The sequence below is a fragment of the Bradyrhizobium sp. UNPF46 genome, from assembly GCF_006658625.1.
GTDB lineage: Bacteria > Pseudomonadota > Alphaproteobacteria > Rhizobiales > Xanthobacteraceae > Bradyrhizobium > Bradyrhizobium nitroreducens.
The window spans coordinates 168555-278365 of sequence record NZ_LFJB01000003.1 but is presented as its reverse complement, the minus strand read 5'-3'; the positions used below and the strand labels follow the sequence as shown (position 1 = coordinate 278365).

At 64.9% G+C, this 109811-nt stretch carries 115 protein-coding genes, 1 other RNA gene and 1 riboswitch (2 of these 117 cut by a window edge); of the genes, 61 read left to right on the top strand and 55 right to left on the bottom strand.

All coding sequences use genetic code 11. From position 1 onward, the window contains the following. The 8 genes from UNPF46_RS02725 to UNPF46_RS02690 all read left to right on the top strand — a co-directional run. Positions 1-1630, top strand: the 3' portion of a protein-coding gene (locus tag UNPF46_RS02725; protein ID WP_100178384.1) for a peptide ABC transporter substrate-binding protein. Its footprint begins 62 nt before the window's first position; 1630 of the gene's 1692 nt are visible here — the last part of the coding sequence; the start codon falls outside the window, past its left edge; it ends in the stop codon at positions 1628-1630. A gap of 27 nt (positions 1631-1657) precedes the next feature. Beyond that, positions 1658-2608, top strand: coding sequence for an ABC transporter permease (locus UNPF46_RS02720; protein ID WP_097660374.1), 951 nt, complete (start codon positions 1658-1660; stop codon positions 2606-2608). Between the two features lie 3 nt (positions 2609-2611). After that, entirely contained in the window at positions 2612-3487 is an 876-nt protein-coding gene (locus UNPF46_RS02715) for an ABC transporter permease (protein WP_100178386.1), read from the top strand. A gap of 39 nt (positions 3488-3526) precedes the next feature. After that, complete coding sequence (locus tag UNPF46_RS02710) at positions 3527-4855, top strand: NAD(P)/FAD-dependent oxidoreductase (protein ID WP_142248946.1); 1329 nt, start codon at positions 3527-3529, stop codon at positions 4853-4855. Between the two features lie 7 nt (positions 4856-4862). After that, a complete protein-coding gene (locus tag UNPF46_RS02705; RefSeq protein WP_142248945.1) occupies positions 4863-5789 on the top strand; it encodes a 2-hydroxyacid dehydrogenase in 927 nt (308 codons plus the stop codon). A 9-nt stretch (positions 5790-5798) separates the two neighbouring features. Next, positions 5799-7667 (top strand): ABC transporter ATP-binding protein, encoded by a 1869-nt coding sequence (locus tag UNPF46_RS02700; RefSeq protein ID WP_142248944.1) that lies wholly within the window; start codon positions 5799-5801, stop codon positions 7665-7667. A gap of 94 nt (positions 7668-7761) precedes the next feature. Beyond that, the gene (locus UNPF46_RS02695; RefSeq protein WP_100178390.1) at positions 7762-8361 is read left to right on the top strand and encodes a bifunctional transcriptional activator/DNA repair enzyme AdaA; all 600 of its coding nucleotides are present in this window, start codon (positions 7762-7764) and stop codon (positions 8359-8361) included. Continuing rightward, positions 8361-8828 carry a PaaI family thioesterase gene (locus tag UNPF46_RS02690; protein WP_502705479.1) on the top strand — a complete coding sequence of 156 codons (468 nt, stop codon included), beginning with the start codon at positions 8361-8363 and terminating at the stop codon, positions 8826-8828. The genes UNPF46_RS02695 and UNPF46_RS02690 overlap by 1 nt, the downstream gene beginning before the upstream one ends. 39 nt (positions 8829-8867) lie before the next feature. Here UNPF46_RS02690 and UNPF46_RS02685 read toward each other — a convergent pair whose 3' ends face one another. Further along, on the bottom strand, positions 8868-10091 hold the full coding sequence (locus UNPF46_RS02685) for a polyhydroxyalkanoate depolymerase (protein WP_100178391.1): 1224 nt from the start codon (positions 10089-10091) through the stop codon (positions 8868-8870). A gap of 171 nt (positions 10092-10262) precedes the next feature. Between UNPF46_RS02685 and UNPF46_RS02680 the strand changes: the two genes are divergently transcribed. Continuing rightward, positions 10263-10919, top strand: coding sequence for a glutathione S-transferase family protein (locus tag UNPF46_RS02680; protein ID WP_100178392.1), 657 nt, complete (start codon positions 10263-10265; stop codon positions 10917-10919). A 282-nt stretch (positions 10920-11201) separates the two neighbouring features. Here UNPF46_RS02680 and UNPF46_RS02675 read toward each other — a convergent pair whose 3' ends face one another. Further along, positions 11202-11426, bottom strand: coding sequence for a hypothetical protein (locus UNPF46_RS02675; RefSeq protein WP_028138161.1), 225 nt, complete (start codon positions 11424-11426; stop codon positions 11202-11204). A gap of 184 nt (positions 11427-11610) precedes the next feature. Here UNPF46_RS02675 and UNPF46_RS02670 point away from each other — a divergent pair, with 184 nt between their 5' ends. After that, positions 11611-11964 (top strand): hypothetical protein, encoded by a 354-nt coding sequence (locus UNPF46_RS02670; protein WP_142248942.1) that lies wholly within the window; start codon positions 11611-11613, stop codon positions 11962-11964. Between the two features lie 9 nt (positions 11965-11973). Here UNPF46_RS02670 and UNPF46_RS02665 read toward each other — a convergent pair whose 3' ends face one another. Next, a complete protein-coding gene (locus tag UNPF46_RS02665; RefSeq protein ID WP_142248941.1) occupies positions 11974-13077 on the bottom strand; it encodes a mandelate racemase/muconate lactonizing enzyme family protein in 1104 nt (367 codons plus the stop codon). 169 nt (positions 13078-13246) lie between these two features. Here UNPF46_RS02665 and UNPF46_RS02660 point away from each other — a divergent pair, with 169 nt between their 5' ends. The 7 genes from UNPF46_RS02660 (at position 13247) to UNPF46_RS02625 (ending at position 18672) form a co-directional block, all read left to right on the top strand. Further along, positions 13247-14080: an AraC family transcriptional regulator gene (locus tag UNPF46_RS02660; RefSeq protein ID WP_174719040.1), complete on the top strand. Its 834-nt coding sequence runs from the start codon at positions 13247-13249 to the stop codon at positions 14078-14080. Positions 14081-14213: 133 nt separating this feature from the next. Continuing rightward, complete coding sequence (locus UNPF46_RS02655) at positions 14214-15140, top strand: SMP-30/gluconolactonase/LRE family protein (protein ID WP_142248940.1); 927 nt, start codon at positions 14214-14216, stop codon at positions 15138-15140. A 115-nt stretch (positions 15141-15255) separates the two neighbouring features. Beyond that, positions 15256-15849: a GNAT family N-acetyltransferase gene (locus UNPF46_RS02645; RefSeq protein ID WP_100178396.1), complete on the top strand. Its 594-nt coding sequence runs from the start codon at positions 15256-15258 to the stop codon at positions 15847-15849. Positions 15850-15865: 16 nt separating this feature from the next. Next, positions 15866-17512 (top strand): GMC family oxidoreductase, encoded by a 1647-nt coding sequence (locus UNPF46_RS02640; RefSeq protein WP_142248939.1) that lies wholly within the window; start codon positions 15866-15868, stop codon positions 17510-17512. A gap of 112 nt (positions 17513-17624) precedes the next feature. Continuing rightward, positions 17625-17930 (top strand): hypothetical protein, encoded by a 306-nt coding sequence (locus tag UNPF46_RS02635; protein WP_142248938.1) that lies wholly within the window; start codon positions 17625-17627, stop codon positions 17928-17930. A 44-nt stretch (positions 17931-17974) separates the two neighbouring features. Continuing rightward, complete coding sequence (locus tag UNPF46_RS02630; RefSeq protein WP_142248937.1) at positions 17975-18268, top strand: BrnA antitoxin family protein; 294 nt, start codon at positions 17975-17977, stop codon at positions 18266-18268. Then, positions 18268-18672, top strand: a complete 405-nt coding sequence (locus UNPF46_RS02625) for a hypothetical protein (protein WP_142248936.1) — start codon at positions 18268-18270, stop codon at positions 18670-18672. Before UNPF46_RS02630 ends, UNPF46_RS02625 begins: the two co-directional genes overlap by 1 nt. A 993-nt stretch (positions 18673-19665) precedes the next feature. On the opposite strand, the gene UNPF46_RS02610 is transcribed toward UNPF46_RS02625, so the two are convergent. After that, entirely contained in the window at positions 19666-20508 is an 843-nt protein-coding gene (locus UNPF46_RS02610) for an AAA family ATPase (protein ID WP_142248935.1), read from the bottom strand. Between the two features lie 96 nt (positions 20509-20604). Beyond that, positions 20605-20850: a GlsB/YeaQ/YmgE family stress response membrane protein gene (locus tag UNPF46_RS02605; RefSeq protein ID WP_142248934.1), complete on the bottom strand. Its 246-nt coding sequence runs from the start codon at positions 20848-20850 to the stop codon at positions 20605-20607. 123 nt (positions 20851-20973) lie between these two features. On the opposite strand from UNPF46_RS02605, the gene UNPF46_RS02600 reads away from it, so the two are divergent. The 3 genes from UNPF46_RS02600 (at position 20974) to sseA (ending at position 23645) form a co-directional block, all read left to right on the top strand. Next, positions 20974-22149, top strand: coding sequence for a vWA domain-containing protein (locus UNPF46_RS02600; protein WP_100178400.1), 1176 nt, complete (start codon positions 20974-20976; stop codon positions 22147-22149). Positions 22150-22284: 135 nt separating this feature from the next. Then, complete coding sequence (locus UNPF46_RS02595) at positions 22285-22698, top strand: rhodanese-like domain-containing protein (protein ID WP_100178401.1); 414 nt, start codon at positions 22285-22287, stop codon at positions 22696-22698. 95 nt (positions 22699-22793) lie between these two features. Next, complete coding sequence (gene sseA / locus UNPF46_RS02590) at positions 22794-23645, top strand: 3-mercaptopyruvate sulfurtransferase (protein ID WP_142248933.1); 852 nt, start codon at positions 22794-22796, stop codon at positions 23643-23645. 53 nt (positions 23646-23698) lie between these two features. Here the strand turns inward: sseA and UNPF46_RS02585 are convergent, their stop codons facing one another. Next, a complete protein-coding gene (locus tag UNPF46_RS02585) occupies positions 23699-24478 on the bottom strand; it encodes a hypothetical protein (protein ID WP_142248932.1) in 780 nt (259 codons plus the stop codon). Between the two features lie 368 nt (positions 24479-24846). On the opposite strand from UNPF46_RS02585, the gene UNPF46_RS02580 reads away from it, so the two are divergent. Beyond that, positions 24847-26055, top strand: a complete 1209-nt coding sequence (locus UNPF46_RS02580) for a L,D-transpeptidase (protein ID WP_181769736.1) — start codon at positions 24847-24849, stop codon at positions 26053-26055. Between the two features lie 56 nt (positions 26056-26111). Here UNPF46_RS02580 and UNPF46_RS02575 read toward each other — a convergent pair whose 3' ends face one another. Further along, on the bottom strand, positions 26112-27074 hold the full coding sequence (locus tag UNPF46_RS02575) for a D-2-hydroxyacid dehydrogenase family protein (protein WP_142248930.1): 963 nt from the start codon (positions 27072-27074) through the stop codon (positions 26112-26114). Positions 27075-27205: 131 nt separating this feature from the next. Further along, the gene (locus UNPF46_RS02570) at positions 27206-27421 is read right to left on the bottom strand and encodes a hypothetical protein (protein ID WP_100178406.1); all 216 of its coding nucleotides are present in this window, start codon (positions 27419-27421) and stop codon (positions 27206-27208) included. Positions 27422-27653: 232 nt separating this feature from the next. Here UNPF46_RS02570 and ettA point away from each other — a divergent pair, with 232 nt between their 5' ends. The 3 genes from ettA (at position 27654) to UNPF46_RS02555 (ending at position 33239) form a co-directional block, all read left to right on the top strand. Further along, positions 27654-29303 (top strand): energy-dependent translational throttle protein EttA, encoded by a 1650-nt coding sequence (ettA, locus tag UNPF46_RS02565; RefSeq protein WP_100178407.1) that lies wholly within the window; start codon positions 27654-27656, stop codon positions 29301-29303. Between the two features lie 210 nt (positions 29304-29513). Further along, a complete protein-coding gene (locus tag UNPF46_RS02560) occupies positions 29514-31940 on the top strand; it encodes a pentapeptide repeat-containing protein (RefSeq protein WP_142248929.1) in 2427 nt (808 codons plus the stop codon). A gap of 69 nt (positions 31941-32009) precedes the next feature. Beyond that, on the top strand, positions 32010-33239 hold the full coding sequence (locus UNPF46_RS02555; RefSeq protein ID WP_181769735.1) for a lytic murein transglycosylase: 1230 nt from the start codon (positions 32010-32012) through the stop codon (positions 33237-33239). 80 nt (positions 33240-33319) lie between these two features. Here the strand turns inward: UNPF46_RS02555 and UNPF46_RS02550 are convergent, their stop codons facing one another. Then, positions 33320-33601 carry a hypothetical protein gene (locus tag UNPF46_RS02550; protein ID WP_063201912.1) on the bottom strand — a complete coding sequence of 94 codons (282 nt, stop codon included), beginning with the start codon at positions 33599-33601 and terminating at the stop codon, positions 33320-33322. A gap of 239 nt (positions 33602-33840) precedes the next feature. Continuing rightward, the gene (locus tag UNPF46_RS02545) at positions 33841-34164 is read right to left on the bottom strand and encodes a hypothetical protein (protein WP_100178411.1); all 324 of its coding nucleotides are present in this window, start codon (positions 34162-34164) and stop codon (positions 33841-33843) included. 133 nt (positions 34165-34297) lie between these two features. Here UNPF46_RS02545 and UNPF46_RS02540 point away from each other — a divergent pair, with 133 nt between their 5' ends. The 3 genes from UNPF46_RS02540 (at position 34298) to bfr (ending at position 35662) form a co-directional block, all read left to right on the top strand. After that, entirely contained in the window at positions 34298-34606 is a 309-nt protein-coding gene (locus tag UNPF46_RS02540; protein ID WP_142248928.1) for a hypothetical protein, read from the top strand. A 161-nt stretch (positions 34607-34767) separates the two neighbouring features. Further along, on the top strand, positions 34768-35040 hold the full coding sequence (locus UNPF46_RS02535; protein ID WP_100178413.1) for a (2Fe-2S)-binding protein: 273 nt from the start codon (positions 34768-34770) through the stop codon (positions 35038-35040). Between the two features lie 133 nt (positions 35041-35173). Further along, the gene (bfr, locus tag UNPF46_RS02530; RefSeq protein ID WP_024339472.1) at positions 35174-35662 is read left to right on the top strand and encodes a bacterioferritin; all 489 of its coding nucleotides are present in this window, start codon (positions 35174-35176) and stop codon (positions 35660-35662) included. Positions 35663-35876: 214 nt separating this feature from the next. Here bfr and UNPF46_RS02525 read toward each other — a convergent pair whose 3' ends face one another. From UNPF46_RS02525 to UNPF46_RS02510, 4 genes are all read right to left on the bottom strand, one after another. Beyond that, positions 35877-36479 (bottom strand): MSMEG_1061 family FMN-dependent PPOX-type flavoprotein, encoded by a 603-nt coding sequence (locus tag UNPF46_RS02525; protein ID WP_100178414.1) that lies wholly within the window; start codon positions 36477-36479, stop codon positions 35877-35879. Between the two features lie 77 nt (positions 36480-36556). Then, a complete protein-coding gene (locus UNPF46_RS02520; RefSeq protein WP_142248927.1) occupies positions 36557-36910 on the bottom strand; it encodes a hypothetical protein in 354 nt (117 codons plus the stop codon). 126 nt (positions 36911-37036) lie between these two features. After that, the gene (locus UNPF46_RS02515) at positions 37037-37378 is read right to left on the bottom strand and encodes an MmcQ/YjbR family DNA-binding protein (protein WP_100178415.1); all 342 of its coding nucleotides are present in this window, start codon (positions 37376-37378) and stop codon (positions 37037-37039) included. Positions 37379-37396: 18 nt separating this feature from the next. After that, positions 37397-38473, bottom strand: a complete 1077-nt coding sequence (locus UNPF46_RS02510) for an alpha/beta fold hydrolase (protein ID WP_142248926.1) — start codon at positions 38471-38473, stop codon at positions 37397-37399. Positions 38474-38601: 128 nt separating this feature from the next. Here UNPF46_RS02510 and UNPF46_RS02505 point away from each other — a divergent pair, with 128 nt between their 5' ends. Beyond that, positions 38602-38868 carry a DUF2277 domain-containing protein gene (locus tag UNPF46_RS02505; protein WP_100178417.1) on the top strand — a complete coding sequence of 89 codons (267 nt, stop codon included), beginning with the start codon at positions 38602-38604 and terminating at the stop codon, positions 38866-38868. Between the two features lie 97 nt (positions 38869-38965). Continuing rightward, the gene (locus UNPF46_RS02500) at positions 38966-39187 is read left to right on the top strand and encodes a hypothetical protein (RefSeq protein ID WP_100181304.1); all 222 of its coding nucleotides are present in this window, start codon (positions 38966-38968) and stop codon (positions 39185-39187) included. A 145-nt stretch (positions 39188-39332) separates the two neighbouring features. Here UNPF46_RS02500 and UNPF46_RS02495 read toward each other — a convergent pair whose 3' ends face one another. Continuing rightward, the gene (locus UNPF46_RS02495) at positions 39333-39854 is read right to left on the bottom strand and encodes a collagen-like domain-containing protein (protein WP_100178418.1); all 522 of its coding nucleotides are present in this window, start codon (positions 39852-39854) and stop codon (positions 39333-39335) included. A gap of 158 nt (positions 39855-40012) precedes the next feature. Between UNPF46_RS02495 and UNPF46_RS02490 the strand changes: the two genes are divergently transcribed. Beyond that, complete coding sequence (locus tag UNPF46_RS02490; RefSeq protein ID WP_142248925.1) at positions 40013-40255, top strand: hypothetical protein; 243 nt, start codon at positions 40013-40015, stop codon at positions 40253-40255. On the opposite strand, the gene UNPF46_RS02485 is transcribed toward UNPF46_RS02490, so the two are convergent. Next, complete coding sequence (locus tag UNPF46_RS02485; protein ID WP_028138133.1) at positions 40252-40500, bottom strand: helix-turn-helix domain-containing protein; 249 nt, start codon at positions 40498-40500, stop codon at positions 40252-40254. The two genes, UNPF46_RS02490 and UNPF46_RS02485, sit on opposite strands and share 4 nt — an antisense overlap. A 202-nt stretch (positions 40501-40702) precedes the next feature. Next, positions 40703-41470: an SDR family NAD(P)-dependent oxidoreductase gene (locus tag UNPF46_RS02480; protein ID WP_142248924.1), complete on the bottom strand. Its 768-nt coding sequence runs from the start codon at positions 41468-41470 to the stop codon at positions 40703-40705. 111 nt (positions 41471-41581) lie between these two features. Here UNPF46_RS02480 and UNPF46_RS02475 point away from each other — a divergent pair, with 111 nt between their 5' ends. Next, positions 41582-42079, top strand: a complete 498-nt coding sequence (locus tag UNPF46_RS02475) for a J domain-containing protein (RefSeq protein ID WP_142248923.1) — start codon at positions 41582-41584, stop codon at positions 42077-42079. 78 nt (positions 42080-42157) lie between these two features. Here UNPF46_RS02475 and UNPF46_RS02470 read toward each other — a convergent pair whose 3' ends face one another. From UNPF46_RS02470 to UNPF46_RS02460, 3 genes are all read right to left on the bottom strand, one after another. Further along, positions 42158-42409: a hypothetical protein gene (locus tag UNPF46_RS02470; RefSeq protein WP_100178422.1), complete on the bottom strand. Its 252-nt coding sequence runs from the start codon at positions 42407-42409 to the stop codon at positions 42158-42160. A gap of 204 nt (positions 42410-42613) precedes the next feature. Continuing rightward, entirely contained in the window at positions 42614-42874 is a 261-nt protein-coding gene (locus tag UNPF46_RS37265) for a hypothetical protein (protein WP_174719042.1), read from the bottom strand. A gap of 150 nt (positions 42875-43024) precedes the next feature. After that, a complete protein-coding gene (locus UNPF46_RS02460; protein ID WP_100178423.1) occupies positions 43025-43408 on the bottom strand; it encodes a RidA family protein in 384 nt (127 codons plus the stop codon). Positions 43409-43903: 495 nt separating this feature from the next. Between UNPF46_RS02460 and UNPF46_RS02450 the strand changes: the two genes are divergently transcribed. Then, the gene (locus UNPF46_RS02450) at positions 43904-44338 is read left to right on the top strand and encodes a hypothetical protein (RefSeq protein WP_100178425.1); all 435 of its coding nucleotides are present in this window, start codon (positions 43904-43906) and stop codon (positions 44336-44338) included. Between the two features lie 6 nt (positions 44339-44344). On the opposite strand, the gene UNPF46_RS02445 is transcribed toward UNPF46_RS02450, so the two are convergent. The 11 genes from UNPF46_RS02445 to UNPF46_RS02390 all read right to left on the bottom strand — a co-directional run bounded on the left by UNPF46_RS02445 (position 44345) and on the right by UNPF46_RS02390 (position 55130). Then, entirely contained in the window at positions 44345-44992 is a 648-nt protein-coding gene (locus UNPF46_RS02445; protein WP_142248921.1) for a glutathione S-transferase family protein, read from the bottom strand. A gap of 232 nt (positions 44993-45224) precedes the next feature. Continuing rightward, a complete protein-coding gene (locus UNPF46_RS02440) occupies positions 45225-45755 on the bottom strand; it encodes a mismatch-specific DNA-glycosylase (protein WP_142248920.1) in 531 nt (176 codons plus the stop codon). Positions 45756-45819: 64 nt separating this feature from the next. Further along, positions 45820-47826, bottom strand: a complete 2007-nt coding sequence (locus UNPF46_RS02435; RefSeq protein ID WP_142248919.1) for an ATP-binding protein — start codon at positions 47824-47826, stop codon at positions 45820-45822. Positions 47827-47914: 88 nt separating this feature from the next. Beyond that, positions 47915-48355 (bottom strand): hypothetical protein, encoded by a 441-nt coding sequence (locus tag UNPF46_RS02430; protein WP_142248918.1) that lies wholly within the window; start codon positions 48353-48355, stop codon positions 47915-47917. Beyond that, on the bottom strand, positions 48352-49239 hold the full coding sequence (locus UNPF46_RS02425) for a ParA family protein (RefSeq protein WP_142248917.1): 888 nt from the start codon (positions 49237-49239) through the stop codon (positions 48352-48354). Before UNPF46_RS02425 ends, UNPF46_RS02430 begins: the two co-directional genes overlap by 4 nt. Before the next feature lie 141 nt (positions 49240-49380). Continuing rightward, entirely contained in the window at positions 49381-51279 is a 1899-nt protein-coding gene (thiC, locus tag UNPF46_RS02420) for a phosphomethylpyrimidine synthase ThiC (protein ID WP_142248916.1), read from the bottom strand. Between the two features lie 263 nt (positions 51280-51542). Continuing rightward, on the bottom strand, positions 51543-52151 hold the full coding sequence (locus UNPF46_RS02415; protein WP_142248915.1) for a thiamine phosphate synthase: 609 nt from the start codon (positions 52149-52151) through the stop codon (positions 51543-51545). Next, the gene (locus tag UNPF46_RS02410) at positions 52138-52920 is read right to left on the bottom strand and encodes a thiazole synthase (RefSeq protein WP_142248914.1); all 783 of its coding nucleotides are present in this window, start codon (positions 52918-52920) and stop codon (positions 52138-52140) included. The genes UNPF46_RS02415 and UNPF46_RS02410 overlap by 14 nt, the downstream gene beginning before the upstream one ends. Positions 52921-53113: 193 nt before the next feature. After that, entirely contained in the window at positions 53114-53311 is a 198-nt protein-coding gene (gene thiS / locus UNPF46_RS02400; RefSeq protein ID WP_100178432.1) for a sulfur carrier protein ThiS, read from the bottom strand. Continuing rightward, a complete protein-coding gene (locus UNPF46_RS02395) occupies positions 53302-54324 on the bottom strand; it encodes an FAD-dependent oxidoreductase (RefSeq protein WP_142248913.1) in 1023 nt (340 codons plus the stop codon). The genes thiS and UNPF46_RS02395 overlap by 10 nt, the downstream gene beginning before the upstream one ends. After that, positions 54312-54452, bottom strand: a riboswitch (TPP riboswitch). (Overlaps the previous gene by 13 nt.) A gap of 132 nt (positions 54453-54584) precedes the next feature. Beyond that, on the bottom strand, positions 54585-55130 hold the full coding sequence (locus tag UNPF46_RS02390; RefSeq protein ID WP_142248912.1) for a lytic transglycosylase domain-containing protein: 546 nt from the start codon (positions 55128-55130) through the stop codon (positions 54585-54587). Positions 55131-55372: 242 nt separating this feature from the next. On the opposite strand from UNPF46_RS02390, the gene UNPF46_RS02385 reads away from it, so the two are divergent. Beyond that, complete coding sequence (locus UNPF46_RS02385; protein WP_142248911.1) at positions 55373-55588, top strand: hypothetical protein; 216 nt, start codon at positions 55373-55375, stop codon at positions 55586-55588. Between the two features lie 8 nt (positions 55589-55596). On the opposite strand, the gene UNPF46_RS02380 is transcribed toward UNPF46_RS02385, so the two are convergent. Continuing rightward, the gene (locus tag UNPF46_RS02380) at positions 55597-56919 is read right to left on the bottom strand and encodes an ATP-binding protein (RefSeq protein WP_100178436.1); all 1323 of its coding nucleotides are present in this window, start codon (positions 56917-56919) and stop codon (positions 55597-55599) included. 14 nt (positions 56920-56933) lie between these two features. After that, the gene (locus UNPF46_RS02375; RefSeq protein ID WP_100178437.1) at positions 56934-57719 is read right to left on the bottom strand and encodes a response regulator; all 786 of its coding nucleotides are present in this window, start codon (positions 57717-57719) and stop codon (positions 56934-56936) included. Between the two features lie 180 nt (positions 57720-57899). Here UNPF46_RS02375 and UNPF46_RS02370 point away from each other — a divergent pair, with 180 nt between their 5' ends. Continuing rightward, complete coding sequence (locus UNPF46_RS02370) at positions 57900-58463, top strand: hypothetical protein (RefSeq protein WP_181769734.1); 564 nt, start codon at positions 57900-57902, stop codon at positions 58461-58463. A gap of 228 nt (positions 58464-58691) precedes the next feature. Beyond that, positions 58692-59219 (top strand): PRC-barrel domain-containing protein, encoded by a 528-nt coding sequence (locus tag UNPF46_RS02365; protein ID WP_100178438.1) that lies wholly within the window; start codon positions 58692-58694, stop codon positions 59217-59219. A gap of 102 nt (positions 59220-59321) precedes the next feature. Here UNPF46_RS02365 and UNPF46_RS02360 read toward each other — a convergent pair whose 3' ends face one another. The 6 genes from UNPF46_RS02360 to UNPF46_RS02330 form a co-directional block, all read right to left on the bottom strand. Beyond that, positions 59322-60533, bottom strand: coding sequence for an ABC transporter substrate-binding protein (locus UNPF46_RS02360; RefSeq protein ID WP_142248910.1), 1212 nt, complete (start codon positions 60531-60533; stop codon positions 59322-59324). 287 nt (positions 60534-60820) lie between these two features. After that, positions 60821-61648, bottom strand: coding sequence for an ABC transporter permease (locus UNPF46_RS02355; RefSeq protein ID WP_181769733.1), 828 nt, complete (start codon positions 61646-61648; stop codon positions 60821-60823). After that, a complete protein-coding gene (locus UNPF46_RS02350) occupies positions 61645-62895 on the bottom strand; it encodes an ABC transporter permease (protein WP_142248909.1) in 1251 nt (416 codons plus the stop codon). The genes UNPF46_RS02355 and UNPF46_RS02350 overlap by 4 nt, the downstream gene beginning before the upstream one ends. 241 nt (positions 62896-63136) lie before the next feature. After that, a complete protein-coding gene (locus UNPF46_RS02345; protein WP_142248908.1) occupies positions 63137-64186 on the bottom strand; it encodes an ABC transporter substrate-binding protein in 1050 nt (349 codons plus the stop codon). 64 nt (positions 64187-64250) lie between these two features. Then, the gene (locus tag UNPF46_RS02340; RefSeq protein WP_142248907.1) at positions 64251-65360 is read right to left on the bottom strand and encodes an ABC transporter ATP-binding protein; all 1110 of its coding nucleotides are present in this window, start codon (positions 65358-65360) and stop codon (positions 64251-64253) included. Between the two features lie 244 nt (positions 65361-65604). Beyond that, positions 65605-67173, bottom strand: coding sequence for a DUF4403 family protein (locus UNPF46_RS02330; protein ID WP_142248906.1), 1569 nt, complete (start codon positions 67171-67173; stop codon positions 65605-65607). Positions 67174-67350: 177 nt separating this feature from the next. Between UNPF46_RS02330 and UNPF46_RS02325 the strand changes: the two genes are divergently transcribed. Together UNPF46_RS02325 and UNPF46_RS02320 are read left to right on the top strand one after the other, a co-directional pair. After that, positions 67351-67797 (top strand): hypothetical protein, encoded by a 447-nt coding sequence (locus UNPF46_RS02325; RefSeq protein ID WP_142248905.1) that lies wholly within the window; start codon positions 67351-67353, stop codon positions 67795-67797. After that, positions 67784-68281, top strand: coding sequence for a hypothetical protein (locus tag UNPF46_RS02320; RefSeq protein WP_100178445.1), 498 nt, complete (start codon positions 67784-67786; stop codon positions 68279-68281). Before UNPF46_RS02325 ends, UNPF46_RS02320 begins: the two co-directional genes overlap by 14 nt. Before the next feature lie 62 nt (positions 68282-68343). On the opposite strand, the gene UNPF46_RS02315 is transcribed toward UNPF46_RS02320, so the two are convergent. Next, complete coding sequence (locus UNPF46_RS02315) at positions 68344-68982, bottom strand: Vgb family protein (RefSeq protein ID WP_142248904.1); 639 nt, start codon at positions 68980-68982, stop codon at positions 68344-68346. A gap of 29 nt (positions 68983-69011) precedes the next feature. Beyond that, entirely contained in the window at positions 69012-70232 is a 1221-nt protein-coding gene (locus UNPF46_RS02310) for a winged helix-turn-helix domain-containing protein (protein WP_142248903.1), read from the bottom strand. 141 nt (positions 70233-70373) lie between these two features. On the opposite strand from UNPF46_RS02310, the gene UNPF46_RS02305 reads away from it, so the two are divergent. Together UNPF46_RS02305 and UNPF46_RS02300 are read left to right on the top strand one after the other, a co-directional pair. After that, positions 70374-71165 carry a DUF899 domain-containing protein gene (locus tag UNPF46_RS02305; protein WP_502705476.1) on the top strand — a complete coding sequence of 264 codons (792 nt, stop codon included), beginning with the start codon at positions 70374-70376 and terminating at the stop codon, positions 71163-71165. Further along, a complete protein-coding gene (locus UNPF46_RS02300) occupies positions 71158-71439 on the top strand; it encodes a hypothetical protein (RefSeq protein WP_142248901.1) in 282 nt (93 codons plus the stop codon). The genes UNPF46_RS02305 and UNPF46_RS02300 overlap by 8 nt, the downstream gene beginning before the upstream one ends. 90 nt (positions 71440-71529) lie before the next feature. On the opposite strand, the gene UNPF46_RS02295 is transcribed toward UNPF46_RS02300, so the two are convergent. The 3 genes from UNPF46_RS02295 to UNPF46_RS02285 all read right to left on the bottom strand — a co-directional run bounded on the left by UNPF46_RS02295 (position 71530) and on the right by UNPF46_RS02285 (position 73311). After that, on the bottom strand, positions 71530-71868 hold the full coding sequence (locus UNPF46_RS02295) for a GIY-YIG nuclease family protein (RefSeq protein WP_142248900.1): 339 nt from the start codon (positions 71866-71868) through the stop codon (positions 71530-71532). Between the two features lie 193 nt (positions 71869-72061). After that, entirely contained in the window at positions 72062-72481 is a 420-nt protein-coding gene (locus tag UNPF46_RS02290) for a c-type cytochrome (protein WP_142248899.1), read from the bottom strand. 113 nt (positions 72482-72594) lie between these two features. Continuing rightward, the gene (locus tag UNPF46_RS02285; protein ID WP_142248898.1) at positions 72595-73311 is read right to left on the bottom strand and encodes a L,D-transpeptidase; all 717 of its coding nucleotides are present in this window, start codon (positions 73309-73311) and stop codon (positions 72595-72597) included. A 274-nt stretch (positions 73312-73585) separates the two neighbouring features. Between UNPF46_RS02285 and UNPF46_RS02280 the strand changes: the two genes are divergently transcribed. The 3 genes from UNPF46_RS02280 (at position 73586) to UNPF46_RS02270 (ending at position 76159) form a co-directional block, all read left to right on the top strand. Then, entirely contained in the window at positions 73586-74638 is a 1053-nt protein-coding gene (locus UNPF46_RS02280) for a glycosyltransferase family 4 protein (RefSeq protein ID WP_142248897.1), read from the top strand. Positions 74639-74670: 32 nt separating this feature from the next. Beyond that, positions 74671-75360 (top strand): class I SAM-dependent methyltransferase, encoded by a 690-nt coding sequence (locus UNPF46_RS02275; RefSeq protein WP_100178453.1) that lies wholly within the window; start codon positions 74671-74673, stop codon positions 75358-75360. Between the two features lie 139 nt (positions 75361-75499). Next, positions 75500-76159 (top strand): hypothetical protein, encoded by a 660-nt coding sequence (locus UNPF46_RS02270; RefSeq protein ID WP_142248896.1) that lies wholly within the window; start codon positions 75500-75502, stop codon positions 76157-76159. Between the two features lie 233 nt (positions 76160-76392). On the opposite strand, the gene UNPF46_RS02265 is transcribed toward UNPF46_RS02270, so the two are convergent. After that, positions 76393-78057 (bottom strand): aminotransferase class III-fold pyridoxal phosphate-dependent enzyme, encoded by a 1665-nt coding sequence (locus UNPF46_RS02265; protein WP_142248895.1) that lies wholly within the window; start codon positions 78055-78057, stop codon positions 76393-76395. 35 nt (positions 78058-78092) lie between these two features. On the opposite strand from UNPF46_RS02265, the gene asd reads away from it, so the two are divergent. Together asd and UNPF46_RS02255 are read left to right on the top strand one after the other, a co-directional pair. Further along, positions 78093-78956, top strand: a complete 864-nt coding sequence (gene asd, locus UNPF46_RS02260) for an archaetidylserine decarboxylase (protein ID WP_100178456.1) — start codon at positions 78093-78095, stop codon at positions 78954-78956. Positions 78957-79023: 67 nt separating this feature from the next. Next, positions 79024-79611, top strand: coding sequence for an NUDIX hydrolase (locus UNPF46_RS02255; RefSeq protein WP_142248894.1), 588 nt, complete (start codon positions 79024-79026; stop codon positions 79609-79611). A gap of 189 nt (positions 79612-79800) precedes the next feature. Here UNPF46_RS02255 and UNPF46_RS02250 read toward each other — a convergent pair whose 3' ends face one another. The 3 genes from UNPF46_RS02250 to UNPF46_RS02240 form a co-directional block, all read right to left on the bottom strand. Then, complete coding sequence (locus UNPF46_RS02250) at positions 79801-81276, bottom strand: FecR family protein (protein WP_181769746.1); 1476 nt, start codon at positions 81274-81276, stop codon at positions 79801-79803. 139 nt (positions 81277-81415) lie between these two features. Continuing rightward, a complete protein-coding gene (locus tag UNPF46_RS02245) occupies positions 81416-82591 on the bottom strand; it encodes an IS481 family transposase (protein WP_142248892.1) in 1176 nt (391 codons plus the stop codon). 232 nt (positions 82592-82823) lie between these two features. Beyond that, positions 82824-83612 (bottom strand): DUF2147 domain-containing protein, encoded by a 789-nt coding sequence (locus UNPF46_RS02240; protein WP_142248891.1) that lies wholly within the window; start codon positions 83610-83612, stop codon positions 82824-82826. 192 nt (positions 83613-83804) lie between these two features. Between UNPF46_RS02240 and UNPF46_RS02235 the strand changes: the two genes are divergently transcribed. Then, positions 83805-84662 (top strand): DUF2147 domain-containing protein, encoded by an 858-nt coding sequence (locus UNPF46_RS02235; RefSeq protein WP_142248890.1) that lies wholly within the window; start codon positions 83805-83807, stop codon positions 84660-84662. A 476-nt stretch (positions 84663-85138) separates the two neighbouring features. Continuing rightward, the gene (locus tag UNPF46_RS02225) at positions 85139-86341 is read left to right on the top strand and encodes an extensin family protein (protein WP_142248889.1); all 1203 of its coding nucleotides are present in this window, start codon (positions 85139-85141) and stop codon (positions 86339-86341) included. Between the two features lie 186 nt (positions 86342-86527). On the opposite strand, the gene UNPF46_RS02220 is transcribed toward UNPF46_RS02225, so the two are convergent. Continuing rightward, positions 86528-86869 (bottom strand): DUF6665 family protein, encoded by a 342-nt coding sequence (locus UNPF46_RS02220; RefSeq protein ID WP_142248888.1) that lies wholly within the window; start codon positions 86867-86869, stop codon positions 86528-86530. 44 nt (positions 86870-86913) lie between these two features. Continuing rightward, positions 86914-87549, bottom strand: coding sequence for a TetR/AcrR family transcriptional regulator (locus tag UNPF46_RS02215; RefSeq protein WP_142248887.1), 636 nt, complete (start codon positions 87547-87549; stop codon positions 86914-86916). Between the two features lie 196 nt (positions 87550-87745). On the opposite strand from UNPF46_RS02215, the gene UNPF46_RS02210 reads away from it, so the two are divergent. The 5 genes from UNPF46_RS02210 (at position 87746) to UNPF46_RS02190 (ending at position 95813) form a co-directional block, all read left to right on the top strand. Continuing rightward, a complete protein-coding gene (locus UNPF46_RS02210) occupies positions 87746-89059 on the top strand; it encodes an HlyD family secretion protein (protein WP_142248886.1) in 1314 nt (437 codons plus the stop codon). A gap of 30 nt (positions 89060-89089) precedes the next feature. Then, positions 89090-90673, top strand: a complete 1584-nt coding sequence (locus UNPF46_RS02205; protein ID WP_100178465.1) for a DHA2 family efflux MFS transporter permease subunit — start codon at positions 89090-89092, stop codon at positions 90671-90673. A gap of 511 nt (positions 90674-91184) precedes the next feature. Next, positions 91185-92984 carry an ABC transporter ATP-binding protein gene (locus UNPF46_RS02200; RefSeq protein WP_142248885.1) on the top strand — a complete coding sequence of 600 codons (1800 nt, stop codon included), beginning with the start codon at positions 91185-91187 and terminating at the stop codon, positions 92982-92984. 82 nt (positions 92985-93066) lie between these two features. Beyond that, on the top strand, positions 93067-94473 hold the full coding sequence (locus UNPF46_RS02195) for an MATE family efflux transporter (protein WP_142248884.1): 1407 nt from the start codon (positions 93067-93069) through the stop codon (positions 94471-94473). A 65-nt stretch (positions 94474-94538) separates the two neighbouring features. Beyond that, positions 94539-95813 (top strand): O-antigen ligase family protein, encoded by a 1275-nt coding sequence (locus tag UNPF46_RS02190; protein WP_142248883.1) that lies wholly within the window; start codon positions 94539-94541, stop codon positions 95811-95813. Here the strand turns inward: UNPF46_RS02190 and UNPF46_RS02185 are convergent. Both UNPF46_RS02185 and UNPF46_RS02180 read right to left on the bottom strand, forming a co-directional pair. Beyond that, positions 95810-96577 (bottom strand): FkbM family methyltransferase, encoded by a 768-nt coding sequence (locus UNPF46_RS02185; RefSeq protein ID WP_142248882.1) that lies wholly within the window; start codon positions 96575-96577, stop codon positions 95810-95812. The two genes, UNPF46_RS02190 and UNPF46_RS02185, sit on opposite strands and share 4 nt — an antisense overlap. A 125-nt stretch (positions 96578-96702) precedes the next feature. Continuing rightward, positions 96703-97446 carry a sulfite exporter TauE/SafE family protein gene (locus UNPF46_RS02180; protein WP_100178469.1) on the bottom strand — a complete coding sequence of 248 codons (744 nt, stop codon included), beginning with the start codon at positions 97444-97446 and terminating at the stop codon, positions 96703-96705. A 220-nt stretch (positions 97447-97666) separates the two neighbouring features. On the opposite strand from UNPF46_RS02180, the gene UNPF46_RS02175 reads away from it, so the two are divergent. Beyond that, positions 97667-97927, top strand: a complete 261-nt coding sequence (locus tag UNPF46_RS02175) for a hypothetical protein (protein WP_174719046.1) — start codon at positions 97667-97669, stop codon at positions 97925-97927. Between the two features lie 7 nt (positions 97928-97934). On the opposite strand, the gene UNPF46_RS02170 is transcribed toward UNPF46_RS02175, so the two are convergent. Then, positions 97935-99305, bottom strand: a complete 1371-nt coding sequence (locus tag UNPF46_RS02170) for an aminotransferase-like domain-containing protein (RefSeq protein ID WP_181769732.1) — start codon at positions 99303-99305, stop codon at positions 97935-97937. A 49-nt stretch (positions 99306-99354) separates the two neighbouring features. On the opposite strand from UNPF46_RS02170, the gene UNPF46_RS02165 reads away from it, so the two are divergent. Together UNPF46_RS02165 and UNPF46_RS02160 are read left to right on the top strand one after the other, a co-directional pair. Further along, positions 99355-99819 (top strand): DUF983 domain-containing protein, encoded by a 465-nt coding sequence (locus tag UNPF46_RS02165; RefSeq protein ID WP_283811649.1) that lies wholly within the window; start codon positions 99355-99357, stop codon positions 99817-99819. 70 nt (positions 99820-99889) lie between these two features. Beyond that, positions 99890-100603 (top strand): alpha/beta fold hydrolase, encoded by a 714-nt coding sequence (locus tag UNPF46_RS02160; RefSeq protein ID WP_181769731.1) that lies wholly within the window; start codon positions 99890-99892, stop codon positions 100601-100603. Positions 100604-100846: 243 nt separating this feature from the next. On the opposite strand, the gene rnpB is transcribed toward UNPF46_RS02160, so the two are convergent. Continuing rightward, positions 100847-101273: RNase P RNA component class A (gene rnpB / locus UNPF46_RS02155), an RNA gene on the bottom strand. A 149-nt stretch (positions 101274-101422) separates the two neighbouring features. On the opposite strand from rnpB, the gene UNPF46_RS02150 reads away from it, so the two are divergent. Both UNPF46_RS02150 and UNPF46_RS02145 read left to right on the top strand, forming a co-directional pair. Continuing rightward, the gene (locus UNPF46_RS02150) at positions 101423-101776 is read left to right on the top strand and encodes a YciI family protein (RefSeq protein ID WP_142248879.1); all 354 of its coding nucleotides are present in this window, start codon (positions 101423-101425) and stop codon (positions 101774-101776) included. 13 nt (positions 101777-101789) lie between these two features. Beyond that, positions 101790-103022 (top strand): RNA polymerase sigma factor, encoded by a 1233-nt coding sequence (locus UNPF46_RS02145; RefSeq protein WP_142248878.1) that lies wholly within the window; start codon positions 101790-101792, stop codon positions 103020-103022. A gap of 168 nt (positions 103023-103190) precedes the next feature. Here the strand turns inward: UNPF46_RS02145 and UNPF46_RS02140 are convergent, their stop codons facing one another. Beyond that, positions 103191-103973: an N-acetylmuramoyl-L-alanine amidase gene (locus UNPF46_RS02140; protein WP_100178476.1), complete on the bottom strand. Its 783-nt coding sequence runs from the start codon at positions 103971-103973 to the stop codon at positions 103191-103193. A gap of 526 nt (positions 103974-104499) precedes the next feature. Between UNPF46_RS02140 and rsmH the strand changes: the two genes are divergently transcribed. The 5 genes from rsmH to UNPF46_RS02115 form a co-directional block, all read left to right on the top strand. After that, a complete protein-coding gene (gene rsmH / locus UNPF46_RS02135) occupies positions 104500-105489 on the top strand; it encodes a 16S rRNA (cytosine(1402)-N(4))-methyltransferase RsmH (protein ID WP_174719049.1) in 990 nt (329 codons plus the stop codon). A gap of 3 nt (positions 105490-105492) precedes the next feature. After that, positions 105493-105885 carry a cell division protein FtsL gene (ftsL, locus tag UNPF46_RS02130; RefSeq protein ID WP_097663117.1) on the top strand — a complete coding sequence of 131 codons (393 nt, stop codon included), beginning with the start codon at positions 105493-105495 and terminating at the stop codon, positions 105883-105885. Then, positions 105882-107624: a peptidoglycan D,D-transpeptidase FtsI family protein gene (locus tag UNPF46_RS02125; protein ID WP_097663116.1), complete on the top strand. Its 1743-nt coding sequence runs from the start codon at positions 105882-105884 to the stop codon at positions 107622-107624. The genes ftsL and UNPF46_RS02125 overlap by 4 nt, the downstream gene beginning before the upstream one ends. 84 nt (positions 107625-107708) lie before the next feature. Further along, a complete protein-coding gene (locus UNPF46_RS02120) occupies positions 107709-109166 on the top strand; it encodes a UDP-N-acetylmuramoyl-L-alanyl-D-glutamate--2,6-diaminopimelate ligase (RefSeq protein WP_142248877.1) in 1458 nt (485 codons plus the stop codon). Then, positions 109163-109811, top strand: the 5' portion of a protein-coding gene (locus tag UNPF46_RS02115; RefSeq protein ID WP_142248876.1) for a UDP-N-acetylmuramoyl-tripeptide--D-alanyl-D-alanine ligase. Its footprint extends 731 nt past the window's final position; the window shows 649 of its 1380 coding nt (coding positions 1-649); its start codon is at positions 109163-109165; the stop codon falls past the right edge of the window. Before UNPF46_RS02120 ends, UNPF46_RS02115 begins: the two co-directional genes overlap by 4 nt.

The following is a 109811-nucleotide window of genomic DNA, read 5'->3' as shown; positions in this document are numbered from 1 at the left end:
TCAGTTCTTTCAGCTTGGCGCGGGCGCAGCGGCGGGATGGACGCTGTCAGGTAACGCCTTTGCGCAGACCGAACGCCCGACCAATCCTCCGGACAAGCCGCGCGGGCAGGTGATCGCGGCGCTGTCGCAGGAGCCGACCGTCTTTCATCCGCTGATGCCCGGCATCGAGGTCGACCAGGGCATCTGGTGGCAGGTTTTCTCGCCGCTCTGGTTCATCGAGCCCGACGGCAAATTCGTCCCCGACCTCGCGCGGGAGGTGCCGACGATCGAGAATGGCGGCCTGTCGGCGGACGGCCTGACCTGGAAGATCAAGCTGCGCAGCGACGTGAAGTGGCATGACGGCACGCCGTTCACGGCCGAGGACGTCAAGTTCTCCATCGAGCTGATCAACAATCCTGCTTTCCGCGCGCGCAGCCGGGTCGGCCACAGCCTCGTCAAGGACATCACCGTCGTGGCGCCCGACGAGATTCATTGGCGGATGGAAGCGCCCTATTCGCCCTATATGTCGATCCTGGCGTCGTTCACCTTCATCGTGCCCAAGCACATCCTGGAGAAGGTGTCCGATCCGAATGCCTCGCCGTTCCACAACGCGCCCGTCGGGACCGGCCCGTTTCGCTGGGGCGAGCGCGTGCCCGGCGACCACATCCAGTTGAACGCCCACGCCGGCTATCATGGCAAGGGGCCGTACGTCGAACGCGTCGTCTTCAAATACATCCCTGATCTCACCGTGCTCTACACCCAGTTCCGCACCGGGCAGGTCGACTACACCGGCCTGCAGGGCATTTTGCCGAACTTCGTGCAGGAAGCGAAGACGCTGAAGGGCCGCAAGATCTTCGTCTCTTCGACGTCCTCGGTCGAGCATATCGCGCCGAATCTGGATTTTGGCCCCTTCACCGATCGTGCCGTGCGCGAGGCGCTCTATCTCGGCATCAACAAGCAGGCGATCATCGACGCGCTCTATTACGGCCTGCCGACGCAAACCGAGAGCTTCGTGCCGCAGCAGGCCTGGTCGTTTCAGCAGGGCTTGCCGCAGCACAAATACGATCCGGCAAAGGCCAACGCGCTGCTCGACGCCGCGGGCTGGGTTCGCGGCTCCAGCGGCATTCGCGAGAAGGGCGGCGTCAAGCTCGAGTTCGCCAACTCGACGACGGCGGGCAGTGCCGTGCGCGAACAGTGCCAGCAGCTCCTGATCCAGGACTGGCGGGCGATCGGCGCGGCGATGCGCGTCAACAACATGCCGGCGGCCGTGATCTGGGGCGACTTCTGGCAGCAATCGAAGTTCAATTCGGTGATCGTCGGCGTGAATTTCATGCTGGGCAGCGACCCCGACGTGACGCCGCGCTTCGGCTCCGGCGCCATTCCCGCCAAAGGCGGCCGCGGCTACAACACCTATCAATATCAGAGCGCGGAGGCCGACCGGCTGCTGGCGCAAGGCGCCAAGCAATTCGACCTGGCGCAGCGCAAGGCGACCTATGGCGAGCTGCAGAAGCTGATCCGCAACGATCTCGCGATCCTGCCGCTGTTCCAGGGCTTCATCGCCGAGGGCGTGAAGGAAGGACTGCAGGGCTTCCGTCCCAACATCAACATGTCGATCAACAGCTGGAACATGCGCGAATGGTACTGGGCCTGATGCACAGGGTTCGCTGGGCAGCCTGAGATGGCCCGATACGTCGTCAACCGCCTGGCGCAGGCGATCATGCTGCTGGTGATCGTCTCCGCGATCGGCTTTGCCATCCTGCATCTGGCGCCGGGCGGTCCGCTCTCGCAGTTCGCGGCCTCCGCGCAGATGACGCAGGAGGACCTCGACCGCGTCACGAAACAGCTCGGGCTCGATCGGCCGCTGCCGATCCAGTATCTCGACTGGTTCGGCCGTATGGTGCGGGGCGATTGGGGCAAGTCCTATCGCGACGGCGAGGCGGTGCTGTCGGTGGTCTCCTCGCATCTCGGCGCCACGCTGGAGCTGATGGCGACGGCGACGATCATCGCGGTGCTGCTCGGCTGCTGGATCGGCATCCTTGGCGCGCTGCGGCGATACTCGCTGTTCGACACGCTGGCCACCGTCGGCGCCATGATCGCGCTGTCGATCCCGACCTTCTGGTTCGGCCTCGTCACCATCTACGTGTTCTCCGTCAAGCTCGGCTGGCTGCCGGCCGGCAACCGGCAGACTGTCGGCGACGGCTCCTTTCTCGACCTGTTGCACCATCTGATCGCGCCGGCGATGGTGCTGGCGCTGGTGGAGACCGCGATGTGGGGCCGCTTCATGCGCTCCTCGATGCTGGAGGTGATCAACCAGGACTACATCCGCACCGCGCGGGCCAAGGGCATGCCGGAATGGCGCATCCTCACCGTGCATGCGCTGCGCAACGCGCTGCTGCCGATGATCACGGTGGCGGGCCTGCAGTTTCCGACGCTGCTCGGCGGCGCGCTGGTGGCCGAGACCGTGTTCACCTGGCCCGGCATGGGGCGGCTGTTCCTCGATTCCATCGGCTACCGTGATTATCCCGTGGTGATGGGCATCCTGATGTTCTCGGCGACGATGGTGCTGATCGGCTCGCTGCTGGCCGACATCCTCTATGCCGTCGTCGATCCGCGCATCCGGGTGGGCTAGGCGATGACGGCTGCAACCCTCACCTCGGCACAGCTCGCGCCCGGCCAGGCCGCATGGCGGCGCTTCCGCCGGCATCGCCTGGCGCTCGCCGGTGCCGTCATCATTCTGGTGCTCGTGCTCGGCTCGGCGATCGGTCCTTATCTGCTGCCGTTCGACGACACCTATATCGACATCATGAAGCGGTTCGCGCCGCCGCTGTCCGGCGCGCATATCCTCGGCACCGACGAGCTCGGCCGCGACGTGCTGGCGCGGCTGATGATGGGCGGCCGCGTCTCGCTCACGATCGGCATCGTTGCGATGGTGATCGCCATGGCCGTCGGCATCGTCGTCGGTGCCTTTGCCGGCTTCTATGGCGGCGTGGTCGGCGCGGTGCTGATGCGGCTCGTCGATGCGGTGCTGTGCTTTCCGACCATCTTCCTGCTGCTTGCGCTGGCGGCGCTCACCGAGCCGGGTCTCGTCACCACCACCGTGCTGATTGCGGCGACCGCCTGGATGTGGGTGGCCCGCGTCGTCGAGGCCCAGGTCCGCTCGCTGCGGGAACGTGAGTTTGCGGTCGCCGCGCTCGCATTCGGCTCGTCGAATCTGCGGATCATGTTCCGCGAGCTCGTGCCCAATGCGATCGCGCCGATCGTGGTGGCGGCGACGCTGAACGTCGCCAAGGCGATCCTGCTGGAATCCTATCTCAGCTATCTCGGCTACGGCGTCCAGCCGCCGGCTGCGAGCCTGGGCAACATGCTCAACAACGCGCAGATCTATCTCACCAGCGCGCCGTGGCTCGCGATTGCGCCGGGCGTTGCCATCACGCTGGCGGTGACCAGCTTCAACTTCCTCGGCGACGGCCTGCGCGACGCGCTCGATCCGCGCATGAACATCCCATGACACGTAAGACTCGATCGAACCAGCTTCCAGGAGTGCCCCATGTCCCCGCCGCTCAACCGTATCAATAGCGACGATCGCCTGCCGGCGCAGGTGGACGTCGTCGTCATCGGCGGCGGCGTGATCGGCGTCTCCGCGGCCTATCATCTGGCGAAGAAGGGCCACTCCGTCGCGCTGGTGGAAAAGGGGCATGTCGGCGGCGAGCAGTCGAGCCGCAATTGGGGCTGGTGCCGCCAGCAGGGCCGCGCGCGTGAGGAGATCCCGCTGGCCCGCGAGGCGCTGCGGCTGTGGGAGGACATGCAGAACGATGCCGGCGTCGATGCCGGTTTCCGCCGCACCGGCGTCTTGTTCCTGACCAAGAGCAAGGACGAGCTCGCGAGCTGGGAGCGATGGGCCGCCGTTGCGCGCGAGATGCAGGTTCACTCGACCGTGCTGACGCCGGCCGAGGTCGCCGAGCGCATGCCGGGCAATACCGACACCTGGGTCGGCGGCCTGCACACGCCGAGTGACGGCCGCGCCGAGCCGTCGATGGCCGTGCCCGCGCTCGCCATTGCCGCGCGAAAACACGGCGTCACCATCCATCAGGGCTGTGCGGCGCGCGGGCTGGAGACGACGGGCGGGCGCGTCAGCGCCGTCGTCACCGAGAAGGGCACCATCCGCACGCAATCCGTGCTGCTCTCCGGCGGCGCGTGGTCGTCGCTGTTCTGCCGCCGTCACGGCATCGAGCTGCCGATCGGTCTCGTCAACGCCACCGCGTGCCGCACCGCTCCGGGACCGGAGATCACCGCGGGCGCACTCGGCACTGACTTCTATTGCATCCGCCGCCGCCTCGACGGCGGCTACACGCTGGCGCTGCGCAATCGCGGCACCGTCGAATTGTCGCCGGACCTGCTCCGCTACGCCTGGACCTTCTGGCCGACCTATCTGCATCGCAAGAACGGGTTGAAACTGTCGTTCGGCAAGTCGTTCTTCGACCAGCTCATGCGCGGCACCAGTTGGAGCTTCGACAAGCCGTCGCCGTTCGAGACCGAGCGGGTGCGCGATCCCGCGCCCGACATGTCGCTGGTCAATTCGGCGCTCGCGGCGCTGATCAAGGCCAACCCCGATCTGAAGGACATCGAGATCGCGGAAGCCTGGGGCGGCACCATCGACTGCACGCCCGACACGATCCCGGTGATCTCGCCGGTCGATGCGCTGCCCGGCTTCTTCCTCGCCACCGGCTTCTCCGGCCACGGCTTCGGCATCGGCCCCGCCGCCGGCAAGCTCGCCGCCGACATCGTCACCGGCGCCACGCCGCTGGTCGATCCCGAGCCCTACAGCCACAAGCGCATGATCGACGGCCGCCGCCTGGCGCCGGTCAGCCCGTTCTGAGGGCCGCATGACGGTCCTCTACAAGGCCAACATGGTGCGTGGCGCCGAGTGGGCCGCATTCTTCGCGGAGCGCGCGCCCGATGTGCCGTTCCGGCTCTGGCCTGACATCGGCGATCCCGCCGACGTCCGCTACCTTGTGGCCTGGGTGCCGCCCGACGACATCGCGGCGACGTTCCCCAACATCGAGCTGGTGTTCTCGGTCGGCGCGGGCGTCGACCAGTTCGATGCCACGAAGGTCCCGGCACATATTCCGCTGGTCCGCATGCTGGAGCCAGGGATTGCCGAGACCATGGTCGAATATGTCACCATGGCCGTGCTGGCCTTGCATCGCGACCTCCTCGATTTCATCAGCCAGCAGAGAGAGCAGGTCTGGCGCGAGATCCGGATCACGCCGGCCAGGCGCCGACGCGTCGGCGTGATGGGGCTCGGCCAGCTCGGGCAGGCGGTGCTCGAGCGCCTCAAGGCGTTTGGCTTTCCGCTGTCAGGCTGGAATCGCTCGCCGCGCGAGATCGATGGCGTCACCTGTTATGCCGGTGCCGACGCGCTGCCAGGCTTCCTTGCGCAGAGCGACATCCTCATTTGCCTGCTGCCGCTGACCGACGAGACACGCGGCATCCTCAATGCCGATCTGTTCGCGCGCCTGCCGCGCGGCGCGTCCCTGGTAAACGTCGGGCGTGGCCCGCACCTCGTCGAGGCCGATCTTCTCGCGTCCCTCGACAGCGGCGCGCTATCCGGCGCAGTGCTCGACGTCACCGATCCCGAGCCGCTGCCTGAGGGACATCCGTTCTGGAGCCACCCCCGCATCCTGATGACACCGCACAATGCAGCCATGACCGCGCCGGATACGGCCGTCGATTTCGTGCTCGATGTCATCGGCCGTCACCGCCGTGGCGAGGAATTGCCGGGGCGTGTCGATCGCACGCGCGGCTATTAGGACACTCGCATGAGCACCGGCGCAAACGCACCAGCCCCACTCGTCTCCCAAGCACAGTCCCCCGTGCTGTCCGTCTCCGGCCTCACCACCTCCTTCATGCTCGAGCGACGATGGATTCCCGTCGTCCGCAACGTCTCCTTTGACGTTGCGCCCCGTGAAACCGTTGCGATCGTCGGCGAGTCCGGGTCGGGCAAGAGCGTCACTGCGCTGTCGATCATGCGACTCATTCCGAAGGACATTGGCCTCGTCGAGGGCCGCGTCATGCTCGCCGGCCGCGATCTGCTGGCGTTGCCGGAAGCCAGCATGACAGACATCCGCGGCAACGATGTCGCCATGATCTTCCAGGAGCCGATGACGAGCCTCAATCCGGTGCTCACCATCGGCTTCCAGATCGCGGAAGCGCTGATCCAGCATCGCGGTCTGTCGCGCGCGGCGGCGGAGGCCGAGACCATCCGCCTGCTGGATCGCGTCCGAATCCCCGCGGCCAAGTCGCGCTTCCACGAGCATCCGCATCGTTTCTCCGGCGGCATGCGCCAGCGCGTGATGATCGCGATGGCGCTGGCCTGCAAGCCGAAGCTGTTGATCGCGGACGAGCCGACCACCGCGCTTGACGTCACCATCCAGGCCCAGATCCTGGAGCTCCTGAAGGAGCTCCAGCGGGAGGAGGGGATGGCGATCCTCTTCATCACCCACGACATGGGCGTGGTCGCCGAGATCGCGGACCGTACCGTGGTGATGTATGGCGGGCAGGCGGTGGAGACGGATGCCACCGCGCGCATCTTCGAAGCGCCCTCGCATCCCTACACCCGCGCTCTGCTCGCAGCGGTGCCACGCCTTGGTTCGATGGATGGACGTGCGCGACCGATGCGCTTTCCGATCGTCGACAAGGTGACCGGCACCTCGGACGATCCGGTGGAGACGCCCGACACCGTCTCGACGGCCGAGCGGCCGCTGCTCGAAGTCGCAGGGCTCACCACGCGCTTTCCGATCCGCTCGGGCCTGTTCGGTAAAGTCTCGGGCCGCGTCCACGCGGTCGAGAACGTCTCCTTCACCTTGCGCGCCGGCGAGACGCTGGCGCTGGTCGGCGAATCCGGTTGCGGCAAGTCGACGACGGGCCGTTCGATCCTGAAGCTGACCGAGCCCGACAGCGGCACGGTTCTGATCGACGGCCAGGACGTGCTTGCGATGAGCGGCCGGGCTTTGCGCGATTTCCGCAAGCAGATGCAGATCATCTTTCAGGATCCTTTCGCGAGCCTCAATCCGCGCATGTCGGTGGGAACGGCGATCGCTGCGCCCCTGCTCGCCAACGGGCTCGCGACGGCGTCGCAGGCGCGCGATGAGGTCGCCGACCTTCTCGTGCGTGTCGGCCTTTCCGCCGACATGGCCGCGCGCTTTCCGCATGAATTCTCCGGCGGCCAGCGCCAGCGCATCTGCATCGCGCGCGCGCTCGCGCTCGGGCCGAAGCTGATCGTTGCGGACGAGGCGGTCTCGGCGCTCGACGTCTCGGTCAAGGCCCAGGTCGTCAATCTCATGCTCGACCTGCAGGCCAGCATGGGCCTCGCTTATCTCTTCATCTCCCACGACATCGCGGTGGTCGAACGCATGAGCCATCGCGTCGCCGTGATGTATCTCGGCGAGATCGTGGAGATCGGTCCGCGCGCCGACGTGTTCGGCAATCCGCAGCACCCCTATACCAAGAAGCTGATGGCCGCCGTGCCGGTTCCAGATCCGTCACGTCGCGGCACCCGGCGCGAGGTGGCCAACGACGAGATCAGGAGCCCGGTGCGCGCGCCGGATTATCAGCCGCCGGTGCGGCAGTATCGCGAAGTCTCGCCCGGCCACGTCGTGCAGGTCTGGGGCGAGGAGTGGTCGGCGTGAAGCGCATCACGAATTGACGCGCGGGCGGTGTCGTTTTCGGACGTGATCTTCTTATTCGGGTCGCCTTGCGAGAGCGCGGTCGTTATGTTGCGGCATGCTCGATTTTGCCGCCCAGTACGAGGCCTTCAAACGCCGCGACCCGGCTTGGGACGGAATCGTTTTCGTCGCGGTCAAGACCACCGGCGTCTATTGCCGTCCAGTGTGCCGGGTGCGAACGCCGTTGCCGCGCAACGTTTCATTCCATCGAAGCGCCGCATCTGCAGAGCGCGCCGGCTTCAGGCCGTGCCTGCGATGTCGACCGGAAACGGCTCCGTTCTGTCCGGCTTGGAGGGGTACCAGGACGACGGTCGAGCGTGCGCTGGCGCTGATCGAACAGGGAGCGCTCGACCGAGACACGGTCGATCGGCTTGCGCAGCGCCTTGGTGTGGGAGGGCGTCACCTTTCGCGCCTCTTTGCCGAACATCTTGATGCCTCTCCGTTGCAGGTTGCGCTGTCGCTGCGCGTTCGCCGAGCGAAGCGGCTGCTCGACAATACCGACCTTTCGATCCGGTTGGTCGCCGAGCGCGCTGGCTTTTCGAGCCCCAGGCGACTCAATGCTGCGTTTGCGCGGCTCTATGGCCGGCCGCCGTCGGCGCTGCGAAAGAGAATGTCGCCAAATGCCGAGGCTGAACGAACGAAGGGGAGAATGTGGTGATCGACAAGAATTATGGGACGGTGAGCGCGGAGCAGCAAAGACAATTGAGTGGTTTGGAGTTCGTCCGCGGACTGGCGACAGGCGAGCTTCCTCTCAATACGATTGCCCGGACACTCGGTTACGATGTGGCTCACGCGGAGAGCGGTCGTGTCGTCGTCTCGATGCAGCCGACTGACGCTCACCTCAATCCGGCGGGCACCGTGCACGGTGGATTGACGGCGACGCTGCTGGATAGTTGCATGGGGCTGGCGGTTCAGACGATGCTCGACAAGGGCATCTCGCAGACGACGCTGGAGTTCAAGATCTCGCTGCTGCGACCGATCACCCCGCAGACCGGCCTGATCACGGCGGAAGGGAAGGTACTGAACTGCGGCCGCCGTATCGGCACTGCCGAAGGACGGGTCGTCGATGCCCATGGACGTCTGCTCGCGCATGGCACAACGACGTGCCTCATCTTTCCAAACTGATAGCGTCGTTCGATCGCCCTGACGAACGGCGCAAATGCCTCACGAATTCACGTGCACGAAATCCCGCAGCAGCGGATAGATCTCGTTGTTCCAGCGTCGGCCCGAGAACACGCCGTAATGGCCGACGCCGGCCTGCATGTGGTGGACGCGGCGATAGGCGCGCACGCCCGTGCAGAGGTCCTGCGCGGCGAGCGTCTGGCCGATCGAGCAGATGTCGTCCTTCTCTCCCTCGACCGTCATCAGCCCCATCCGGCTGACGGCTTTTGTGTTCACGGGACGGCCGCGATGCATCAACTTGCCCTGCGGCAGCAGATGCTCCTGGAACACGTCGCGCACGGTCTCTATGTAGAACTCTGCGGGTAAGTCCATCACGGCGAAATATTCGTCGTAGAAGGTCTTGATGGTCGCGGCCTTTTCCTTCTCGCCCTTGGCGATGTGGTTGGCGAGGTCCATGTGCTGCTTGATGTGGCGCTCGAGATTCATCGAGACGAAGGCGGTGAGCTGCACGAAGCCGGGATAGACTTTTCGCAACGCGCCGCGGCATTGCACCGGCACGTAGTTGATCAGGTTCTGCTCGAACCATTCGATCGGCTTGCTCTTGGCGAAGTCGTTGACCCTGGTCGGCTGGATGCGGGTGTCGATGGGGCCTGCCATCAGCGTCAGCGTCGCCGGGCGCGAGGGATGGTTGTCCTCGCACATGATCGCGGCGGCCGCGAGCGCCGACACCGACGGCTGGCAGATCGCGACCATGTGCGGGCGTGGGCCGAGCTGGCCCAGGAAGTCGATGAGATGCTCGGTGTAGTCGTCGAGCCCGAAACGGCCCTCGCTGCGCGGGATGTCGCGCGGATTGTGCCAGTCGGTGATGTAGACGTCGTGGTCCTGGAGCAGCGTCTGCACGGTGCCGCGCAACAGCGTCGCGAAATGGCCGGACATCGGCGCCACCAGCAGCATGCGCGGCTGCTCGCCCACGCCCTCTTTCCTGAAGTGCAGCAGCGAGCCGAACGGCGTCGCGTAGGCGATCTCCTCGGTGACGGCGACTTCGCGATTGCCCACCCTGACGCTGTCGATGCCGTAGGCGGGACGGTGGTAGGTCAGGGTGGAGCGCGAGATCAGCTCCAGCGCCGCCGACAGCCGGCCGACCACCTGATCCGACATGCCCTGCGGCACCAGATTGAGGAATTTGAGTGCGGACGAAGCCCCGGCGCGCCACGGCGCGGTCAGGTCCATGTGGTTCTGAAAGGCCTGATAATACATCGACATCATGCTGAAACGCCTACCTCTCTCATGTCGTGATGCAATATCGAAGCCAGACCGGAGCCGGACCGCCCGGAAAATTGGCACGTCGCTTGCTGCTCTCTGGGCGGGAAGCACAGGACACCGGCTGGCCCGCGCGGCGGCGCGGCGCCCGCGATCAGGCGTTAAGGGAAGAGCCACATGGCAAAGGCGACACTGACCATCAGCAGCAAGAATTATTCGTCCTGGTCGCTGCGTGGCTGGCTGCTGGCGAAATTCTCCGGGCTCGATTTCGAGGAAATCGTCACCGCGCCGGACGATCCGTCGGCGCGCGCGGAAATCCTGCTGCTGTCGTCGTCGATCCTGGTGCCGTGCCTGCGGCACGAGGGCGCAGTGGTCTGGGATACGCTGGCGATTGCCGAATATCTCAACGAGGTGATGCCGGCCGCCGGCCTGTTGCCTGATGACCGCGTGCAGCGCGCCCATTGCCGCGCGATCTCGGGCGAAATCCATTCCGGCTTCACCACGCTGCGGGCCTCGCTGCCGGTGAATCTGAAAGGGCATTTTCCCGGCTTCAAGATCTGGTCGCGTGCGCAGGCCGACATCGACCGCGTCTGGTCGATCTGGCGTGACTGCCTTGAGAGGTCGGGCGGCCCGTTCCTGTTCGGGGGGAGGCGCACCATGGCGGACGCGATGTACGCGCCCGTGGTGACCCGCTTCGTCACCTATGACGTCAAGCTGGAGCCGCGGCTGAAGGCCTATGCCGACACCATCATGGCGATGCCCGAAATGGCCGAATGGATCGCGGCCGCGCGGGAGGAGCCGGCCGAGATCGAGGAGCTCGAGGTCGAATATTAGGCAGTCCTGACGCGGCCTTGCCTGTTTCGGGGGCGGGACCGATCGCGGCGGTCTGGGCGAGCTATGCCCTTGTCCGGATTAACCTTTGGCGCCCGTTTCGGGTCGCTGCCGTTCGCCCCGCCGCACAGATGTTGTACGCATCTGCACGGCCGCACCGACATCTAGCCGTGAACAGGTGCGTACACGGTCGTTCGGCTGATTCGGACGTGATTCGTTCGGGCCGCGTTCCGAAGGTTAAGGCGGAGCGCGGCGCCGTTGCATTTTGGAACAGCCATGGAGGCTTCAGGCGGCCCCGCGCTGCTTCACGCGCGGCAGGCGCCAGCCGATGACGGTCGCTTCGACCGCAATGCCCGCCTCATGGTTCTGCCAGCGTCCCTCGACATAGCGGCAGGCGAACGGCAGTTGGTACGTCCCGCTGTGGTCCTCGCACAGCACCTCGAGCGCCAGGCCCGGCGGTGGTTCTCCGGCGCCGTCGAATTCCGCCAATCGTCTATCGCGCGTTGCCATTCCAAAAATCTCCCCTAATCAAAGCCGCGGAAAGAGCGCCCACTTCTTCCGCGTGCGGATCATCGTTCCCCGTCCGAGGGAACGGATGCAAGCTCAACGCGAGAATGCGGTACCAGTGTGGTAGCCTCTGGCGGCTGCGCGCAAACAGCGCACATTGCCGTGATCGAATGGACGAGGAACCTGCATGCTGCTTCGAAACGCCGGGCTTTGTTTCGCGATATTGCTGCTCGCAACGCTGGCGGATGCGCCGGTGCACGCGCAGGACGTGCCCGGCATCGAGATCTGCACGGTCGAGAAGACCATGGAGCGGCGCACCAGCTGCCTGCAGAGCAATATCGACTTCCTGCAGAAGACGATCACCAAGCTCACGCTCGACCATCAGCAGAAGCTGGACGCAGCCAACCGTCAGATCGACGCGCTGAAGGTGACGCTCGCAGGCTTGCAGAAGACGATCGGCGATCTCCAGACGGCGCAAGCGAAGCAGGCGGACGATCTGAAAAAGAAGCAGGACGCGCCGCCCAAGGACGCCGCGAAATAGAGGCGGCCATCACGCCACGCGATAGTGCTCCATCACGCCCCGGTCCGGCTCATGGCCGAGCCCCGGTCCTGTCGGCACCGCGACATGGCCGGTGGCATCGCTATCCGCGCGGCCGCCCCAGAGGCAGGCCTCGCGCTTCAGATAGAACATCTCGACCAGCCCGTCCTCGCGCGTTGCGAGCAGGTGCAACGTTGCCAGCAGGCCCGGCCCGAAATACGGGGAGTGTGGGACGACCTTGACGCCGAGCCGATCTGCCAGCGCCGCGATCTTCAGAAATTCCGTGATGCCGCCGACCTTGGTCACCGACGGTTGGGCGTGGCTCACCGCGCCCGCTTCCATCATCTGGCGGAATTGATATTCCGTGCAGGCATTCTCGCCCGCGGCGATGCCGAGCCCGCCCTTGCTGCGGACCTCGGCGAGCGCGGCAAAGTCTTCCGGCGGCCAGACCGGCTCCTCCAGAAACATCGGTCGCGCGTCGCGGCATGACGCAGCGAACGCGATCGCCTGCTCGGCCGTGAGCGGGCAGTTCATGTCGACCATCAGCGGAATGCCTGGCCCGATCGCCGCGCGCGCGGCCAGCACCGCAGGCGTCGTGGTCTCGTGCAGCTTGATCGCACCATAGCCGAGCGCGAGCGCCTTCCTGCATTCGGCCGCGATGTCGTCGGGTGCGCCGATCCGCAACAGGCTCGCATAGGCCGGAATGGCGGTGCGCCTGGTTTCGCCGAGCAGGCGATGCAGCGGCACGCCCTGCACCTTCGCCGCCAAGTCCCACAGCGCGATGTCGAGCCCCGAGATCGCGAACATGGTGATGCCGTAGCGGCCGAACAGGTGCAGGTTGCGCTGGATCTGCTCCATCGCGGCGGGGATGCCGGCGGCATCGGGCACCTTCATTCCGCGGGCCTGCGGCGCGATCATCTCCTCCACCGCGCTGCGCGTGGTGCGCGGGCAGACGTAGGCGAAGGCATCGCCCCAGCCGGTCAGTCCGGCATCGGTCAAGACCTCGATGAGCACCATGTCGAGGGCGGTGATTGCGGACGCGCCCTGGCGAAAGCTCGCAACGCCGGCGTCATAGGGGATGCGGATATGGTGCGCTCGCACATCGGTGATTTCCATGACGCGGGTTCCTCTTTCTCGTGAGCGGTTCTGGAGAGTGTAGCTGCGAATGCCAGGGCGTTGCCAGTGGCCATTCCCGGACTATCCTTGTGCGCGGACAGCAATGCGGATCAAGCGAAGCCGGTGGCGGCAGCCCATCATCTCCGCGCTTCGAACGAGAGTAGTCACCATGAACCCAGCGCAGCGCGCGCTCTGGTACATCGAGAGCCATCTGGCCGAGCCGATGGCGCTCGACGAGATCGCCTCGATCTCGGGCGTGTCACGGTTCCACATCGTGCGCGCGTTTGCCGCGGCCACCGGCTTGCCGGTGATGCGCTACGTGCGCGCGCGGCGGCTGACGGAGGCTGCGCGTCTTCTTGCGAAAGGCGCGCCTGATATCCTCAGCGTCGCGCTGGAGGCCGATTACGGCTCGCACGAGGCTTTCACCCGCGCGTTCCGCGACCAGTTCGGCGCCACGCCCGAAGCGGTGAGGGCGGCAATGTGCGTCAACCAGCTCAAGCTTCAGGAGCCGATCCTCATGGACTCCACCATGCTCGACCATCTCGCCCCGCCGCGTTTTGAAACCATGAAGGCCTTCCTGGTCGCCGGTCCTGCCGAGCGCATCTCCTGCGACAACGGCGCCGTCATTCCCGGCCTCTGGCACCGCTTCCATCAGGAGGTCGCCGACATTCCCGCGAGGGTCGGACAGGTCGCCTACGGCGTCTGCTGCAACGGCGACGATGCCGGCAATTTCGACTACATCGCCGGCGTCGAGGTCGCCGATTTCTCGGATCTGCCGCGACGCTTCGCCCGCATCCGCATCCCCGAGCAGCGCTATGCGGTGTTCACGCACACCGACCACGTCGCCTCGATCCGCCGCACCGTCAACACGATCTGGAATCGATGGCTGCCCGGCTCGGGTTTGCAGGCCGCGGACGCACCGAATTTCGAGCGCTACGACGTGACGTTCGATCCCGCAACCGGCAATGGCGGCTTTCAGATCTGGGTGCCGGTGAAGGAGTAAGCGCAACGCTGGCATACCATCCCGCTTGCTTGGCAAGCCGAGGCGACTTTGCCATAACCTCGGGCAAATCTTGCGTGTGGGGCCGAGCCGGACATCCCGTGCAAGTCAGAACAAGCAGCCGGGAGGGTCTCACATGTCTGATGTCCGCGTTCTCGCCACCGACCTCGAATTTCCCGAAGGGCCGGTCGTGATGCCGGACGGCTCGGTGGTGCTGGTGGAAATCCGCGGTCAGCGCCTGACGCGCGTCTATCCCGATGGCCGCAAGGAGATCGTGGCGAAGATTCCGGGCGGCCCGAACGGCGCCGCGCTCGGACCCGACGGCAAGATCTACGTCTGCAACAATGGCGGCTTCTCCTGGATCCCGACCCGCAACATGATCATGCCGGGTCCGCAGCCCGACGATTATCTCGGTGGCTCGATCCAGCGCGTCGATTTGCAGTCGGGCAAGGTCGAGACCGTCGTGACGAAATGCGGCGAGCACGATCTGCGCGGACCGAATGATCTGGTGTTCGACAAGCAGGGCGGGCTCTGGTTCTCCGATCTCGGCAAGCGCCGTGCGCGCGAGATGGATGTCGGCGGCATGTACTACCTCAAGCCCGGCATGACCGAGCTCGTCGAGATCGTGCACGGCATCCTGCCGGCCAACGGCATCGGCCTGTCGCCGGATGAAAATACCGTCTACATCGCGGAGACGCCGACCGGCCGGCTCTGGGCCTACGAGCTCTCGGCGCCGGGCACCTTGAAGCCGCGCGACGTGATCTATCGCGGTGAGCGGGGCAAGCCGATCTGCGGCCTCGGCGGCTACCAGATGTTCGACTCGCTCGCGGTGGAAGCCGGCGGCAATGTCTGCGTCGCCACCCTCGTCTCCGGCTGCATCTCGGTGATCGCGCCCGACGGCACGCTGGTCGAGCAGGTCCCGACCGGCGACCGCGTCACCACCAACATCGCCTTCGGCGGCCCCGAGCTGAAGACCGCCTATATCACGCTGTCCGGCAAGGGCGAGCTCGTCGCCATGGACTGGCCGCGCGGCGGTTTGCCGTTGAACTTTTTGAACAAGTGACGATTGCGCTTGCGCTATCGTCATTCCGGGGCGATGCGAAGCATCGAACCCGGAATCTCGAGATTCCGGGTCTGGTCCTTCGGACCATCCCGGAATGACGTAGGAGAGACCTCAAATGCCCTGGCCTGATCCCATCACCCTGCGTGGACAGCACGCCCGTCTCGAGCCGCTGTCGAAGGAGCACCGCGAGGGGCTGGTGGAGGCCGTGAAGGACGGCGATCTCTACACCATCTGGTACACCGCGATCCCGACGCCGGACAACGTCGCCAAGGAGATCGACCGCCGCTTGGGGTTGCAGGCCGCAGGCTCGATGCTGCCCTTCACCGTGTTCGATGCGAGCGGCAAGATCGTCGGACAGACCACCTACATGAACATCGACGCCGCCAACCGCCGCGTCGAGATCGGCTCGACCTGGTATGCGAAGAGCGCGCAGCGCGGCCCGCTCAACACCCAGTGCAAGTTGCTGCTGCTCGGCCACGCCTTCGAGACCTTGAACTGCATCGCGGTCGAATTCCGCACGCATTTCTTCAACCACCAGAGCCGCCGCGCCATCGAGCGCCTCGGCGCCAAGCAGGACGGCATCCTGCGCAGTCACCAGATCGCGCCGAACGGCACGCTGCGCGACACCGTCGTCTACAGCATCACCGCCGCCGAATGGCCGACGGTGAAGGCGCATCTCAACTATCAACTCAACGAAAAGCCGCGCTGAAGGCGGCCGGGACACCATGGATAGATTTGACTATGTGATCATCGGCGCAGGCTCCGCCGGTTGCGTGCTCACCAGCCGGCTGAGCGAAGATCCGAACACCAGCGTTTGTGTGCTGGAAGCGGGTCCTTCCGACTGGCATCCCTACATCCATCTGCCGGCGGGCTTCATCAAGACCTTCCACATGAAGAGCATCAACTGGGCCTACCAGCAGGAGCCGGGGCCCTGGACCGGCGGGCGCAGCATCTACGCGCCGCGCGGCAAGACGCTCGGTGGCTCGTCCTCGATCAACGGGCACATCTACAATCGCGGCCAGCGCATGGATTTCGACACCTGGGCGCAGATGGGCAATCGCGGCTGGGGCTATGCCGACGTGCTGCCCTATTTCAAGCGGCTGGAGAAGCGGGTCGGCGAGGGCGACAACACGTTCCGCGGCCGCGACGGCAATCTCACCGTCACCACGATGGACTGGCGCGATCCGCTCTGCGAAGCGTTCATGGAAGGCGCGGTCTCGCTCGGCATTCCCCGCAACCCCGATTACAACGGCGCCATACAGGAGGGCGTCTCCTACTGCCAGCGCACCATCGACAAGGGCTTGCGCGTCTCCGGCTCGACCGCGTTCCTCAAGCCCGCGATGAAGCGGCCGAACGTGCATGTGCACACCCATGCGCACGCGACCGAGATCATCTTCGAGGGCAAGCGCGCCGTCGGCGTGCGCTATACCAAGGGCGGCCGCGGTGGCACGCCGGTGGAGGTGCGCGCCAACAAGGAGGTCATCCTGTCCGGCGGCACCTATAATTCGCCGCAGCTGCTGCAGCTCTCCGGCGTCGGCTCGCCCGAGCTGCTGCAGCAGCACGGCATCGCGGTGCGTCATGCGCTCCCCGTCGGCGAAGGCCTGCAGGACCATTACGCCCCGCGCACGGTGGCGCGCGTCAAGGACATCAAGACCATCAACGAACTTCGCCGCGGCGTCTCGCTGTGGATCGAGGCGCTGAAATGGGCCACCGCGCGCCGCGGCCTGCTCTCGCTGTCGCCGACCATGGTCTATTGCTTCTGGCATTCCGGTGAGAGCGCCGACTCCTCCGACCTCCAGCTCACCTTCACGCCCGCGTCCTACAAGGAAGGCGTGCAGGGCCAGCTCGAGGACGAGCCCGGCATGACGGTGGCGTCCTGGCAGCAGCGCCCTGAGAGCCGCGGCTATGTCCGCATCCGCTCCTCTGATCCGTTCGCGCCGCCGGTCATCCAGACCAATTATCTCGACGCCGAGCTCGATCGCCGCGTCATCGTCGGCGGCATGAAGCTTGCGCGGCGCCTGCTGAAGAGCGCACCGCTGTCGCCTTATTACGCCTACGAGGATTTCCCCGGCCCCAACATCAACACCGACGACGAGTTTTTGGCCGCCGCCACCGAACGCGGCACCACCACCTTCCACCCCGGCTGCACCTGCCGCATGGGCCCGGCGGATTCGAACTGGGCCGTCGTCGACGACCAGCTCCGCGTCCACGGCCTCGAAGGCCTCCGCGTCATCGACGCCTCGGTCATGCCGCGCATGATCTCGGCCAACCTCAACGCCTCCACCATGATGATCGCCGACCGCGCCTCGGACCTGATCCGCGGCAAGACACCGATGGAAGCCGCACGCATTCCGGACGCCGCGGTGGCGTGAGGTCCTTCGCCTCTCCCCGCTTGCGGGGAGAGGCCGGATCGCATCGACAGATGCGATCCGGGTGAGGGGGACTCTCCGCGAGTCAGATGTTGCATGTTAAAGGGACCAGCCGATGACTATAGCCGCGATCATCGAACAGCTGGAAGTCGAGTGGAATACGAACGGCTTCTTCGATCGTGTCCGCAATGGCGATTACGATGCCACGCGAGCACAAGCGGTCCTCGCCGCCCTGCGCGCGATCAGCATTGGCGATGAAGAGATGGTGCCGAAGCGTCTGCTATCCTTGCTTTGGTATCTGCCTTCCTTCCTGGACTGGCAGGCCGAACGGATGGTAGAGCAAGGCGGAGATCGGGCTGCCTATCAACGCTTCGTAACTGACGTGCATAATACTTTGGAACAAGTTCTCGGCGTGCCGTGAGCGATTTTTGTCGTTTGCACAGCACATCCTAACCAGGAAACGCTATGCCGAACGCTAAGAAGAAGTCGGGCTACACAAGGAAGGATTTGCGCGCGGTAAGCGATAATCCGGAGCTGACCAAGGCCGATTTCGCCAAGGCGCGGCCCTTCGCCGAAGTCTTCCCCGATCTCAGCGCATCCATCCGCAAGGGCCGGGGTCCGAACAAGGCGCCGACCAAGAAGCTCGTCTCCCTGCGCCTCAGCCCGGAAGTGGTCGAGCATTTCAAGTCGACCGGGCCGGGCTGGCAATCGCGGATCGACGAGACCTTGCGCAAGGCGGTCAAGCGGAAGGTGTCGTGATGGAGGTTAAGAACGAGAAGAACAGACTGTCGGATGCTTTGAAGCAGAATGCGCAGAAATGGGCCGCAGTCGCACTGTCTGTTGCTGATGATCCTCAGGTTGTTTTCGCGGGCAACACCGGTGGTGCGAGCGCCACAGCTGGCGAGTTGTTGCGGACATACCAGATCAGGCAACGACTCTGCGAGGAAAAAGGTATCGAGACCTATGGAATGGCCGAGTTAATCGACTCCTTGTCCGACTGCGGCGAGCGCGACCCGATCCAAGTGTACCCGTTCCTCGGACCGAGCAGCAGCGTTGCCGCTTTCCGGGATGCAGCAGGAAACTTGTTAGGTTGCATCACGGTGCTTGGACGAGATCCGGAGAGTGGGCGACGAAATCTCGATTTTGCGAATGGGAGAATGTAGGCGGAGGGGCTGGTTTCATTTCGCAGCCCGTCGGGCAAAACACCCCGCACCCCGTCAACCCCTCCGCGCAAAAATATTCCACTTTACCGAAATTCGGAATTACGGCATAACCCGAAACAGCCCGGCCTGACGAAGAGGGGCGGTTCGCGAGTCGTTCGAAACGCGGGCCGGGTTGCGGTGGACGCGGCAGCGTCGTGCGCGAGAGGCGCGGGCAGGGCGGGTAGTCCCTGTGAGCCCGAGGCTTCGTGCGGACGAGCGGCGTTGTTCAGTTCGTCTCGCCACATTCTTCCGGCAACGTCGACAAGCCCGGGAGATAATGTGGTGACCAGCGAACGCGCGTACGGCAAAACCGTGTGGTCCTGACCGTCGTTGCCACGGTCAAGTCTAGCGAAGGTGCGAGCGAGCCCAACCGGGCAGACTGCATCATCCAATTCGCGGGGCGAGGGAGGCCAAAGGAAAGTTCGGCTCCCGGGAGATCACGGCATAAGCCGTCCGACCATCGCGCAGGGAAGGCCGAGTGTTCGGCGACACCTGTATGCTGCTGTGCGGTCTTTTTCGCGTGTGCTTTTCGCGCGGCAGACCGCGGGTGCCAGTCGGCACCCGGCCTTCCCTGCGCCCTCTGACTGAAGAGGGAGCGAGAGATGAAGCAAAGCTCGGGTGAGATGCGCCGCGAGGCTGCGAAGGCGTGTCTGGGATTAGGGTGTGTGCTGAAGAGCCGCGGCCGTTGCCGCTTGCTCCGTCATTGCGAGGAGCCCTTGCGATGAAGCAATCCAGCCTGCCGCCGCGGAGGGATTCTGGATTGCTTCGCTGCGCTCGCAATGACGTGGAGAGGGGCGCGCACGAACTCCGCTCTCGTGCCCCGGACGCAGCGCAGCGCCCTTGCGGTGCGCTGCAGAGCCGGGGCCCATGCGTCAGAGCAATCCGAGCTGCGCTCTGGGTCCCGGCTCTGCGCCGCAGCGTTGCACGCTGCAGCGCGTCCGGGACACGATAGACTCAAACCTCCCTTCGGCTCAAAAACGCCAGCCGCTCGAACAGATGCACGTCCTGCTCGTTCTTCAAGAGCGCGCCGTGCAGCGGCGGGATCAGCTTGCGCGGGTCACGCTCGCGCAATTGCTCGACGCTCATGTCCTCGTTGAGCAGCAGCTTGAGCCAGTCCAGCAGCTCCGACGTCGACGGCTTCTTCTTCAGCCCGGGCACCTCGCGCACCTCGAAGAAGATGCGCAGCGCCTCTTCCACAAGGCGCTTCTTGATGCCGGGGAAGTGGACGTCGACGATGCGGCCCATCGTGTCGGCGTCGGGGAACTTGATGTAGTGGAAGAAGCAGCGGCGCAGGAACGCGTCCGGCAGCTCCTTCTCGTTGTTGGAGGTGATCATCATGATCGGCCGCTGCTTGGCCTTGATCGTCTCGCCGGTCTCGTAGACATGGAATTCCATGCGGTCGAGCTCGAGCAAGAGGTCATTCGGGAATTCGATGTCGGCCTTGTCGATCTCGTCGATCAGGAGCACCGGGCGCTGCTCGGCCGTGAAGGCCTCCCACAGCTTGCCGCGCTTGATGTAGTTCTTGATGTCGGTGACCCTGCTGTCGCCGAGCTGGCTGTCGCGCAGGCGCGACACCGCGTCGTATTCGTAGAGGCCCTGCTGCGCCTTGGTGGTGGACTTGATGTGCCAGGTCAGGAGCGGCGCGTTCAGCGCTTTGGCCACTTCCTCGGCCAGCACCGTCTTGCCGGTGCCGGGCTCGCCCTTGATGAGGAGCGGGCGCTCGAGCACGATCGAGGCATTGACGGCGACCTTGAGATCGTCGGTCGCAACATAGTCCTTGGTGCCGGTAAATTTCATCGCGTGTCCTTGGGTCATCGTCGGCGAGAGGCGTTAAGTCCCGTCGCGACAAGCGAACGGCCGCTCGCGGCGGCCGTTCCTGGTTCGGTCAGGCTTTCAGACCCGTTTTATCAGCGAAAGGATGACCAGCACAATCACCGCGCCGATCGTGGCGTCCACGATGGCGCCGAACGTGCCCGTTGCGAGCCCGATGTGAAGCTGCGGCAGAACCCAGCTCGCCACCAGCGCGCCGATGATGCCGACAACGATGTTGCCGATCAGACCAAATCCCGCCCCGTGGACAATCTTGCCCGCGAGCCAGCCTGCGATCGCGCCGATGATGAGTGCTGCGACAATTCCCATTGCAAACGTCCCCAAAACAACCCCGTGAGGACCCCAATTCTAGAGCAAAAAGCCTCCCGGTCCAGCGCCCAAGGTCGATCTCCGCCCCTTGACGTTCGTCCCCCGACGGGCAATCTGTCAGCCATGTTCCTGCAATTCTTCACCTCTCTGCGCGACGCGCAGGTCCCTGTGACGCTGCGCGAATACCTCACGCTGATGGAGGCGCTCGACGCTGATCTGTCGGACTATTCGGTCGAGAATTTCTACTATCTGTCCCGCACCTCGCTGGTGAAGGACGAGCGCAACCTCGACAAGTTCGACCGCGTTTTCGGCACTGTCTTCAAGGGGCTGGAAAACCTGCTCGACGCCATGGAGAAGGCGGAGATTCCCGAGGAGTGGCTGAAGAAGCTCGCCGAGAAATATCTCAGCGAGGAAGAGAAGAAGCAGATCGAGGCCATGGGCTGGGACAAGCTCATGGAGACCCTGAAGAAGCGCCTCGAGGAGCAGAAGGGCCGCCACCAGGGTGGCTCGAAATGGATCGGCACGGCCGGCACCTCGCCGTTCGGCGCGCACGGCTACAATCCCGAAGGCGTCCGCATCGGTCAGGAGAAGAACCGCAACAACCGCGCCGTGAAGGTGTGGGACAAGCGCGAATTCAAGGATCTCGACGGCAATGTCGAGCTCGGCATCCGTAACATCAAGGTGGCGCTGCGCCGCCTGCGCAAGTTCGCCCGCACCGGCGCGCCCGACGAGCTCGATCTCGACACCACCATTCGCGAAACCGCCAATCACGGCTATCTCGACGTGCACATGCGCCCTGAGCGACGCAATGCGGTGAAGCTGCTGGTGTTTTTCGACATCGGCGGCTCCATGGACGCGCATATCGAGCAGGTCGAGGAGCTGTTCTCGGCGGCGAAGAGCGAGTTCAAGCACATGGAGTATTTCTACTTCCACAACTGCCTCTATGAAGGCGTGTGGAAGCAGAACAAGCGCCGCTTCACCGACCGCACCCCGACCTGGGACGTGCTGCACAAATATCCGCACGACTACAAGATCGTGTTCGTCGGCGACGCCTCGATGTCGCCTTACGAGATCATGGTGCCCGGCGGTTCGGTCGAGCACGTCAACGAGGAGCCCGGCTCGGTCTGGCTCGACCGCATCATCCGCACCTATCCGCATGCGGTGTGGCTGAATCCGGTCGCTCAGAAGCACTGGGACTATTCGGAATCGACCACCATCATCAAACGCATCTTCGCCAATCGCATGTACCCGATCACGATCGAGGGTCTGGAAGGCGCGATGAAGGAATTGACGCACTAGCGCCATCCACCGTCATTCCGGACGGCCGCGAAGCGGCCGATCCGGAATCTCGAGATGGGAATATGACGATCGAGATTCCGGGTTCGGTCCTGCGGACCGCCCCGGAATGACGAGGAAGACAAGAGGGAAGACCCAATGCCCCAGACCATCACCCGCGGCATCAAGGCGCTGATCGACGAGGCCAATGCCGAGATCGAGACGCTCACCGCCAAGGACGCCATCGAGATCTCCAAGAACGGCGACGTCGTCATCGTCGACATCCGCGATCCCCGCGAGATCGAGCGCGACGGCCGCATCCCCGGCGCGTTCGCCTGCACCCGCGGCATGCTGGAATTCTGGATCGATCCGCAGAGCCCGTATGCGAAGCCGATCTTCCAGGAGGACAAGAAGTTCGTGTTCCACTGCGCCGGCGGCCTGCGCTCCGCGCTCGCCGCCAAGACCGCGCAGGACATGGGATTGAGGCCCGTCGCCCACATCGCCGGCGGCTACGCCGCCTGGCGCGATGCCGGCGGGCCGGTGGAGAAGTGGGAGCCGAAGAAGAAGGGTTAACCTGTCACACGCGGGCTTGACCCGCGTGTCCATCATTTCAAGAAGGATGGATGGCCGGGTCAAGCCCGGCCATGACGACTGGAGAGTAAAGAAGCATGGCCACCGACCCTCTCGTTTCCACCGAATGGCTCGCCGCCCACATCAATGACGCCAACGTCAAGGTGCTCGACGCCAGCTTCAAGCTGCCCGGCGTTCTGCCGCTGCCGAAGGACGATTATCTCGCCGCGCATCTGCCGGGCGCCGCGTTCTTCGACGTCGACGCGGTGTCGGACCATTCCAACCCGCTGCCGCATATGTATCCGAGCGCCGAGCAGTTCGGCCGTGACATCGGCGGTCTCGGCATCTCCAACGCCGACACCGTCGTGCTCTACGATTCCGGCGGTTGGGTTGCCGCGCCGCGCGCGTGGTGGATGTTCCTGGCCTTCGGCCACGGCAACGTGCGCATCCTCAACGGCGGCTTGAAGAAGTGGCGCGCCGAGGGGCGCGCCGTGGAGAGCGGCGAGGTGAAGCCGAAGGGGGCGACCTTCAAAGCCAGCTTCGACGCGAAGCGCGTGCGCAGCATGCAGCAGCTCGTCGCCAATGTCGAAAGCAGGAAAGAGCAGGTGATCGACGCCCGCGCCGCCGACCGCTTCGAGGGCCGCGCGCCCGAGCCGCGGGCGGGCATCCGCTCCGGCCACATCCCCGGCGCCCGCAACGTGCCCTACAATCTCCTGTTCGACGCTGCGACCGGCGAGATGAAGCCGCTCGACGATCTCCGCGCCGCCTTCACCAATGCCGGCGTCAAGCTGGATGCGCCGATCGTGACGAGCTGCGGTTCGGGCGTGTCGGCCGGCGTGCTGACGCTCGCACTGTATCGCTTAGGCGTCACCGACACCGCGCTCTATGACGGCTCGTGGTCGGAATGGGGCCAGGAAAAAGGCCCGGCCATCGCGACCGGGCCGGCGTGACGCCACGATAAGGGTGCGCTCCCTCGCCCCGCTTGCGGGGAGAGGCAAAATGGTCACCGCGTCCGCGTGGTCGTCGTCGCAAATGTCTGCTGCTGCCCGAACGGATCGAGCTGCTGCTGCAATTGCTGCGGCGGCGGACGCCGCACCACGCGGTGCCGCTTCTTGGCCTTCGCCTTGCGCTTGGTTGCCTTGTCGTCGGGCTTGCTCTCGGATTTGCCATCGACCTTGGCCTTCGCCGGCGCATCCTTCACGGCCGTCGTCGCCGGCTCGTTCAGAGCGGCCAGCCTGGTCGCGGCGACATCGAGCGCCGAGGCGGCGAGGGCCTGATCAGCCGGCGCCGGCTCGGCGGCGGCTGCGACAGCGGCGGGCTTCAAGTCGGGCTTGGTCTCCGGAATCGAGGCCGTGGTGTCGGCTGAAGTGAGCGTGTCGGCGGGCGCCGGCGCGATGGCCTCCGTCGCCGCCTCGACCTTGGCCGGTTCGGCGGCCACGGCGTCGGTCGCGGGTGCCGCGACCTGCGGCTGAATCGTCTCGGTCGTCAGCGCGGCGAGCTGCTCGGGCTCGGTCGCCGGCAATCCGATGGTCGGGACCTGGTCGCGCAGCGACGGTTCGGGCTCGGCGGTGGCTTCCGGCTCGGCGCGAAGGACCGCGAGCACCGGCGGGGCAGGCTCGGGAGCCTGCGCGAACATCTGCTCCTGCGGGCCGTTCCGCCAGGAGGGGTTGCTGACATACTGCTCATGGCTCGCCCGCAGCAGCGCGGCGGCGCCGAGGCCGAACACCAGGATGGAGGTTGACAGCAGGATCGCGGCAAACAGGAAGCGAAAGCCGGGAAGCATCGAGGGATTGCGAATTTCCGCCCCGGCGGCGTGGGGTGCCAGGGCCCATGAGCCATCTGAACGCGGTGACGGTACTGTTGCCGCGTTCGCCACGCGGAGATTGAAGCTCAAAGCTGCGGCGAATCAGGCTGATTCGAACATACCGCAACGATTCCGCCCCGTTCCCTTAAATTCGGGGCCGATGTGCCGGGCAATTCACGGTGCCGTGCGATTTCCGCCCCGTGATGCAACGGGGCAACGGTAGTCTTGCGGATCACAAATCGGCAAATCCGGCGCAAATAAGCCTGATATGTCTTGAATGTGCCGCTATCTTCGGCCATCTGGCCGTTAACGGTCCTGACGGGCCCGGGGACTATACAAGAGCGATGATGATCAAACATTTTCTGACGATATGCGCTGCCGCAACAGTCGCTGCGGCGGGAACCTCGCTCGCACAGGCCCAGAGCTATCCGGTCCAGCAGGCGCCGAGCTATGGCGCGCCGGCCGAATATCGCCCCGGCGACCGCACGCCGAATTTCGACGCGCTGGAGGATGACGACGACGCGATGCCGCAGGCCTCGCTGCCGCCGCCCGGCCCGGCCGACGATCCGCGCTATGGCCGCCCCGTCGGCGCGCCCCCGGTTTACTCGGCTGCCCCGCCCCAGGGCCCGGTGATGTCGCCGGATGACCCGCGTTATGGCCGCCCCGCAGGCGCTCCGCCGGTCTATTCGGCCGCGCCGCCGCAAGGGCCGGTGATGTCGCCCGACGATCCTCGCTACGGCCGTCCCGCCGGCCCACCGCCGGTGATCTATGCCAATCGTCCGGGCCAGCAGGGGCAGGCCCCCGCCGGTGACGGCATGCGTCCCCCGGAGGCTGTCGGTGGTCCCGCCGCGACCGGTGCGGTCCAGGCCGGCCAGCCGCCCGTCGGCGCCGATGGCCGTCCGATGACGATCGCCTCGCTTCCGCCCGAGGAGCAGCCCGATGCCGCTCCGGCGCAATTGCCGCCGAACCTGCGCCGTCAGGAAGTCTCGTTCCAGACCAAGGAGCCCGCCGGCACCCTCGTGGTCGATACGCCCAACACCTATCTCTATTACGTGCTCGGTGGCGGCCGTGCGATCCGCTACGGCGTCCGCGTCGGCCGCGACGGCTTTACCTGGACCGGCGTGCAGAAGATCACCCGCAAGGCCGAGTGGCCGGATTGGCATCCGCCGACCGAGATGATCGAGCGCCAGCCCTATCTGCCGCGCTTCATGGCCGGCGGTCCCGGCAATCCGCTCGGCGCCCGCGCGATGTATCTCGGTTCGACCGTGTACCGCATCCACGGCACCAACCAGCCCTCGACCATCGGCAAGTTCGTCTCGTCCGGCTGCATCGGCATGCTGAACGAGGACGTCTCCGACCTGTTCGATCGCGTCAAGGTCGGCACCCGCGTGGTCGTGATGCCCGGTGGCCCGCCGCCGGGAACTGCGACCGCCTCCGCGGCGCCCGCGCCCGGTCCTGCCGCAGGTCCGGCTCCGATGGCCGCCCAGGCTGGCCCGGTTCCGGGCACGCAGCCGACCGTGGTGCCGCCGCTGCCCGCACCGGTCACCGTGCGCTAAGCGCTTCGAACCAGATCAAATTGCGAAGGGCGTGCCGTCGGCACGCCCTTTTCGTATCAGGCCAGCTTGCGCGGCAGCTCGCCGCCTTTGGTGAAGGCATCGATCGCCTCGACCATCTGGCTGTAATGGATGCGAAGGCCGTCCCTGGTGGCGTAGCCGAGATGCGGCGTCAGCACGAGATTGTCGAGCTTGCGGAAGGGATGGTCGACCGGCAGCGGCTCGACCGCGAACACGTCGATGCCGGCGCCCGCGATTCTGCGCTGCCGCAAGGCCTCCAGCAGCGCCTGCTCGTCCACGATCGGCCCACGCGCGGTGTTGACGAGGAACGCCGTCGGCTTCATCCGCGCCAGATCGGCAGCGCCAACCAGCCCGCGCGAGCGCTCGCTCAGCACCACATGGATGGTGACGATGTCGGCCTTGGCGAACAACTCCTCCTTGGTGGCGTAGCCGACGCCGGCAGCCTGGCACTTCTCCGGGGTGAGGTTCGGGCTCCAGGCGATCACGTTCATGCCGAACGCTTTCGCGATCCCGGCCATCCTGCTGCCGAGCTTGCCGAGCCCGAGGATGCCGAGCGTGAGCCCTTCGATCTCGACGCCGGCAAAGGTCTGCCAGGGCTCGCCGGCATGCATCCGCGCGTTCTCGCGGCCGATGCCGCGGGTCAGCTCCAGGATCAGGCCCATGGTCAGGGGCGCGGTGGGATCGCGCGAATATTGCGTACCGCCGATGACGATACCGCGCGCCTTGGCGGCGTCCATGTCGATGGCGGCATTGCGCATGCCGGAGGTCAAGAGCAGCTTCAGCTTCGGCAAGCTCTCGAACAGGCTCTTCGGGAATGCCGTGCGTTCGCGCATCGCGCAGATGATCTCGAAGTCGGCCAGCGCGCTGGCCGCGGCCTGCTCCGAGGCAAAGGGATGGCTGAACACGCTGACGTCGACGCGGTCGGACAGTTTCTGCCAATCGGCGACGTCGAGCGCGAGGTCGAAATAGTCGTCGAGAATTGCACAGCGCAGCCGGCTCATCAGCATTCATCCATGGCGAGAGGTAAGGGCGCCAGGCGAGCGCCATCGTCGGAACCTGAGCCATGGTTGCGCGCAATCGCGCCAGCGCGCAAGCAGCTCGCGTCTTCAAAAATCCGATAGCCGGGAAGGGCTCAGAGATCGCGGGGCTTCAGCCGGATCGGCGCATCCATGCCGTGCTTGGCGCGCCAGGCGGGGCCGGGGCCGCGCATATAGTGCAGCTCGGGCCGGTAGGGATTGAAGGCGGTGGCGAAGAAGCCCTTCCAGAAGCCCTTGATCTCCGAGAGGAGCGCGGAGGTGCCGCCGGCTTCTGCCGGAACAGGATGGGAATGGGTCTCGATCAGAGCCATGACGCTGTCTCGCTGTGCTCCCGCTTGTTCTGAGCGGGCGGCGCTGTTGCCGCGCGAGACCGAGCATTCGGCCTGATTGATTAAAAGATGGTTTCAATTGTCCGGATCTGGCCCGGATGGTGTCCGTTCCGTATTCATCCGTGGTGAACGGACGGAAAACATTGCCCTTTGGGGGCGGGATCGCTACATCGGCGGCAGCAAATCTCCTCAAATTGAAGGTGTCACGGGACCCATGGCGCGCCAGTTCATCTATTTCATGCAGGGCCTGACCAAGAGCTACCCGACCCGGAAGGTGCTCGATAACATCCATCTGTCGTTCTACCCGGACGCCAAGATCGGCGTGCTCGGCGTCAACGGCTCGGGCAAGTCGACCCTGCTCAAGATCATGGCGGGCCTCGACAAGGAGTATTCGGGCGAGGCCTGGGTCGCCGAGGGCGCCCGCGTCGGCTATCTCGAGCAGGAGCCCCAGCTCGACCCCAAGCTCTCGGTGCGCGAGAACGTCATGCAGGGCGTCGCCAAGCAGAAGGCGATCCTCGACCGCTACAACGAGCTCGCCGTCAATTATTCGGAGGAGACGGCCGACGAGATGACCAAGCTGCAGGACGAGATCGAGGCCCAGGGCCTCTGGGATCTCGACAGCAAGGTCGACCAGGCCATGGACGCGCTGCGCTGTCCCCCCGACGATGCCGACGTGACCAAACTCTCGGGCGGCGAGCGCCGTCGCGTCGCGCTCTGCAAGTTGCTGCTCGACCAGCCCGACCTGCTGCTGCTGGACGAGCCGACCAACCATCTCGACGCCGAATCCGTGTCGTGGCTGGAAGGGCATCTGCGCAACTATCCCGGCGCGATCCTGATCGTCACCCACGACCGCTACTTCCTCGACAACGTCACGAGCTGGATCCTCGAGCTCGACCGCGGCAAGGGCATTCCGTACGAGGGCAACTACTCCTCCTGGCTGGTGCAGAAGCAGAAGCGCCTGGAGCAGGAGGGGCGCGAGGACGCCGCGCACCAGAAGACGCTCGCCCGCGAGCAGGAATGGGTCGCCTCCTCGCCGAAAGCCCGTCAGGCCAAGTCCAAGGCGCGCTATCAGCGCTATGAGGAGCTGCTCAAGCAGGCGAGCGAGAAGCAAAGCCAGACCGCGCAGATCATCATTCCGGTCGCCGAGCGGCTCGGCGCCAACGTGGTCGATTTCGATGGGCTCAGCAAAGGCTTCGGCGATCGTCTCCTGATCGACAATCTCACCTTCAAGCTGCCGCCGGGCGGCATCGTCGGCGTGATCGGCCCCAACGGCGCCGGCAAGACCACGCTGTTCAGGATGATCACGGGCCAGGAGAAGCCGGACAAGGGCACCATCACCGTCGGCGAGACCGTGCATCTCGGCTATGTCGACCAGTCGCGCGATGCGCTCGACGGCAAGAAGACCGTGTGGGAGGAGATCTCCGGCGGCAACGAGCTGATCCTGCTCGGCAAGAAGGAAGTGAACTCGCGCGGCTATTGCTCGTCGTTCAACTTCAAGGGCGCGGACCAGCAGAAGAAGGTCGGCGCGCTCTCGGGCGGTGAACGCAACCGCGTGCATCTGGCCAAGATGCTGAAGTCCGGCGCCAACGTGCTGCTGCTCGACGAACCGACCAACGACCTCGACGTCGACACGCTGCGCGCGCTCGAAGAGGCGCTGGAGGATTTTGCCGGCTGCGCCGTCATCATCAGCCATGATCGCTGGTTCCTCGACCGCATCGCGACCCACATCCTGGCCTTCGAGGGCGACAGCCATGTCGAATGGTTCGAAGGCAACTTCCAGGACTACGAGAAGGACAAGATGCGCCGGCTCGGCCAGGACAGCATCATTCCGCATCGCGTGAAGTACAAGAAGCTGACGCGGTGATGGCGGCATGATGCGGCGGGCGCCCGCGATTGTCGCGGGCGCTACTTCGCGTTGATGCCGTCGAATTTTCCTTCGACGTCAGCCGACGTTTCCGGTAGCCGGATACGACTGTCGGGCGGGAGGCGGTCGTCAGGGCACTTGGAGTTTGGACCGCCGTTGCACGCGGAGGTTGATTGTGGCTGAATACCTGCTGCCCGGAGGGTTAGGCAGGTGTCGACGCACGACGATTCAGGCAGCCGGGACCGCGATAAGAACGCTGTACCGGCCCGCGCAGAGCCGGAAGCAGCCGCAGACGCCGCTGCCAAGACTGAGTCCGCCAAGACTGAATCCGCCAAGACTGAGCCCGCCGAGAAGCCGGAGCCGGGCAAGAAGCCGGAAGCCGACAAATCGCTGTTGTCGATCGTGAACTCCGCCGCACAGCGGATACAAGCGCTCTGGATCAGCTTCATTTCGTTCGGCGCATATCTGACTATCACGGTGCTCGGTACGACTCATCTGAAGCTCTTCCTTGCGGAGCCCGTGAAGCTACCGGTGTTCGCCATCGATCTCCCGCTCACGAACTTCTACTTCGTCGCGCCGACCTTCTTCCTGATATTTCATTTCTATCTTCTGACGCAGCTTATCCTGCTCGCGCGTACCATCGGCACGCTCGAGAGTGAATTCAGCGACTGGTCCGATGACGAGCAGGATGCCGTGCGCATGCAGCTCGACAATTCGATATTCGTTCAGATGATTGCGGGCGCGAGACCGGAACGGAAAGGCGGAAACGCGTGGTTCATCCGCCTGACGGCTTGGCTGACCGTGATCTGGTTGCCGCTGTTGCTGCTGCTGCTGTTTGAGCTGCAGTTCCTGCCCTATCATCTCGAATGGTTGACCAACTATCACCGAATACTGCTGTCGGTCGATTTGATCCTGCTGTGGACGCTATGGCCTCTCTACCGCTGGGGGCAAGGATTGTGGGCGCCTCATCTTTACGTCGATGGTTCGGTCAAGCTGCCTCGGCGTTGCCTGATGTTCGGCATGAGAGCTCTGCCTGGGCTTTCTCTGCTGGCGATCGCTTGGCTGGTCGCGGTCTTTCCGGGCGAAGGCTTGTACGGGAACTGGTTCACGCGCTTGCCGTCTACCGTGGTCCAGCTCGCAGGCAAGACGTCCGGTGTCGGTCAGTGGCTTTTGTCGTGGCGGACCAATGCTGAGCGGATCAGAGGAGCCCGACTGCAAAAGCCAATCGCGACGTTTTCCTTCACTGAACTGCTCCTCGAGCCGAGCGTGGACTACGTCGCTGGCGAACACCGGGGATTTTTTTCCAATACGATCTCGTTGCCGGACAAGAAGTTTGTCGATGACAAGATCATCAGAGAACTCGACGAAGTCGAGAAGGACAACAAGCCGGGGGAGTTCCGGACGCTGCCTTCGCTGTCATTCAGAGGAAGGAATTTCGAGCAGGCCATTCTGTCGCGCACCGATCTGCGGCGGAGCGATTTTACGGGAGCCGTTCTGAATGGAGCAAACTTCGAAGGTGCCTCGCTGCAGCGGAGCCGGTTTGGATGTGCTGACCGTGGCCCGGGTGCGAAGCCTCAGGCCAAGAACTCTAATTCCAAAAACGCCAAATCTCCAGCTACGGGCGACGCTAACGATTCAGACGATGATTCAAGCGAAGAAGACAGTTTAAGCTGTGCCCAATTGAATTTGGCGCGTCTCGACGGAGCCCATCTTCAATCGATCGACTTTGCAGGTGCTGAACTGCGGGGCGCATCAATATTGCGGGCAGAGCTGGATGGGGCGGTGTTCGATCGCGTCAAGGCACAGGGTGCAAGCTTCTTTACGAGCAGGGCGGCGTCGGTTTCATTTATCAAGGCCAAGCTGCAGGGCGCTTCTTTAAGCAGAGTGAGCCGGCTGGACTTAACGAATTTTTCCTATGCGGAGCTTCAAGGAGCAAGTCTTTTTGGAATAACGGCGCGCGGTGCGAATTTCAAGGGAGCAAATCTCCAGGGCGCCAGTTTCGCGGGCGCAAACCTACAGGCCGCGGTGTTCTCCAACGCAGACCTGCAAGGCGCCGCATTTCGTCGTGCAAGCCTGCAAGGCGCGACGTTCGATGAGGCGGATCTCAGCCTCGTGACTTTTGAGTACGCCAAGCTTTGGCGGATCGGAGGAACTCCGGTCAAGACCGATTCTGCGAAATGGGACCACGTGGATTTTTCCGCGCGGCCGTTTGCCAAATTTGAAACCTGGCGATCCGACATTGTCGATCGCGCGGGTGGTGACGGCATTTGGGCCGAGAGCTTGTCTAATTTCGAAGCCCTTGATCCCAAGCAGCCGGATCCTCAAGGGTTCAACGGCTGGCGCGATCTGGCCACAAAAAGCCAAAGTACGCCGAGTGGTGAGCAGGATCGCAAAATTGCCGCGCGTGAAGCCGGACTGGCGAAGCTCTTCGAGGATTTGGCCTGCGGCGCAGACAATGCACCCTATGTCGCGCGACGACTTATTCTTGTCCGCCGTATTGCTGAAACAGGCGCTGGTAAGCAGTTGCTTGCGCAGAAGCTGCGCGGCGGCACTGCCGCAGGTTGCCCAGGTGGCGTCGGTCTGAATGATTTTCACTTGTCTCAGTTGTCGAGTCAGGTGCTGCCGCCGTCTCGATGATCAGCCTGCCGGACGTCACGGCGGCGGTCACCGGTTGCCGAGGTTTGTCCGGGCGTGCGATAAGCGCCCATGATTGGAAGCGTCCGATTTCTCTTGCTGACCTGCCTGATGCTGGCGGTGTGCCATCCCGCCCGCGCCGCAGACGCCGCCTTCACGCAATTCATCGCCTCGCTCTGGCCGGAAGCGCAAGAGGCTGGCGTCTCGCGCGCGACGTTCGAGCAACAGACGCGCGGCCTCGAGCCTGACTACAAGCTGCCCGATTTGATCCTGCCCGGACGGCCCGCGCTAGGTGCGCCTTCGCAGGCCGAGTTCGTGCAGGTGCCGGCGGATTACGTCAAGGAAGCCTCGATCGCGCGGCTGGCGGGCGAGGGACAGCGGCTGCTGCAGAAATATCGCGCCGCGCTGAGCGAGATCGAAACGAAGTCCGGCGTGCCGGCAACGGTGATGCTCGCGATCTGGGGCCGCGAGACCGATTACGGCCGCTACACGCTGCCTTACGATCTCGTCCGCGTGCTGGCGACGCAGGCCTATGTCGGGCGGCGCAAGGATCAATACCGCACCGAGTTCATCCTGGCGCTGAAGATCCTCGGCGAGGGCGTGGTGACGCGCAAGGACTTGCGCTCTTCCTGGGCGGGCGCGACGGGGCTCACGCAGTTCCTGCCGTCCGAGTATTACAAGCATGGCGTCGATTTCGATGGCGATGGCCGCATCGACATCTGGCACTCGGTGCCGGATGCACTGGCATCAGCCGCGCAGCAGCTCGTCAACAAGGGCTGGCAGAGCGGCGTGCGCTGGGCCTACGAGGTGCAGGCGCCGGCGAAAGTCGATTGCACCGTTGGCGTGCCCGAGGTGACGAAGCCGATCGGCCAGTGGCTGCGCGAAGGCTTTGTGCCGGTGCGTGGCCAGAAGCTCAGCGCCGCCGAGCAGGCGCAGCCGGCTTCGCTGCTGCAGCCGGAGGGCATCTACGGACCGTCGTTCCTGACGACGAAGAACTACTTCGTCATCAAGGAGTATAACTTCTCCGACCTCTACGTGCTGTTCGTCGGCCACCTCGCCGACCGCATGACGAGCGCGCTGCCGTTCGCAACGCCCTGGGCGGCCTCGAAGCAGCTGCGCACCAAGGATGTCGAGACCATGCAACGCGGGCTCACGCGCGTCGGGCTCTACAAGGACAAGATCGACGGCAAGGCCGGTATGCAGACGCGGGCGGCGCTCGGCGCTTACCAGAAGTCGGCCGGCCTCAAGGTCGATTGCTGGCCGAGCGAAGAGGTGCTGCGCTCGATCCAGGCGGCGCGCTAGCGCAGAGGCAAAAGAAAAAGCCCGGCCGAGGGTCTCGGCCGGGCTTCGATCGCGGCGCTTGCGTGCGCCATGCGATCAGATCAGTAGCAGACGCGAACCGGGCGAACGACCCAGCCATAGCCGTCCCAGTAACGCTGGCGCTGCCAGTAGCAGGGCGCGGGCGGCGGGGGCTCGGCAACGTAAACCGGGCCGCCATAGGCCGGACGGCTCGACGCGATCGCGCCGCCGACGATGGCGCCGCCGATCAGGCCGGCCGCGATGCCGGCGCCGACGCCGTCATGGGCCTTCGCGGACGGAGTAGCGGTCACCAGCGAACCGGCGACCGTCGCCACCGTGAGGGCGGCAACTAGAGTCTTCTTCATGCTCAGGGCTCTCCTGGGAGATGGGTTCCTCTTGTTAGAGGCGCCCGGGTTTCAAAGGTTCACGCACACGCTGATGGAATTGGCCGTGCAGCTAGGAAGCGCGCAATTGGTCAACCCACGGTAAACGCACACGGAGCTGTGACGAGAAAAAGCGGTCTTTTTCGGGCCCTAGGATGAACGGCGGGTCCGTAGTGAACCGGTCCAACTCAAACGGTCGCGTTGAACCGGTTCGAGGCGTCTCAGCCACAGACTCTGACGCGGCGGACGCGCCAGCCATAGCCGTCCCAGAAGCGCTGCTTCTGCCAGACGCAGCCGCCGCCGTAATAGTCGTCAGCGACATAGCCGGGAGCCGGCGCGTAGTAGCGCGGCGGGTAATAGCCGGGCTCGTAATAGCCCGGGCCAGGTCCGTAATAATACGGAGAGGCCAGCGCGCCGCCCACGATGGCGCCGCCGATGATTCCGGCCGCTACGCCTGCCGCGACGCCGCGCTGCGCATGAGCCGGCGTTCCGGCCGCAACGGCCAGGGCAGCGACGGCGGTGACCGTCAGGAGCAGTTTCTTCATTGGCTTGACCTTTCGTACAAACACGCGGGAACTCTTTGGGAACAGAGTTCCATACTTCGCTTGAATGATCAATGAACGGCACCTTTGCCGGGTGCGACCAATCGATAGGAACCGTAGCTCAGCCAGGGAGGCGATGATGGGCAACGCGATGATCAATGCATTGATTGCCGCCGGGGTCGTGTCCGCGATCGGTTACGGCTGGATTACCCACCTCCAGAACCGCGGTCGGCGCTCGCGCGCCGGGGCGCGCGGGGACGGCGGAAGCAGCAGCAGCGACACCGGCAGCGGGACGAGTGACGGCTTCTCGCTGGGGAGCTGGTTTTCCAGCGACAGTTCCGGCAGCTCGAGCGACGGTGGCAGTTGTTCCAGCACCGATAGCGGCAGCAGCGGCGGCGATTGCGGAGGCGGCGGCGACGGCGGTGGAGGGGGCGGCGGCGATTAGATCCCCTCAAATCTTGATCCAGCGCAACGCTGAAATTTAGGGCCGTTCTAGGCTGTTTTTGGGCCAGTTTGGAATAGCTTCAAATACCGCTTTTTCCTTTTGCATCCGGGCGGCCCGTTAAATATCGATGATGACGCATCACCGAAGGGCCTGCCGCTTCCATGATCGTTTGTTCCTGTAACGTGCTGAGCGATGACGACATCCGCGCCGCCGTCGCCGAGTCCGACGACGCCGTGCGCCATGCCAAGCAGGTCTACGGATGCCTCGGTTGCAGCGCCGAATGCGGCCGCTGCGCCCGGACGATCAAGACCATCATCGACGAAGCCCTCGGCCCCTGCGCCCAGTCCTGCTGCTCGGGCTGCCCGCACAGCCACACCGTGGCCGCCAATGACGAGGCGGCCGAGCCTGCCCAGTTCGCCCTCGCGGCCTGCTGACATCTTCCGCCTGCCTGGCTGAGCTTTTCCCCCGGCTGCGTCTCGGTAGCCAGTTGCCCTCATTCGTAAACTGACTTAGAAGCGTTCTAAACTCGGTTAGGGCCGATTTGGACTGCAAGAACTGGAGTGAATCATGCAGGGCGACGCAAAAGTTATCGACTATCTCAACAAGGCGCTGCGTCACGAACTGACTGCGATCAACCAGTACTGGCTGCACTACCGCTTCCTCGACAATTGGGGTCTCCTCGACATGGCCAAGGTCTGGCGCAAGGAGTCCATCGAGGAGATGGAGCATGCCGACAAGCTCACCGCGCGCATCCTGTTCCTCGACGGCTTCCCGAACATGCAGGTGCTCGATCCCTTGCGCATCGGCCAGAACGTCAAGGAGATCATCGAGTGCGACCTCGCTGCCGAGATGAGCGCGCGGGCGCTCTACCAGGAAGCGGCGACCTACTGCCACGGCGCCAAGGACTACGTCACGCGTGACCTGTTCGAGAAGCTGATGAGCGACGAGGAGCATCACATCGACTTCCTCGAAACCCAGCTCGACTTGATCGGCCGCATCGGCCTCGAGCTCTACACCCAGAAGCACGTCGGCGGGCTCGAGGGCGAGGGGCACTAAGGCCCGGCTGTCACCGCATACTCCCTGTCATCCCCGCCTAGTGCGCAATTGCGCACGGGCGCGGGGATCCATAGCCCCGGGGAGGAGTATGGCGCGCGGCTGGTAACTCCGAGCCTTCGCCAAACTTCTCCCTGTGGCTATGGATCCCGGATCTTCGCTTCGCTCGTCCGGGACGACAGCGTGATTGACGCGCCGGCTACAGCCCCACCCCCATCTACAACTGTGTCTTGTAGATCTCTTCCACGGTCTCCTGGCTTGCCGGCTCGCCGAGGCCGGTCTGGTCGTGAATGACCGTGACGATGCTCGGCATCACCGAGCGCTGCACCTTTTCCGACGACCATAGCTTCGAGCGCATCAGAGCCTTGCCGCAGTGGAAATAGACTTCGCTGACTGCGAGGTTCAGCACCGCGCGCGGCGGCTTGCCGAATTCCACCATCGCGGCGAGCAGATCAGGATCGGCCGACAGCGTGCCGCGTCCGCCGACGCGCAGCGTCTCGTCAATGCCGGGGACGAAGAACAGCAGCTGCACGAAGCCGGAGCCTTCGACGACGTTGCGAAAACTGTCGATCCGGTTGTTGCCGGAGCGGTCGGGCATCAACAGCTGATTGGGACCTGTGACGTGGACGAAGCCGATGCCGCCGCCGCGCGGCGAGGCGTCGACGCTGCCGTCCGCACCCGATGTCGCGAGCACGCAGAACGGCGACATTTCGATGAACTTCTTCGCATGCGCGTCGATCGCCGGACGCGCTTTCGCGATCACGCGCGGGCTCGGCTTGGCATAGATGGTGGCGAGGTCTTCGGCGCAAAGATCGGTCAACGGCGTGCCTCCTCATCGGCTCGGCCTCAACCTATCCGATCGGGCTGCCGCCAGCCAATGGAATCGATAAAGACGCGTTACACGGCATCCGCCGGCACGAAGCAGCTGATGATGATGGCCCCGCGATGGTGGACGTACCACACAACGGCCTGGCCGACCGGATTGCCGCGATCGCGGATGATGGCGCGCTCGGGCACCTCCATCCATTGCCCCTCGATCGGCACCCAATAGCTGCCCGCGCGCACGTCGTAGTCGGTGCGATGGCCGTCGGAGACGTCGCAGCAGGGCACGCCGTTCGGCGCGATCACGCTCTTGAACCAGGCGCGGATGTCGGGCGGGACGTGATCATATTGCCCGTTGTCGAACGCGAACGCCGCGCTCGTCAGCGCCGTCATCGCGACCAGCCAAACGCACAGTGCGAGCCTTCGCATGCGATCCTCCGCCGCATTCCGATTCGTATCGTTGATGCGATTAAGCCCGAGCTGTCGGCGCATTGCATGCTCAAATAATATGCGCGCGCGAGATGCGGCGCATGATGCGTTGCGGCATGATCTTCGCTATGGCGTCTCGATCGAGGCGAGCAGCGATTTTGGCGCGACGTTGCGCCAGGCCATATCGAGCGCGCTTCGCAATGTCACCCGATCGACCTTCGCCAGCTTCACATTCGTGCTGCCGTTCTTGCCCCAGGCGCCGGGCACGGGGCGAAACATCGCCGGCTCAGCATCGACGAGCATGGCCTGCTGGTCCGGCGTCAGCTTCACCATACCCCATGTTTCATCGGGATAGCCCATCGTCGCGAACACGCGCTTGCCGACGCGGAAATCGGCATGGCCGTGATGCGCGCCCTCGATAACGCCGGGAAGCGCGAGTGCCGCCTTGCGAAAGCGGGCTTTCGACATGTCGTCTTGCTGCTGATCCTACATCGCTCGCTGCGGCGCGGCTTGCAGCAATTGCCTGACCTGCTCGCTGTAGAACTTTGCATTGCCCGTGGTGCCGTGGCCGCGCGTCTCGGTGCTCGCAGGGATCAAATATAGCCTGCCATTCTTGACCCGCTTCATCGCAGCGTCGGTGATGCCGGTCTCGGGCGGGTTGCGCTCGTCGTCGGCGGAATTGATCAGCAGCAGCGAGGCTTCGATGGCCTCCAGCTTCTCGCCGGCATTGTAGTCGTGCGAGGACTCCCACTGGTAGACGAAGTCGTTGGCGTCGGCCGTGATCGGTGTCGCCAGCCGGTCGTCGACGATCTTGTCGGCCTTGGCCGCGGTCGGCGCCTGCGCCTGATAGGCCAGCGTTCCGCCGATGCTGGCAATGCCGTAGGCAGTGACTGCATATTTCATCATGCGCGGCTGACTGGTGTAGTTGCCGCCGTTGTAGTCGGGATCGTTGCGGATGGTGTCGAGCATGATCCGCCGCATCATCCAGTTGCGCGAGGCCATCTCGGTCGGCTGCGAGGCCATCGGGATCAGCGCGTCCATCGCGGTCGGATATTTCTCGCCCCATAGCCAGGTGTGCATGCCGCCCATCGAATTGCCGATGACGAGCCGCAGATGCTTGATGCCGAGGCCCTCCGTCACCAGGCGATATTGCGCCTCGACCATGTCCTCGTAATCGTATTTCGGGAAGCTCGTCTTCAAGCCGTCGGACGGTTTCGACGATTTGCCGTGGCCGATCCCGTCGGGGAGGATGATGTAATATTTGGACGCATCGAGCGGCTGCCCTGCGCCGAACAATTCGCCGCCGAAGGACGGCCCCAGCATGCTGGCGCCCGAGCCTCCGGTGCCGTGCAGCACCAGAACCGGTTGACCGGTCGGCTCGCCGATCGTGGTGTAGTGCAGCTTCAACTCCGGCATGGTCTCGCCGGTGTGGAACTTGAAATCCCTGGCGATCCAGTCGCCCTGCTTGGGGGCCGGATAGTCGGCGGCCGATACGGGTGTGGAGACGGCCGGCATTGCGATGGACAGCAGGACGGCCGCCAGTGCTGCGCAACAAGCTTTCATGTTCGTTCCCCCCTGCGGCTCGTGGTCGGCGGCCGCGCTGGGAGGGAACTTAGCAGAAGTGCGAAGAAGGATGTAGGATTTTGGTTTCGCCGATCGTCCTTGAGGAAACCGCCGGAGAGAGACCCAGCATGTGCCGCAACATCAAGACGCTGTTCAACTTCGAGCCGCCGGCGACGGAGGATGAGATCCACGCCAGCGCGCTGCAGTTCGTGCGAAAATTGTCCGGCTTCAACAAGCCGTCGCAGGCCAATGAGGCGGCCTTCGATCGTGCCGTCGCGGAAGTGTCGGATGCCGCGCGAAAACTCCTGACCTCGCTGCATACCCATGCGCCCGCGCGCGACCGCGAGATCGAGGCGGAAAGGGCGAAGGAGCGCTCGCGGCTCCGCTTCGGGTAGTGGGCTCCGGCAACTCGTTCCGTGATCCGGCTCACGGTATGGGGCGCCTCATTTTGCAATGATGTCCGCCGGGGTTTTGACAGCCCGGAGCAGGACCATGAGCCGCCCCCTTCTTCCTCTGAAAGCAGGTGCCATCGTCTTCACGCTGCTATGGACCGCGTGGATGATGTGGTGGAGCGGCTCGTTCTCGAGCGCGAACGTGATCATCCTCGCCCTGTGCGGCGCCGCGGTCGGCTATCTCTGGTATCGCGCCATGCGCTGGCAGTTCGAGCGAATGGGCATGCTGCCGGGCAAGGATGATGCTTCCGGCGCGTCTTGACTGGCTCGTGTCCCGGACGCGGTGCGGCGCGAAGTGCCGCTCCGCAGCGCCGGGACCTGGAAATCGGGAGTGGGTCTTCCGGTGTGATTGACCCCGGCTCAGCAGCGCGACATTGCCGCGCTGCGGCCGGAGTACCAGCACGGCGCTAATCGTTGCGGTCGTGCTTCTTCTTTTTCTTCTTTTTCTTGTGTTCGTCGCCTTCGCCGTCGTCGCTTTCGTCGTCGAGGACGGCCGCATCGGGCTCCTGCACCGCGGCTGCCAAAGCTTCGCGCTCGGCGGCTTCACGCTCGCGTTGGCGGCGGCGCTCGTCCCAGGCGTCGAAGAGTTGATCGAGCCACGGCAGTACCTGTTCGATCGACGGCAGCTGACCGGGCGGCCCGGCTTCGCCGCGCGGACCTTGCGGTCCCACCGGCCCCTGCGGGCCGGCAGGTCCCTGCGCGCCAGTTGGGCCGCGCGGGCCGGCCTCGCCCTGCTTGCCTTGCGGACCGGCCTTGCCCTGAGGTCCCGCCTTTCCGATCGGCCCCGGCTTGCCCTGCGGCCCCGGCTTGCCGCGCGCGCCGTCGGGGCCGCGCCGGCCCGGATGACCCTGCGGTCCCGGCCGTCCCGGCTCGCCCTGCCGCCCGCGCGGTCCCTGAGGTCCCTGCCGTCGTCCCTGATCGTCTGCCACGCCACTGCTCCCTTGACCGGAAGCAAGCTACTTAGCGGCGTTTGACGACAGCAGCAATTCCACCCGCGCAGCGCGCCAGGCTTGATCAACATCAATCCGCAGCGCGAGGCGCCGTGCCATCGCTCGCGCACCGCCCCACCTCTTGCGAGGAGCGACCGATGCGCGCAGCGTGGAAAGTCTTTTGCCTGTTCGCCGCCGTCCTTGTGGCAGCGATCGGCCTCGGCCACCTGCTGGTGCCGCACATCGTGCCGGTCGCATTCGCCGAGGAGCCGCAACCGTCATGGGCTGTCATGACGGCCTTCTTCTTCCGTGCGATCGAACTGATTGCCGGCTCGGTCGCGATGATCGCGCTCGCGGTCATCGCCGGCGGACTGATCCGGCGGTGCGTGCTCTCGCGCTAATCCTGATAGGCAGGCACCTCGATGCCCGAGGCGGCATAGAGCTTGATCTTGTTGCGCAGCGTGCGCACGGACAGGCCGAGCACGCGCGAGGCGCGCGTGCGATTGCCGTCGCAGCGCGCGAGCGTCTGCAGCACGAGCTCGCGCTCGACCTCGTCGACGGTGGCGCCGATCAGAAGCGGAACGATCTGGTTGGGGGCAAGAAACTGTGCGCCCGGTTCGGACGCGGCGACATGAACAGTGGTCATCAACACACTCCCCGATCAACGCCCGCCTCCATCGTTGGAAGCGGATCGAGAACAAACGACCCCCAAGCCGTAGATCTACGGTGGGCGGGTTTGGTTAACGAAAGGTTAATTGCGGGGCGCCGCACCAGATGACCTCGGGAAAGCCGCGAAGCCGCCGCGATTGGCGCGAGATGCATCGCGATGCGGCCCTATCTCGCTCAGCTCACACCGTCCTGTACCCGCCGTCGACCATCACGATCGTTCCGGTGACGTAGGCCGACAGATCCGAGGCCAGGAAGATCGCGGGTCCGACGATGTCTTCGGGCTTGCCGGTGCGCGCCAGCGGGGTGTGGTCGACGAAAGCCTGCACCAGCGCCGGATTGGTCGCGCGCACATTGGCGTTGATGTTGGTCTCGATGAAGCCCGGCCCGATCGCGTTGACGCGCACGCCCTCCTTGCCGAGCTCGACCGCGAGCGCCTTGGTGAAGCCGAGCACGCCGTGCTTCGAGGTGGTGTAGGCCGCCGAGCTCGGCGTGCGCAGATGCACGAAGGACTGGATCGAGCCGATATTGACGATGCGGCCTTTGCTCGCGCGCAAGGGCGCGAGGAAGGCCTGCGTCACGTTGAAGACGCCGTTGAGGTTGAGCGAGATGATGTCGTTCCAGTCCTTCGCCACCGTCTCGGTGTCCGCCGTGAAGGCGTTGCGGCGGGTGATGCCGGCATTGTTGACGAGGATCGAGACCTGCCCGACCTTGTGTTCGACCTGCTTTGCGAGCGCGAAGCAATCCTCGCGCTGGGTCACGTCGAGCGCGAAGCTCTCCGCCTTGCCGCCCGCTTTTCGGATCTCCTCGGCGGCCTCCGCGACGGTGCCGGCGTTGACGTCGAGCAGCACCACTTGCGCGCCCTCGCGGGCATAGCCGGCGGCGATCGCGCGGCCGATGCCGGAACCCGCCCCGGTGACGACGGCGATGTGGTTTGCAAGCAATGCCATGACATTTTCCTCCCGTTTTCGTTTCGAAGTTTCACGAAACGCTAACTCGAAATTAAGGGGGCGGAAACGGCAGCCTTGGCATACTGATCCTCGTTGCTAAACGTTGCGCGCATGATGGAACGGCTCGACATCCGGCTCGACTCCTGGAAACTCGCCCTCGAACGCCTCCGCTCGGCGCAGTCGGCCGACTTCGCCGAGGCGGGCCGGCTCGTGGCCGAGATCGCGCGGATGAGCACGGATACGATGCTGCGCCAGGCCGCCGAGCAGGCGCTGCCGGTGCTGCGCCAGGCGGTCGACAATCATGATCACGGCGTCACGCTGGCGGCCCAGCGTCGTCTCGCCGTGGTGCTCGAGGTCGTCCACGACCTGACCGCGCCGCGCTTCGGCCGCCGCAACGCCATGCCGAAACAGCTCTCCACCGAGGATCGCGCCCGCAAGCTGCTCGGCCTGCCGCTTTCGGTGCAGCTCACCTGCGCGGACATCAACCAGGCCTATCGCCGCGCGGCCAAGGGCATGCATCCCGACCACGGCGGCAGCGCGCAGGCCTTCATCGACCTCGCCGCCGCGCGCGACGTCCTGATCCATCCCGGCGCGCACAAGGACGCGTGAGGATTTCAGTTCTCGAAAAACGAACGGGCAAGGACGAGACCATCGTCCTTGCCCGCTCTTCGTCCGCCGATCGAAATCCTACCAGGTGCAGTGACCGTTCTTGAGCGCGGCATCCTTCGCCGCGAGGGCGTCGAGGAAGGTCGGCATGCTGGCGCTGGCGCGATGATAGCCGGCCGGCCACGGCGTGGTCGGGATGCTCTCGTCCCAGATCTGGCAGAAGCCGGTGTCCTGCCAGCGGATCAGGTGATAGCTGGCCTCGGCAGGGCTCGCAGCCATGAACGCAGTGACGGCAAGACCGGCGGCAGCGCACAGCAGGGAAATACGACGCATGATCGGCTCCTCGAAATGAATGATGTGATGCGCCTCCCGGCAATGACGGGGAGGGCTGGTGCCGGACGCTATGGGATGCGCGCCGGACAAGATGTGAGTAGTTCCGCGTGCTGATCAGGTTCAAAGCGCGCGGACGCGGCGCAAAAGAAGAGGGCGGACCGCTCGCGCGATCCGCCCTTGGAATCCGGTTTTGTCGCCTCAGGCCTAGAGCGTGCAGCGGCGCTCGGAGCGGAGCTTGATCTGCAGGTCGGAGGCGGCCTGGAAGGTCGGGAGCGGCTTGCTGACGACCTTGTAGGTCGATACCCCGATCTGGAGCGGCTTGTACTTCAGGTCCTCGTTCCAGACCTGGCAGATGCCGGTGTTGTCCCAGCGGATCACGTAATAGCCGACCTTGGCCGAGGCCGGCACGGCGAAGACGGAAGAAGCGATGCCGGCAACGGCACAGAGCGCGAGAACGCGACGCATGAAATATCTCCTGATGAGAACGTGAACCTGAAAATTCGTGCGGTAAAAGCAGGTCCTTTGCAAGCAGGTCGGCTGCCGTTCACGGACATGTCAGCTGTTCCCAAGGCATTTGGTTTGGCCGCGTGCCCGACAAGCCACACGCCGGGCGGCTCACCTCGCCAGCGAGGCCACCGCCTCGATCTCGATCAGCATCTTCGGATCGGGCAGGGCCTGCACCACGCAGGTGGTGCGCGCAGGGTAGGGCGGCGGGCCGAAGGCGCCGGCATAGAGCGCATTCATGGCGGCGACGTCGGAGGCGCGGGTCAGGAGCACGTTGACCTTGGCGAGGTCGCGGAAGGTGGCGCCGGCCTCGTCCAGCACCCGCCTGATGTTGACGACGACGTTGGCGAACTGCGCCTCGAAACCATCGGGCAGCGCACCCTTGGCATCGAAGCCGGGAATGCCCGAGACGAACAGGAGATCGCCGACGCGCGTGGCAAAGGACAGCGGCGGCGCCTTGAGGTTCGGCGGGGGCGCGAAATGCTGGATCGGCATGGGATCACCTCGAAGACGGTCGCTGACGCCGGAAGCGTAGCGGCAGGCGAGGCGAGCTCCAAACAAAAAACGCGAAAACAACCCCATGCACAGTAGCCATGAGGCTGGAATCGTTCGCGTTTTCAAATTCGAAATCGCCGAAATCACCGAAATCGCGTATTTGCTTCGTCGGGCAAAACAGTGGTGGAATGGTCTCGTGGAGATCGGTCTCTTGCCGGCGCCCCAAACTCCGCCGTCATGCCCGGGCTTGTCCCGGGCATCCACGTTCTTGCGCCGCGAGGAAGACGTGGATGGCCGGGTCGAGCCCGGCCATGACGCTGTGGAGGCACGGCGAGCCTAAACGCCCGCTTCGTTCGAGACTGCCGTGCCTCGCAGGAAAGCGGCTCACCGCGTTGCGCCCGCGTGATCCCATCATGTTGCCGCCCCGATCGATCAGGTACATTCGCCGCGTCTGATTCGTTTCTTCCCCACAAAAAACAGCCCCCGGAGACTCCCATGAAGCTCGCTTCCACCTTTCGCGCCGCGCTGGTCGCCATCGCCGCGCTGGCCGGACTCTCGACCGCGGCGCAGGCCGACAGCGGCACCGTGACGCTGACGATCTACAAGGCGGGCTGGATCATCGGCGGCTCCGGCGGCTCGGGCGTGCTGAACTTCCGCGGCCGCACTTACGCGCTCTCGACCGGCGGGCTCGACTACGGCCTCGTGTTCGGGGGATCCAAGACCGTGCTGCGCGGCCGCGTCAGCAACATCAACCGTCCCTCCGACGTCGCCGGGGTCTACGGCGCCGCCGGTGCCGGCCTTGCCGTCGGCGCCGGCGCCCGCGCCATCGTGCTGACCAACCAGAAGGGCGCGGTGCTGGAGCTGTCGGGCACGCAGGTCGGCCTGATGGCGAATGCCGATCTCAGCGGCCTTGCGATCACGATGCGGTAGGGACGGCTACGAGCGCGCCGTTGCGGTGAGCACCGCAAGCTGCGCGTCGAACGCGCGGCGGAACGCGGGCCGTGCCTCGCCGCGCGCGACGTAAGCGGCGATGGCAGGATATTCATCGAGCAGGCCCGATGTGTTCAACCGCCGCAGCACCGTCACCATCATGAGATCGCCGGCGCTGAACGCGCCGTCGAGCCAGTCGGCACCACTGATGCGAGCGGACAATTCGCCGAGCCTGGTGCGGACGCGATCCTGCAACATCGGTAGCCGCTCCGCGGACCAGCTCTTGTCGCGCTCGAACAGCATCGCCATGGTGAGCTCGACGATCGGCGGCTCAATCGTGCTCAGCGCGGCGAACATCCACGCGATCGCGCGGGCGCGCGCATTGGCGTCCCCAGGCAGCAAACCCTCGTGGCGCTCGGCGATGTGCAGCACGATTGCGCCTGACTCGAACAGCGCGAGATCGCCGTCCTCATAGGTGGGGATCTGCCCGAACGGATGCAGCGCAAGATGCGCCGGCTGCTTCATCGCGGCGAAGGAAAGGAGGCGGACGTCGTGGGGCTGACCGACCTCCTCAAGCGCCCAGCGCACACGCACGTCGCGCGCCTGGCCCTTTCCGCGGTCGGGGGAGTTTTCGAAGGCGGTGATGGTGGGCATCGGGGCTCCGGGGTGATCGTTTCCAGGACGAACGACGGATACTGTCTCCGACAGACTGTGTGCGAAATATCGGTGGTGGCGTGCCCCGGACGCAGTGCAGCGCGACGCCACTTGCGGCGCGATGCGCTGCAGAGCCGGGGCCCATGACAAACCCGTGCCGGAGCTTCTGGATCCCGGGTCTGCGCTACGCTTGCCCGGGACACGAGAGCAGACGCAATCCGGCAGTCGCCGCTCAGGGTGCGCGACCAATCCACGCCCCCAGTTCGCGCCACGGCTCTATCGTCCAATGCCCGGACGCCGCGCCGGACGGCGAGGGAAGCACGAATATCTCCGGCAAGCTTCCGTCGCGCTTCTGCCGCCCGAGCGCAATCGCAGTCGACGGCCGGCCGTAAAACAAGCTCGCCGCCTTCTTGCTCGTGAACGCAATCGTCCGCGGCCGATAGGTCTCCATCTTTGTCCTGAAGCCCGCCACGTCGATCGTCTCCGCCGCGATCTGGTGATCCATCCCGGCGCCGGTCTTGGAAAGATCGGTGAAGCCGATCCCGAGCTCGATCAGCTCCGCGAACTCGCTTGGCTGATACCGCCGCGGCGTGATCCCGGCCTCATGGATCGCGCGCCAGAAGCGGTTGCCGGGATGGGCGTAGTAGTGGCCGAGTTCGGTAGAGCGCGTGGAGGCGGCGGTGCCGACGAAGACGAGGCGGAGATGGGGACGGAGCTGGTCGGGGAGGCGGTGGGGAGTCGACAGCAAATCAAAGGTTTGCAACTCGCTCTGGCCACAGCGAGGTCCTTCGTTAGACCTATCGCGTCTCGGTGCATCTTCGTCCATACTAAGCTTGTTGGATAGCCCTTCGTTTCTCTCGAATCCTGGCCGATCGCTTCTTGGCAGCCAAAGATGGCGTTCCTAGGTTGAGCTCATCGAAGAAAGCTTGATTTCGATGTTCAGCATCTCGAATCATCTTCTTAAACGAGATAACTCTGATGTGCGCGTTGTGGCGTGAAGACCACCCATAGTACCCTTCGCCGTCAGGGGTTGGATTTTGTGCGATGGTCTTTTCAAAGCTGCGTCTTGTTGCATCAGTCAATTCACAGACAATAAAGCATTCAAAGGGCGTCTGATCCGTTATGTCGGAAACGACTTCGCCGTCAATGTCCCGCACCTGAGAGCCCCGAAGCTCCTCAATGTATCCCAGAACTTGCCCGACCGGATCCTGACTCGGCTTGTCATCACCCGGTCGCTTGAATTCAACGATCACTACTGGATCGTTTGTGCCTTCCCTGCGAAACCCGATTGGATTAAAGAATATGATATCTGGCTCTTTTCTCGACGACCCTTTTTCAGTCAGTGCGCTAATCGATTTATCCGACGCGAAGAATTCGTATGCGGCCAAGTTGTCGTCCAAGACCCAGAGGTTGTGCTCAGAGCGCTCGCCTGATCGATAGATTTCGCCCATTGGACAGATCAGATCGTGAATAACGCGCTCATAGTGATAGCTCTTCTTTTCGTCATCCTTATATTTAAGAAGTAGGTTAGCTATCTGCAGGACTTGATGTCGCTTTACGACCAATTCGGCCAGGCGGTGCTTTGCCTGATCGGAAATTTGCTCTAATACCGTTTCAGCTTCCCTCCGTGCTTCAGGTTCTAGAGACGAGAGCTGATCTAGCTCTGAAATGCGCTTTCGAAGTTCTCGTTCTTCGCGATAGAGCAGTACGAAGAGGTTCTGTCCGATCTGTTCGTCGTCCATGCCTGGCGATAGACCTGCGACGTATTCGTCGACATTCTCAAACTGGCTCGCCAGCTGTGGATGTTCCTCCACTAGACTGAGCACCGTCTTTTTCTGTTTGGCTCGCTGCACCTGTATGTGCGCTTTGAGGAACCGTTCGCAGGAGCCAAGTACCGCGTGCTCTAGAGCTTCACGCTGTTCTGAAGTTAGTTTGAAGCCAAGTCTCTCTTGATCGACTCGCTCATCAAGAAATTCACCGCTGACAATGGCTACGTACGCTTTTCCATCAGGAAGTTCTTTCAGTGCATACTTGCGTTCAATCGAAATTGGATCGCCAACCAGGCGACCATGGGCCGTCAGAAGGTAGGAGTTTCGCAATCCCGTAGATATTGAGGCATCAACGAAGAGATGGTTCACTCGCAGTTCAGTGCTTCCCTCTCCAAAATCGACCTCTATAACGTGTTCTTCCGCTTCACCAACTTGGTTGGAGATAAAATCGTTCAGACTGGAAGTCTCGCCATGGTAAGTAATATTGACGCGAGGAAGTGTCCCAGAAACGTACTGAGGAAAGAAATGAAGTGCGAGGTCCTTCAGGTAGGACGTAGGTCGAATTCGCCCGCGTTGCTCTGCGCGCAACCGAGATAGTGTGACTGTTGATCCGGTCTCTCGACCAGAGACCGGTGTAGACCGTCTATTCGAAATAGAGTTTTCCTTCTCGGGGTCAAATCTGAAGCGCACTCGTTCAATAGACGTTTTGTTGATGGCAATGCTGTCGACCCTAATGTCCTCAAACATCTTGATCCAAATGAAGCGTCCAACACCCTTGCCGCCTCGCTCATATTTGAAGCGACTATCACTTGTTTCAAAGGAGCGGATGTTGTCGGGCGTAAAGCCCACGCCATTGTCTGTGATTGAGATCGACTCGATGTCGCCATGCTCGTCCGTGGCAATGTCGACATCAACCTTGCCTCGAGACGCCGCGTGAGCCTCGGTAAAGCGATCGTTTATTGCATGGATTGAATTGCTTACCGCCTCATAGACAGAATAGAGGATCGCCGTTTTCCCGTCCGGTAAGCGCATATTATTGATGCGGCCGATGACGTCAAATTTCATCAATCGATCAGACCCGGTGGTCTGCCTCCAATCATTGTCCTTCGGTGCTTCGGTCTGGCGGAGCGATCCCGTTTCTTGACGTCGTGCGTCAATCGCGACGACTGTGACGAGAGAGCAATAAGCTTTCCCGTACCTTGCCTAGAATTGCATCAAGCATCGCGCGGACAGAGGGCTTGTTACTAGGAAATGTAACACCCACTTCCTTGGCTATTGCGAGCAGGTCCGCAGACGAGCGGCGCGCAAGATAGACCTCCGCTTCCGACGTGGCTCCAGAAGAGGCAAGCCTTACTATGTTGTCGAACTCTGCCAATGCCTGATCAGCCGACAGCGTGCTCTTCTTCTGAGCTGAACGCGTGGCATGTTGTTCCTTGACTCGTGCGGCTACTGACGGAAACGCAGCCTTCACCCGATTCTCAATGCGTGCGAGTTGGGAGCTGATTGTCTTAAGGGCTCTCCTAAGTTCTCCACATTCTTCGAGAAGCTTTTGGACTTCTTCGTCGGGGGTTCGAAAAGGCGCTTCGCTGGTCACTTCATAACTCCTAGGCATGAGCTCCACAGCTTCTGAAAATCACCAACCAAATCGGCCGGCACGCCTCCGCCCGTAATTGCTCGCTTAATGCCAACTCTTTCACGGACCCATGCTTCATCAAAGAATTTTGCGCGGATGCCGTGATCCTTAGTTGCGCGTTCGCAAATCTGTTGAATCTGCCTCATGTAAAAGGCGGTCTCTTTTGTTGGCGAATTAGCCCAAGTCTTGGTCTTGTTCATGAAGACTGCAATTTGAGGGGTGGGGTGCGGTTCTATCCGCATTTTGAGTGAATTCAATAGCAAGCTCACCCCACGTGACGCAAAGAAGTCGGGGTTAACGGGTATGAGAACTAAGTCGCAGCAGGATAGCACGCTATAGGAGAGTAGCGTGAACGAAGGTGGGCAATCAAATAGAACGTAATCGTAATCCGCCACCTTGTTCGAGTGGTGAATTTTGCCGAGCAGCCTGCGCATAAAATCCTTCATCTGGTCTCGATCGAAAACCTCCAGCTCGAGCCAATAAAGGTCTTCTACCGAAGGAACAAAGTGAAGGCCTTTCGCTATCTGATAGATGAAATCGTACGCTATTGGGAAATTGAAGTGCGCCCCAGGTTTAGTGTACTGATCGATCGCATCAAAGATGGTTCGTCGGTCGGCGACGCATTTGTCGTACCAGGTGCCAAATGCTGCGTGCAGTGAACCACTATCCTCGTTGAGCCCAACGGCCTGCGTAAGGGACATTTGGGCGTCGAGATCGAACATGAGAACGCTCGCGTTCGAATAGGTGGCAAGTGTATCGGCAAGACACCACGTCACCGTGGTTTTCCCAACGCCACCTTTGAAGTTGATGGTCGCAATTGTCTTCGGGCTCTTATTGCCTGTCATGGCTTGCTCCAAATGCACTTAACTATCGGGAGTTAGCCTCGCTCAAATTGGTGAGGCCGGCAACTAAAAGTTGCCGGCCTCCCTTTTGTAATCTCGCAGAGTAAGTTCAGCCGCAGCTGGGTCAGGTCGAGAGCACTCCGCTCACAACACCCGATTGCTCTCCTTCACCTTCTCCGCATCCAGATACAAGCTCTCGCCCATCTCCTTAAACTTCGCGCTCATCTTGGCCATGCCGTCTTCGGCCGTGCCCTGCATCGACATCCCCACCGCCGCCGGATCGTTCAGCGTCGCCGCGTAGTCGCGCACGTCCTGGGTGATCTTCATCGAGCAGAATTTCGGGCCGCACATCGAGCAGAAATGGGCGACCTTGTGGGCTTCCTTCGGCAGGGTCTCGTCGTGGAAGTTTTTCGCCGTATCCGGGTCGAGGCCGAGGTTGAACTGGTCGCTCCAGCGGAAGTCGAACCTTGCGCGGGAGAGGGCGTCGTCGCGCAGTTGCGCGGCGGGGTGGCCCTTGGCCAAGTCAGACGCGTGGGCGGCGATCTTGTAGGTGATGACGCCGGTCTTGACGTCGTTGCGGTCGGGCAGGCCGAGGTGCTCCTTCGGCGTGACGTAGCAGAGCATGGCGCAGCCGAACCAGCCGATCATGGCGGCGCCGATGCCTGAGGTGATGTGGTCGTAGCCCGGCGCGATGTCGGTGGTCAGCGGTCCAAGCGTGTAGAACGGCGCCTCGCCGCACTCCTTGAGCTGCTTGTCCATGTTGATCTTGATCTTGTGCATCGGCACGTGGCCGGGGCCTTCGATCATGACCTGGCAGCCCTTGTCCCACGCGATCTTGGTCAGTTCGCCGAGCGTCTCCAGCTCCGCGAACTGGGCGCGATCGTTGGCGTCGGCGATCGAGCCCGGGCGCAGACCGTCGCCGAGCGAGAACGAGACGTCATACTTGCGCATGAGGTCGCAGATCTCGTCGAAATGCGTGTAGAGGAAGCTTTCCTTGTGATGCGCGAGGCACCATTTCGCCATGATCGAGCCGCCGCGGCTGACGATGCCGGTGACGCGGCTGGCGGTGAGGTGGATGTATTGCAGGCGCACGCCGGCGTGGATAGTGAAATAGTCGACGCCCTGTTCGCACTGCTCGATCAGCGTGTCCTTGTAGAGCTCCCAGGTCAGCTTGACGGGATCGCCGTTGCACTTCTCCAGCGCCTGGTAAATGGGAACGGTGCCGATCGGCACCGGCGAGTTGCGCAGGATCCACTCACGGGTGGTGTGGATGTTGCGCCCCGTAGAGAGATCCATCACGGTGTCGGCGCCCCAGCGGATCGCCCACACCATCTTCTCGACCTCTTCCTCGACCGACGACGTCACGGCGGAGTTGCCGATATTGGCGTTGATCTTGGTCAGGAAGTTGCGGCCGATGATCATCGGCTCGAGCTCTGAGTGGTTGATGTTGCAGGGGATGATGGCGCGGCCGCGCGCGATCTCGTCGCGGACGAATTCCGGGGTGATGAAGGCGGGCACCGAGGCGCCGAAGCTTTCGCCGTCGGCGAGCGCAGCTTCCGCGCGCTCGAGCTGCTCTTTGCGGCCGAGGTTTTCGCGGGCGGCGACGTAGATCATCTCCTTGGTGATGATGCCGGCGCGGGCGAATTCGAGCTGGGTGATCTTGTGGCCATCGAGGCCGCGCAGCGGCCTGTGATAGGCCGAGAAGGCGCGCGCGGCCTTGTCGGTGGAGACGCTGCCGTTGTCTTCCGGCTTGACCTGGCGCCCGTCATATTCCTCGACGCCGCCGCGCTCCAGCACCCAGGCTTTGCGGTTGCGGGCAAGGCCGGCGTTGACGTCGATGGTGACGGACGGATCGGTGTAGGGGCCCGAGGTGTCGTACACCGGCAGGTTCGGCTCGCCCGCGCCTTCGGACAGGATGATCTCGCGCAAGGGCACGCGCAGATCGGGCGCGGCGTCAGGGGTCGCGAAGATCTTTCGCGAGGAGGGCAGCGGGCCGGTGGTGACGGCGGGGACGGTTTTTTCGGGATTGGAGCGGATGTTCATGGGATCCTCCGTTGAATATGATTATCGCGTCGTCGCGTGCTGTTCGTCATCCTGAGGTGCGAGCGCTTGCGCGCCTCGAAGGATGGAGCCGGGCCGTCGCCCTTCGAGGGCCGCTGAAGAAGCGGCCACCTCAGGGTGACGGATAACTGTTTGCTCCGTCATTGCGGGCGCAGCGAAGCAATCCAGAAATGCATCCGCGGATGCAGTCTGGATTGCTTCGTCGCAAGGGCTCCTCGCAATGACGAGTGGAGAGAGCGCGGGCATCATGCCGCCTCCTTCGCCAAGCCGAGCCATTGCCGCACGCGGGCATCGGGGTCGGCGTTCTGGGTGACGTCGGACACCACGGCGATCGAATCCGCGCCGGCCGCAAAGATCTCCGCGGCGTGCTCGAACTTGATGCCGCCGATGGCGACCAGCGGGATGGGGCCGATGCGCTTCTTCCATTCGGTGATCTTCGGAATGCCTTGCGGCTCGAAGCGCATCGATTTGAGCGTGGTGAAGAAGATCGGGCCGAGCGCGACGTAGTCGGGCTTTGCGGCGAGCGCAGTTTCGAGCTCGGCGTCGTCATGGGTGGAGATGCCGAACGAGAGGCCGGCCTCGCGGATGGCGCCGAGATCGGCCTCGGCGAGATCCTCCTGGCCGAGATGCAGATATTTCGCACCGGCGACGATCGCGGCGCGCCAATAGTCGTTCACGACCAGCTTGGCCTGGGTGTCCTTGGTGATCGCCAGCGCGTCGCTGACGATCTGCAGCGCGTCGGCGTCGTTCAGCTCCTTCGCGCGCAGCTGGATGGTGCCGACGCCGAGTTTTGTCAGGCGCTCGACCCACGCAAGGCCGTCGACGACGGGATAGAAACGATCAGGATACGGCATGCCAGAACGGGGTCCCAACGACAGGGGTGGAGGGGGAGGCGAAGTCGCGGGCGTTCATCAGCCCGGCCTCGAAGGCGGTGCGTCCGGCCTCGATGCCAAGGCGGAAGGCCTTGGCCATCGCGACCGGGTCGGCGGCTTTTGCGATCGCGGTGTTGAGCAGCACGGCGTCATAGCCGAGCTCCAGTGCCTGCGCCGCGTGGCTGGGTGCCCCGAGGCCGGCGTCGACCACCAGCGTGATGTCGGGCAGGCGGTCGCGCAGCAGCTTCAGCGCATCGCGATTGGTGATGCCCTTGGCGCTGCCGATCGGAGCTGCCCACGGCATCACCACCTTGCAGCCGGCATCGACCAGGCGGCTCGCGACCGAGAGATCCTCGGTGCAATAGGGGAACACTTCGAAGCCGTCCTTGATCAGGATGGTGGCGGCTTCGACCAGGCCAACGACGTCGGGCTGCAGCGTGTCGTTGTCGGCGATGACCTCGAGCTTGATCCAGCTCGTGCCGAACAATTCGCGGGCGAGCTTGGCGGTGGTCACCGCCTCGCGCACGGTGCGGCAGCCGGCGGTGTTCGGCAGCACGGTGACGTCGAGCTCGCGGATCAGCTTCCAGAATGCATCGCCAGTCTTGCCGCCGGCGGATTCGCGGCGCAGCGACACCGTGACGATGTTCGAGCCGGAGGCGCGGATCGCGGACTGCATGATCGCCGGCGAGGGATAGAGCGCGCTGCCGATCAGGAGGCGCGAGGCGAAGGTCTTGCCGTAGAAGGTCACCATGATGAAGGTGTCTCCGCATTGGCTCCCTCTCCCCGCTTGCGGGGAGAGGGTTGGGGTGAGGGGGGCTCTCCGCGGAGGAGGTGAGAGTTGGACTCGTGGAGAGCCCCCCTCACCCGGAATTTGCTTTGCAAATTCCGGCCTCTCCCCGCAGGCGGGGAGAGGCGAAGGAAGGCGACCGCGTCGTTCATCTCCTTCACCCTCCCTGCCGCGGCGTGATGATCTCGATTTCGTCGCCGGCCTTCAGGCTCGTCTCGGCCCAGCGGCTTTTCGGCACGACGTCGTAGTTCAGCGCGATGGCGAAATGGGTGCCCTCGTAGTCGAGCTCGGCGAGCAGCGCATCGACGCTGGCCGCGTTCACCTCGCGCTGCTCGCCGTTGACGATCAGGCGCATTGCATCACCTCGTTGTCGATCTGGCCGCGCTCGACATAGGCGAGCGTCAGCTCGGCGAGCGCGGGGGCGATCAGGAAGCCGTGGCGGTAGAGGCCGTTGACGGTGATCCGGCGGCCGCGGATGCCGATGCGGGGCAGGTTGTCGGGAAAAGCGGGCCGCAGCCCCGAGCCGAACTCGACGATGCGGGCTTCGCCGAACGCCGGATGCACCGTATAGGCCGCACCCAACAGCTCCAGCGCGGAGCGGACGCTGACGCCGGTGTCCTCGGTCTCGATCGAGGTCGCGCCCAGCATGAACAGATTGTTCTCGCGCGGGATCACGTAGAGCGGCCAGCGCGGATGCATCAGCCGCACCGGGCGGGCCAGCTGCACCTCGGCCGTCTCGATCAGGATCATCTCGCCCTTGACGCCGCGCAGCTCCGGCTGCTCGTCGCGGGCGGACAGGCCGCGGCAGTCGATCACGATGGCATCAGGATCCTTTGCGAGATCCCCCGCCGCGACGTCGCTGCAGAACTTGATGGTGCCGCCGGCGGCGCGGATGCGCTCGTGCAGCTTGGGCAGCACGCGGCGCGGCTCGACATGGCCCTCGGCCGGGAAGAACAGCGCGTCGCGGAAGCGGCCCTCCAGCGACGGCTCGAGCTCGGCAAGGCCGGCGGCGTCGAGCCGGCGGTGGTCCTCGGTCATGCGCGCAAAGCGCTCGAAGTCGTTGCGCTCGCGCGGATGGGCGACGACGAGCGAGCCGTTGAACGGCGTATCCGGCAGCTCGCGCCGCCAGACTTCGAGCGAGCGCAGCCCCAGGCGGCTGATGATGGGTTCGGCGACCTCGGCCTCGCAATAGGGCGCGAGCATGCCGCCGGCCCAATGGCTGGTGGCGTCCGTCATCGCCTCGTCACCGCGCTCGTGCAAGGTCACGGCATGGCCGGCCTGCGCGAACAGCAGGGCCTGCCAGGCGCCCGCAATGCCTGCGCCGATGATGGATACCGGTGAATCCGGTCGCTTGGTCGTTTGCAACATCCCTGTCCCTTCGCCGGCATGACCCGGATCAGGTTCAAAGGGTCACCGCGGTCCTGGCAAGCCGGTTGATCGGCATTGCCCATTTAGCGGTATCTCAGCTCCTCCTCGGAGCACCCCTCGGAACGGGTCTAATGTAGGACAGCGGGACGGGGTGGTCAACGCGGTAACGGTCGTCATGCCCGGGCTTGTCCCGGGCATCCACGCTCGTGACGCGGATGCAAAGACGTGGATGGCCGGGTCAAGCCCGGCCATGACGGCGATTACTGAGCGGGAACCTGCGCGCGCGCGTTGCGCACGCGTTGAGCCATCTTCCTGTGTGGCGCATTGCCGAACATCGGCTGCGGATTGCCGTTCGGCTCGAGCCAGGCCTGCGCGTTCGGCTCAAAGCTGGCCTGCTGTACCATCTCCTGCCGCTGGCGCTTGGCGGCGTAGTAATAGCCGCCGGCGAAATAACGCACGGCTTTGGCGTGGTCGCCGTTGGCGGCGCGATAGGCGCCGGCGAGGTATTTCACGGCATAAGTGAGGTTGGTGTTGGGATCGCGCAGGCCCGCGGCATCGCCGGTGTAGCCGACGCCGCGCGCGGTCGCGAGCTTGATCTGCATCAGCCCGATGGTGCCGCCGCGGCCGACGAGGTGCGGCTGATAGCGGCTCTCGCGCATGATCACGCGATGCACCAGCGCTTCCGGCACGCCGTTGGCGCGGGCATGGGCCGCCACCATTTCCGCATACTCGGCCTCGCCCGCGAAGGCGGCCTGCGGCAATGTCAGTCCGGCCGCGAGCAGCGCGGCAATGCGTAAAATTTTCATGAGATATCCAGACGTCCCTGAATGGCTGCTTGAACCGCCTGCGCCGGTTGCCGTTAGGCCTGCCGAACGCGGCGATGATGTGACCAAACGCTGCCGTTAACGATTTTGCAGCGCAGAGCCGTCGTTACGACTCAATCCCGGCGCAAGAGTTCCCTCAGGCGACAACTCGCGACAGCACGCCTGTCTATTCGCGCGGAGGTGCGAAAGCGAGTAAGAAGCGCCTGCGAATCGGGAGAGGTGCCATGACAAAAACAACCATGGTCAAAGCCCATAGCGGCGACATCCCCAGGCAAAACCCCTGTGCCCAATGCGGCACGCCGATCGCGCAGCCCGACTGGATCGAGCCGGGCGAAGGGCGCGTCTCCTATCTCTGGACCTGCCACGCCTGCAATTATCGCTTCGAGGCGGTGGCGATCTTCGATCAGGCCGCCGTCGAGCACCCGCCGCTCGCGGCGTAAGGGGTGGTTTAAGCCGCCAGCCGCGGCTGCTGCCAGAGCGGCAATTGCATCCGCACGATCAGGCCATGAGGGCTGCGGTCATGCAGCGACAGCTCGCCGCCATGGGCGAGCGCGATCGCGCGCGCGATCGACAGGCCGAGCCCGAAGCCGGTGGACTCGTCCATGGTGCGCGCATCGTCGCCGCGTACGAACGGCTCCAGCATCTCCTGCTTGCGCGCATCCGAAATGCCGGGGCCGTCGTCCTCGACGTCGATGACGAGCGTCGTGCCGGAGACGTCGAGGCGGATCGTCACCTCGGCGCCGAAGCGCACCGCGTTCTCGACCAGGTTGGTGACGCCGCGATGCAGATCGTCGGGCCGCGCGGCGGCGGTCGCGGACGCCGGTCCGTCATAGTGCACGACATGGCCCATGTCGCCGAACTGATCGGCGACGAGCTGGAGCGTGCTGGCGATGTCGACGAGCGTCACGGCCTCGACCTTGCGGTCGTTGCGCAGCAGCGACAGCACGCTCTCCAGCATCGTGCGCATCTGGTCGAGGTCCATCAGCATGCGCTTGCGGTTGCCCTCGTCCTCGATGAACTCGGCGCGCAGGCGCAGCCGCGTGATCGGCGTGCGCAGATCGTGGCTGATCGCGGCCAGCATCCGCGTGCGGTCCGACATCAGCCGCGCGATCCGCTCATGCATGCGGTTCAGCGCGCGCGCCACCGAGCGGATCTCTTCCGGGCCGCGCTCGGGCAGCGGCTCGGAGCCGCCGTCCAGGCTGAAATTTTCGGCGGCCTTGGCGAAGGACGACAGCGGAGCAGCCAGCGCGCGCGCCGCCCACAGGCCGAGCACGGTGACGCAGATGAAGGCGGTCATCAGCGCCATCAGCCAGGGTGCGCCCCAGAGCCACGGCCGCGGCCCGCCATCGACATGTCCTGATATCATGGTGCCGTCGGGCAACTCGACGCCGACGCGGGATTCGCTGCCGGCCGGGGCGAGCTGGACCGCCTTGTAGCCGCGCCCGAGATGGCGGCGCATCGCGCGCAGGTGCTGATTGTCGCTCTCCGCGACGCTCGCGGTGCCGGGCGCGAGCATTTCGATGCCGAGCTTGGGGAAGGCGCGCGCGAGGTCGGCAACGAGGCGCGGACGCTCGCCGGCGTCAGCCGAACCGAGCAGCAGCGCGGCATCGGTCAATTGATGCGCGCCGTCCGGCGGCGTGTCGAGGCGGTCCGGCCGGCTGATCAGGAAGGCCGTGGTGACGACGAGATGGAGCGCGACGGTCGAAGCCAGCACCAGCGCGGCGATCTGCCCGCCGATCCCCTTGAGGTGAAAGAACCCGAACGGCTTCATCGTCGGCGTCCCCTTCAATTGCTCAGGGGCGCCGCTACTGCTTCCGTGCCTGCCGTCTGGGTGCCTGCGGCTTGCAGGCCTGCAACCTGCGTCCGCGGCGTGAACAGATAGCCGCCGGAGCGAACCGTCTTGATGAGGGTTGGATCGGCCGGATTGGGCTCGATCTTGCGGCGGATGCGGCTGACCAGCACGTCGATGGAGCGTTCGAACGATCCGGTGTTGCGCCCCTGCGTGAGGTCGAGCAGGCTGTCGCGCGACAGCACGCGGCCGGGCCGTTCGCAGAACGTGCGGAGCAGATCGAATTCGGCGCTGGTCACCGCGACGCGCGCGCCCTCGGGATTGCGCAGCTCGCGCAGCCGCAGGTCGATGTGCCAGCCCTCGAAGGTGAGCGCGGAGGCGCCTTCGATCGAGCTTGCCGCTTGCGCCGCGGCCTGCCGGCGCAGCACCGCGTTGATGCGGGCGAGCAGCTCGCGCGGATTGAAGGGTTTTGACAGATAATCGTCCGCGCCCATCTCGAGGCCGACGATGCGGTCGACGTCCTCGCCGCGCGCGGTCAGCATGATGATCGGCGTCTGCGCCTCGGCGCGCACCTTGCGGCAGAGGCTGAGGCCGTCCTCGCCGGGCAGCATGACGTCGAGAATGATGAGGTCGATGCGATGATCGGCCATGGCGCGCGACATCTCGCGTCCGTCGCTCACGGCGGTGACGTTGCAGGCATTGTTGCGCAGGTACTTCGCAATCAACGTCCGGGTTTCGCGGTCGTCCTCGACGACCAGGATGTTGGGATTGGGAATGGCCATGCGCTTTGTTTGTCCAAGATTCGGGCCAAATGGCGAAGATTTTTGTTTCGGATTGTTTCTGTCCGGCTTCCCGCAACAGGCGGCAATCGCGCCGTCGCGGAGCGGCAAGGTCTCGTTAAGGCCGTTAACCATAACGTGGCAGCCGCGCACAAGAAACCCCGCAAAAGCCACGGAGCCATCATGACCTCGATTTCGGCGGCCTCCGCCGGTAATTACCAGTCGCCGCTGCAGCGCCTGCAGCAGGAATTGCAGTCGGAAGTGTCCGCCGGCACGATCTCGTCCTCGGACCAGTCCGCGCTCTCGACGGCGCTGAGCGACATCGACACGGCGCTCCAGCAGGGCCGGTCCAGCGACCAGTCGAGCGGCACGCGTCCCTCCAAGGAGGACATGCAGTCCAAGATCGACGACCTCATCTCGAACGAGGTGTCGAACGGGACGCTGACCTCGGACCAGGCCGAAGCGCTCAAGGGCGTGTTTCAGTCCGCCTTCGCAAACGGGCCGGGCGGGGCGGGTGGCGCAGGCGGACCGCCGCCCGGTCCGCCGCCGGGCGACAGCTCTTCGGATTCGTCGTCTTCGACGGATACGACCAGCAGCACCTCCAGCGACCAGACCACCGCCGAGATCCTGCAGCAGTTCCTGCAGGCGCTCCAGCAGTCGCAATCGTCGACATCGTCCTACGGCGCGAGCGGCAGCTCATCCGGCAACTCCGATTTCTCCGCGCTGCTGATCGACTACAAGAGCTGACCCTGAGCGACGCGGGTCGGCGCGGGCCTCGCCGCGATCGTGCTTCACCCAGGGCGCATGATCGTCGGCGGGGAAGCGTGCGTCGCAAAATGTTCCTGAGTGACGCAGGAACAGTGCTTGCGAGATTCCATCGCTCGCGCATCGCGCGACGAAATTGCCGCGCGCAAGGAACTGCGTGTGATCAGCGCTGTTCTCTCAACACGAGTTTTTCGTGAAGGAGAGGACAACATGCTGATGAAATCGATCGCCGCCGGCCTGGCCGGTACCGCACTGCTTGCCACCGTTGCGTTCGCGCAATCGCCGACCGCCACCGCCGACAAGGCGCCGACCGCGGCCACCGCCACGACGACGACCACCACCGCGTCGGGTCAGTGGCGTACCTCGAAGATGGACGGCCTGAAGGTCTACAACGAAGCCAACGAGAACATCGGCACCATCAACGACCTGCTGATGGACAAGAACGGCGACATCAAGATCGCCGTGATCGGCGTCGGCGGCTTCCTCGGCATGGGCGAGCATCTGGTCGCCGTGCCCTATGAGAAGCTGAAGTTCGTCAATGAGGCGGTTGCCTCGACCACGACGACCCGCCCGGCAACGACCACGACCGGCGCTGCCACCGGCACCGAGAAGACCACGACGACGGCCCCGGCTGCTTCGACCACCTCGTCGACCTCGAAGTGGTATCCGGACCACGCCGTATTCAATGCCAGCAAGGACGAGCTGAAGAACATGCCCGAGTTCAAGTACTCGGAGTAAATGAGGCTCGACTGACGGCCCAAACGACGTGCGCCCGGTTTTCGCCGGGCGCACTGTCGTGTCTTGTCTGGCCTCTCCCCGCAAGCGGAGAGAGCGGCAGGATCAGTGCGTCGCCAGCGGACAGCCGCCCTTGTCGAGGGGACGGAAGGCCTCGTCGCCGGGCACGGTGGCGATCAGCTTGTAGAGGTCCCACTCGCCCTTGGACTCCTCGGGCTTCTTGACCTCGAACAGATACATGTCGTGGACCATGCGGCCGTCGATGCGGATCTTGCCGTTCCTGGCGAAGAAGTCGTTGACCGGCGTCTTGCGCATCTGCTCCATCACCTTCGGGGCCTCGTCGGTCTTGGTGGCGTCGATCGCCTTCAGATAGTGCATGGTCGCGGAATAGAGGCCGGCCTGGATCATGGTCGGCATGTGGCCGACCTTCTCGTTGAAACGTTTGGAGAAGGCGCGCGTCTCGTCATTCATGTCCCAGTAGAAGGCATCGGTGACGATCAGGCCCTGCGTCGCCTTGATGCCGAGCGAATGCGTGTCGGTGATCTCCTGCAGCAGCGCGATCATCTTCTGGCCGCCCTGGGTCAGGCCGAACTCGGCCGCCTGCTTCAAGGCGTTGGTGGTGTCGCCGCCGGCATTCGCCAGCGCGACCACCTTGGCCTTGGAGGCCTGGGCCTGCAGCAGGAAGGAGGAGAAGTCCGACGAGTTGAGGGGATGACGGACCTCGCCGAGCACCTTGCCGCCGCTCTCCTTGACCACGTTGGCGGCGTCGCGCTGCAGCGCCATGCCGAAGGCGTAGTCGGCGGTGACGAAGAACCAGGTGTCCTCGCCGCGCTTGACCATCGCCTTGCCGGCGACGTTCGACAGCGCATAGGTGTCGTAGGTCCAGTGCACGGTGTTGGGCGAGCAGGCAACGCCGGTGATGTCGGAGGAGCCGCCGCCCGAATTGATGTTGATCTTGTTCTTCTCGCGCGTGAGCGCCGAGATCGGCAGCGCCACCGACGAGGTCGGAACGTCGAAGATCGCATCGACCTTGTCGTTGTCGTACCAGTTGCGGGCGATGTTGACGCCGACGTCGGGCTTGTTCTGGTGGTCGGCGGCGACCACGGCGACCGGCTTGCCCGCGACCTTGGCGCCGTAATCGGCGACCGCCATCTCGACCGCGGCGAGCGAGCCCTTGCCGGTCGCGTCCGCATAGAGGCTCGACATGTCCGTGAGCACACCGATCTTGACGATATCGTCTGAAATCTGCGCCTGCGCGGCGCCCGACGTGGCGGCAAGCGCGATGCCGACCGCGACCGCGGCGACGAGTTTTTGCATGGTTGTTGCTCCCTGTGTGTTGTTGTTTGGGCGTTGTTGAGGGAGCCGTTGTAGCGGCAATCGGTCGCGGCAGGTAAGCCAAAGATGCGTGAGGGGGCAGCGAATATGCAGGGCGCGGCGGTGTTCCCTTCGCCTCTCCCCGCTTGCGGGGAGAGGCCGCAGCGCATCGAAGATACGGTGCGGGTGAGGGGGACTCTCCGCGAGTCTAGCTGCCGCCGTCCTTGCGGAGCCCCCCTCACCCCAACCCTCTCCCCGCACGCGGGGAGAGGGAGAAGCGACACCTCCGCTCAGCCGCCGGCCTTGAGCCGTTCGTTGCGTCGGCGCAAGGCTTCCAGCGTCGCGAGGAGGATCACCGACACCGTCGTCAAAATCACCGCCGCAGCCGTGATGGTCGGGCTGATGTTCTCGCGGATGCCGCTGAACATCTCGCGCGGCAGGGTGCGCTGTTCGGGGCCCGCCATGAACAGCACGATCACCACCTCGTCGAAGCTGGTCGCAAAGGCGAACAGCGCGCCGGATGCGAGGCCGGGCAGGATCAGCGGCAGGATCACGCGGCGGAACGCCTCAATTGGCGAGGCGCCGAGCGAGGCGGCGGCGCGCGCCAGATTGGTGTCGAAGCTTTGCAGCGTCGCGCCGACCGTGATCACCACGAAGGGCGTCGCCAGCGCGGTGTGCGCCAGGATCAGGCCGAGATAGCTGCCGGTGAGGCCAATCGGCGCAAAGAAGAAATAGAGGCCGACGGCGGTGATGACGCCGGGCACGACCACCGGGGACAGCACGAAGGCCAGAGCGAGCGGTTTGAACCGGCTCTTCCACTGCGCCAGCCCGAGCGCAGCGAGCGTGCCGAGCACCATGGACAGCGCCGTCGAGGCGACGCCGATGATCACGCTGTTCTTCAGCGCGTTCACCCAGCGCGGCGAGGCGATGAAGTCCTCGTACCAGCGCAAGGACAGCCCGGGCAGCGGATAGGTGAGATAGGCACCCGAGCTGAAAGACAGCGGCATGATCGCGAGGATCGGCGCGATCAGGAAGACGAACACCAGCGCGGAGACCACGATGGTCGCGGTCCACGCGATGCGCTGGCTGGGCGTGCGCAAGGAGGAGTTGTCACTCAATTCTTCATGCCTCCCGTCACCTGCTGGCCCTGAACCAGCTTGCCATAGACGAGCGCCAGTAAAATGGTCGCCAGCAGCAGCACGGCTCCGAGCGCCGAAGCAAGACCCCAATTGGCGGTCTCTGTGGTGTAGAGCGCGATGAAATAGCTGATCATCTGGTCGGCGGCGCCGCCGACGAGGGCAGGCGTGATGTAATAGCCGAGCGCGAGGATGAACACGAGCAGGCTGCCGGCGCCGATGCCGGGCAGGGTTTGAGGCAGGTAGATCCTCAAGAAGGCGGTGACCGGCGGCGCGCCGAGCGAAGCGGCGGCCCGCATGTAAGCGGGCGAGATCGCCTTCATGCTGCTGTACAGCGGCAGGATCATGAAGGGCAGCAGCACGTGCGTCATCGCCACGCAGACGCCGAAGCGGTTGTAGATCAGGCGCAACGGCTCGTCGATGATGCCGAGCCAGTGCAGGCTGTCGTTCACGACGCCCTTGCTCTGCAACAGCACGATCCAGGCGCAGGTGCGGACCAGCAGCGACGTCCAGAACGGCAGCAGGACGAAGATCATCAGCAGGTTCGATCTGGCAGGCGGCAGCGTCGCCAAGAGGTAAGCGACCGGGAAACCGAGGATCAGGCAGAGCGCGGTGACGCTGAGGCTGATGAGGAAGGTGCGGATGAACACTTCGCGGTAGATGGCCTGGTCCGGCGGCGCCGCGACGATCGCGCCATCCGCGTTCCGCGTCAGGTCGAGCGCCGCCAGCAGATAGAAGCCGGTGACCGGACCGCCGGCATCCTTGATCGTCGTCCAGGTGGCGCGCTCGCGCCAGGCCGGGTTGATCTTGCCCAGCGTCTCCTTGGCGGTGCCAGGCTCCGGAGCCGCCTTCAGATTGCGCGACGTGCTGGCCAGGATCGTGCGGAAACCGTTCAGCGCGTAGTTCAGCCGCTTGGCCGCGATGGCGATGGTGCCAGAGGCGCGTGCCGCCAGCACGTCGCTCGCCAGCGCCGCATAGGTCTTTTCGTCCGGCAGGTCCTTGCCGTCCCAACTGGCAAGAGCAGCGATGGTTTGCGGCAAGACCTGACGCACCTCGTGGTCATCGACCGCACGCCACAACATGCCGGCGATGGGGCCGGCGAAAGTGAAGAGCAGGAAGACGAGAAGCGGCAGAACCAGCGCCAGTGCCTTGACCTGACGCGCGCGCTCCGCACGCCTCAATCGGCGCTTGAGCGGCACCTCGGTCTCGGTCAGGGACGCCGCGGTCATCGCGCGAACCTCTTTGACCGGACGTCCCTCGCCATTTCGGGGCGGTCTGAGCGCGCGCCTCGTCCTTCGAGACGACCGCTTTGCGGTCTCCTCAGGATGAGGCTCATTGACATCCGGGGCTGTGAAGTCGCGGCCGCACACTCCGTCCTCATCCTGAGGAGCCCGCCTAAAGCGGGCGTCTCGAAGGATGGCCGCAACGCAATGGCCTTCAATGCGCGCCGCACGCCGGTGCTGTCGCTCCCTATTTCGCGGCCCATTTGTTGAAGCGCTCGGTGAGGCGGTCGACGTTCTCGAGCCAGAACGCAACGTTGATCTCGACCGCGTTCTTGATGTTGTCGGGCGCGGTCGGCAGGTCCTTCAGAACGGCGGGCGCAAGCTTGCCGGCTGCGTCCTTGTTCGAGGTGCCATAGGCGATGTTCTCCGACAGCTTCGACTGGTTCTCCGCCTTGCCGGCGAAGTCCAGGAACTTGTAGGCCGCGTCCTTGTTCGGGCTGCCCTTCAGGATGACCCAGCTGTCGAGGGTGAAGAGCGCGCCGTCCCACACCATGCCGAAATTCTTCTTCTCGTTCTTGTTGGCGGTGTCGATACGGCCGTTATAGACCGAGGTCATCACCACCTCGCCGGAGGCGAGCAGTTGCGGCGGCTGGGCGCCGGCCTTCCACCAGACGATGTCGCCCTTGATGGTGTCGAGCTTCTGGAACGCGCGCTCGACGCCCTCGTCGGTCGCCAGCACATGGTAGACGTCCTTTGGCGGGACGCCGTCGGCCATCAGCGCGATCTCCAGCGTGGTCTTCGGGCCCTGGCGCAGGGCGCGCTTGCCCGGGATCTTCTTGGTGTCGAAGAAGTCGGCCCAGCCCTTCGGGGCCTCCTTCAGCTTGTCCTTGTCGTAGCCGAGCACGAAGTCGTAGAGGATGGCGCCGACGCCGCACGGATTGACCGACGGCGGGATGTAGGCGGCCTCGCCGCCGATCCTGGTGTAGTCCAGCTTCTCGAACAGTCCTTCCTCGCAACCGACTGCGAGTTCGTCGCTCTCGACCTGAACGACGTCCCAGGTGGCGGCGCCGCCCTGCACCTTGGCCCGCAGCACGCCGACGCCGCCGTCCCAGGACTCGTCGTTCATGGCAATTCCGGATGCCTTCTTGAACGGCTCGAAATAGACTTTCTTCTGCGCATCCTGGTACGCGCCGCCCCACGACACGATTGTGAGGTCGCGCGCCTCCGCGACCGTCACCAGCGCAGCGCTGGCACTGAACGCCGCAGCGAAACCCAGAGCAATCTTGCGGTTCAGCATGGTCTTCGTTCCTTCTTCGTGTGAGTTGCGTTGAAGTTGGTTGTTCGGATGCGCTTGGGTTGGATCAGACCGGATCGAGAGCGAGGCAGTCTTCTGGACGGAAGGTGATGAAGACGCTTTCGCCATGTGTGAGGTCATGATGTGCCCCCGGCTGAAGCTTGACCATGAACTCGGCGTTCCCTGCGACCTCGAGCACGGCCAGCGCATGGTCGCCGAGATAAATGGTGTTTTGCACCTTCGCGGGGAGGCGGTTCGGTCCGTCTCCGGAGCTGCCGTCCGGGACAATGGCGATCCGCTCCGGTCGCACCGACAGCGAGGTCGATGCGCCCGCGCCCGAGATGTTGACCGCGCGTGCGGTGACGACACCGCCACCGGCCAGCGCGACGCGGCAATGATCCTTGTCGACCGCCTCGACCGTGCCGGCCAGCACGTTGTTCTCGCCTATGAAATGGGCGACGAAGCTGTTCACCGGATGCTCGTACAGCGCGTCCGGCCTGTCGATCTGCTGCACGATGCCGTCGTTGAACACGGCGATGCGGTCCGACATGGTGAGCGCTTCACTCTGATCGTGGGTGACGTAGACGATCGTGATGCCCATCTGCTCGTGCAGCTGCTTGATCTCGATCTGCATCTGCTCACGCAGGCGCTTGTCGAGCGCGCCGAGCGGCTCGTCCATCAGCACGAGTTGCGGATTGAACACCAGCGCGCGGGCCAGCGCCACGCGTTGCTGCTGGCCGCCGGAGAGCTGCCCGGGCCGACGGTGCGCCATGGTCTCCATCTTGATCATGCGCAGCGCCGCAGCCACACGCTCCTGCACGTCCGCCTTGCTCGTGCCACGAACGGAGAGCGGGAAGGCGATGTTCTCGGCGATCGTCAGGTGCGGAAACAAGGCATAGTTCTGGAACACCATGCCGATGTCGCGCTTGTGCGGCGGCATGTTCTTGATCGGCCGCTCGCCGAGATAGATCTCGCCATGGGTCGGAACCTCGAAGCCCGCCAGCATCATCAGCGTGGTCGTCTTGCCCGAGCCCGACGGGCCGAGCAGGGTGATGAACTCGCCCTTCCTGATGTCGAGATCGAGGTTCTTCACCACGAGATGCTCGCCATCATAGGTCTTCTGAATGCCGGAAAAGCGCACCAGTGCCGGCGTAGGCGTGACCATGCCGGCTTCCATGTTGACCTCGCGTCGTCCCTAAAGTGCCGTGTGAGACTAGCATCCTGCGGCGAGAATGCCAGCGGCGCAAGCGACGAAGAGGTGTGGGGGCCCCGCTTGTGGCCATCCTTCGAGACGCCCGCTTTAGGCGGGCTCCTCAGGATGAGGACGGAATGCGCGGCCGCAGTTTCAATGGGCACTGACGCTGATTAGCCTCATCCTGAGGAGGCGCGTAAGCGCCGTCTCGAAGGACGAGGCGTGCGCGCTACATCCCCGACAGCTTGGTCACGAACACGTTGAGCGAGCCGCCGGCCTCCGCGACCACGCGCAGCGTCTTGGAATCGAAGGCGATGTCGGCGAGGGTCAGGCTGTCGATCCTGGCGTCGACCTTGACGCCGTCCTCGCTTTTCTGGAAGTCGGCGATGACGCCAGCAATCTTCTCGCGCGCATTGGCGGCGATCGGCTTCAGGTCGAGTGTCGCCTTCTGCAGCAGCGCCTGCTGCATCTGCGGCACCACCGCACGGGCCGCCGCGCCGAGCAGGCCGAACGCCGCCTCGGATTCTACCGCGAGCTGGATGTCGGTGAGCCGCAGCGTCTGTTGCGCCTGGTCGAGCACCGGCCGGCCCCAGATATGCACGGTCGCCTCGGCGCCGAGACCGAGCCAGCTCTTCTTCTCCTTGGCGCGCACCAGCAGCGAGATCAGCAGGCGCTCGCCCGACGGGATCACGTTGGCGCTCTTCACCGTGACGTCGACCGGTCCCGAGCCGTCCTCCGGATAGGTGCGGCCGACCATCTGCGCCGCGATCAGCTTGTTGATCTCGGTGAAGGGCACGTCGATGGGAACGCCGATGCTCACGCCGGTGCCGGTCGGCGGCACGATCGAGATCTTGTCGGGGAACGGACAGTCCGGCTTGGTCGGCGTCGAGGTGACGCGCGTCTCGGCTTCCAGGCCCATTAGCAGCGTCACGGCCTGGGCATCGACGCGCGGCTGCGCGGCGATGGCGCGGATCGGCTTCATCTCCAGCCAGAGCGGCGGCAGCGCGGCCGAGGCGCCCGAGCCCTGCAGCGGGATCGAGCGGCACGCCTTGGCCCATTGCAGCTTCGCATTCTCGCGCAAGGAGGGATCGTTGCGGATGCGCTCGGAGACGAGGTTGATCTGCTCGCCGACATTCTTGTCGATCAAAGGCTTCACCTGCGCCGGCACGTTGACCTTGGCGCCGGAGACATTGAGGTTGGTGTCGCCGAGATTGACCTGGGCGCCGAGATTGGGCTCGAGGTGCCAGTTGGCCGCGAGCTTCGGGCGCGAGGTGACGACCACGTTGCCCCTGATCTCGGCGCTGGCGTTGAGATTCTTGATGTTGACCGCGCCGATCCGTTTCGCCGCGTCACCGCCGAGCACGCCGCTGAGCGCATCGCCGAGCGCGCCGGTGGCTTTCGATGACAGCGAGCCCGTCACATTGAGCTTGCCGCTCAGCGGCGTCGAGATCGTCAGCACGTCCTTGTCGCCGCTGGCGGCCATCGGCCCGCGCACGGCGGTCCAGCCGATGTCGGCGTTCTCCAGGATCTGCGAGATCGGGTTGTCGGCCTTGCCGGCGAAATTGCGCGGCGCGGCCTTCTCGGCCTGCTCGCGGATCGCCGACAGCGCGATGGCGACCGGCGCGATCACGATCGAGCTCTTCGAGGCCGGCGGCAATGGCGGCAATTGCGCGACCGGCGGTGCCGAATTCGTCGCGCGCGGCGACAGCAAGTCCATCGCCTTCAAGCTGATGAAGAACGACGCCGCAAGCACCGCGACGCCGATCAGGATCGTCTTCAGATTCAACGTTAGTCGCATCAATCCCCCAGGCCGCCCCGGGGCAGAAGTCTACAGGGCAGGCGAGCAGGGCGCTAGAGCGCACCGGTGGGGTGGAATTGCGGCGAATGTGGTCCGTAGCGCGGCTCCCGAAGCCGCCGGCGGCGGGAAGTCGGCTCGGAGGCGGTGACGAAGTCGGTCTTATCGAGACCGGATCAGATGCGCGTCCTAGTTGAAAACATCGGAGAAGCGCTTCAATATGTCAAGCGATCGGGGGGCAAGATGGACAAGCGACTTGAAAATCTTCGAATGTATTTTCCGGCAGAAGTGACGGGCGCGTATCTCGCATTCCAATCGTTGTTGAAGACAAATGGCGTGCAGGCTGGCGAGTACACGAAATTCATGCTTTGGGTCTTGGTTGGTCTCTCCGTTTTCAACGTTGCGATCTACTGGAAGTTCTACAATGTGAAGAACGCGTTTGTTCAGTTCATTTTACTCTGCGGCTTTCTCGTCTGGGCAATGAATATCGATACGACGCGTTTCAAAGATGCGCCGTGGGGGCTCGGTGAGAACATAGAAATTGTTGCGCCCAGCCTGCTCATTTTCTACAGCCTTCTCACTTTATTTCTTGCAATTCCGCAAAGGAATCCCGATGCGCCTGGTTAGATTGTCGGCGATTTTGCTCCTCGGTTTCGGATGCGAACCACTTTACGCTGCTCAGCTAGGAGCTTCATACGATAGTTACCGCGACATGCATCGCGATACCGCGTACGGAAGCCTGTTCTTCAATGCGACTGCAATAAGACATGCGGACAACCTCGCAAAGAAGCGGTTTCGTGCCGTGACGGCAAGTGGCGATATAGAGTTACCTTCGCAACAGGGGTATTGCTTCGTCTTCAATCACTATGGGCGTCCGACACTCGACGGAAAATCCCACAGCTATCGCGCAAAAATTACGAAACTGATGATCGACGGGACAAACAGGCTGGAAACCGTCGAGCAGGCCTTTGACCCGACGGATGATCTATCTTCCACGAGTCCTCCCGATCTCTGCATTGCTGGAATCAGGAACGTTTCAAAGGTGACGATCGAGTTCACTTCGGACGACAATAACTATTTCGACTGGCAGATCACCTTTGTTCCTCGCTAGGCTGTTGGACTCGCGGTCACGCCGAAACTTACGCGGCGCATGCAATCAGGCCGTGATTGTGGCTAGCCGCGCCGAGGGCGGCGGACCGCTCTCACATTGCCACTAGCACCGCCGCCGCAGAAGAAGCGGTCGCCGCCGTCGGACTCCAGCCCTGACACCATGGTCCCGGCAGGCAGGTCGAGCTGCTCGAGCACTTTGCCGGTTTCCGGGTCGATCCGCCTGATGTCGCTGTCCTCGCCTTCCCAGGTGCCGTGCCAGAGTTCGCCGGCGACCCAGGTCACCCCGGTCACGAAGCGCTTGCTCTCGATGGTGCGGAGGATCTTGCCGGTTTCGGGATCGACCTGATGGATCTTGCGCTCGCGATATTGTCCGACCCACAGCGAACCCTCGGCCCAGGCGAGGCCCGAATCGCCGCCGCCGCCCGGCGCCGGAATCGTGCCCAGCACCTTGCCCGAGGCCGCATCGATCTTCTGGATGCGATCCTCGGCGATCTGGAACAGGTGCCGGCCATCGAACGCCGTGCCCGCATGCGCGGCGACATCGATGGAGCGCGCGACCTTGCCGCTATCAGGATCGACCGCGTTCAATCTGTCGCCGGATGCGAACCAGACATGGCTGCCGTCATAGGTGACGCCATGCACGGCTTCGACGCCCGCAAAGGGCCCGTATTCCCTGACGATCTCGGCGGCTGAACGCTTCATCGGCTCGCTCCCTGTGATGTGGTCCCAATTTACGTCTTCGGGAGCGGGGTGGGGAGTAACAAGCCTGTCGGGAAACCCGGGACGGGCGGCGTCATCCAGCGCCGCGCCCGCCCATGTCCGAACGATTGCACCTTGTCCGACCGCGCCAGCTCGTCGAGGGCCCGCTGCACCGTGCGCGCGCTCGTTGCCAGCGCCAGCGCGAGCGCCGAGCTCGACCAGGGCTCGCCGTCGGAGAGGAAGGCGAGAACAGCGGCGTGCTTTTCCTCGACGGGCCGTGCCAGCACGAGGACGTCGCGCGTCTTGCGCGGTGCCAGCGCAAATCCGTCCTTGGTTGCGCTCACGTCGGCAAGCGGTTCGAGCTTGCTGCGGAGCCGCCCGATCTCGACCCGCAGCCGCGCGCGATGCGATTCATCGAAATGCCTGGCGTGAAATGCGCCTGCGATCAGCGCCTGCCGCGAGACGTCCGCGGGCCACGCCTGCGCCAGGATGCGGACGAGCGCGAACAGCACCGGCCGGGTGCCGAGCGACACCACGGTGTTTCGCCTGCGAACCGAATGATGGAAGGTGTCGATGACGAGCGCCCGGGATGTTGCGAGATCCTCGATTCCCTCCAGCAGCAGGGGCCGCTCGTCGCCGCGCACGATCAGACGTGCGGCCGGCGTGTCCAGCACGCGGCTTGCGGCATCGACTTCGGCCGTGAGCGCGGGGATACCGGCCTGCTGCGCCGCGCGGGCCGCCCGCGCCAGCGCCGCGCGCGCGTCCTTGGTTCGGAGCCGCCGTATGGCGATGCCGGCCAGCACGAGCTCGCGGACGACGAGAGCGGCGGGCGGCAGCGCGAGGGCGCCGAGCTCTGCGAGCGTACGCTCGGCCTCGTCGATATGCCCGAGGAGGAGCAGGCGCCGCGCCGCGATGTGGCTTGCATGCGCCGCGTTGGCGAGATCGCCGTGCTTCTCGAGGGTCGCGCGCGCCGCGGCGAGCGTCCTGTCCGGCCAGCCCAGATCGCGCGAGACCAGCGCGATCTCGGCTTCGGCCACCACGCATCTGGCACGCGCCACCGCCTCGCGCGGGCCGAACGCGCGCACGGCGCTGCGCAGCAGCGCCTTGGCCTTGGCGAGATCGCCGAGCTGCGCCATCGCGATGCCGCGCAGCGCCAGCGACGGCGCGTCGTTGCGCAGCGCAACCCGGTTCAGCGCGCCGAGCGGATCGCCCGCCTCTAACGCGCGTGCGGCGGCCGTGATCAGCGACTCCATTCAAATCCCGCCACACTTGTTACTCCCACCGCGCAACCGCGCGGTGTCAGAAATCGTTGACGGCCGACGATGTGCGGTGAGAGGCGAGCGGTCCGCGAAACGCTAGGCCGGTCGCTCAGGCAGAAGATTTGGAGAGTCATGATGACATTAGCCCAGAACGAACGGAATAACGGACAGGCTGCCATGCAAGTACCGCCGGTGGTGTCGCCGCAGGACTGGGAGGCCGCCCGTCAGCAACTGCTCCTGAAGGAAAAGGCGCATACCCGTGCCCGCGACGCCCTGGCCGCCGAGCGCCGGCGCATGCCGTGGATGGAGGTGACCAAAACCTATGCGTTCGAGGGGCCCGGCGGCAAGCTCAGTCTGGCCGATCTGTTCCAGGGGCGGCGGCAGCTGATCGTCTACCGCGCCTTCTTCGAGCCCGGTGTGTTCGGCTGGCCCGATCACGCCTGCCGCGGCTGCTCCATGGTGGCCGACCAGGTCGCCCATGTCGCGCATCTGAATGCCCGCGACACCACGCTGGTGTTCGCCTCGCGCGCGCCGCAGGCCGACATCATCAGGCTGAAGCAGCGGATGGGCTGGACCATGCCGTGGGTCACCGTCACCGACAGCTTCGATGCCGATTTCGGCGTCGACGAATGGCACGGCACCAACGTGTTCTACCGCGACGGGACGCGCATCTTCCGCACCTATTTCGTCAAGAGCCGCGGCGACGAGCAGATGGGCGGCACCTGGAACTATCTCGACATCACCCCGCTCGGCCGCCAGGAGGTCTGGGAGGATTCGCCGAAGGGCTATCCGCAGACGCCGACCTACAAATGGTGGAACTGGCACGACAGCTACACGGAGGGCGCCGAGCCCGACAAGAAGTGGGTCGAGATCTCCGACGCAGGCGAGAAGGCGTTTCGCGAGGAAGCGGCGGAAGGACGTGACTAGTGGCGTGAGCGCAACCGCCGCTGCCAACCGGGACGGCGCGGCGGCGGCGCGCCATCTCGCCCGGTGGCTGGCGCTGGCGGCCACGCCGACCTTCGCGATCATGGCTGGGGTGACGGCCGTCGCCGGCAGCGGTTCGGCGGACATGCTCTGCTCCGCCGGGTACGCCTCTGCGCTCGGCGGGATGGTGCCGATGTATCTCCTGATGAGCGCGTTTCATGCTGCCGCGTGGCTGAGGCTGATTGCGGAGCGGCGGCGCGCACCTCCGCCGGAGTGAACGCCTCGTCCTTCGAGACGCGCGCAAGGGCGCGCTCCTCAGGATGAGGCTAACTGCGAGCAGTTCCGCGTCGACAATATTGCCGCACACTCAGACCTCATCCTGAGGGCCCGCCGCAGGCGGGCGTCTCGAAGGATGATGCGATCCGCGCTTTGCCAACTCATGCAATTCGGTGAAATCTCCGCGCATGAAGGCTTCCTTCTTGGCGCGGCTCCATTTCTTGAGTTTGCGTTCGCATTCGATCGCGTCGGTGCTGCGATCGAACCATTGCGAGAAGATCAACGTCACGGGGCGGCGCGACTTTGTATGGCTCTCGAACGTGCCGGTGTTGTGCTGGGCGATTCTGATGTCGAGCTCGGTGCGCGTCGTGCCGATGTAGTAACTGCCGTCGACGCATCTGAGAATGTAGAGCCAAGCGCCATCAGTCATCGTGAACGCCTCGTCCTTCGAGACGCGCGCAAGAGCGCGCTCCTCAGGATGAGGCTAACTGGCATATGCGGTCTTGCGCAAGAGTTGCGTGAACACTGGCGGCCGCGCACTCCGCCCTCATCCTGAGGAGCCCGCCATCGGCGGGCGTCTCGAAGGATGCGCCACGATTTCCGACGCAAGCCTGAACGCGCGGTTATCGCCTGCCCGCCGCCTGAAGATACGCAACCACCTTCGCCGCTTCATCGGGCGAGATGCCGCCATATGGCTGCATCTTGTTGCCCGACACCACCTCGTCCGGCTTGACCATGAAGCGCGAGAGCTTGTCCTCGTCCCAGATGAAACCGGCATCCTTCATTGCAGAGGAATAATTGTAGTCCGGCAGCGAGCCGGCCTTGCGTCCCAGAATTTTGTTGAGGTTGGGACCGAGGCGGTTGTCGCCTTCCTTCGCGGAATGGCAGGTGCGGCAGGAATTGTTGAAAGCCTGCTGCGCTGCCTCATCGCCCGCCGGCTGCTGCGCGAACGAGGAGGGCGCGGACAGGAGCAGCGTCAGTAGGACGGCGCTGGCGAGGCCGTGCAGCCGCTGATATCGCGAGGATTGCAGGCGTGATTGCATGTGCGCCTCCGTCAGGGATCCGCGCCGCAGCAAGCGCGCGCCGACACGTCGAGGGCAAACGAAAGCGGCCCCGGCGGGGTTCCGGGGCCGTTTGCGTCACAATGTCCTGTCGCTTAGCGCGCCGTGGTTCCGAGCTCCGCGCGGCGCTCCGTCATCGGCAGCACCACGACCTTGGTGCCGACGTTGACGCGGGAATAGAGGTCGGTGACGTCGTCATTGGTCATGCGGATGCAGCCGGACGAGACGCGCTTGCCGATGGTGTCGGGGGCGTTGGTGCCGTGGATGCGGTAGATGGTGCCGCCGAGATACATGGCGCGGGCGCCGAGCGGATTGCCGGGGCCGCCGGCCATGTGGCGCGGCAGATAGGGCTGGCGGGCGATCATCTCCGGCGGCGGTGTCCAGGCCGGCCACTCGGCCTTGCGGGTCACCGACTGCACGCCGGACCAGGTGAAACCGTCGCGGCCGACGCCGATGCCGTAGCGGAGCGCCTGGCCGTTGCCGAGCACGTAATAGAGATAAGTGTTGGGCGTATCGATGATGATGGTGCCCGGCGCTTCGCGCGTTGCGTAGGAAACGGTCTGGCGGCGGAAGCGGGCCGGCATCTCGACGGCGTCCTGATCCTCGGACGGCTCGGTCTGATAGGTCGGCGCCTGATAGGGCTGGTAGGGCTGGAACGGCTGCGGCGCCGCGATCGGCGGCAGCGGCTGGAAGAAGGGGAACAGCTGCACCGGCGCGGCCTTGGCGCTACCCGCCAATGCGATGGCGGAGACCGCGACTGCGCCAAAAGCAACGGCGCGCGAAAACGTCTTGAACGTGTCCAGATTGAACATGTGATCGCCCCTGTTTGCTCGGTGGTTTCGGCCACCGCGGCACCGTTGCGGTGCTCTGTTGCCTGGATCACTAACGGAAAAACGTTTCGGGACATTTGCGCGGAAAACCGAAAACGGTTTCACCGCGGCAAGGATTGTTTCATGACAGTTTCGTGGCCCGGTCCACCGGGCGCCGCACAAAACCGGCGGCCGACACTTCTGTGACGTCACACGCCTGAAATATCCATGGTTGATGGTCGAAAGCCGAGAATCATCAAACTCTCGGGATTTTCCCATGCGGGTATTAATCGCGACCGACGCCTGGCATCCGCAGGTCAACGGCGTGGTCCGGACACTGACCTCGCTGGCGAATGCGGCCAGGGGTCTCGACGTCGAGATCGACTTCCTCACCCCGGACGGCTTTCCGTCCTGGCCGCTGCCGACCTATCCGGGCCTGCGCTTTGCGCTGCCTTCGGCGAAGGAGATCGCGCGGCGGATCGAGAGGTGCGCGCCGGATGCCCTGCATATTGCGACCGAAGGGCCGATCGGCTGGGCGGCGCGGGCCTATTGCCGTCGCAACCGGCTCGCCTTTACCACCTCCTACACCACGCGCTTTCCCGAATATATCTCGGTACGGACCGGCATCCCGGCGGCGGTCGGCTATGCCGTGCTGCGCCACTTCCACGATGCCGCCGCCATGACCATGGTGGCGACGCCCTCGCTGCGGCAGGAGCTGTCCGAGCGCGGCTTCAAGCGGCTCGGCTTCTGGACGCGCGGCGTCGACACCGAGCTGTTCCATCCGGATAGCCCCGCCAAGCTCGATCTGCCGCGCCCGATCTTCATGACCATGGGGCGCGTGGCGGTGGAGAAGAACCTCGAAGCGTTCCTCTCGCTCGATCTGCCCGGCACCAAGGTCGTCGTCGGTGACGGTCCGCAGAAGGCGGCGCTCGAAAAGAAATATCCGGACGTGATGTTCCTCGGCGAGAAGAAGGGCGCCGATCTCACCGCGCATCTCGCCGCCGCCGACGTGTTCGTGTTTCCGAGCCTGACCGATACGTTCGGCGTGGTGCAGCTCGAGGCGCTGGCCTGCGGCACGCCGGTCGCGGCGTTTCCGGTGACGGGGCCCAAGGACGTCATCGCCGATCATCCGATCGGCGCAATCGATCACGATCTGCGCACCGCGTGCCTGCGCGCGCTGACCATGTCGCGCGAGACCTGCCGCAATTTTGCGCTGGAGCGCTCCTGGGAAAACAGCGCGCGCCAGTTCGTCGGCAATCTCACCTCCCTCCAGCCCAGCCGCGTCCTGCGCGCCTCGCCCCGCATGGCGCGGCGGCCGGTGCGCGGCTGATCATTCATTTGAACCACAGCGAGAACCCATCGATGGCCAAGATCATGAACCTTGACGGCACCCAGCAGCTCGACCTCACCCGCGGAACGGTCGAGCAGGCCTATGATCGCTGGGCGCCGGTCTACGATCTCGTGTTCGGCGGCGTGTTCGCCAAGGGCCGGCAGGCGGCGATCGCGGCCACCAACAAGATCGGCGGCCGCGTGCTCGAGGTCGGCGTCGGCACCGGCATCTCGCTGCCGCTCTATGCGCCGAACCTGCGCATCTTCGGCACCGACATTTCGGAAGCGATGCTGGACAAGGCGCGCCGGCGCGTCGCCGAGGGCGGATTGAAGAACGTCGAGGGTCTCGCGGTGATGGACGCCGAGAAGCTCGAATTCCCCGACAATTCCTTCGACGTCGTGATGGCGCAATATGTCGTCACCGCCGTGCCGAACCCGGAGAAGGCGCTCGACGAATTCGCCCGCGTGCTGCGTCCCGGCGGCGAGCTGATCATCCTGACCCGCGTCAGCGCGGATGCCGGCATGCGCCGCTTCATCGAGCAGAAGCTGCAGCCGGTGGTGCGTCCGCTCGGCTTCCGCACCGCCGAGTTCGCCTGGTCGCGCTATGCCAAGTGGCTGGCCGGCGCCCACGGCATCGAGCTCGCCGAGCGCCGCCTGATTCCGCCGCTGGGTCATTTCTCGCTGGTGCGCTTCCGCAAGGTCGACGTCGCCAAGGCGGCGTGAGAAAGGCGGCGTGAGCTAAAGCTCACGCGTCGCGTGCGTCACCGCGCCGCTGCGTGCCGTCACATGACAAGATGATGTTGTCACACGGCGTACATCGAATCCCTGTAACCCCGTACCCGAAAGCATTTTGGGGAAGAGCATGATCAAGAATTATCTCGAGCAGCTGCGGATCCAGCGCTGGGACGACCATCGTTACTATCACCACAGCCGCATCAATCAGAGCCTGCATTTCGTCAGCGCGCTGAGCTTCCTCTTCGCCTATGTCTGGCTGTTCGTCGATCCCGTCGTCTCCGCGCTGGTGGGCTGGCTGGTCTCGATGACCTCGCGCCAGGCCGGCCATTTCTTCTTCGAGCCGCATACCTACGACCACATCAACCAGGCGACGCACGAGCACAAGGAAGAGATCAAGGTCGGCTACAACCTGCAGCGCAAGGTCGTGCTGATGGCGATCTGGGCGGCCTCGCCGCTGGTGCTGGTCGCCGACCCCACGCTGTTCGGCCTTTTCACGCCCTGGGCAAGTGCGACCGACTTCATGCGGCAGGTCGCCAAGATCTGGCTCGTGGTCGGCGGCGGCGGCCTGTTGTTCCGCACCGTGCACCTGTTCTTCATCCGCGACGTCGAGACCGGCCTCGTCTGGATGACCAAGATCCTGACCGATCCGTTCCACGATTTGATGCTCTATCGTGGTGCGCCGCTGGCGTTGATGCGCGGCGAGCTGATGGATCCGGGCCTGCACCTCAACCCCGAGCACACGCTGGGCCTCATCGGCGAGCCCGTGCTCGAAGAGCAGCACGCCTGAGCGCGCCGCGCATATCGAACACTCCGATGTCGAACGGTTACGTCATGCCCGGGCTTGTCCCGGGCATCCACGTCTTGGGGGCTTTTTCGCCGTTGCTCGCGCGGGGGCAGGGGGCCGCCGTAAGCGCTGTCATTCCGGGATGGTCCGAAGGACCAGACCCGGAATCTCGAGCTTCCGGGTTCGGCTCTTCGACCCGCCCCGGAATGACGGTGGTGGTTAGCGGGGGACCGACCTCAACGTCCAAAACGCTTGGCCAGCATTTCCTTCAGGATCTGCCGCTTGATCTGCTTGTTGGTGAGCGCGCCGTCGTGCCACCAGAAGCCGTCGGCCTTCATCTTCTCGGCGGCGCGGACGAAGCGCTCGGCAACCTCGGTGAAATCGGCGTCGGTGTAGTTGAGGCTGAAGATCAGCCGGCCGGTGCCGACCCAGCTCAAGGCCAGGCCCTCGGCGCGCAGATAATATTGCAGCATCCAGTTGTAGCGGGATGGTGTGGTGTATTTCACCGTCCAGATCGACGAGAAATTGGCGAACCGCACCGGCAGGTCGGCGCCTGCCATCATCTGGTTGAGCTTCTGGACACGGCCGTTCCAGGTTTCATCGAGGCCCTCATACACCGCGCGAAAATTCGGGCTGGCGAGGCGGCTCAAGAACTCGTCCATCGCCGTCATGACGTAGGGGTGCGAGTTGAAGGTGCCGCGGGCGAAGCAGATGTCGGCGGGGCGGTCGTCGCGGAAGCGGCGCATCAGCTCGCTTTTGCCGCAGACAACGCCGACCGGCAGGCCGCCTGCGAGGCTCTTGCCGTAGGTCACCATGTCGGCCTTGACGCCAAAGTATTCCTGGGCGCCACCGGCGGCGAGACGGAATCCGACGAAGACCTCGTCGAAGATCAAGACGATACCGCGCTCGGTGCAGACTTCCCGAAGCTTCTTCAGCCATTCCGTGTAAGCTGCGCGATCGAAATTGCCGCCGCGGGAGGAATCGACCAGCGAGGAATCGCCGGGCGCGTTGACGTTCGGGTGCAGGCCCTGCAGCGGATTGACCAGCACGCAGGCAATGTCCTTGCGCGTCTTCAGCACGTGCAGCGTCTTCTCCGACATCTCGGCGAGGGTGTAGGTCTCGTGCGCGGCAATGGGATTGCCGACGCCGGGCTGCACGTCGCCCCACCAGCCGTGATAGGCGCCGGCGAAACGAACCAGATGGGTGCGCCGGGTGTGGTAGCGCGCGAGGCGCACGGCCTGCATCACGGCCTCGGTGCCAGACATGTGGAACGAGACCTCGTCGAGGCCGGAGATCTGGCGGAGCCGCTGCACGTTCTCGAGGATGACGGGGTGATAAGGGCCGAGCACCGGGCCGAGCGCATGCGCCCGCTTCTCCGCGCCCTCGATGCACTCCTTGTAGAAGTCGTTGCCGAAGATGTTGACGCCGTAGGACCCGGTGAGGTCGTAGGAGGTGTTGCCGTCGACGTCAGTGACGGTGACGCCGCTGGACGATTCCATGAAGGTCGAGGTGCCCAGATGCTCGCGGACGAGACGCGAGAACTGGAACGGCACGCGGTAGCTCTCGGTGAAGTTCAGGTCGGAAATCGTCTCCGCCGCTTCCCTCGTCATCGCGCGGCCCTTCGGGTAGCGCTCGGCGTAAAGCTTGCCGAGGCGGAAGAAGGCGTCCTTACGCCGCGCGGCGATGTTCGCCGGTGCGCCGTCGCAGGAGAAGTAATCGCTCTCTCCGAACTCGTAGAACGGGAGCAGCTTTGCCACCCGGCGCGACATCTTGGAGTGTCCGGCGAGCGAGCGGTGCTTGGCGCGGGACAGTTCGACCCGCGCCTTGATCTTCGGGAGGACGGCGGCAGCGGACGCTGCGGCGGCCACGGACATCGAGAGAATCGGGAGTGTCGTTTCCATGTCAACAAGCGCTAATACTGTGAGCTGACAGATTCATGACAGTCAAAGCCCTCATCGCCTCCTTCACCCAGCAGGAAGATCTCAACTTCCTGTTGACCAACCGCATTCCCCGCGCGGCGCTGACCCGCTTCATGGGCTGGTTCTCCAAGATCGAGAATCCGCTGGTGAGGGACTTCTCGATCGCGCTGTGGAAGCTGTTCTCCGATCTCGATCTGTCGGAGGCACGCAAGACCCATTTCAAAAGCCTGCACGATTGTTTCACGCGGGAGCTGAAGCCCGGCCTGCGGCCGTTTGATCCGGATCCCTCCATTGTCGCCAGTCCGTCGGACGGCATCGTCGGCGCCCACGGGAAGATCGCCGACACGGAGCTGTTCCAGGTCAAAGGGGCGCCTTATTCGCTGCTCGACCTCGTCGGCGATTCCGCGCTGGTTGACCAGCACCGCAACGGCAGCTTCGTCACGCTGCGGCTGACCTCGAGCATGTATCACCGCTTCCATGCGCCCCATGACGCCCATATCGAACGCGTCACGCTGATCCATGGTGACGTCTGGAACGTCAATCCGATCGCGCTGAAGCGAGTCGAGCGCCTGTTCTGCAAGAACGAGCGCGCGGTGATCCGCACGCATCTTTCGACCGGCGAGGCCGTGACGCTGGTGCCGGTCGCTGCGATCCTGGTCGCGAGCATCCGCCTGCACTTCCTCGACATGGTGCTGAACGCGCAGACGCGCGGGCCGGTCAACTTCCCCTGCGACGTCAAGGTGGGCAAGGGCGAGGAGCTCGGCTGGTTCGAGCACGGCTCGACCATCATCATTCTCGCGCCCGGCGATTTCAGCTTCTGCGACGGCATCGCCGAGGGCACGCGGATTCGCGCCGGTCAGGCGCTGCTGAGGAGAAAGTAGCCTTCAATCCGCCGTCCCCGTCGCCTATATCGTTCGCGGGGACGATTTGACGACGACGGATTTGGTGATGGCGCGGGCGCCGGTCATGGCGGCGGGTGGTATTGTGCTGCGGCGAGGCTCTGTCCCGCTGATCGCGGTCGTGCGCCAGCGCAAGCGCAACGAATGGGTCTTGCCCAAGGGCAAGCTCGATGACGGTGAGACGCCGAAGGAAGCCGCGCACCGCGAGGTGCTGGAGGAGACCGGCCACGACGTCGCCGTGCACGAATTTCTCGGCACGCTCGTCTACCAATCCGGCGGTCGCTCCAAGGTCGTGCATTTCTGGCGGATGGAGGCCGAAGGCGGGCCGGTCCGCAAGCTGATGAACGACATCAAGGCGGTCGACTGGCTCGCGCTGGACGATGCGATCGGGCGTCTCTCGCGCGAATATGAGCGCGCGTTCCTGACACAGATCGGCCCGATCGCGCTTGCGGCGTCGGGGCTGGTGCCTGCAGACGTGGCGTCGCCAACGCCCATTTCCGAGTCGGCGTCGCCATTGGCGAGCGACGAGATCGACGCAGCCTTGCAGACGCTGACGCCGGCCGAAGCCGCCTCCGTCGACGAGTTGCGGCACGGCCTGTTGCAGAAGGTGAAGGCCTGGCTGCGCGGCGAGGCGTGAGTTGTCGGTACCTCTCTCCGCGTTGACGGTGCACCCTCGCCCCTTGTGGGAGAGGGTGGCTCGCCGCAAAGCGGCGAGACGGGTGAGGGATTCTCTCCGCGCGTTTCCAACTCTCAATTGAACGTGCGGAGAGAACCCCTCATCCGGCGCTTCGCGCCACCTTCTCCCACAAGGGTAGAAGGAAAAAAGTCACCGTCGCTCCTTCTCCTTCGGTGGCGGTATCGGCTTGCGCGGTGCTGCGGGGCGTGGTGCGGCGGGGAGGCGTTGCTGGAATCCGCCTTGGCGTTGGATGCTCGGCGGTTGAACCGCGGGTGGCTGGCCCGGCTGCAGGCCGGTGCGCGGCTGTTGCGGCTGCGGGGCTGGTGGCTGCGTCCCGCCCGGTTGCGGCGGCACGATTCCGCCGGGGGGAATTCGTCCATTGCGCTGCGGCTGGGTTTGCTGCGCGCCGTTTGGCTGTGAGCCTTGTCCGGCCCGCGGCGCACCCGGACGTCCCGCGCCTTGCTGCTGGCCGGACTGCGGTCGCCCCTGTTGCGGGCCTCGCTGTTGCCCTTGTTGCAGTCCTTGCCCCGCACGCGGTGCGCCCGGCTGCACCGCGCCACCTTGCTGTCCCTGGCCCTGTCGCTGCGGCGGCTGGGCGCCTTGCCGGCCCGGCGTGCCCGGCTGCTGCTGACCCGGACGGTTGTTCTGGCCGGGGTGGCCGTTCGGGCGCTGCGGCTGCTGGGCGGGCACGGTCGCCGGCCGCAATTGCTGCTGCTGCGGCGGCTGGCTGGGGCGCGGAATGCGGCTGAGCGCGGTCGGATTGGCGCGGCGGAAGTCGCGCTGCTCGGTGACGATCTGGCGGCCGGTGGTCTGGGCCAGATGAACCTGGCTGACGAAGCCGCGGTCGCGCGCGATCTGCTGTGCGGGAATCGTGATCGGCACCGCGGCGAAGCGCATCGTGCCGGCAACGGCGGCACCGGGCCGGATCGCAAAGCCGCTCGCACCTTGCGTCAGTGCGCCGAGCCGCGTGCCGCTGGTGCGGTCGTCGACGTCGATGTGACCGACGCGGCCGTCGGCATCGGGATAGAGCTTGATGTTGACGTTGTTGGCGCCGCCGGCGGTTGCGCCTTCGGGCACGTCGACGACACCGGTGGTGCCGCGGATGCCGAGCGTCGCCGTCGGCGTCGTGATCTTCATGTCGCCGGTCTTGGCCACCGCCGCCGCGACGAAAGCGACCGTGCCCTTGCCGATGTCGAAAATCCCCGAGTTCTGCTTGCCGCCGTCCTCATAGACGTAATTGTCGATGGTGATCTTCGAGCTGGCGGAAAGGTTGAACGTGGTGGCGTCGTTGAAGGTGATGCCGAGCGTCGAGTTCGACGAGGTTTGCACGACATCGTTGAGATAAATGTCGTCGCGTACGCGCAGCGGATAGGAGTTCTTGTCGCGGATCACGGTCGCGATCCCCGTGACGGTCGCGACGTTGCCGATCGGCTCGACGGCGGCGGATTGTGCATCGGTCGCGGGTGCCGGCGAGGCGGCGGGTGTCGGGGAAGGCGCGGGTTCGGCTTGGGCTTGGGGCTGCGCCTGCGCGATCTCGATCGTCTCCGATGCACAAGCCGCGCTGCTGCCTGCCAGCGGCAATGCCGGCAGCACGAGCGCGAACACGAAGCGGCGCCAAGCCAGCATTGATGTCACGAAGAGGTCCCGGTGAGAACGCGAGGCGAGATCAGCGGATTTCAGCCGGGGCGACCTGAATGGCGGATGAACGCGTGTGGTGCGGGGGGAGGACGAGCTGTCCCCACACCGTCATGGCCGGGCCTGGTGTTTAGTCCGGAGACATGGCTGACACCTGTTCGGACACATCACTGACAGATGGGTCGTTGGTCAAGTCGATCGAAGCGACCTGCCAACTGGCGAAGAAGATTCCGTAGTGGCCGTCGCGGTCCAGTGGCCGAATGGCGAGGCGTTCACGTGCGAAGGCCTGGGGAACTTTCCAGAAGCGCCCCTTGAAGGAGATGTAGGGTCTGGTCGATGAGACCCTGCGCACGATCTCGCCGCTGTTGTATTCGACGTTCGGAACACGGGCGGGCATGGCCCGAGCACTCGGCCGGAAGCGATCGGCGGGGACCTGCATATCGAGGCCTTCGTGGGGACGCTCCAGATTATAGACCGGGCGCCAGGCATCGAGGGCCCGCTGGACTTCCGGCAGAGTGCGGAAGCGGCGCATTGCAAAGACCTCAGCCTTCAGGGTGCGGTGGAAGCGTTCGTTCTTGCCGCGCGCCTGCGGATGGCACGGCCTGGCATGCACCACCCGGACGCCAAGCTTGAGCAGCCACACCTTCAGCCCGGTCCAGCGAACGCCAGACGTATCGCCCCAAGGGGAGCCGTTGTCGGTGTAGAAGGCCTCCGGCAAGCCATAGCAGCGGAACGTTGTCGTCAGGTGGTTCTGCACGGTGAGACGCTGCTCGTCGGCGCAGGCCTTCAGGCATAGGACATAGCGCGAGTGATCGTCGACGATCGTGAGCGGGTGGCACCGCGTCCCGTTGGCGAGCGGCAGATGCCCCTTGAAGTCCATCTGCCACAGCAGATTGGGAGCTTCCTTCTCGAACCGATGGCCCGGATTGGGCGGTGCATTCTCGCTCGGTTTGACCCGCCCGTTCCGGCACAGGATCTGATGCACCGTCGATGGCACGGGCACCGTCTGGCCGCTCCGCTTCAAGCAATGGGAGATCTTGCGCGCTCCCCAGGCCGGATGCTTGTCGCGCACCGCCAACACCTGTGCCTCGATCGCAGCTTCACTGCGCTTGGGCATCGCATGCGGGCGCCGGGAGCGGTCGGCCAGCTCCCGATCGCCAGCCTGCCAGCGTCGCAACCATTTGTAGCCGACGTCGGGGCTGATGTTGAACCGTTGGCACAGCTCACGCCGGTTGACGCCTTCCTGCAAAGCCAGCCGCACGAACTCGTGGCGTTGATCCATTACTGACACCTCATTCCACGGCATGGACGGCCTCCCGAATCGGACCAATCCAGCCATTGTTGACGTGTCAGCTATGTCTCCGAACACCCGTCAGTGATCTGTCCGGGCTAAACACCTGTCCCGGCCATCCACGTCTTGATTGCGGTACGAAGAACGTGGATGCCCGGGACAAGCCCGGGCATGACGAACGATTGTGTATGTGGCGCGAGATCCCGGGTTCGATGCATTCGCATCGCCCGGGATGACACCTTCGGTGTCAGCTCACGCGCTTCCAGGTCTGGCCGCCGCAGAACATGCCGCCGAAGGCGCAGCCCTGCACGCGCATCGCATTCGGACCCTTCATCGCGATGGTCGAGTCGTAGTTGCGGCCGGAGTTGGGATCGTGGATGCGGCCGCTCCACTTCGAGCCCTCGGGCTTCATGTTGATCAGGATGCGCTCGTTGGTCTTCTCAGCATAGCCGCACAGATTGGCGCCGCACTGCTCGACGCGGACATTGCCCTTGTTCTCCTCGGTCGCCCACACGCCGATCGGAGAGTTCGGGGCGGCCACGGGCGCCGCAGCCACCGGGGCCGGAGCAGGTGCGGGAGCAACCGCGACCGGTGCAGGAGCGGGAGCAGGAGCCGCAACGGGCACGGGCGGCGTCGCATTGTCGTAGCTGGCAGACGGAGCGGCGGCCGCCGTCGCTGCCGGAGCGGGCGCCGCAGGCGCGGCCGGGGCGGTAGCCTGGACCGGGGCCTGCTGCACGGATTGTTGCTGCACCGGAGCAGGCGCGGGTTGCGCAGTGGTGGCCGGAGCCGGTGTGGTGTCGACGTCATCGTCCTTGGAGCCGCCGAGGCCCTTGAGGTTGATGTTGTTCAGCTTGATTGGCTTGTCCGACAGGCCCGGCGCGACGATGGTCACGCAATTGAGCGAGGCGCAGTTGCGCGGCGTCTCGATGCGGATGTGCTGGCCCTCGATCTGGAACGAGATCGTATTTCCGCCGGCATGCGCGGCGGCGGTCGACGCCAGGAAGAGTGCGGTGGCGGCGATGGTGAGCTTGTTCATGACAACCTCCGAAAATGGCGTGGTCCCGATGGACTGAAGTCGCCGGTGGGTGAAGCGTGGTTCGACCCTACGCGGCGCTGGCGGGGCGTTCTGTGATGGGAATCACAACGGCTCCAGAGGCCAGGGTGAGCCAGCGCACATCCAGCCGCCGTTCATCCCGCATAACCTGTCCCGACACGACAGGAGGCGCCGATGACCCGGCTTCTGACTTCGCTTGGCACATTGATCGCTTTGACGCTGGTCGCGCCCGCAGCCGAGGCCGGCTCGTATTCCTTCTCGATCGGCGGCCACCGCTTCCATGTCGAGGCGGCCAAGACGTGCCGGTCCACATCCTGTGTGTCGATCTCGTCCAATCGCAGCCTTCGGCCGGTGGCAGAGACCGCAACGAGACCGGCCCCGCCGCCGGCGCCAATTGTCCAGGCGCCAGTCGCTCCGGCCGCTTCGATTCGTCCGCCGCCGACGGCCGTGGTCGCGACACCACCTGCGCCTCCAGCGCCCATCCTTGCCGCGACGACGTCGCAGCACGTTGTGCCGCCGCAGGCCCCAAAACCAGAGACATCAAGACCTGAGGCGCTGAATCCCAATCCGCCGCGGGTTGACTTGCCGCGCCTCGATCCGCCGCGCATGGAGCCGCCGCCCGCTCCGAGCCCGGAGATCAAGCAGGCCGTGACGGCCGCGCAGCGCAACGACGAGGCGCAGGGCTATACGCCGCTCGGCGAATGGGAGAGCGTCGGCGCCAAGGGCACGGTGCGCATCGAGCGCTGTGGCCCCGCGCTGTGCGGTTACGCGCTGACCGAGGCTTCAAATCGCGGCGAGAGCGTGCTCGTCAACATGAAGCCGAAAGCGCACGACGTCTGGACCGGCAGCATCTACAGCCGCTCCAGCGGACGCACCTATTACGGGACGATGACGCTGAAGGGCTCCGGCAGGCTTCACGTCGAAGCCTGCGCGATCGGCCATTTCTGGTGCTCCGGCAACGACTGGACGCGGGTCGAGGCGCCGCGCGTGCAGTTGCTCACGACGTCGCGGCAGTGGAGCGAGCGGTCGTAGTTGGTGCTTGTAACCCTCCCCTGGAGGGGGAGGGTCGATCGCGCGAAGCGCGAGCGGGGTGGGGTGATCTCTCCACTCAGGTACTGTTGGATGGGGAGAGACCGTCACCCCACCCCGCTGCGCATTCCGCTTCGCTACATGCGCAGCGACCCTCCCCCTCCAGGGGAGGGTAAGAGAGCTGTCGTGGTCGACTGTTGCTCCTAGACCATGCCGAGCACGATGGCGCCGACGAAGGCCATGGCGAGGTACGCGGTGACTACGCTCAGTCTCCCGGCGAACGTCATGAGGTCGCTCCCTCCACGCGCGTCAGATTCCGCGCGAGCCCTCATGGTTAACAGAAAGTCTCGCCGCGAAAAAGTCAGCCTTGCTGCCGCTCAGCGTCGGCAGCATTTTGGTTCGCGCCGGCCGGCATGGTTAAAGAACAGTGAAACCAACGTGTTGAAGAGTCTTTAAGTAAATTCACCGAACGTGCGTGCATGACGCGCGGAGTTCGTTTGTATCTCGTCGGCTCCATCGTCCTTGTTTCGCTAGCGGGTTGCGGTCGCGGCTTCTTCCAGGCCGAGCGCGAGCCATGGCGGGCCGAGGCAGAAGCCGCATGCCTGAAATCGGGCGCGGTGAAAGAGGGGCCGGATCTCGTCCGGATCGATCCTATCTCCGGGCCCGGCATGTGCGGCGCCGAGTTTCCGCTCAAGGTCGCCGCCCTCGGCGAAGCCTCGAGCAGCTACGGCTTTGCCGACGAGGAGTTGCGCCCGCCGGGCAGCATCGGCGGCCAGCCGCGCTGGCCGGTGACGCAGCCGCGGTCGAATTATCCGCAAGCCCAGAATTATCCGGCATCGGCCAACCCGCAGCGTTCGAACTATCCTGAAAGCGCGGTGCGCCAGCCCGCCGGCTATGGTGCATCGTCCGGGCCGATGTCGCTGAACGCGCCCGGCGTGGAGTCGCAGGAAGACGAGATCGACCTGCCGCCCGATGGCACCGACGCCGCGGGTGCCTCGCGCTACATGAATGCGCCGAGCTATCCGGCCCGGCCGGCGCCTTACTCGCAGGCGCCCGCGCAGCAGCCGCTGCCGCGCCTCGGCCCTGCCCAGGGCAATCCCGTCACGACCGTCGGCCCGGTCGCGATCAAGCCGACCGCGACGCTCGCCTGTCCGATCGTCTCCGAACTCGACCGCTGGCTCGCCGACACCGTGCAGCCTTCGGCGATGCGCTGGTTCGGCGTCCGCGTCGCTGAGATCAAGCAGATCTCCGCCTATTCCTGCCGCGGCATGAACGGCAATCCGCATTCTCACATCTCCGAGCACGCGTTCGGCAACGCGCTCGACATTGCCGCCTTCGTGCTCGCCGACGGCCGCCGCGTCACCGTGAAGGACGGCTGGCGCGGCATGCCGGAGGAGCAGGGATTCCTGCGCGACGTGCAGTCGGGCGCCTGCGCGCATTTCACCACGGTGCTGGCGCCGGGATCGAACGTCTATCACTACGATCACATCCACGTCGATCTGATGCGCCGCGCCAGCCGCCGCCTGATCTGCCAGCCCGCCGCGGTCTCCGGCGAAGAGGTCGCCTCGCGAGCGCAGTCGCGCAGCCCCTATGCCGGCAGGCGCGATCCTTACGTCACCGGGTCGCTCGGGACGCACAAGGCGACGCGCAAGCAGGCGGAGGACGACTACGCCGACGACTAGAGCATTTTCGGTTCTGATTGAATCAGAACCGAAGCTCTAGATTCTTGTTTTGGCGCGTTTTCTTCACGCGAACCGGTGTCCACTTCGCTCGAAAACGCTCTCGTCACGCCTTTCGCGGCTAGCCACGAGCCGTGATCGTCGTCCCGCATGTCGCTTCGCTCATGCGGGCTACGATCTGCGAGAAAATCATCGCGACGCTGTCTTCGAGGGGCCGGGCACCAGCCCCATGCAGCGCTGCACCTCGCCCGGGACGTTGTAGGTCCGCATGATATGGCGGCTGTCGCGCAAGCCGGTCGCCTCACGCTGCACCACGAACATCCAGAGCGCCTGACCGGCTTCCAGCACCAGCTTGCGCCGCGCCGGCTGCATCGAGACCGGAACTTCCGGCAGTGCGTGAGCGGCGTCGAACTCACGCAAACGCGCCAGCGCCTGCTCCAGCGTGCGCCCCATCCGTCCAAGCGCCGAGGCCTGCTCCTGGACGATCTCATAATGGAGGATATCGACGGGCGGGCGAAGATCACGGGACATGGCCGCAAATATAGTGCTGCCTGTCCCGTCTGCGCAACGCGCCGTTACTTCGTCCGATACGCCGCCAGGAACATCCGCGTCGCGCTGCCGACCACCTCGGTCATGCGCTCCACCGATGGCGCGGGCGCGGCCTGGAACACGAAGGGCAGGAAGAGGGAAGCCTTGCACAGTTCCATGAACTGGGAGGCGGCAAGGTCGCAATCGTCGATATCGAGATTGCCGGAACCAACGCGGGCCTGGAGATAGGCGGAGAGGCGGTTGATGCTCTTGTCGAGCACGCGCGCATAGTAGCGGCGGCCGACATCCGGCATGCGTTCGGCGATCGCCATCACGGTGCGGATCGCCGATCCGCCACCGGGCCGGCAGACCAGGTGAAGATAGGCGAGGCCGAACTCCTTCAGCGTGGTCTCGGCATCGCGCGCGGGATCGAAATTGAACACGACCTGGCCGTGCTGGAGTGCCTCCTGCTCGAGGATGGCTTCGAACAGCGCGCATTTGTCGGCGAAGTAGACGTAGAGCGTGCCCTTGGAGACCTGCGCCGCGCGCGCGATCTCGCCCATGCTGGCGCCGTCGAAACCGAGATCCATGAACACCTTGCGGGCGCCGTCCAGGATCTGACGACGCTTGGAGCCCTCCTCCTCCTGGATGACGTGCAGTTGGTCGTGGCCGGCTACAACCATTGGTTCAGGGTCTCGGAAGGTTTTTGAGTCGGGTCTGCGGCCATGAAACCCGAATAAAGGATTCTCGTCAGTAGGGTTCGGCCGGGAATATTATGTATATTGACCGAACCGTTCGGTCAATGGTATTTGGATCAGCGAGCGGAGAGCGGGCCAGAGGCCTGCCGTCTCCTTGATCGCGTTTTTTGGGGAGGCCTTTATGGCCGTATCGAGAGACCAGGCTGCGCGCGTCCTTCGCCAGGAAGCGGTGGAGGAGCACGCGGGTGGTGACGCTGCGATCGAGGGCTCTGCACCCCTTGCCGAGCAATTGCGCGCCCATGTGGCCGAGGAGGCCAAGCGCCGCACCGCTGAGGCGCCGGAAAAGCCCGTGACCGACAAGCCGGCCGCATCCGCACGGGACGTACCCGCCGCCGGCGCTGCCAAAGCCGGCAAGCGCAAGTTCGTCCTGATGGGCGTTGGTCTGGTGCTGGCGCTCGCGGCCGCGAGCTACGCCGGCTACTACACGCTGGTCGGCCGCTTCTACATCTCCACCGACGACGCCTATGTCCGTGCCAACAACACCATGCTGGGCGCGCGCGTGTCCGGACACATCGCCGCGGTCCTCGCCGGCGACAACACGCCGGTGAGAGCCGGCGACATCGTCCTGCGCATCGACGACGGTGACTACAAGATCGCGGTCGATGCCGCCGCGACGAAGATCGCGACCCAGCAGGCCACCATCGATCGCATCGGCCGCCAGATCGCGGCGCTCGACAGCCTGGTGGCGCAGGCCAAGGCGCAGCTTGTCTCGGCCCAGGCGGGCCTCAAGCGGGCCGATCTCGATTACGAGCGCCAGCAGGCCCTCAGTAACAAGGGATTTGCCTCGCGCGCCACCTTCGAGAGTTCGGAGGCCGGTCGTGACCAGGGCGCCGCCGCGGTCAAGGCCGCGCAGGCCGCCTACGACGTTGCCGTCAGCAATGTCGATGTCGCCAAGGCCCAGCAGGCCGAAGCGCAAGCCCAGCTCGCCGAGCTCAAGACCACGCTCGCCAAGGCCGAGCGCGATCTCAGCTTCACCGCGGTGCGTGCGCCGGTCGACGGCACGTTCTCGAACCGTCTCGTCAACACCGGCGACTTCGTCGCGGTCGGCCAGCGCCTCGGCAATGTCGTGCCGCTCGACGAGGTCTATATCGACGCCAATTTCAAGGAAACGCAGCTCAAGCGCATTCGTCCCGGCCAGCCGGTGATGATCAAGGTGGATGCCTACGGCATGCGCAAGTTCTCCGGCGTGGTCGACAGCATCGCGGCGGGCGCGGGCTCGGTGTTCACGCTGCTGCCGCCCGACAACGCCACCGGCAACTTCACCAAGATCGTGCAGCGCGTGCCGGTCCGCATCCGCGTGCCGAAGTCGGTGGCGAAGCAGAATTTGCTCCGCGCCGGCATGTCGGTCTACGCCACCGTCGACACCAACAAGGGCGCAGCCGACGCCGACAGCGAGGTCGATCTCGACGATCCCACCGCGATCCACCCGCAGTAAATCGCGATCCCAGCGCTGCGAGGTCGGACCATGGCCAATGCCACGACTGCATCACCTGCCATGATGGCGGCCCCTGCTTCGGACCGCATCGCGCCGAAGCGGCTGTTCGCCTTCATCATCATGGTGTTCGGGATGTTCATGTCGATCCTGGACATCCAGATCGTCTCGGCGTCCTTGAGCGAAATCCAGGCTGGCCTGTCGGCGAGCTCCAGCGAAGTCTCCTGGGTGCAGACCGCCTATCTGATCGCCGAAGTCATCGCGATCCCGCTGTCGGGATTCCTGTCGCGCGCCTTCGGCACGCGGCTCTTGTTCGCGATCTCGGCGGCCGGCTTCACCATCTCGAGCCTGCTCTGCGGCTTTGCCACGACCATCGAGGAGATGATCCTCTGGCGCGCGCTGCAGGGCTTCCTCGGCGCCGGCATGATCCCGACGGTGTTCGCCTCGGCCTATACCGTGTTCCCGCGGTCGAAGTTCCACATCGTCGGTCCCATCATCGGGCTTGTCGCGACCCTCGCGCCCACGATCGGGCCGACGGTCGGCGGCTACATCACCGACCTGATGTCGTGGAACTGGCTGTTCTTCATCAACGTCGTGCCCGGCATCGGCATCACGCTGGGCGTGCTGGCGCTGGTCGATTTCGACGAGCCGCATTTCGAATTGCTCGACCGCTTCGACTGGTGGGGCCTGTCGTTCATGGCCGGCTTCCTCGGCACGCTCGAATATGTGCTGGAGGAGGGGCCGCAATATGAATGGCTGCAGGATACCTCGGTCGCGATCTGCGCGTGGATCTGCGCGATCTCGGCGATCGCCTTCTTCTGGCGCGTCTTCACGGCGGCCGAGCCGATCGTCAATTTGCGTACCTTCTCCAACCGCAATTTCGCGATCGGCTGCGTGCTGCAGTTCTGCATCGGCATCGGCCTCTACGGCCTGACCTACATCTATCCGCGCTATCTCGCCGAGGTGCGCGGCTACAGCGCGCTGATGATCGGCGAGACCATGTTCGTCTCCGGCATCACCATGTTCCTGATCGCGCCGCTGGTCGGCCGTCTCATGGTGAAGATCGACATGCGCTACATGATCGCATTCGGCCTCGTCGTGTTTGCGATCGGCTCCTACCAGATGACCTGGATCACCCGCGACTACGATTTCTACGAGCTGCTGGTGCCGCAGATCCTGCGCGGTGTCGGCATGATGTTCGCGATGGTGCCGACCAACAACATCGCGCTCGGCACGCTGGCGCCCGACCGGGTGAAGAACGCATCGGGCCTGTTCAACCTGATGCGCAATCTCGGCGGCGCGGTCGGGCTCGCCGTCATCAACACCGTGCTCAACGACCGCACTGACCTCCACATCACCCGCCTCCAGGAGCGCGTGACCTGGGGCAACGCCACCGCGACCGAAACCCTCACGATGTTCATGCAGAAGTTCCAGGGGCTCGGCGATTCCACGCTGATGGCGATGAAACAGCTCTCCCAGCTCGTGCACCGCCAGGCCGTGGTGATGAGCTTCGGCGATGCCTTCTTCGTGCTGACGCTGTTCTATCTCGGCCTCAGCCTGCTGGTGACGCTGCTGAGCAAGCCGGTCTCGCCGACCGCCGGCGGCGACGCGCACTGAGCCCACGCACTCGCTGTCGTCGTCCGGCTTGACCGGGCGATCCAGTATCCCAGAGGCCGGCGTTGGAGTGCTCGCTGTCGCCACATGCGCTGCGGCGTACTGGATGCCCCGGTCGAGCCGGGGCATGACAGCGGAGATGAGGTGGGAGCAACGCCCACCCAAGCGGTGCGCTACTCCGCAAACCAAATTGCAACACTCATCCGTGATCTCGCGCGAGCCCCGTTGCAAAGCGCGAGCGGCACATCTATAAAGCGCACCTCATTCAATCGAACCGGGAGGGATTTGCATGATTTCGTCGCATTCGCAGATCGTACGCCCGCGCTCGATGATCGTCTGGTTCGGTATGTACGCGGCCTGCTAGAGGCCTCTTCCGCCAGCTTCGATTGGGCGCCACGTCCCGATCGCTCCTCTTCCCAAGTCAAAGCCAACTTCAAGTGACGCCCGTCCGGCCCTCGCGGCCGGCCCGCGTCCATCGATGGAGCCGGCCCGCACAAAGCGGCCGGATGATGTCATGACCGCTCTGTCCAAGAAGCCCGCGGCGATACGCGTGGTACTGCCCTTCGTGTTCCGGCACTGGCTGAAACAGCCGGGGCGGGGGCTCATCGTGGCCGGTGGCCTGCTGGGTGCGACCGTCGCCGACCTGTTCATGCCCGTATTCTCGGGACAGCTGGTCGACGCGCTGACGCGCGGCCCGTCCGATCCTGCTGCACGCCATGCGGCTTTGGTGGCCTTCGGCGCCATCGTGGCGCTGGGCGCGGCCGCCGTGGTGCTGCGGTTGACCGGCCTGCAGGCGATCGTGCCGTTCACGCTCAAGACCATGTCGGACGTCGCGCAGGAGACCTTCACACGCGTGCAGCGTTTCTCCACCGACTGGCACGCCAACTCCTTCGCGGGCTCCACAGTGCGCAAGATCACGCGCGGCATGTGGGCGCTCGACCTGCTCAACGACACCATCCTGATGGCGTTGGCACCGTCGCTGCTGGTGCTGATCGGCTCGATGGTCCTGATCGGCCTGCACTGGGCGTCGCTCGGCGTGGTGATCGCGGTGGGGGCGATCTTCTACGTCACCATCACCGTGGTGTTTTCGACGCGCTACATCGCGCCGGCCGCGCGGGTCTCGAACGCGTGGGACACCAAGGTCGGCGGCACGCTGGCGGACGCGCTCACCTGCAACGCGGTGGTGAAATCCTTCGGCGCCGAGCTGCGCGAGGATGTGCGACTTGCGCGCGTCATCGGCCGCTGGCGGGTGCGGGTGCGGCGGACCTGGCTCCGCTACAACTACACGGCCATGGCGCAGCTGTCGCTGCTGTTATGCCTGCGCGCGTCGGTCATTGGCGGTTCGGTTCTGCTGTGGATGTACGGCCACGCCTCGCCCGGCGACGTCACCTACGTGCTGACCAGCTACTACATCATCCATGCCTATCTGCGTGACGTCGGCATGCACATCAACAACCTGCAGCGTTCGGTCAACGACATGGACGAGTTGGTGGCGATCCACGCCGAGCCCATCGGGATTGCGGATGCTGAGGACGCACGGCCGATTGCGATCGAAGGCGGCGAGATCGTGTTCGACGACGTCACGTTCCATTATGGCGGTCATCACGCGCCGCTGTACGACGGCTTGTCGGTGAAGATCCGCGCCGGCGAACGGGTCGGCCTGGTCGGCCGGTCGGGCTCCGGCAAGACCACCTTCGTCAAGCTGGTGCAGCGGCTCTACGACGTCACCGGCGGCCGCGTGCTGATCGACGGGCAGGACATCGCGCACGCCACGCAGCAATCGCTGCGCAGCCAGGTCGCGATCGTGCAGCAGGACCCGATCCTGTTTCACCGCTCGCTCGCCGAGAACATCGCCTACGGCCGGCCGGGCGCCAGCCTCGAGGCGATCGAGCATGCGGCGCGGCTTGCGAATGCGCACGACTTCATCCTGCGCCTGCCGAAGGGCTACGGCACGCTCGTCGGTGAGCGCGGCGTGAAGCTGTCGGGTGGCGAACGGCAGCGCGTGGCGCTGGCGCGGGCCTTCCTGGCGGACGCGCCGGTGCTGATCCTGGACGAGGCGACCTCGAGCCTCGATTCGGAATCGGAGGCGCTGATCCAGCAGGCGATGGAGCGGTTGATGAAGGGGCGCACCTCGGTCGTGATCGCGCACCGGCTGTCGACGGTGAAGAGCCTCGATCGCATCCTGGTGTTCGACCGCGGCGAGATCGTCGAGCAAGGCACCCACGCCGTGCTCGCGCGCAAGCCGGACGGCATCTATCGCGGCCTGTTCGAGCGCCAGGTGGTGGAGCTCGGGCATATCGCGGCAGCAGAGTGAGGCGCGCGGCGGCGGGCGAGCGTCCCGCCGCCAAGGAATACGTCAAGGAATACGTCGAGGAAGCCGTCAAGGATGAAATGTCATGAAAGACCTGACGAACGGCTCCATCGTGAGACATATCCTGGCCATGGCGCCTCCGATCATGGCCGGCATGATCTCGATCATGATCTGCCAGCTGGTCGATCTGTATTTCGTTTCGGGCCTGGGCGATGCCGCCGTTGCGGGTGTCGCTGCGGCCGGCAACGCCGGCTTTCTCGTCAACGGGCTGATGCAGGTGCTCGGCGTCGGCACGGTCGCGCTGATGGCGCATGCCGTGGGACGTAAGGATCGGGCGGACGCAAATTTGATCTTCAACCAGGCGGTCGCGCTGTCGGTGCTGTTCGGCCTGTTGACCCTGGTCGCCGGAGCGGTGCTGTCTCGCTTCTACATGCGTTCGATCGCCGCGGACCAGGCCACGATCGAGGCGGGAACCGCTTATCTGCTGTGGTTCATGCCAGCGCTCGCTCTGGAGTTCGTCATGCAAGTGATTGCGTCCGCGCTCCGCGCGACCGGCATCGTGCGCCCCGCCATGTTGGTGCGGGTGCTCGCGGTCGTCATCAACATCGCGCTGGCGCCGGTGCTGATCTCGGGCTGGGGCACCGGGTACGCGCTCGGCGTTGCCGGCGCGGGGCTGGCGAGTTCGATTGCGGTCGCCATCGGCGCTCTGATGCTGCTGGCGTATTTCCGCAAGGTCGAGCGCTACGTCGCCTTCAATCCGGCGCAATGGCGTCCGCAGCCGCACCATTTGAAACGCATTCTCAACGTCGGCCTGCCGGCCGGCGGCGAGTTCGCGATGATGTTCATCTTCATGGCGGTCGTCTACTACGTGCTGAGCGATTTCGGCGCGGCGACGCAGGCCGGATTCGGCATCGGGCAGCGCGTGCTCGGCCTGATCCACATGCCCGCGCTCGCGGTGGCGCTGGCCGCAGGACCGATCGCCGGCCAGAACGTCGGCGCGGCCGACGCTGCGCGTGTGCGGGAAACCTTCGTCAAGGCCGCGCTGATCGTCACCACCGTGATGACCGGCTTCATGATCCTAGCGCAGGTGAGGCCGCAACTGCTGCTAGCGGGCTTCTCGAACGACCGCGAGACCATGGAGATCGCATACCTGTTCCTGCGGATCATCTCGCTCAACATGATCGCACAGGGTCTGATCTTCACCTGCTCGAGCATGTTCCAGGCCCTCGGCAACACCAAGCCGGTGCTCCTGAGCTCGGCGACGCGCGTGTTCACCTACTCGCTGCCGGCGATCTGGCTCTCGACGCGGCCGGGCTTTCGCATGGAGTACGTCTGGTACCTGTCGGTCGCGGCGACCACGCTCCAGGCGGGCTTGAGCCTGTGGCTGCTGCGCCGCGAATTCAGGAAGCGCCTGACGCCGGTTCGACCGGCGGAGACCGCAGCGCAGGCCGAGGCTGATGCCGTGGCGCCGCCCGCGCGTGCGCCGGCCTAGCCGCTTGTGACCGGCCCGCGGCTCCGGCTAGTTTCGCAGTACCGTGCGGCGGTCAAAGGGGCGCGATGACGGAGGTGGCGAAGGAGCAGCAGGCGGCATCGTGGCTCGCCGCGATCTGGGCGGCGCGCTACCGCACGCCGGCCCGCTTCGTCGCGCTGATCGCGTTGCTCCTGCCGTGGACCACGACCGGGTTGATCTTCGCGCTCATTCCCTGGTTGATCGCCTTCGCCTTCCTCGATCTCCGCGAATTTCCGCGCTCGCTGCTTCGCTCGTTCTGCCTGCTGCCGATCGCACTGGTCGTGCTCGCCGTCATGGGCACGCTCTGGTCGGATGCGCCCTGGCCGGAGCGAATCCACGCGATCGGGCCGGCAGCGAAGCTGCTGGTCATTCCGCTCCTGATCTACCAGTTCGAGCGCTGGCCCTACGGCCATTGGGTGTTTTCCGCCTTCCTGGCGTCCTGCACGGCCCTGATGCTCTATTCCTTTGCCGTTGCCATCGACCCCTCGCTCTCGCTGAAGCTCTATCTGTCGCGCGGGCCCTACAAGGTCGAAAGCGGGATCGCGGTGCGCAACTATATCGACCAGAGCCAGGAGTTCGCGCTCTGTGCGCTTGCGCTGGTCTACCCGATCGTGTCGCTGCTGCGGCAAGGCCGCGCCCGCAGCGCGGCGGTGTTCACAGTACTCGCGATCGGATTCCTCGCCAACATGATCTTCGTCGTGGTCTCGCGCACGGCGCTGGTGACGCTGCCGATCCTGGTGCTGGTGTTCGCGCTCCTGCATCTGCGCCGGCGCGCGGCGCTGCTCGCGGCAGGCGCGATGGCGCTGGCGGCCCTGCTGCTCTTGGCTGTGTCGCCGCATCTGCGCACGACGGTTGCGAAATTTCAGGCCGATTATGAGGCGAGCGTGCAGGATGGTCAGGTCAGCGGCATGGGTTCACGGCTGGAATATTGGCGGAAGTCCCTTCGCTTCGTCGCCGATGCACCGCTGATCGGCCACGGCACCGGCGCGATCCGCAGCCTGTTTGCAAGTGCGGCCGCCGATGGGCGCGACGACCCGCTGCGCCGCGAGATCGTCGGCAATCCGCACAATCAGACGCTGAGCGTGGCCGTGCAGTGGGGCGTCATCGGTGTCCTTGCCCTCTACGCGCTGTGGTTTGCGCACCTCTCGATGTTTCGCGGCGAGGGGCTGGCCTGCCGGATCGGGCTTCTGATCGTGGTGCAGAACATGCTGACCTCGTTGCTCAACACCCATCTGTTCGATTTTGTCCCGGGCTGGATCTACGTGATCGGGGTCGGTGTTGCCGGAGGCATGGCGCTCGCCGCGAAGAGGGCGCGAGCCTAGCTCACCGATCCGGCCGACTGCTTTCGGAAAATGAAGCTGTTGCAGTAGTCCTTGCGCTTCCAGAACCAGTCGCCGTCCTGCCGCTGATGCTTGGCCGCGTCGAATTGCGAAATGGGAAGCACCCGGTGCTGGCACACGAAGCGTCCCTCGTATCCGAGGCGTTCGAGAAATGTGAAGACGTCGCCGACATGACCGGGCGCAAGGTGGCGGTTCTCGCATTCGAAGACCAGCAGCGGCCCGTCATTGCGCAGGATTCGTTCGGCCCCCTTGAACACGGCAAGTTCGGCGCCTTCGACGTCGATCTTGAGCAAAGCGATCCGCTCGGTCGGCCTGAAGTAGTCGTCCAGCGCGATTGCTGGCACGGTAAGCACGGAAACGCGCTCGGCCTTTGCGTCGCCGTGGCAGAGCGAGGCGCCGGGCTGATGGCCCTCCGGCACGTAGAGATCCTGCGGGCCGGAATGCGAATAAACGGCCTTGGCTTCGACGGTCACGTTCGCAAGTCCGATGACGTCGCAGATGCCGGCGAGCGCGTGCGCCAGTTCGGGCTGCGGTTCGAACGCGATGATCCGTCCGTCATGGACCCACCACGACAGCCAGTAGATGAAGCTGCCCTTGTTGGCGCCGACGTCGCAGGCGATATCGCCTGGTTTGAGATGCTGCCAAATGGCGGTGAGCTCGGTCCGCTCGTTGCGTAGCAGCGCCTTCAGCGCACGAACCCGAAATCGGATGCTCGTGGCCGTAAGCCAGGCGCGTAAAATGCCCATTGGGTCAAAATATCCTCTTGCAGGCGTCAATGAACTTCAGGCAATGCCAAACCGTAGCCCGCAACCGGACTCGCTGCAACCGCGCGTTGCGTCCCTGCCAACGGTGTTCGAGGGTGCGCCGCGATCTAGATCGCGCCGATGCTGTTCCAGACCAGGGTGAGGCCCGACAGGAACAACAGGCCGAGCACGACATCGCCGAAATGCTTGTCGTTGAGGGCGTGATAGACCCGCGCGCCGGCCCAGGCGCCGATCAGCGTGCCTGGAAACGCCACCATCGCGAGCCAGATCACCTTGAGCTCGACGAGACCCGATGCGGTCTGCAGCAGCAGCGCGGTCGCCAGCACCGTGAAATTGAAGAGCTGGAAGATGCCGCGCCGTTCGTGCTTGTTCCAGCCGCGGATGTTGGCCCACAGGATCGGCAGCGGCCCGGACAAGCCGGCGAGGCCGCCCAGAATACCGCCGGCAAAGCCGATCGCGCCGTCGGCGATCCGGCCGCCGAACTTGATCGCGAGCGGCCGCTTGTTCAGATACATCGCGCTCGAAAAAACCAGAATCAGAACGCCGACGCTCAGCTTGAACACTTTTGGATCGGCCGTGGCGATCAGCATGGTTCCCAGCGGCACTCCGATCAGCCCGCCGATCAGGAACGGCCAGACCAGCGAGAGGTCAAAACTCTTCCACATCGACGGCAGCGTCGAGGTCTGCGCGATCACCGAGCAGATCAGCACCAGCGGCACCGCAAGCGAGGGCGGCAGCACGTAGAGCCAGATGCCGAGCGCCATCAATGCCGTGCCGAACCCGGCCAGCCCCGAGACGAAGCCGCCGGCCAATGCGCCCAGGGGCAGCAGGACGTAGGTCAGAGTGTCCACAGAGTGTCCTTTGCAGCGATCCCGAATTGTTGATCGCCATCGCCCGCATAGCACGGCTGCCGTCGTGCAAGTCAATCCGTCGCGCACGCAAGCGTGATCTGCGGTGTCGGGCGTTCGTGGAAGACGCGCCTACATGACGGTCGTACTTCAATGCCGGGGCCGATCGCCGCGATCGTGCTCACTGATCGGCCAGCCCCGAACGAGATGACGGAGAATGACGATGACCCGTACCAACGTCGCCGTTGCGGCTGCATTGTTGTCGGCAGCGGCGTTGATGCCGACATTTGCCCAGGCTCAGTTTTCGGAGCCCGCGGCCTATCAGGCCGCTCATCCTGACCGCGATGTGCTGAATGGCGGCCAGCTCACGCCCGCGGGACGCGCGGCCCGTGGCGAGACAGCGGCGCCGACCGAAGCCTATGCGGCTTATCCGTCAGGTGCGACCCCGGCCGTTCGCCCTCGCCACCGCCGTCACCACCGTTGAGAACAGACTAGACGATCTGCCTGGTGTCGGCGGGCTTCTGCAGCGCGCCAACCAGGATGCGCAGCGCTTCCGTCAATTCAGACCTGTTCCGCGCCGCTCCCAGCGAGACACGTGCCGCGTGCGGCGGTGTCCCGTCGACGATGAAGGCATCGGCGGCGACGACCGCCAGTCCATTGCGGAGCAGATGTGCGGCGACATCGGGCCGGCCCTCGGGCAACCGCAGCCACAGATGATGTGCTGCGGGCTTGGCCAGGAATTGGAAGCCTTTCAGGGTGCGCTGCGCGAGCTGTTGTCGGCCGACCGCCTCGTTGCGGATAGCGGTGATGATGCGATCGGCAATCCCGTGTTCGATCCAATGCGTCACCAGCGCGACCATGAGCGGCGCCGGCATCTGCACGGTCGCCTGCAAATATGCACGCATCTCCCGCTGCGCGTCGCTGTCGGGCGTCATCAGGTAGGCAACGCGCAGCGCCGGCGCGATGCATTTCGACAGCGTGGTCGCGAGATAAGTCCGCTCCGGAATGAGGTTTGCGATCGGCACGGCCGAGCGGTCGAGCAGGCCGTAAGCGTCGTCCTCGATCAGGATCGTGTCGCTATCGCGGATGATCTTCGCGATGGTGCCGCGCCGCTCGGGCGAGAGCGTCGTGGTGGTCGGATTGTGCAGCGTCGGAATGAGATAGACGGCCTTCGGCTCGTACGTGCGACAGGCCTTCGCCAGCGCTTCGGGCAGGATGCCGCCGTCATCCATGGCGACGCCGACGAGCTTGATGCCGAGCCGCACTGCTGCGGCCTTGATGCCGGGGAATGTCAGCGCTTCCGTCAGCACGATATCACCGGGCCGCGCAAGGTGCGCGAGCAGGTTGAACAGGATGGTTTGCGCGCCGGGAAAGATCACGAGCCTGTCGGCACGTGCATGCGGCACCCGTGAACGCATCCAGCGTGCGGCCACTTCGCGCTCATGCGCGCTGCCGCCGGGCGGCTGATAGTTGAGATAGGCCGTCAGCCCCGATTGCGCGCGAACGGCTTCCATCCCGGCGATGATGCGCTCGTCGAGTTGCGCCTCCAGCGGATGCGGCGGCACGTTCATCGACAGATCGATCGCAACGGGATGCGGCAGGTCGACCGCGCGACGCGCACTGGTCTCCGACACGAACGAGCCCTGTCCGACCCGCGCCTCCATGATGCCGCGTCGCCGTGCCTCGGTGTAGGCGCGCGTCACCGTGGTGAGATCGACGTCGAGCGCCTTTGCCAGCGCGCGCTGCGTCGGCAATTGCTGGCCGCGCACCAGCCGGCCGGCGGCAATGTCGGCCTCCATGGCATCGACGATGCGTTGATAGCGCGGGCCTGACAGCTCCGAGATTGTCGGGATCCAATCCATGCAATTTAGGCCCATATCCTTTGAATGTATGGATGCAAGACATTATTGTATGGATCGTCAAAAAGGAAGAGGTGTGGTCATGGCGACCGGTTCGATCTCTCTGGCGAAGGCTATGTGGCGCGGTTTCCGCGGCAGATGTCCGAACTGCGGCGAGGGCCATCTGTTCGGCCGCTTCCTGAAGGTTGCCGACGCTTGCGACCATTGCGGCGAGGAGTTGTTTCACCAGCGCGCCGATGATTTTCCCGCCTATCTCGTGATCGTCGTGGTGGGCCATCTCGTGGTGCCGGCGATCCTCGCGGTCGAGACCGCCTATGCGCCGCCGGAGTGGCTGCAACTCGCGGTGTGGCTGCCGGTGACGCTGTTCGCCTCGCTTGCGCTGCTGCAACCGACCAAGGGCGCCATCGTCGGCCTGCAATGGCAGGTCGGCATGCACGGTTTCGAGGCGGGCAAGCTGCGGCGCGAAGCCGCCGGGCTTGCGCCTGTCCTTGTGAAGGTGGACTCGCGCGCCGCCTGAGCTGGCGGCGTTTACATCGCGGGCGCGGCCGCTACACTCCATCGTACAAGCAAGAACGATGGAAACGCCGATGGCCGCACGCGAGAAGACTTTTCTGCTTTGTCACGGCGCATGGTCCGGCGGGTGGGCCTGGAAGAAGATGCATCCGTTGATGGCCGGGGCCGGTCACCGCCTGGTGACGCCGACCTATACGGGCCTCGGCGAACGCGCGCATCTCGCCAGTCCCGCGATCGATCTCGACATGCATATCGAGGACGTCCTCAACGTCATCAGATTCGAAGATCTCAGCGACATCGTGCTGCTCGGCCACAGCTATGGCGGCATGGTCGCGACCGGTGTCGCCGACCGCGCCCGCGAACGCGTGACGCAGCTGATCTATCTCGACGCTTTCGTGCCACGCGACGGCCAGTCGCTGTTCGACCTCAACGAAGCCGGCCGCGAACCGATGCGCAAGGCAGCCGCCTCCGGTGACGGCTACCGCATCCCGCCGAACCCGCCGCCACCGGATACGCCGCCGGCCGATCTCGACTGGCTCAACGCGCGCCGGGTCGCGATGCCGGTCAAATGCTTCGAGACGAAGCTGAGGCTCGCGCATGGCGAGCCGGCGATCCCGCGCAGCTACGTCTATTGCACCCGCATTCCGCCGGGCGACGTGTTCGGGCAATTCGCGGCGCGGACGAAGAACGAGGAGGGGTGGCGCTATGTCGAGCTCGACGCCAGCCATGCGCCGAACGTGACGGCGCCGGAGGCGCTGACGAAGGTGCTGAACGAGATCGTCGCCTAGCTCGTCATTCCGGGGCGTGCGCAGCACGAACCCGGAATCCATTCCTCAACCGATTGCGCCGCCCGATGGATTTCGGGCTCTCGCTTCGCGTGCCCAGGAATGACAGCATCTGATTGGCTGCGCTCGCACTCCGCAAATGGTGAGGGGTCCGATGCGGTCAGCATCGAACCCCTCGTCACTTTCTTAGTCTAACGCGTTTTCTTGACGCGAACCGGAAAACCACTTCGCTCGAAAACGCTTTAGAATATCAGCCGGCCTGTAAGCCGGGTTCTGTAGGGCACCGCCCGCTTGCGCGAACGATACGTGACGGCCATTCCTCTGGGACCGTGTTCGCACACGGCCTCGAGCAACCTACCCGGACGGCGGGCCTGACATCGCCCCGCGGCGTTATCGCTTTCGCGAACAGCCCGCTACGCCGTCCCTATTCGGTTTTGCTCCCGGTGGGGTTTACCATGCCGGCTCCGTTGCCGGATCCGCGGTGCGCTCTTACCGCACCTTTTCACCCTTACTCCGCGAAGCCCGAAGGCAAAGCGGAGCGGTTCGTTCTCTGTGGCACTTTCCCTGGGGTCGCCCCCGCCGGACGTTATCCGGCACCGTATGTCAAGGGAGCCCGGACTTTCCTCCCCGGCGGCCTTTCGGCACCTGCCGGAGCGGCCGTCCGGCCGACTGACGGGGCATGCATGGGGCATTTGCATCGGTTTCGTCAAGCCGAGATCGCCGCGCACCCCGGCCCGAAATATTTTATCCTGAAGATGTCGTCTGCTGCGTGCCCCGTTCGACTGGATGTCGGCGACACAGCCGAACAACAGGAGTGAAGCGATGCAATATCTGCTGATGATCTACCAGAACGAGGCCGAGTACGCGAAGAACGACGAGGCGACCAGCCAGAAGATCCTGGCCGAGTACCAGGCTTTCACGCAAAGCATCGTCCAGAGCGGCAACTATAAGGGGGGCGACCGCTTGCGGCCGACCACGACCGCGACGACGGTGCGCGTGCGCGACGGCAAGACGCTGATGACCGACGGTCCGTTCGCCGAAACGCGCGAGCAGCTCGCGGGCTATTACCTGATCGAGGCCAGGGACATCGATGCGGCAACCGCGATCGCGGCCCGGATACCCAGCGCGCGCATCGGCTCGATCGAGGTGCGGCCGATCTGGGAGCACGACAAGTGAGCGGCGGCGGGGAATGACCCCTTCTGAGATCGACAGGATATTTCGCGACGAGGCGGGGCGGGCGCTGGCCACGCTGATCCGCCTCGTCGGAGATTTCGATCTGGCGGAGGACGCGCTGCAGGATGCGTTCGCCGTCGCGCTGGATCGCTGGGCAGCGGGCGAGGTGCCGGCCAATCCGCGCGCCTGGCTCGTCAATGTCGCCAGGCACAAGGTGATCGATCGCATCCGCCGTCAGGCCGTCTTTCGCGGCAAGCAGGAGGCACTGGTGCACGAGATCGAGCTGAATGTGCCAGCCGCCGACGAGCCGCCGGCGATGCTCGACGACGACATGCTGCGGCTGATCTTCACCTGCTGCCATCCCGCGTTCGCGCCCGAGGTTCAGGTCGCGCTGACGCTGCGTACCGTCTGCGGCTTGTCGACCACGCAGGTCGCGCGCGCCTTCCTCGTCGGCGAGGAGGCGATGGCGCAGCGGCTGGTTCGCGCCAAGCAGAAGATCAGGCTCGCCGGCATTCCCTACGAGGTGCCGGAGCGCGAAGAGCTGGCGACGCGGCTCGAAGGCGTGCTCGCGGTGATCTATCTGGTCTTCACGGAGGGCTATGTCGCGACGTCGGGCGCAGATCTGATGCGCCCGGATTTCGCGATCGAGGCGATCCGGCTCGCGCGCCTGCTCGATCGGCTGATGCCGGATCGCGCCGGCATCAAGGGCCTGCTCGCTCTCATGCTGCTGCACGATGCGCGCCGTGCCGGACGCGAGACCGCGGCCGGCGACATCGTGCTGCTCGAAGAGCAGGACCGCTCGCTCTGGGATCGTGCGCAGATCGAGGAAGGTCTGCGCCTGGTCGACGACGCACTGCGCGTGCCCGGCTTGCCGCAACCTTATCTCGTGCAGGCCGCGATCGCCGCGCTGCATGCCCGGGCGCCGAGCTATGAGCAGACCGACTGGCGGCAAATCACCGGGCTCTATGGGGTTTTGCTACGTATCGGTCCCTCGCCGGTGATCGAACTCAACCACGCTGCCGCGCTGTCGATGGTCGATGGCCCGGCGCGTGCGCTCGATCTGGTCGACGCGATCAGTGCACGTGGCGGGCTCCGCGGCTACGCGCTTCTGCCTGCGGTGCGCGCGGATCTGTTGCGAAGGCTGGGTCGCAAGGACGAGGCGCGCGAGGCCTATCAGGCAGCGACTGCGGCGACGCAGCTCGAGCCGTTGCGGCGGCTGTATGCGCGGCGGGTGAGGGAGATGGGGTAGAGGTTCTCGTGCCCCGGACGCAGCGCAGCGTCCCCGGCGATGCGAAGCATCGTCCGGTGCGATGCGCTGCAGAGTCGGGGCCCATCCTGCCGCGAGTCGTGTCGCCCACTGGGTCCGGCTCGCGCTTCGCGCGTCCGGGACACGAGAGCGAACTGCGCGGCCACATCCTCACTTCGACGCGACGGTCGTCCCATCCGTCGGCAGGCTCGCCAGCAGCGCCTGCAATGTCGACAGCGTCGAGTGGTCCGCAACCCCATCCAGCCGCGCCGGGCGGAAATGGCGCTGGAAGGCCGTGACGACTTCCATGGTGGCGGCATCGTATTTGCCGGTCAGCGGCACCCCGTAGCCGTACTTGGCGAGCGCCTGCTGCATGCTCAGCACCTCGTCGCTGATGGTGCCGAGCATCAGGCTCTCGCCGCGCACGACCGGCGCGGGCGTCACCCAGTGACCGACCCCGGAATTGGCCAGCGAATGCCACGGAAATTTCTCGCCGGGGTCCTTCTTGCGCGCGGGCGCGACGTCGGAATGGCCGAGCACGCGATGGGACGGCACCTTGCGGCGAAGCATGATGCCGCGGCACAGCGCGATCACGGCGGCGATCTGGCGCAGCGGATATTCCGGGTAGCCCCAGTCATGGCCCCGATTGATGATCTCGATGCCGATCGAGCAGGAGTTGATGTCGTCTTCGCCGGCCCACGAGGAGACGCCGGCATGCCAGGCACGCTTGGCCTCGGACACGCATTGCACGATGCGGCCGTCCTCCAGCACGACGTAATGCGCCGAGACCTCGGTGCCGGCCGTGCACAAACGCGCCAGCGCGCCCTCGACGTCGGGCATGCCGGTGTAGTGCAGCACGATCATGTCCGGCTGCCGTCCCTTGTTGCGCTCGCCATAGTTCGGCGAGGGGATGATGTCGGAGACGATCGAAGAGTCCGGCTCGAACGTCCGCATGTTCGCCGCGGCCTTGGGAACCGGGAGAACGCGTTGACGCTTCGAATCAGATCCAGACGGGGTGGAGGAACCGGACGGCGGCATAAACAACTCAGGTCGGACGCGAATGGGCCAAGCCCTTCTCTTTACTATTCCTTTACCCTCCACCGCGCGCAATCGCGCGGCGCGGTTAACGGATCTATTTTGCGCATGTGTGTGGATGAAGCATCACTGCCGCTTCACCTTTTCGACTTGTAACGAGCCGAGCAACGCTTTCTTAACGCTAAGGGTCGTTACTGAGGGATGAAGAGCCGACCCGCGTCCGGAGGCGGCCAAAGCGTATTTTGGCTCGAAATCCATGGCTGCCCGACAAATTCCGCTGGGAACACTCGGTTTGCGGCCCGGGACGACCGGACTCGGTCATCATGCTGGACGGGGGCTTTGTCGTGGAACCGCCGCGACGCGGAATGATTCGAGGCGCTATGGGCTGGCACGCCCCCGATCTGGCTTGGTCGCTCGGCAGGCTTTGGGTCACAAGGTTTGGCACATGAGCCCCGCTGCTCATATCCCCGTGCTCGGCCGCGAGGCCATCGATCACCTCGCGCCGCGCGCGGGCGGGATCTATGTCGATGCCACTTTCGGCGCCGGCGGTTATAGCCGCGCCATCCTCGACGTCCCGGGAACCCGCCTGATCGCGATCGACCGTGACCGCACCGCCATCGCCGGCGGTGCTGATCTCGTCGCACGCTCCGCGGGCCGGCTGACGCTGGTCGAGCACCGCTTCTCTGACCTCGCCGAGGTCTGTGCGGCGCAGGGCGTGGACGCGGTGGACGGCGTCGTGATGGATGTCGGCGTGTCCTCGATGCAGCTCGACCAGGCCGGCCGCGGCTTCTCGTTCCGCCTCGACGGCCCGCTCGACATGCGGATGGGGCAGTCGGGCCCGACTGCGGCCGACGTGGTGGCCCGCGCCTCGGAAAGCGATCTCGCCGACATCATTTATCAGCTCGGCGAAGAACGGCATTCGCGCCGTATCGCGCGCGCCATCGTGGCCGACCGGCAGGAAACGCCGTTCACGACCACGCGTGCGCTTGCCGATCTCGTCGGCAGGGTCGTGCGCTCGAAGCCCGGAGACATTCATCCGGCGACGCGGACGTTTCAGGCGTTGCGCATCTTCGTCAACGAGGAGCTCGAGGAACTTCAGACCGCGCTGGCTGCGGCCGAGCGCGTGCTCAAGCCGGGTGGCCGCCTTGTGGTGGTCTCGTTCCATTCGCTGGAAGATCGCATCGTCAAGAATTTCTTGTCTGCGCGTTCGAAGACCGGCGGCGGCTCGCGGCATCTGCCGGAGGTGGCGCAAGTTCCGCCGAGCTTCCAGTTGCTGACGCGGCGGCCTGTCGTCGCCGGTGAAGACGAAGTCGCGCATAATCCGCGCGCGCGTTCCGCAAAACTGCGCGCGGCCGAGCGGACCTCTGCGCCCGCGCATGAGGACGACGAGGCATCGTCCTGGCCCAAGCTCTCCGACGTGTTGAGGGGCGGCTAGCGCATGCGCATCATCCACCTCCTCGTCATCGGCGCGCTGATCTTCGCGGCGGCCTATGTCTACCGGATCAAGATGGACTCTACGGCGCGCACCGAGAAGGTGCTGCGGCTGCATGCGGAGATCCGCGAGCAGCGCGACGCGATCGCATCGCTGCGCTCCGAATGGGCCAAGCTCGATGCGCCGCTGCGCCTGCAAGGCCTGTCCGACCGGCATCTGCAGCTCAAGCCGGTCAACGGCACGCAATATGATTCGCTGAAGAACCTGCCGGAGCGTCCGCCGCGGATGTTCAGGCCGGGCGAGCCCGACCCGATCGGGGCCATGCTCAACACCATCGAAGCCGCAAGCGACCCTGACACCGTGACGGGCTCCGTGCCTCAGCCCGAGGACAATCAATGAGCGCTGCGACTCCGGCCAAACCCATAGAACCCTGGCGGCAACGTCTGATCCGCAGCCTGCTCTACGGGCGCAATGTCGACCGTGCCGCCAAGGCGCGCGCGCGCGTTGGCCTCGCCATGCTCGCCTTCGCCTCGGTCTACGCCCTGATCGGCGGCCGGCTCGTGATGTTTGCAATCGGCGCTGACGCCCATGGCGCCCGCCGCGCCGCGGCGCAGGAGGTGGTGGCGACCGCACGCCCTGATATCGTCGACCGCAACGGCGCCATCCTCGCGACCGACGTCAAGGCGGCGAGCCTGTTCGGCGAGCCGCGCCGCATCATCGACAAGGACGAGGCGATCGAGCTTCTCACCGCGACCGTGCCCGACCTCGACGAGGCCGAGGTGCGCGAGCGCCTGAGGACGCGCAAGGGCTTCGTCTGGCTCAAGCGCGAGGTCACGGCGCAGCAGCAGCAGGCCATCCACAAGCTCGGCATTCCCGGCATCGGCTTCCTGCGCGAGAACAAGCGCGTCTATCCGACCGGCAACGAGGTCGCCCACCTCATCGGTCTCGTCAACATCGACAACCAGGGCATCGCCGGCATGGAGAAGTGGCTCGACAATCAGGGCCTCGCCGATCTCCACCGCGCCGGCTTTGCCACCGACCGGCTGCAGAAGCCGATCGAGCTGTCGATCGACCTGCGCGTCGAGCACGCGCTGCGCGACGAGCTGCTGAAGGCCAAGGACAAGTTCCACGCCAAGGCCGCCTCCGGCATCGTCTCGAACGTCAAGACCGGCGAACTCGTGGCGATGGTGTCGCTTCCGGATTTCGACCCCAACAATCCGAAGGAGGCGCACGATCCCGATCGCATCAACCGCCTGACCACGGGCGTTTACGAGATGGGCTCGACCTTCAAGGCGTTCACGCTGGCGATGGCGCTCGATTCCGGCAAGATCAATCTGAACTCGTCGTGGGATGCGCGCGGAAACCTGCACTACGGCAAGTTCACCATCCACGACAGCCACCCGCTCGGACGTTTCATCAACACCAAGGAAGTCTTCACCTTCTCGTCCAACATCGGCGCCGCGCGGATCGCGCTTAGCCAGGGCGTGGAGGCGCACAAGGCGTTCCTCGCCAAGATGGGCCAGCTGACGCGCCTGCGCACCGAGCTGCCGGAGAGCGCGGCGCCGCTGGTGCCGCGACGGTGGGGCGAACTGAACACTGTCACCATCGCGTTCGGCCAGGGCATGTCGGTGGCGCCGCTGCAGGCGGTGATGGGCATCAATGCGCTGGTGAACGGCGGCTATCTGATTCCGCCGACCTTCATGAAGCGCAGCGAGTCCGAAGCCGCGGCGATGGCCAAGCGCGTCATCAAGACGGAAACCAGCGACAAGATGCGGTTCCTGATGCGGCTGAACGCCGAGATCGGCACCGCCAAGACCGCCGACGTCAAGGGCTATTACGTCGGCGGCAAGACCGGCACGTCCGAGAAGGTCATCAATGGCCGCTATGCCAAGAAGCGCGTGCTCAACTCGTTCACGGCGATCATGCCGTGCGACGATCCGAAATATCAGATCCTGATCATGCTGGACGAGCCGCAGGCGATTCCCGAAACGAAGGGTTTCATCACCTCGGGCTGGAACGCGGTGCCGACCGGCGGCAAGGTGATCGAGCGGATCGCGCCGCTTCTGGGCGTCGAGCCCCGGTTCGACCTGCCGCCTGCGGACCGCCTTATTCTTGCAGCATCCAGGACAACCCAGTAATCAACGGGGTGGCCATCGCCGCGGCTGAGTCGGGATTTTCCCAGGGATTCGGCTTTCCGGCACGGCATTGTCGACTGGAAGACCATGAAGCTGTCCGCCCTGCTAGGCAATGACGCCGCGATCGAGCCCGCCGCCGCGGCGCTCGACGTCACCGGCCTTGCGCTCGACAGTCGCGCGGTCAAGCCGGGCGATCTCTTCTTTGCGCTCGCGGGCAGCAAGACCGACGGCGCGCGCTTCATCGACGCGGCGATTGCCGCAGGCGCCGTTGCCGTTGTCGGCGACCATGCCCCCGCCGGCGGCAAGGTGCCGTTCATCGCCGTCGCCAATCCGCGCCGCGCGCTGGCGCTGGCCGCAGCCGAATTCTTTCCCGCCCAGCCGGCGACCATCGCGGCCGTGACCGGAACCAGCGGCAAGACCTCGGTTGCCGCCTTCACGCGCCAGATCTGGGAACGGCTGGGGCATGCCTCAGCCAGCATCGGCACCATCGGCCTGGTCTCGCCCAAGCGCACCGTCTATGGCTCGCTGACGACGCCGGATCCGATCGCGCTGCACCGGCAGATCGACGAGATCGCGCGCGACGGCGTCACGCATCTCGCCTTCGAGGCGTCGTCGCATGGGCTCGATCAGTATCGGCTCGACGGCGTGCGCGTCTCCGCCGGTGGCTTCACCAATCTGTCGCGCGACCACATGGATTACCATCCGACCGTCGCGCATTATCTCGCGGCGAAACTCCGCCTGTTCCGGGAGCTCGTGCCTCCGGGCGGCGCGGCGGTGATTTCGGCCGATCATGAGTGCTCGGCCGAGGTGATCGCTGCGGCAAAGTCGCGCAGCTTGCGCGTGATGGCGGTTGGCCGCAACGCCGACGGGGCAGGTGAGGGCATCTGTCTTGCCGAAGCCGCGGTCGAAGGATTTTCGCAGAAGCTGTCGCTCGAGCATCGCGGCAAGCGTTACGCGATCCGGCTGCCGCTGGTCGGCGAATTCCAGATCGAGAACGCGCTGGTGTCGGCGGGCCTTGCCATCGGCACCGGCAGCGATGCGGTCGATGTGTTTGCGAGCCTGGAGCATCTCGAAGGTGCCAAAGGGCGCCTCGAACGGGTCGGTGAGCGCAACGGCGCGCCGATCTTCGTCGACTATGCGCACAAGCCCGACGCGCTGGCCAAGGCGTTGCAGGCGCTGCGGCCTTACGCGAAACGAAAACTGATCGTCGTGTTCGGCGCCGGCGGCGATCGTGATGCCGGCAAGCGGCCGATCATGGGCGAGATCGCGGCCGAGAACGCCGACGGAATCATCGTCACCGACGACAATCCGCGCAGCGAGAAGCCGGAAGCGATCCGCGCCGCAATCCTTGCCACGGCCAAGGGCGCCCGCGAGATCGGCGACCGTGCCGCCGCGATCCGAACCGCGATCGAAGAACTTGAAGAAGGCGATGCGCTGCTCGTCGCCGGCAAGGGCCACGAGACCGGGCAGATCGTCGGCGGCCAGACGCTGCCCTTCAGTGATCACGAGGCGGTCGCGGCCGCATTGACGTTGAGGACAGCATGAGCGGGCCCATATGGACGGTTGCCGAAGTGGCGCGTGCGCTGGGCGCCGCCGGACCGTTCCCCAATACTCCGATCGATTTCGTCACCCAGGACAGCCGTCTGGTGAAGCCGGGCAGCCTGTTCGTGGCGCTGAGCGGCACGCCGAGCGGAGGCTTTATCTCGGCCTTCGCCAGCACCCGCGACGGCTGGGAGTTCGCCGACAAGGCTGAAGCTTCCGGCGCGGTCGCGATGATCGTGCCGCACGAGATCGCGGGCATCCGCATTCCGCAGATCGTCGTCAAGGATACCCTGATCGACGGCCTCTGGGGCCTCGCACGCGCCGCGCGCGCCCGTTTCCACGGGCCGGTGATCGGGCTCACCGGCAGCGCGGGCAAGACCAGCACCAAGGAATTCCTGGCGGCCTATCCGAACGCCTATGCCAGCCCCTCGAGCTTCAACAATTTCTGGGGCGTGCCGCTCACGCTGTGCAATGCGCGCACCGATGCCAGCCTCTGGGTCGTCGAAATGGGCATGAACCAGAAGGGCGAGATCGCACGGCTCAGCGAATTGACGCGGCCGACGGTGGCGCTCGTCGTCAACGTCCAGCCCGTGCATCTGGAAAAGCTCGGCTCGCTCGAAGCCATCAGGCACGAGAAGGTGTCGATCG

Coding starts and splice junctions, on each gene's coding strand:
- UNPF46_RS02720 (WP_097660374.1), top strand. CDS start 1,658: ATGGCCCGATACGTCGTCAACCGCCTGGCGCAGGCGATCATGCTGCTG.
- UNPF46_RS02715 (WP_100178386.1), top strand. CDS start 2,612: ATGACGGCTGCAACCCTCACCTCGGCACAGCTCGCGCCCGGCCAGGCC.
- UNPF46_RS02710 (WP_142248946.1), top strand. CDS start 3,527: ATGTCCCCGCCGCTCAACCGTATCAATAGCGACGATCGCCTGCCGGCG.
- UNPF46_RS02705 (WP_142248945.1), top strand. CDS start 4,863: ATGACGGTCCTCTACAAGGCCAACATGGTGCGTGGCGCCGAGTGGGCC.
- UNPF46_RS02700 (WP_142248944.1), top strand. CDS start 5,799: ATGAGCACCGGCGCAAACGCACCAGCCCCACTCGTCTCCCAAGCACAG.
- UNPF46_RS02695 (WP_100178390.1), top strand. CDS start 7,762: ATGCTCGATTTTGCCGCCCAGTACGAGGCCTTCAAACGCCGCGACCCG.
- UNPF46_RS02685 (WP_100178391.1), bottom strand. CDS start 10,091: ATGATGTCGATGTATTATCAGGCCTTTCAGAACCACATGGACCTGACC.
- UNPF46_RS02680 (WP_100178392.1), top strand. CDS start 10,263: ATGGCAAAGGCGACACTGACCATCAGCAGCAAGAATTATTCGTCCTGG.
- UNPF46_RS02675 (WP_028138161.1), bottom strand. CDS start 11,426: ATGGCAACGCGCGATAGACGATTGGCGGAATTCGACGGCGCCGGAGAA.
- UNPF46_RS02670 (WP_142248942.1), top strand. CDS start 11,611: ATGCTGCTTCGAAACGCCGGGCTTTGTTTCGCGATATTGCTGCTCGCA.
- UNPF46_RS02665 (WP_142248941.1), bottom strand. CDS start 13,077: ATGGAAATCACCGATGTGCGAGCGCACCATATCCGCATCCCCTATGAC.
- UNPF46_RS02660 (WP_174719040.1), top strand. CDS start 13,247: ATGAACCCAGCGCAGCGCGCGCTCTGGTACATCGAGAGCCATCTGGCC.
- UNPF46_RS02655 (WP_142248940.1), top strand. CDS start 14,214: ATGTCTGATGTCCGCGTTCTCGCCACCGACCTCGAATTTCCCGAAGGG.
- UNPF46_RS02645 (WP_100178396.1), top strand. CDS start 15,256: ATGCCCTGGCCTGATCCCATCACCCTGCGTGGACAGCACGCCCGTCTC.
- UNPF46_RS02640 (WP_142248939.1), top strand. CDS start 15,866: ATGGATAGATTTGACTATGTGATCATCGGCGCAGGCTCCGCCGGTTGC.
- UNPF46_RS02635 (WP_142248938.1), top strand. CDS start 17,625: ATGACTATAGCCGCGATCATCGAACAGCTGGAAGTCGAGTGGAATACG.
- UNPF46_RS02630 (WP_142248937.1), top strand. CDS start 17,975: ATGCCGAACGCTAAGAAGAAGTCGGGCTACACAAGGAAGGATTTGCGC.
- UNPF46_RS02625 (WP_142248936.1), top strand. CDS start 18,268: ATGGAGGTTAAGAACGAGAAGAACAGACTGTCGGATGCTTTGAAGCAG.
- UNPF46_RS02610 (WP_142248935.1), bottom strand. CDS start 20,508: ATGAAATTTACCGGCACCAAGGACTATGTTGCGACCGACGATCTCAAG.
- UNPF46_RS02605 (WP_142248934.1), bottom strand. CDS start 20,850: ATGGGAATTGTCGCAGCACTCATCATCGGCGCGATCGCAGGCTGGCTC.
- UNPF46_RS02600 (WP_100178400.1), top strand. CDS start 20,974: ATGTTCCTGCAATTCTTCACCTCTCTGCGCGACGCGCAGGTCCCTGTG.
- UNPF46_RS02595 (WP_100178401.1), top strand. CDS start 22,285: ATGCCCCAGACCATCACCCGCGGCATCAAGGCGCTGATCGACGAGGCC.
- sseA (WP_142248933.1), top strand. CDS start 22,794: ATGGCCACCGACCCTCTCGTTTCCACCGAATGGCTCGCCGCCCACATC.
- UNPF46_RS02585 (WP_142248932.1), bottom strand. CDS start 24,478: ATGCTTCCCGGCTTTCGCTTCCTGTTTGCCGCGATCCTGCTGTCAACC.
- UNPF46_RS02580 (WP_181769736.1), top strand. CDS start 24,847: ATGATCAAACATTTTCTGACGATATGCGCTGCCGCAACAGTCGCTGCG.
- UNPF46_RS02575 (WP_142248930.1), bottom strand. CDS start 27,074: ATGAGCCGGCTGCGCTGTGCAATTCTCGACGACTATTTCGACCTCGCG.
- UNPF46_RS02570 (WP_100178406.1), bottom strand. CDS start 27,421: ATGGCTCTGATCGAGACCCATTCCCATCCTGTTCCGGCAGAAGCCGGC.
- ettA (WP_100178407.1), top strand. CDS start 27,654: ATGGCGCGCCAGTTCATCTATTTCATGCAGGGCCTGACCAAGAGCTAC.
- UNPF46_RS02555 (WP_181769735.1), top strand. CDS start 32,010: ATGATTGGAAGCGTCCGATTTCTCTTGCTGACCTGCCTGATGCTGGCG.
- UNPF46_RS02550 (WP_063201912.1), bottom strand. CDS start 33,601: ATGAAGAAGACTCTAGTTGCCGCCCTCACGGTGGCGACGGTCGCCGGT.
- UNPF46_RS02545 (WP_100178411.1), bottom strand. CDS start 34,164: ATGAAGAAACTGCTCCTGACGGTCACCGCCGTCGCTGCCCTGGCCGTT.
- UNPF46_RS02540 (WP_142248928.1), top strand. CDS start 34,298: ATGATGGGCAACGCGATGATCAATGCATTGATTGCCGCCGGGGTCGTG.
- UNPF46_RS02535 (WP_100178413.1), top strand. CDS start 34,768: ATGATCGTTTGTTCCTGTAACGTGCTGAGCGATGACGACATCCGCGCC.
- bfr (WP_024339472.1), top strand. CDS start 35,174: ATGCAGGGCGACGCAAAAGTTATCGACTATCTCAACAAGGCGCTGCGT.
- UNPF46_RS02520 (WP_142248927.1), bottom strand. CDS start 36,910: ATGCGAAGGCTCGCACTGTGCGTTTGGCTGGTCGCGATGACGGCGCTG.
- UNPF46_RS02515 (WP_100178415.1), bottom strand. CDS start 37,378: ATGTCGAAAGCCCGCTTTCGCAAGGCGGCACTCGCGCTTCCCGGCGTT.
- UNPF46_RS02510 (WP_142248926.1), bottom strand. CDS start 38,473: ATGAAAGCTTGTTGCGCAGCACTGGCGGCCGTCCTGCTGTCCATCGCA.
- UNPF46_RS02505 (WP_100178417.1), top strand. CDS start 38,602: ATGTGCCGCAACATCAAGACGCTGTTCAACTTCGAGCCGCCGGCGACG.
- UNPF46_RS02500 (WP_100181304.1), top strand. CDS start 38,966: ATGAGCCGCCCCCTTCTTCCTCTGAAAGCAGGTGCCATCGTCTTCACG.
- UNPF46_RS02490 (WP_142248925.1), top strand. CDS start 40,013: ATGCGCGCAGCGTGGAAAGTCTTTTGCCTGTTCGCCGCCGTCCTTGTG.
- UNPF46_RS02485 (WP_028138133.1), bottom strand. CDS start 40,500: ATGACCACTGTTCATGTCGCCGCGTCCGAACCGGGCGCACAGTTTCTT.
- UNPF46_RS02480 (WP_142248924.1), bottom strand. CDS start 41,470: ATGGCATTGCTTGCAAACCACATCGCCGTCGTCACCGGGGCGGGTTCC.
- UNPF46_RS02475 (WP_142248923.1), top strand. CDS start 41,582: ATGATGGAACGGCTCGACATCCGGCTCGACTCCTGGAAACTCGCCCTC.
- UNPF46_RS02470 (WP_100178422.1), bottom strand. CDS start 42,409: ATGCGTCGTATTTCCCTGCTGTGCGCTGCCGCCGGTCTTGCCGTCACT.
- UNPF46_RS37265 (WP_174719042.1), bottom strand. CDS start 42,874: ATGCGTCGCGTTCTCGCGCTCTGTGCCGTTGCCGGCATCGCTTCTTCC.
- UNPF46_RS02460 (WP_100178423.1), bottom strand. CDS start 43,408: ATGCCGATCCAGCATTTCGCGCCCCCGCCGAACCTCAAGGCGCCGCCG.
- UNPF46_RS02450 (WP_100178425.1), top strand. CDS start 43,904: ATGAAGCTCGCTTCCACCTTTCGCGCCGCGCTGGTCGCCATCGCCGCG.
- UNPF46_RS02445 (WP_142248921.1), bottom strand. CDS start 44,992: ATGCCCACCATCACCGCCTTCGAAAACTCCCCCGACCGCGGAAAGGGC.
- UNPF46_RS02435 (WP_142248919.1), bottom strand. CDS start 47,826: ATGAAATTTGACGTCATCGGCCGCATCAATAATATGCGCTTACCGGAC.
- UNPF46_RS02425 (WP_142248917.1), bottom strand. CDS start 49,239: ATGACAGGCAATAAGAGCCCGAAGACAATTGCGACCATCAACTTCAAA.
- thiC (WP_142248916.1), bottom strand. CDS start 51,279: ATGAACATCCGCTCCAATCCCGAAAAAACCGTCCCCGCCGTCACCACC.
- UNPF46_RS02415 (WP_142248915.1), bottom strand. CDS start 52,151: ATGCCGTATCCTGATCGTTTCTATCCCGTCGTCGACGGCCTTGCGTGG.
- UNPF46_RS02410 (WP_142248914.1), bottom strand. CDS start 52,920: ATGGTGACCTTCTACGGCAAGACCTTCGCCTCGCGCCTCCTGATCGGC.
- thiS (WP_100178432.1), bottom strand. CDS start 53,311: ATGCGCCTGATCGTCAACGGCGAGCAGCGCGAGGTGAACGCGGCCAGC.
- UNPF46_RS02395 (WP_142248913.1), bottom strand. CDS start 54,324: ATGTTGCAAACGACCAAGCGACCGGATTCACCGGTATCCATCATCGGC.
- UNPF46_RS02390 (WP_142248912.1), bottom strand. CDS start 55,130: ATGAAAATTTTACGCATTGCCGCGCTGCTCGCGGCCGGACTGACATTG.
- UNPF46_RS02385 (WP_142248911.1), top strand. CDS start 55,373: ATGACAAAAACAACCATGGTCAAAGCCCATAGCGGCGACATCCCCAGG.
- UNPF46_RS02380 (WP_100178436.1), bottom strand. CDS start 56,919: ATGAAGCCGTTCGGGTTCTTTCACCTCAAGGGGATCGGCGGGCAGATC.
- UNPF46_RS02375 (WP_100178437.1), bottom strand. CDS start 57,719: ATGGCCATTCCCAATCCCAACATCCTGGTCGTCGAGGACGACCGCGAA.
- UNPF46_RS02370 (WP_181769734.1), top strand. CDS start 57,900: ATGACCTCGATTTCGGCGGCCTCCGCCGGTAATTACCAGTCGCCGCTG.
- UNPF46_RS02365 (WP_100178438.1), top strand. CDS start 58,692: ATGCTGATGAAATCGATCGCCGCCGGCCTGGCCGGTACCGCACTGCTT.
- UNPF46_RS02360 (WP_142248910.1), bottom strand. CDS start 60,533: ATGCAAAAACTCGTCGCCGCGGTCGCGGTCGGCATCGCGCTTGCCGCC.
- UNPF46_RS02350 (WP_142248909.1), bottom strand. CDS start 62,895: ATGACCGCGGCGTCCCTGACCGAGACCGAGGTGCCGCTCAAGCGCCGA.
- UNPF46_RS02345 (WP_142248908.1), bottom strand. CDS start 64,186: ATGCTGAACCGCAAGATTGCTCTGGGTTTCGCTGCGGCGTTCAGTGCC.
- UNPF46_RS02340 (WP_142248907.1), bottom strand. CDS start 65,360: ATGGAAGCCGGCATGGTCACGCCTACGCCGGCACTGGTGCGCTTTTCC.
- UNPF46_RS02330 (WP_142248906.1), bottom strand. CDS start 67,173: ATGCGACTAACGTTGAATCTGAAGACGATCCTGATCGGCGTCGCGGTG.
- UNPF46_RS02325 (WP_142248905.1), top strand. CDS start 67,351: ATGCGCGTCCTAGTTGAAAACATCGGAGAAGCGCTTCAATATGTCAAG.
- UNPF46_RS02320 (WP_100178445.1), top strand. CDS start 67,784: ATGCGCCTGGTTAGATTGTCGGCGATTTTGCTCCTCGGTTTCGGATGC.
- UNPF46_RS02315 (WP_142248904.1), bottom strand. CDS start 68,982: ATGAAGCGTTCAGCCGCCGAGATCGTCAGGGAATACGGGCCCTTTGCG.
- UNPF46_RS02310 (WP_142248903.1), bottom strand. CDS start 70,232: ATGGAGTCGCTGATCACGGCCGCCGCACGCGCGTTAGAGGCGGGCGAT.
- UNPF46_RS02305 (WP_502705476.1), top strand. CDS start 70,374: ATGACATTAGCCCAGAACGAACGGAATAACGGACAGGCTGCCATGCAA.
- UNPF46_RS02295 (WP_142248900.1), bottom strand. CDS start 71,868: ATGACTGATGGCGCTTGGCTCTACATTCTCAGATGCGTCGACGGCAGT.
- UNPF46_RS02290 (WP_142248899.1), bottom strand. CDS start 72,481: ATGCAATCACGCCTGCAATCCTCGCGATATCAGCGGCTGCACGGCCTC.
- UNPF46_RS02285 (WP_142248898.1), bottom strand. CDS start 73,311: ATGTTCAATCTGGACACGTTCAAGACGTTTTCGCGCGCCGTTGCTTTT.
- UNPF46_RS02280 (WP_142248897.1), top strand. CDS start 73,586: ATGCGGGTATTAATCGCGACCGACGCCTGGCATCCGCAGGTCAACGGC.
- UNPF46_RS02275 (WP_100178453.1), top strand. CDS start 74,671: ATGGCCAAGATCATGAACCTTGACGGCACCCAGCAGCTCGACCTCACC.
- UNPF46_RS02270 (WP_142248896.1), top strand. CDS start 75,500: ATGATCAAGAATTATCTCGAGCAGCTGCGGATCCAGCGCTGGGACGAC.
- UNPF46_RS02265 (WP_142248895.1), bottom strand. CDS start 78,057: ATGGAAACGACACTCCCGATTCTCTCGATGTCCGTGGCCGCCGCAGCG.
- asd (WP_100178456.1), top strand. CDS start 78,093: ATGACAGTCAAAGCCCTCATCGCCTCCTTCACCCAGCAGGAAGATCTC.
- UNPF46_RS02255 (WP_142248894.1), top strand. CDS start 79,024: ATGGCGCGGGCGCCGGTCATGGCGGCGGGTGGTATTGTGCTGCGGCGA.
- UNPF46_RS02250 (WP_181769746.1), bottom strand. CDS start 81,276: ATGCTGGCTTGGCGCCGCTTCGTGTTCGCGCTCGTGCTGCCGGCATTG.
- UNPF46_RS02245 (WP_142248892.1), bottom strand. CDS start 82,591: ATGCCGTGGAATGAGGTGTCAGTAATGGATCAACGCCACGAGTTCGTG.
- UNPF46_RS02240 (WP_142248891.1), bottom strand. CDS start 83,612: ATGAACAAGCTCACCATCGCCGCCACCGCACTCTTCCTGGCGTCGACC.
- UNPF46_RS02235 (WP_142248890.1), top strand. CDS start 83,805: ATGACCCGGCTTCTGACTTCGCTTGGCACATTGATCGCTTTGACGCTG.
- UNPF46_RS02225 (WP_142248889.1), top strand. CDS start 85,139: ATGACGCGCGGAGTTCGTTTGTATCTCGTCGGCTCCATCGTCCTTGTT.
- UNPF46_RS02220 (WP_142248888.1), bottom strand. CDS start 86,869: ATGTCCCGTGATCTTCGCCCGCCCGTCGATATCCTCCATTATGAGATC.
- UNPF46_RS02215 (WP_142248887.1), bottom strand. CDS start 87,549: ATGGTTGTAGCCGGCCACGACCAACTGCACGTCATCCAGGAGGAGGAG.
- UNPF46_RS02210 (WP_142248886.1), top strand. CDS start 87,746: ATGGCCGTATCGAGAGACCAGGCTGCGCGCGTCCTTCGCCAGGAAGCG.
- UNPF46_RS02205 (WP_100178465.1), top strand. CDS start 89,090: ATGGCCAATGCCACGACTGCATCACCTGCCATGATGGCGGCCCCTGCT.
- UNPF46_RS02200 (WP_142248885.1), top strand. CDS start 91,185: ATGACCGCTCTGTCCAAGAAGCCCGCGGCGATACGCGTGGTACTGCCC.
- UNPF46_RS02195 (WP_142248884.1), top strand. CDS start 93,067: ATGAAAGACCTGACGAACGGCTCCATCGTGAGACATATCCTGGCCATG.
- UNPF46_RS02190 (WP_142248883.1), top strand. CDS start 94,539: ATGACGGAGGTGGCGAAGGAGCAGCAGGCGGCATCGTGGCTCGCCGCG.
- UNPF46_RS02185 (WP_142248882.1), bottom strand. CDS start 96,577: ATGGGCATTTTACGCGCCTGGCTTACGGCCACGAGCATCCGATTTCGG.
- UNPF46_RS02175 (WP_174719046.1), top strand. CDS start 97,667: ATGACCCGTACCAACGTCGCCGTTGCGGCTGCATTGTTGTCGGCAGCG.
- UNPF46_RS02170 (WP_181769732.1), bottom strand. CDS start 99,305: ATGGATTGGATCCCGACAATCTCGGAGCTGTCAGGCCCGCGCTATCAA.
- UNPF46_RS02165 (WP_283811649.1), top strand. CDS start 99,355: ATGGATCGTCAAAAAGGAAGAGGTGTGGTCATGGCGACCGGTTCGATC.
- UNPF46_RS02160 (WP_181769731.1), top strand. CDS start 99,890: ATGGCCGCACGCGAGAAGACTTTTCTGCTTTGTCACGGCGCATGGTCC.
- UNPF46_RS02150 (WP_142248879.1), top strand. CDS start 101,423: ATGCAATATCTGCTGATGATCTACCAGAACGAGGCCGAGTACGCGAAG.
- UNPF46_RS02145 (WP_142248878.1), top strand. CDS start 101,790: ATGACCCCTTCTGAGATCGACAGGATATTTCGCGACGAGGCGGGGCGG.
- UNPF46_RS02140 (WP_100178476.1), bottom strand. CDS start 103,973: ATGCGGACGTTCGAGCCGGACTCTTCGATCGTCTCCGACATCATCCCC.
- rsmH (WP_174719049.1), top strand. CDS start 104,500: ATGAGCCCCGCTGCTCATATCCCCGTGCTCGGCCGCGAGGCCATCGAT.
- ftsL (WP_097663117.1), top strand. CDS start 105,493: ATGCGCATCATCCACCTCCTCGTCATCGGCGCGCTGATCTTCGCGGCG.
- UNPF46_RS02125 (WP_097663116.1), top strand. CDS start 105,882: ATGAGCGCTGCGACTCCGGCCAAACCCATAGAACCCTGGCGGCAACGT.
- UNPF46_RS02120 (WP_142248877.1), top strand. CDS start 107,709: ATGAAGCTGTCCGCCCTGCTAGGCAATGACGCCGCGATCGAGCCCGCC.